We start from the raw sequence: 115343 nt of genomic DNA on the forward strand, positions 1-115343 counted from the left end.
ATAGTCAGCATGACCACAGGTTTGCGAAATTGCCCCATAGCTCGGGTAAATCCTCGGCCCCGGCACAAAGTTGTTGTCGATACTTTGCTTCAGGCCATAGCAGTTACTGCCGACATCCCGGACCGTAGTAAAACCCCGCTCCAGCATTTGGCGGGCAATCACCGTCGAGCGCACCGCCACTTCTTCAGCGGTCATGTTATCCATGGCCTGAAACGTATCCGAAAACGAAATATGGGTGTGGGCATCTATCAGTCCCGGAACCACCGTATAGCCAGCCGCATCAATTACCCGGTCATAACTTGCATTGGTATTTTCCTGACTGGCTACCTCGGTGATCACCCCGTCTTCGACACTGATAAAGCATCCCGACTTGACCGTCTCATTAACGCCGTCGAACAATGAAGCATTCTTTACTAGCACTTTCATACTCTATTTCCTCTATTGTTATTCAGACAATCTGCGGGTTAGTCACACAGCTCAGCCGCTTCGCCCAACTGGCACGTTTCCAGCTCGATATGGTAGATTTCGATGATTTTCTCTGCCGTTGCATCAATATCCTCTATCGTGGTGTGACAGTTCAGCACAGAGAAGAGCATGGTCTTGAGCCCCTTATAACCAGACGTTGACGGGTAGCAGAAACCATCTTGCTGCAACTGGTGAACAACTCGCTCGGTCAGGTGGTTTCGGAACGCATCATCACCGATACCGAACTGGGCCGAAAAACGGTTGGACACGACATCATTGAGAATGGTGATCCCGTCGACATTGCGCAGTCTGTCAGCCATTCTCTGTGCCAGCATGCAACAATTGTCGAGGTGAGCCTGGATCCCTTCCTTGCCCAGCGCCTTAATAGCGGCATAGACAGGCACCCCACGGGCCCGGCGCGATGCCGATATTCCGAAGTTGATAGCGTTACGGTCCGGCTTGGCAATGGCGTCAGTCAGATAATCGCCCATACTGTTGCCTCCCATCGCCGTTGCCAACAAAGAAGCGTCACGGACAATGACCATCCCGCTGTCGTAGGGCATGTTGAACCACTTGTGACCGTCGGTATCCCATGAGTCGGCCTTTTCAATCCCTTTCAGCAGGTGCTTTTGCTTGTCGCTTACTGCGGACCACAGCCCAATTGCCCCATCAACATGCAGCCAGGCATTGGGATGAGCCTGAACGTGTTCGGCTATCTCCTCAAACGGATCGAATGCCCCGGAATCAATACAGCCAGCCTGGGCACAAACCAATGTCGGGCCATCACACTGCTCTAAGATCTCCGGCAAGTATTCAGGAAGCATTCTCAGATTGTTATCCGTTGGAATAGTCTTAATATCGTTCACGCCGATGCCAATCATCGAGAGCGCACGCTTAATGGTTGAGTGGATCTGATCGCTCACTACGACATGAATACGCGGGGCGTTATATAGCCCCTGAGTCGCCACATCCCAGCCTGCTTTTTGCAGCAAACTGTTACGGGCCGTGATCAATGCAGTATAAATCGCTTCCTGGGCACCGGAGGTGAAACCCACTCCGGCGGTATCAGGAAGGCCGAGCAGTTCCAGCATCCATTCGGCAGCCGTTTCCTCGACAACCGAAGTGCCCGGACTGGAAACATAATATGGCACGTTCTGATCCCAGGCGCTTACCAGCCAGTCAGCTGCCAGAGCAACCGGGAAGGAACCGCCGATGGCATAGCCAAAGTAGCGCGGACCGCCCGAACCAATCAGGCCGTTTTCAACATTGGCCACCAGCTCATCCAGCACCTGCTCCGGATTGCTTGGCTGCAGCGGTAGACTGCCGCCGATCTGGCGCCGCAATGACTGTGAACTGATCTGGCTATCAATCGGTCTTTCCGGCAAAGCCTCAAGGTAATCAACAGCATGAGAAAGTGAGCGATTCAGCAACTTGCTGTACTGGTTAAACTGATGAGACATGGCGTACCTCTTTGGTTAATGACTGTGTCTTGAGTCATAAGTTAAAGATTTCGCCGCTCTATATTTATCATTTTGCGCCACATAAAGACAAAACAGACTAATGAACAAACCACGAAGCAATCACTACAGTTCGCTATCTTCAAGACCAGTACCGTTCTCAACATCTTAGAACCAATAAAAAGGCTTGGTTCATTGTGAACCAAGCCTTTTACGTCACTCCATCGCATGGTGATGACTAACTTGCTTACTAATTAATCATCTTCAGGGATTTCAGGGATAGTGCCGCCTACTCGTTCGAAGAAGTTAGGGAAGGCAACTGCTGAACCATCTTTACCTGTGGCTTCCAATAGGATGGTGTCATCGACAATTTGTCCGTTTTCCATCTTATGGCCATTAGGAATTGCTAGCTCAGGGCCATCAAACGGTGCCGAACGAAGACGTACACGATCATCTGTCAGAGTACGCATCCAGGCAGCAATTTTTGCCTGACGCTCTGGCTTACCTAACAGCTGACCAATTGGCTCGATATCCGGGTCAAGGTCTTCATTAAGTGGGAAGTCACCACCTCGAGTATAGAAGGCTACCACATCTTCCAGCGTCAGGTATTTACCGTTGTGGAAGTAAGGAGCCGTAAGCTCGATATTACGCAACGTCGGCACTTTCATATGACCTTTCACGCTTGCCTTACCTTCATCTGCTGATACCAGTGGCAGGTTCGGCCAAAACATATCATTACCCGCGTTAGACTGGCTAGACAATGCAATCGGACCAGGTAGATCCTGACGGCCTCGACCTAAATCTTCTTCTGTCAAACGTACCCCTACATTGTAAAAACCAGAGTCATAAAGGCCATTATCTACGCTATTGACCAGTCGCATGGCTTCAATCGGTTCGACAAGTTGGAACTCAAGCGTTGCAGTTGTAAACAGCGGACCATCATGACACTCATTACAGCCAGTACCGCCGCTGAGGAATCGGTTGAAACCTTCTTTTTCTATCTCGCTCAAGTCTCCCTCACCCCGGGCAAACTTATCGAACTTACTCTCGCCGGAAAGCAAAGTTTGTTCATAAGCCTGAACCGCAAGTCCGAATATAAAGGCAAAGTTTGCCTCCATCATGCTGTAGTCTTCCCATTGATTGGTTACCGGATGCTGTAATGATATAGGTGTAGAACTATCCCAGTATTCCTCTTTGAACGCTTTTTTGATCATTGATTCATAACTGGTATTCAGACCTGCTGTCCCATTAGCCAAACCACCAAGTAAGCTATCTTCCGAGTGAACCTTCTGAAGCCCAAGCGGTTTCACATTGCTGTTCAATAGCTTCATAGCAAGCTGAGGGAAGAATCGGCTACGATCTACCGGCCCACAAATCATCTCGACATGACTTTCAAAAGGTCCAACCGCCTGAGAGGCCAACGACGAATAATCAACTAGGAAGTTAGTATCTTTTTCAACATAACCAGAACCATTGACCTTATAGACTCCTGCACTGGTATCGACAGGACCCAGCGGGTTTTCACCATTAAAGAAACGGTGTGCCCGTCCATCCCAGAATTGGAAAGTATTAAAGGCAGCATTGACGACAGTCGGTGCCTGACGCCCTGTGACCTGTCTGAAGTCACCACTTAGATCGTTACATACGTCTTCACCTGGCTGGTTAGGGTTAATTTCGACAAACTCAGCATTCTGCACCCCTTGCGAGCCCAACACCTTATCAAGCGGGAAATCTGCTAACGTAACTTCCTGGTTACCGGTACCACTGGCAAACTGATTTTTAGTCCGCCAGTCAACCCCGGCCAAACTATGGCATGAAGCGCAGGCAACTTTGTTATCCGATCCGACCTGAGTATCCCAGAAAAAAGCCTTACCCAATTTTTCAAGCGCATATTGATCTTTAACAACAAGCTCACTCACCGTGCCTAATGTATTGAACTGGCGATCGACTACGCGCGGTTCAGGCAATAACGATGGATCCAATATGTATTCCAGTGCCTCGAAACGAAGGTGGTCGATGAAGTTACCTGTCAATGTACCTTCAGGGTGAGACTCCTCATGAGAGGTTAAGACTACAGGCGCACACATATTGCCATTTTCAAGTGCTATCAGCATGGCATTAGAAAATGGAAGGTTATACTGAATCAAGCTAAATGATGGTGTAGGCTCAAGAGGCCCTACATTGACATCAGGAATTTGTGGCGGAATATCCGGCCCAATAACCACTTCACCAAGCAGTTGATTTGGTGGCAACGATAAGAACACATCTCCAGTAGAACAGTTCGTCAACTCTATTGAAGAAACATCGCTCGCAGACGTGATACCGCCAATTATAACTTCGACATCAACTTTATCTCCAAAGACAGCTAATCCTGCTTCACCACCAACAGGAATGCCATTTTCATCTGTAAGATCGATTCCGTGTACCAATTCAAGCAATGCATTAAACTCGTGCTCAGGCTCAGCTTCTTCGCCAGTTCCCGCAGAACGCCTAATTGCCAGTCGATCTCCTTCAAGATCGCGAGCATGAATACGTTTTAATAAATCAATTTCCGCCCTTTGGCTTTGGAATAAATCACGTTCCTGATCTCTTAAATTAGCCAGCAACTCACGATCAACAGGTCTCGTTCGCCGAACCTGTCTTTGCTCCTGTTTGATACTCCTCCGCTCAGTCTGATGCTGCTTTAATAAAGTTCGGTATTCTAATCCTTGCTCTTCAAGCGTTTTCTGCATTTCTTGTTCGAGGTTTGCACTTGCCATAGAGCTGCTCAATGAAAGTGCGACTAAGAAAGGCAATGTCGCCAACTTAGAAAGTCGCTTTGGTTTATGCTGCATAACTCAACTCCTGCTATGGTCATTTTAAACAGGCAAAAATTTAAAATATTATTTTATTATCAGGGACCACATTACCTTCATTATTGAAAATGAACGTTCCCCCTTACAGGAAAAATTTAGTCTTAATAAGAAGACTTCGCGACCTTATAAAATGTAGAAACAACAGTAAAAAAACAATGGAACCTAGTAACAAATCATTATTAACCACTCTTCAAATTTCAGCTTCAACAACTTCCCAGAAGTAAAACAAATAAAGTATTAATGATAATCACTGCCCATAAACCCGCATTAATCATGCTTCACACTACAGCCTATCAGTATTTTACATAAGAACTTATCAAACCTTTGCAATATGCAATTCCAAAGTTCCAACAAGTATGTATAAACAGATTGAATGAAAACCAAGCCTTTTATATTAGAAATATACTGAATTCCAGTATTAGTACTAACACTTAGAAATTGCCCTTCTATTCTTCTCAGTTATAAGAATATGACTTATAAACTATAAAAATTCTAATAATTAATAAGACAAGAAAGTACAACAAACTTGACAAAGAAAGACATAAACATCACAAAAACAATATTTAACCTTTGTTTTTAAACAAATAAATTCAAAGTAAGCCATATGGGCTTTAACCTAGACGGGAGCTAATCATAATAAAAAAGTTGCAGCAGCTTGTATGATAACTAAACAATATCTATCAACAATGATTTATCAGAAAAAATCACAGACTTCTTTCAATACAATTTTCCGAAAATTTTAAATTATTGGTTTAAATTAGATAAATTCCAAACCATACTCATATTCTATGATAAAGCAGTGAACAATAATCGCTAGCACTTATGTATTAACACTTACCAAATATTAACCCTTATACAAGGGTAGATTTACTTCAATCTTCTTTTAATTTTATAAAACGTATTATAAGTTTTTCACGTATATACAAATGAGAATTAGTATCATCAATATTAATAACACTTTAACCAGAAGCATCTTTAGAGACCCGGCTTTCCTGACTATCAAATAGCTGTTACTCTACATGGTCGAAATCCTCACCTTTATATAAGAGCGCCTGTTTCAATATTTCTTTCAAATCACCCTTGAAATGTACCCACCAAAGCTAACCTGCATTACAAAGTGATAAAATATATCCCTCGTGCTATCTCTGTACCTCTTGATATATTTGCTACCTCAACAAGAAGTCAACCTATCTTCCTATTCGAAAATGCTGCCAAATAGCTTAATTGCTCCATTAGCTCCTTGCTTCATTGAACCATGCCTCAAAATATAGGACTCTAAGCCCTATCAATTCAGTCGAACAGGAATCTGAAAGCGATGAGCGGTATCAATTGGCGTGGAGTCGATCTCAACCTGCTGCTGACATTCGAAGCTATCATGGTCTGCCGAAGTGTCTCGGGAGCCTCGGAACAGCTCCACCTCGGTCAGCCAGCCACCAGCTATAATCTCAAGCGACTTCGCACCCTGCTTAACGATCCGCTGTTTGAACGTCAGGGCAATACCATGGTACCGACCAGTCGTGCGCTGGAGCTTGCCCCGAAGATCGATGCGGTGATTAGCATAATCCGAGACGATATCCTCCAGCCTGTTGCCTTCGAACCCAAAGACTTTAGCGACAAAATTGTGATAGGTCTGACCGACTATGCCGAGCAGGTATTTGGCCCCGCTTTGTTCGACAGCTTGATTAGCGCGGCTCCTAACTGCCAAATCCTGTTCCAGGCGGTAGATTCCGCCAACTGCGAACAAGCGCTGGACAGCGGTGAGGTTGATTTGGCTATCGGGGTATTCAAGCAACAACCCGACCACCTTTGCCGTACCTTCCTCTACCGCGAGCGCCATGTCTGCCTGTTCGACAATACGGTATTACAAACAGAATTGCCCATTTCTTTAGAAGCTTACCTTGCAACGCCGCAGGTTGTTGTATCTGCCAACAAAGCCCTTTTCAGCCCGGTAGACAACACCTTAAGCGAAATGGGGGCCCAGCGCCGGGTGGTTCTTGGCTCAACACGCTTTTTAACCCTACGTCACCTTATCTCAGGCCGTCGCCTGCTCTGTGTGATGGCTGAAATGGTTGGCCGCTCCGAGCTCTTTAACGATGATATCACCCTCTGCGAGCCACCCATTTCGATCCCGGACTTTGATATCGACATGATGAGTCGTCAACGCGACAGTCAGCACCCGAGAATGCAATGGCTAAGCGAGCAGGTAAAGATAGTGATTCAGGACGAGGTAGAAAGAATTAGGGGAAAGCAATAAGCCGCTGTTTATAGGAAGTATCTAAATAAACGAAAGCCCTCAATGAAGAGGGCTTAAATTATCTTGGCGCTAATCGCCACTGGATAAGTCACCTAGTGAGTTAATGAGCCCGCTAGACAAAGATATTGGCCAGCACGAAGCCGAACGGCACCGCAGCCACAATTCCCAGCATACCCGGCAGGAAGAACGGGTGGTTGACGATGTAAGAACCGTTCCACTTATTGCTGAGGAAAGAGCCGGTGTCATCCGTGGCAATCGCGAAAGCAGTCGTCGGGTAGATGTTGGTCATATACAGGGCACTTACTGCTACAAAACTTGCCAGAATAGTAGCAGGATCCACATTTAGTGACGCCGCGATAGGCACCAACAAGGCACTGGTCGCTCCCTGGCTGAACAGCAGTGCCGACGTACCGAAGAATACCACGGCCAGCAACGCCGGATACTCGCTCAATACATCGCCAGCGATAGCTTTGATCTCGGGAATATGAACACCAATAATGGTCGAGCTCAACCAGACGATGCCGAGGATCACAATCAGACTTTCCGCCCCATCGGCAAAGATCGGTGCTTTCTTGATAGAAGTCAGCTGAACCTTGCACACCATCGCCATGATAAAGCTGGTCAGCAGCATCACGATAACGATGATATCGCGCGATCCCAAATCATGGCCTAACAGCGGCTTGAACAGCAGCAGAGCAACAATGAACATCACACCACCAAGGAACAGCCATACCGAACGCTTGGCTTCAATGCTTGGTTCGATTTGCTTCTGCTCTTCAGGCGTGAAATTCACCAGTCCTTTGGCAACACGTTCCTTGAAGATCGGATCATCTTTCAGCTCGCAACCCTGACGGCTGGCGATAAACGATGCCACAACCACACCAAATAAGGCCGACGGCATAATCACGCTCAGCGCGGTACCAAAGCTCACACCCATCTGCTCGACCACCACATACATCGCTGCAGTCGCTGCCGAGATTGGTGAAGCCGTAATGGCGATCTGCGAAGCCACAACTGCCGAGCTCAACGGTTGGCTCGGGCGCACGCCGTTTTCCTTGGCAACCTGCTGAATAACGTTCAATACCGACATCGCGGTATAACCCGTACCAGCAAGCGTTGTCAGCACAAAGGTCGTGGCCGGGGCCAGGATATTGATGTATTTGGGATGATTACGCAGCATTTTCTCGGCGCAGTTGACCATGTAGCTCATACCACCGGCTTGCTGCATCACTGACAATGCCAGGATCACCGACATAATGATCAAAATAACCGACACCGGAATACTTCCCGGCGGCAGGCCAAGGCCAAAGACAGCGATAGCCATCCCCAGACCACCAGCCAGACCGACACCGATCCCGCCGAGACGGGCGGCCAGAATAATGGCCCCTAACAACAGACACGTTTGGATAAAAATCATTGGAAACCTCCTCTCCCGTTATTGATTCGGGAGTTACTGTTATGAATTCAGCAGGTACTTGATCTCGGCAACGGTAACTGTCTCAAAGTGAGTCAGCGCCCCCAGCCACTCTCGGCACTTGTTCTCGCCCACCCTTGGCAAGACGCAAGCAGTAAATTTGTTCTCGATTTCCGCCTGAGACAGCGGTTTATCCGGGTTGCCCTTGGCGAGATCGTTCTCGATACTCAGGGTTTCACCGTTAGCCAGATACACCCGGATCTTCACAGGCGCGGTACCGACAAAGCCCAACTTTTCAAGCTCGGGATCAACCCGCATCCGGATCTTCGGCATCAAAGCCTGTACTCGGGGATCGTTCACCGCCTCATCAGTAAATTCTGTCAGCCCGACAGCGCCATGGATTAATCTGGCAGCCAGGGCATACTGCATCGAGAACTTGGCCTCGATGGCATTGTGCGGATGCCTGCAGACCAGCTCACGCGGCCCAAGCAGGCTGGCACCAACCTGGATATATTCGATCTCTTCGGTCTTCAGAGGTATGCCACTGCGCGCTCTCTCAATCAGCAAGGCATCCCAGCAATCAATGGCAGGATGGCTGCCGCTGCAGCACGGGTACTGCTTGAACACCAAACCGTTTTCCAGCAAGTCCCATTGCTGACCTAACGTTATTTCAGCGTCATCAAGCGAAGTAATACCGGTAAAGCACTGGGCAAAACCATCAGCGGCCTCAATAACATCGGGCTGACCGGTGACCCCCAGCATTGCCAGCTCAGCGGCATTGACCCCGTTGAACGCAGCCAACCCGGCATGCATTGCCTTGGTCTGGCTACCAAAATTGCCCCGCACGCCAGACGCCGACGATGCCGCAATTGCCAACGCATTGGTCAGAGTGGTTTCATCAAGGCCGAGCAGAACACCGGCTGCTACTGTTGCCCCAAACACGCCAATAACAGGTGTGGTATGCCAGCCCTGCTCGGACAGTTTCGGCATCACCCACTTCGCAATTTGATGCTGGGCTTCAACGCCCGCGATATACGCCAGCAAGATGCTGTCGCCACCGAGCTGTTTCTCCTCGGCAGCGGCAAAGGCTACAGGCGCGACGGTCACAGTCGGGTGGCCAATCGTCGCCCAGCTGACATCATCAAAATCAAGCGCATGGGAGGCTGCACCATTGGCATAGCAGGCGTAGGCCATAGTGGTTTTCTGCTCGGTGCCCAACACACTGCAATTGCCCTGCGGTGCTCGCTGCATCGCAAACTGCTGAAGCTTTGTGGCCACAGGCATTTCACTACCGGCGATGGTGACAGCGATGTAATCAGTCAGGGCTATCTTGGCTACCCGCACCACCTCATCGGGCACCTCATCCAGCCGCAGGCTCACGCACCAGCGTGCGATCTGCCTTAGTAACGGATCGGGTTTCATGCTGTTTCCTCAATCGTTTTTTCCAGTCCGCTTGCAGATGCTGAGTCAGCCACCTCCTGCTGGTAACGCTTCACGGCTGCGGCACTGGCCTTGGGATCGGTCATCACCATAGGGTCGAGCAAATAGTCAGCTTGCTCAGGCGTTAACAGCTGTTCGGACAGCACCACTTCACGGACGCTGAGGTTCTGCTCAAAGGCTGTGGTTGCAATTCGACTTCCCACCTTGTAACCGAACAGAGTCGCAATCACGGTAGCCAGTGCGGTACTCTTCTCGGCATATTCGCGGCATACCGCTTCATTAGGTTGGAGATCCTTCAGGCACTTGTCGACAAACAGCGGAATCGCATTAGTTAGCAGGGCGCAGGACTCAAACAGTGCCTTGATGATCACCGGCTCCCAGACATTCAGATCCAGCTCACCGCCCTCGACCGCCATGGTGATCGACACATCGTTACCAATCACCTGATAAGCGATCTGGTTGACCAGCTCCGGCATAACCGGATTGATCTTACCCGGCATGATTGACGAACCCGGTTGAACGGCAGGTATAAGCAATTCATTAAGTCCGGCACGCGGGCCACTGCCCTGAATGCGGAAATCCGTCGCCATTTTTGACAGGAAGGTCGCCAGCTTTTTGATCTGGGCGGCAACCTCAAGGTAAGCATCACCGTTTTGCAAGCCGTCGAAGAAATTGTCCTCAGCAATAAACTGCTCGCCAGTGATCTCACGAAGCTCGATATAAACCTGCTCCAGATACCCTTCATGGGTTGAAAGTCCGGTACCCACTGCAGTGGCGCCAAGCGGCAAGTCCAACGTCTGCTCGCTGGCCGTTTTCAACGCCAGGTGCAGGCGTCTTACCTGATGCAGATAACCACTAAACTGCTGGCCGAGGGTAATAGGCACTGCATCCTGCAGGCAGGTTCTGGCCAGCTTGACGACATGCTCGAAAGCCTGGGTTTTCTCCTCCAGCATGACTTCCAGTGCGGCCACTTCCTTGATCAACTGGTGCAGGTTCAGGCGGCAGGTCATCTTCATTGCCGCCGGGATCACGTCATTGGTTGACTGCCCCATATTGACATGCGTATTGGGATGCACCTGGTCATAACCCTTTAGGCCGGTGATAATTTCGTTGGCACGATTGGCAATCACCTCGTTGGCATTCATATTGGTTGACGTACCGCCGCCGCCCTGAAAAATGTCGATAGGGAACTGGTCGTCAAAACGATGCTCCATCACTTCCTGCGAGGCCTGTACAATGGCATCCGCCAGCTTTTCATCCAGCGCACCAATCTTGCAGTTCGCCTTAGCTGCAGCCTGTTTGATAGCAGCAACCGACCATAGGTAATGCGGAACATCCACCGCCGTACGGCCGGAAACCGCAAAGTTATCCCGGGCACGTACGGTCTGAATGCCGTAATACGCCTCGTCCGGTAACATCATTTCACCTAATACATCAGATTCTTTTCTCATGATTCAATCCTGCGGTTTTCTGCCATATTCTTTGTTGAATAGTTTTGTGGAGTAACTTTGTTGACTAGCTCTGTTGAGTAGATTCTATGGCAAGGATGATGCGGATTATTTGAACTAGCTCCGTACTTGGATACCAGTGAGGAATATAATGCTGAGTATTAGTTAGACTTATAGTATTGCCTGATATGGACTCCATTGCATTTGATCTTCGCCAACTCAGAACTTTTATAACTGTGGTCGAAACCGGCTCGTTCAGCAAAGCGGCCCAACACCTCAACCAAACCCAGTCGGCAGTTTCTCAACTGGTCCAGAGCCTTGAACATGTGCTTGACTGCAAATTGCTGGACAGGAGCAAGCGCCCGATCAAGCTCACCCTGTCAGGCAGGGAGTTGTACGAGCAAGGCAGCAAACTACTGGCTGAGTCGCGCAAGCTGCAAGACTGGATGCACTCCATCGAAAAGGGCAAGCTGCCGCGGTTACGGATCGGCATGGTTGATTCGGTAACTCAGGTAGCCGGAATTGCACTGCTCAAATACCTTCAGCCCAAGGTCGCCCATATCAATCAGATGACTGGCACAGCCCCTGAACTGCTGGCATCGCTGCAATCGGGCAAGGTAGATATCATCATCTCGATGACCAATCAGGATATCCCTCAGGAGCTCGCCATGTTCCCGCTGCTCAGTGAACAATATGTGGTTGTCACTCCCTCAAGCTGGGAGCCGAAAGAGATTCAGTGGCTGGCCAAGCACCAGTCCTATATCGGCTATGAGAACTGGACGCCGACAGGCACCCAGACCAACAACTGGCTACGGTGGCGAAACTACAAACCGCAAAGCCAGTTCTCCCTCGACAGGGCTGATAACGTTCTGGGAATGGTAGCCGAAGGCTTGGGCTGGTCGCTAACCACCCCGACCTTTCTGGCCCGCCAACTGGAACTGCTCGACAAGCTTGAGTGCCAGCCTTTGCCCGCCCCCGGCATCACACGACAACTGGCGGTTATCTGCAGAAAAGGCGAATTTGGTAACATGATCGAAGAATTTGTCTCAGATATCAGAGAAATCATTCTTGGCAAGAAAGTGCATGAAGTACAAAAACGCTGGCCGTGGATTGGCGAATAATCCCTTTACCACTGTTCAATATGAGCATGCATGAATAAAAAGTAGCCAATCGTTACTTTTTTAGATTAAATACTCAGTGCAACAGCTTTATTTGTTCTATACATAACTCCATCCCTCTTAACGGACTAAAGCGGATCACAGGTGAGTACATGAACCATTTGCTGAACATCACGACATCTTCACTGGCTTCCACTTACCGTTTCTGGCGCGGAACCGTTGCCAGCAAACACACCGAGCAACCAGAAGAAACGCTCATTCTGTTTGATCAGGAAGGTGACTCGAAATGCCGTCTGGTTCGAGAAGTGCTCACCGAGTTCGATTTGAATGTGATTATCGCTCCTTGCCCCGAGGGAGGAGAAAATCTAGCCAAGCTGAAATCAGCATTTAACGGTGCCACCCCACCCGTTCTGGTCGATTCTAACAACCCGAACGTCGTCACAGGGGCTGAAGACATTACCCATCACCTGTTTCAGCAATATCGCGGGACCAAGCCTCCTAAAGCATGCCTCGGACAACTCAGAAGTACCCTGACATCCAAATTGGCATCTGGAGTTAGACTAGGCGCTGGCATCAAGGCTCGTCATTCACGCAAACAGTCAACTCCGCGATCACATCAGCCTGATCTGCCGCTGATCTTATACAGTTTCGAATCCAGCCCGTTCTCCCGCCCGGTCCGTGAAAAGCTGTGCGAGCTTGAGCTGACCTATATCCTGATCAATCTCGGCAAACAGCAATTCTCCGACATGGGCCCGGCCCAGTTTCACTGGAGCCTGAAACCTTACAAGCCACTGCCGAACACCAAACGGGACGAGTTTTTCAAGCAGCACGGCAATGTACAAGTTCCCTACCTGATGGATCCCAACACCGGTGTCGACATGTTTGAGTCGAAAGATATCTTGCGGTATCTGGAGGAGGCATATGGGTGAGGCGGCAACTTGGGGTTACCGCCACTTTAAATCTTTAACTTTAAAACTCTACTTGAGCTGCTGGTAATGTTCTTGGTGATAAGTAATAAACCTAAGATCAATTTTATGTTTTCTATTGGTAATCAAGTGGCCATCGATTCCGTTCAAAGACAAGTCTTGATTAATCGTGAATCCACCATTATCAAACAGGACATGATGATTAGGGCATAAGCATAAAATATTACTTTCATCATCAGGACCGCTATGAGGCATCCCCAAAGGCTGAATATGAGCCGCCTCTGCATATAAGCCCGCACTCGTTTCAAGTGCCATTCCACAAACTTGACACTTATAACCGTGCCATTCTTTTACTCTTCTAGCTTTGGTTGTATCTCGCACAATACGTTTTACGAGAACAGCTTTTCTTTCAGTTTCTTTATAACCAGGCGGCTTATCTAGTTCTTTAGTATCATTCTGCTTATCAAGCCCTGCCAGCTCGCATGAAACTAAAGAATAACGCCAAATATAGTGCCCTGAGATCCCCCTTTCACACCAATAATCTTCCACTATATAAAGGCCCGCATAACAATAACCTTCATCTGGGGAATATTCGCTTTTGTGTTTATGGCTTCGAGTAACACGTACAGGCAGCTGATACAATTTACTTTTGGCAAGGGCAAGATTTTTTCCTGTTAGCTCTTGATCAGCAATTTGTTGCTTCGTTTTTTCATCTCTGCCGCCAGCACCAGTATAGAGAATCCTATCACCATAATCTTGGTCGTCTTCATAACCACCAGATAACACAATAGAATCAGCACCTTCGATAATAGAGCCACTAATACCAGCTTGATTCGGAGGATGAATGCCTGATTTAGCTAATTCAGCACGATTCGCAAAAATCTGTCCCGGATATACTCCTTCAATTTCACCAAACTGACGCATGCATACCTCATAACTGCACAGTTACACGCATTCATAGCATGTATTGATAACAGTGCAATTATGACTAATAAGTTAGTCATAGATAAGTCTATAATGTCTAATATCAACAACTTATTAGTAAACTTTGGTGTCCATCATGTTTTAGACATTCAAATGCACAAACACGCATAAACCCTCATCCAGTTAGACGAAACCAATCTATGATGAAAATCAAAGAGAAAGGGCATTCCAATCGCACTTTTCTTGATGAAACATGACAATGGACGTTAATAAGACGCTTATCTTCAGCGTTCAAGGAGGGCACTATGTCTCACGATAAGACACCCAATAATAAGATGCCTGATAACGATGCTGCCAAGGCTCATGCTGAGAATGAAAATAACAGGGATAACAAACCAAAGGCATATAGGCTGTTGATGCATTTTCTTACCCTGGCGCCTATCGCCCATCTCTTCATCGGCATGCCCCTGTTCTTCGTTATTTTTGCAGGCTCGATCAGCTATTTCGTCGGCCTTTGCCTGTATCTGCTATCTCTCGTGGTTCCCTTCGACTTTACTGAATCGCTGGCACTGTCTTACACCGTATCCGGAAAACTTCTTGTTGGTTCCACCCTGTATCATGGCTGGCCGGTTCCGCTAATGAGCTTGTTCCCTGTGGTTTATCTGGCTTGTCTGCTCCTGCTTCGCTACCGCTTTGGCAGCTCAAACTTTGCCTATTGGGTGTCCTATGACATAGAAACTATTTGGCGGGTCACACTGATTTCCTTTGCCGTAATGGCCGCCGGCATTGCTGTCGGGCTCGGAATGAAAACCGCCGCAATTTGTTCGACGGTTGTGACAACCCTGTATTTGCTCATCAGGATTTATCGCTTCTATGCGCCGTTATGGGGTGTGTACTTGCGAAAGCTGAATGCCTGATTTGCCCCAAATGGGTACTCGCAAGCTCGTAGTAACCCCACTAGCCCTCCCCTTGAAAAGGGGTGGGAACAAGAGCCTGCACACCCTGAATATTTCGCATGAATAACATGGGCAGTAAATGCACCTCCCTTTGAAAAGGGGAGGGAACAAAAGCCTGCACACCCTGAATATTTCGCATGAATAACATGGGCAATGAATGCTCCTCCCACTTTTTAAGGGGGAGGCTGGGAGGGGGTTAATGCCACAAGTCATGAACACTACTCACCTACAGAATTTATCTGCTGGACAATCCGCATCAACACCCCTTCGACATTAGTCATAACTTCATAATTATCGAAACGAAGCACTGTAATTCCCAAAGTCTGCATGAAATTATCTCTTACCCGATCATATTCCTGAGCATAAGTTTGGTAGTGGCTATCTCCATCAAGCTCAATCACCAACTTGCATTCAGGACAATAAAAATCAGCAATATAACGCCCAATACCATGTTGACGTCGAAACTTAACTCCTAACTGTTTCTTTCGTAAATGCTGCCAAAGTTGCTTTTCTGGCTCAGGTAAATCATTCCTTAAAGTTTGCCGTAGTTTCACATGCTTCTTAATGTTGAATACCTTTTCGTCCATGTAAAGCTCCTTCACTGGTCAAAAGAGCTTTTCAGTAACAGCACCACTATTCAAACCTTGTGCAAAATAACGTCATAAGTTAGCGAAACAAATCAAATCTTATTGAGCATTCAACCGAAAACAGCATCGATCATTGCCAAGTCTGTAGTAACCCCACCCTAGCCCTCTCCTTGAAAAGGGGTGGGAACAAAAGCCAGCACACCTGAATATTCCATACGAGTTAAAATGGGCAATGAATGCTCCTCCCCATTTTGAACCAAAAGACTTCGAAGCCTCTTGTTCTCAAATTTAAACAGCAATTTCCTTTGATATTGCAGAAGTTAACTACACTTCAAGCATACCCTACCGAATAATTAGGCATTTTCCCGTCTCCTCAACCGTAGTCAATACGACAGGAATGATGCTTCGTCGCAGGATGTTTACTATGCAGGGAAATACGCAACGCCAATTCGAGGAAACACCAGAGCAAACGGCAGAATTGGTCTTGCAGCTGGTCAAGGAGCTGGTAGACGAACTACGACAAGGGCAGCAGCCGGATACTCCGTTGCAACTCGATTGTCGCTTTGATCAGGATCTCGGCTTCGACAGCCTGGCAAGGGCAGAACTGATTCAGCGTACAGAAAAGCAGTTCAGTATATCGCTGCCCGATCAGACGCTGGCCAGCATCGAAACACCGCGTGATTTGGTACGGGAACTCCTGCAGGCAACCCATATTGGCGACGTCTCTGTTTCCGAGCAGCTCATCGAGCAAATCCAGCTTGATGTTGTCGAATCCGCGCCGGAGCATGTCCACACCTTGCAAGAGGTGCTTGACTGGCATGTAAATACCCACCCAGACAGGCCACATTTGTATGTCTATCAGAATGCCGATCAGGTTACCGAAATCAGCTACCGGATGATTCAAGAAAAAGCGCGCCAGATTGCCAACGGACTCATCAAGCAGGATATCGCACCGGGAGAGTGCGTGGCTATTATGCTGCCAACCAGTAATGACTATTTCTACAGCTTCTTCGGTATCTTGTATGCCCGCGCGATCCCCGTGCCGATTTATCCCCCGGCGCGCCCCTCGCAGATAGAAGACCACCTGAAACGCCACGCCAATATCCTGCAAAATGCCGAGGCCCGGCTGCTTATTACTGTCCCCGAAGCCAAACCCTTATCACAACTGCTACGAATGCAAGTTCCCTCGATCAAGGCGGTTGTCACCGTGTCTGAGATCATGGGATCGACAGCTCCCCCTGATGTCGGCGATGCCCATGCCTCTGATATCGCTTTCTTGCAGTACACCTCAGGCAGCACCGGAATCCCCAAGGGTGTGGCGCTAACCCATGCCAACCTGCTGACCAATATCCGGGCCATGGGCAAGGTGGTCAAAGCCAGTTCGAGCGATGTTTTTATTAGCTGGCTGCCGGTCTATCACGACATGGGGCTGATCGGCACCTGGTTTGGAAGCCTGTACTATGCTAGCCCGCTGGTGATCATGTCACCCTTGTTGTTTCTGTCAAAACCCCAGCGCTGGTTATGGGCGATTCACCGCCACCGGGGCACAGTGTCACCAGCCCCTAACTTTGCCTATGAGCTTTGTATTAATAAAATCGACGAGAGCGAGCTTGAAGGTCTGGATCTCAGCAGTTGGCGACTGGCATGGAACGGTGCCGAACCTGTCAGCCCCAGTACCATCGCGCGCTTTACCGAACGCTTCGCCAAATACGGCTTTAGACCTGAAACCATGTCGCCAGTATATGGCCTGGCAGAATCAACGGTAGGGCTGACGTTCCCGACCGAAATAAGAACTCCGCGAATAGAGCGGATCAAACGAGAACCGATGACACGGTTCGGGCGGGCAGAAGCTGCAGGCATTGACGATCCCGATGCGATGCAAGTTATCGGTTTGGGGCACCCCCTACCGGGGCATCAGATCCGGATCATGGATGATCTTGGCCGCGAGCTGCCAGAGCGGGAAGAAGGCGAACTGGAGTTTAAGGGCGCTTCTGCCACCGCCGGTTATTACCGCGATCCGGAAAAAACCAAACTCCTTTATCATGGCGACTGGCTCAATACCGGCGATCGCGCCTTTACCATCGGTGGCGAGCTTTTTCTGACCGGGCGAAGCAAGGACATCATTATTCGTGCGGGGCGCAACATTTATCCCCATGAGCTGGAAGAAGCCGTCAGCAAGGTACCTGGGATCCGCAAAGGCTGTGTCGCAGCCTTTGCCAGCCATGATAGTCGAACCGGCACCGAACGCCTCATCGTACTGGCCGAAAGCCGTGAAACCGACACCGCCAAGCAACAGGATCTAAAACATCAGATCAATAATCTGGCTCTGGATCTACTTGGCAGCCCGCCGGATGATGTGGTTATCGGATTGCCGCATACGGTGCCCAAGACATCGAGCGGCAAGATACGGCGGGCAGCCTGCAAGGAACTTTACGAGCAGGACAGCCTTGATGTCCGCCAGCGTGCTGTCTGGTGGCAAACACTGCGTCTTATGACGGCTGGTATCACACCGCAACTCAGACGTTACTGGCGAATAACGTTAGATGTAGGTTATGCCGCCTACATGTGGCTGATGATGGCCATACTGGCCTCTATTGTCTGGAGCCTTGTTGCGATTGTGCCCAACCGTGACTGGTGCTGGAGGGTCACTCGCACCGGTGCCCGGGCTCTTATCAGGCTAACGGGGACCAAGCTGACAATAAAAGGTAAAGAACATTTACCAAATCCTGGCTCTGTTCCGGAAACGCAATGCATTTTAGTCGCCAACCATGCCAGCTATCTTGACGGCCTAGTCATGGTTGCCGCCACTCAGCTTAAATGCCGCTTTGTCGCCAAATCTGAGCTGAAAAAAAACTTTTTTGCCCGCATCTTCCTTTCCAAGCTAAATACTGAGTTTGTCGAACGCTTTGATGCCGAGAAAGGGATTTTGGATGCCAAGCGCATTGCCGACAGCGCCCATAGCAGCCAACCTCTGTTCTTCTTTCCCGAAGGCACACTCTACCGAATGGCCGGTTTGCACGAATTTCACATGGGGGCATTTACTGCTGCCGCAGACGCAGGGCTCCCGATCCTTCCCGTTACACTCTGCGGTACCCGCTCCAAACTAAGAGATCGTTCCCTGTTCCCGAGACGGGGCGATATCAGTGTCACCATCAGCCCCCTCATTTACCCGCAAGGCAATGACTGGAATGCAGCCCTGAAGCTAAGGGATCAGGCAAGGGCTGAAATACTCCGTTATTGTGAAGAACCGGATTTAGCCCACAGTAAGAACAACCGGTAAAACTGACCACACACAAGGTTACAGGGTAACTGACCCGTTTTATTACCTGTAATAAAAAACAGGAAGAGGCACTGCTCTCTTCCTGTTTTGGTAGGCGATCGGTGATTACTGGCCTAAATATTAATGGAAATAATCCACCTGTTGCTTAAGTTCGGCAGACAGTCCCTGCAAATCATCCGCTCGCTTCGATGTCTGATCTGCAATATCACGCCCCTGGCGGTTCAGGTTGCTAATTTCTGTCGCATTGGCCGCAATTTCCTGGGTGACCTGCGCCTGCTCTTCCGATGTTGCTGCGATGGTCTCAGACTGGGCAGCAATAGCCGTAACCTGGGTGGTGATCCCTTCCAGAGCCAATCCGGCCTGCGTAGCCTGCTCGGTAACCAGTTTTCCTTTCTTCTGGCTCTCGGACATCATTGAAACTGCACTGCTGGTACAGCCGCGCAGCTGCTCGATAATGCTAACTACTTCCTTAACCGACTCCTGGGTTCGGTGGGCCAGTGTTCTCACTTCATCGGCCACTACGGCAAACCCGCGTCCCTGTTCACCGGCACGGGCAGCTTCGATAGCCGCATTCAGTGCCAGCAAGTTGGTCTGTTCGGCAATCTCGTCAATCATCCGCGTCACAGACTGGATGTTATCGCTTTCACGGCTCACCATGTTGATCGCTTCTGCCGACTGCTTCAGTTGGTCGTTCAGGCTTGCAATTTCAACGCTTACCTGCGAGACCAGATCAGCTCCCGACACGCTGTCATTATTGGCCGAACGAACGCTTTCGGCTATCGCCTCAACTTGCTCTGCCACCGACTTCGCCGAAGACGCCATTTCCTCAATGGCCGTCACCACCAGCTCAACCTGCTCTTGCTGAACATCAGACTGGCTCAGACTTTGGTGCGCATCATTCGACAGACTGTTTGCCTGCGTCTGTACCGATTCACTGCTTGTCCGGATTTCCCCCACCAGGCTGTTCAGCTTGTTTGCCATCGAAGCCACACCATAGGTCAGGCGCTCAATCTCATTACCCGACTGGCCGTTACCTTGCTCCATCACCAGAGTCACTTCACCTTTGCCCAGTCGTTCCATATAGCCGGTCAGGGTTGTCAACGGCCTGATCAGCTTGCTCAAGTACAGACTAAGGATTACGAAAGTCACCAAACAGGCAAGAGCGGCAACAATGGCAATCACGGTCAATAGCTGCTGGCTACCTTTGGTCACCTCTTTAATGAATGTACCGCCCAGCAACTTCCAGTTCCAACCCGGCACTTCGGTATAAACGAGATATTTCTCTCCCACAAAACCGTTATATTCATACGGGTAGGTCATCAGGCCACTGGGAGTCTCAAACAACTTTCCAAATGGCTTATTGCCGTCATAGTCAGCAACATTGATGATTGAAACGCCTTTGTCCTTAGTAACTGGATGATAGAGATACTCACCCAAGTTGTCCTGGTCGTTATCAACGACGATTGTATAGCCCGTATCACCCCAACGAATATTTGCCAAACTCGCAAATACCGCTTTTGTCGCTTCATCAATCGGGATACCGATAAATGAAATAGCCACCACCTGACCAGTATTACCTTTAATCGGTGCGTAGTAAGTCAGGTAAGTATTACCAAATAATACAACCTTGGCATAATATGGCTGACCACTGCTTAGCTTGCTAAAACCAGGGTGTCCGTGCCCCAATTTAGTACCAAGCGCCCGCTTGCCACTATCGTTTTTCAAAGAGGTAGCAACCCGTAAATAGTCATTGCCCGAGGCGACAAATAAGGTTGCAATTGCCCCTGTATCATGACTAAAACGGTCAACAATATCCGTATTGTTAATCAATGAGTTGTTATTCAGCGTGACATCTTGCACCTGGTGGCCGGCAAAGCTGACCATCCTGTCTTCGAAAGACAATCCGTGCAGATACCCTTGACGAAAAGTACTTTCTAACTCACGTGCAGTCTCAAGATAAATATCAAACTGACTTGAAATAGTCGCAGCCACCGCATCCAGTTTTGACTGCTGCTCTTCCAGTGTCTGCTCCAGCAATATTTCAGAAGAATTACGGTACACAATTGTAGCTACAGAACTAAAGGCGGTGATAATTAATACACTTATCACCAGCTTCAGTTGAAACCCTATACTCTTATTGTTAATTATCTTCCACATAGTCCAGCAATGAGGATGCTCGCCCTCTGCCCTTTTTGTACAAAAAGCGCATACTGTATTTGTAAAAGGTATATGTAAACTACTAATTATGAAAATTTGTTAACAAATAAAGCTTTTATTGATCTATATTAAACAGAATAAGCACTCGGTAGTTATGAGCCAAATAGCACACAATCTATCTATATTAATTCAGGTTCACAACATATCAATATCAGCACATATAATACGTACTTGATAATACAAAAAACGTCAAAAAACTCATTAACAATGAAAAATCACGTGTGATGGGTGATTACTTATTGGATATCAATAACAAACGCAAAATTACAGGATTTTATCTAAAAGAACAAATCATGATAGTGATCAATGAATATATAATGAGCATTCAACTGCTATAGTCTTTTATCAATTGCAATGATATTAAATATCAGCATTATGAATAGCAATGTCAGAAATTTAATAAAAGGAGTGTTATTAAATGTTATGTCCAGACTGTAAACAGCCAATGATTAAATCAACGGATAAGCATAATCACTGCGTCGACATTAACTGTCCACCAACCCGGACACACTGCCCGAAATGTGACTCATCCAATACTCATATTAAATCCAAAAGTATTACCGATGCAGAAATAGAATGTAAAGACTGCGAAGAAATTTGGACTATATCTCGCTCTTAGCCGCATTTAACTCTCGTAACAAGATGATTTTATTAACATAAAGAAAAGCAACTTTCCTTTATTATAATCTCATGCCTTTAAACTAAGGAAAGTTGTAGTGCTCGACATATATTAATATTCTGTCGAGCCTATATACTCACACAAATAAAACTACAAACCATGTGATCCCAACAAATATCATAGAGACAAAAACAGCTGCAGAGCCAATATCTTTCGCTCTGCCCGACAGCTCGTGGTAATCCGAGCCTATACGGTCAACAACAGCTTCAACGGCCGAATTGAGCAGTTCGACGATCACCACCATAAACAGGCTTGCTATCATGGCCAACTGTTCAAACTTGTTCACAGGCAAAAAGAAAGTAACGGTGGTCAGTAATACCAGCAATACGATCTCCATTCGAAATGCCTCTTCATACTTCCAAGCGGCCTTGAGCCCCTGGATAGAATAGATGGTGGCATCAAAAACCCGCTTTAATCCTGTTTCTCCTGGTTTCATTCCTTTACTCGCTCTCTATCAACTCCCTATCTTTATATTATGACATGTTCATGAACGAGTGTGCCTATTTTAATGATTGCATTGGATTTATTGCAAAGCTGAACGTAATACATGCCACCTTTACTCCGCAGTCAACAGCATACGAAACTGCTTTTTCACCGCCTCCATGGCGGCTATTTTGACCGGTCCTGTCTTACCCTGCTCGCAATACAGCAAGGCATACCCCCAGCGTCCGACATGATTGAGGAAGTCGACATCGAGCCGCTTGAGCCTGCCGCGATATTCTTCAGATTCTGCAATATGCAGGGGTAACAGCGCCCAGCCAGAGTCTTGCAACAACCCCAGCAGCACATCCATATTACTGATCATGCTATTACGCGCCGACATCCTTAACGTTTCGCCCAAGCCGGCATTGGCATAATTCTCCAGCATGTATTGCTGCTCGCTTTGCAACTCGTTAAGAGTCACAATCGGCAGGTTTTGCAAAGGAGAGTCACAGGCTGTATAAAAATGAAATGCCATGAACCCCAAATTGGTAAACGCGATCCCTTTAGGCGGTACCATGGCTCTTGCCGAGTTCATGACGATAGACAGATCAACCTTGTCACTGAGCAAAGCCTCTACCCCTTCTTGCTTACCGCGATGCAGCCAATGGATTTGCGTATCAGGAAACTGTTTCCTCAGCTCCGCATCGACGCTTCGGATCACGGCCACAGGCAGCGTAATATCGTGGTATATCGTTAGCTCGGGCTCCTGACGGCTATACAAGCTTTCACTCACGCTCTGCAGTTGCTCGGCCTGACGGATCACCAACAGCGCATGACGAAATAGCGGTTTGGCCGCTTCTGTCATCACCGGAAACTTACCACTGCGATCAAACAGTGTCAGTCCCAAATCAATTTCGAGGTTGCCCACCTGCTGATGAATCGTAGAGCGATCTTTTTTCAGCTCTCTCGCAGCCTTGCTAAATGAGCCCTGCTCGGCAACAGCGATAAATGCCTGCAACTGATCAAATGAGAATCGGAGCATATAAAAAGTATCTTTGTTGGGTTTTTACCAACATAACTGAGATTACATGTGTGGTGAAGTCACTAATATAGGAACCGTGATTTAGCGATTAGAACCATACATAACACCATAACGTTTAACAGAGGCCGCTCATGAAAAGAAATAAGACTGTTCTCGCAACTGCCGTTGCCCTAGGTGTCGTATTCACAGCCACTGCCGCAGAAGCTTGCTCCCGCCTGATTTGGGAAACCGAAAACCACGGGGTCTTTGTTTCTCGTACCATGGACTGGATGGTAGAAACCCATCCAACTATTGATGTTCGTGCCAAAGGGCAGTCCTACTTGGGTGCCGATTCAGGAGCTGACAGCAAGCAATGGACCTCTAAGTATGCCTCCATTATGGCTACCTTCTATGGCAAAGCCGGTGTTGATGGCTTTAACGAAGCAGGGCTGGCAGCCAATGCGCTTTACTTCAACGAAGAATCGCCGGGAGATTACACAGCCGAGCGCCCTCAGTTGGAAAACTCACGCATTGTGCCCTATATCCTGGATAACTACGCGAGCGTCGAAGAAGCTGTAGCAGGCCTGAGGAAAATCCAAATACAGCAATTTGTCCATGACGGCGAAGCCCTCAAAGGCCACTACGCGATTCAGGATGCCAGCGGCGACTCTGCCATCCTGGAGTTCATCAACGGGCAGTGGGAGGTTTATCACGGCAAACAATATGATGTGCTAACCAACAGTCCTGAATACCACCAGCACCTCAAGAGCTGGGAGGAACAAAAGCCCAAATCACAGAGTGTGATAAGTGGCTCTTTCACCCTGCCCGGAAACGTGGCATCAGAGCAACGCTTTATCTGGAACAAATATATGCTGGAGCAACTCGAGGAGCCTACCAGCTACCTGAACGGACTGGCAAAAATCAACAGCTCGACCTATCACGTCCCTCTGGATGCTGCCAACCGGGAGATTGACGGGGTGATGACAGGTTATGCCACCCAGTATTCACTGGCCTACAACCTCGATCAGAAAATAATGCATGTTCGTTATCAGTTCGGTGATGTCTACACGCAATATGCAGTCGACTTCAACAAACTCAATGACGGCAAGAATTACACCCTAAAAGCCGACAGCCAGGACAATGTCGGTGAAGTCAGCCACCGGTTCATAGATAGAGAAGGCATAATGGCACAATACAGAATCTAAACCCGCACCATTAACTGACTGACACCTCGTCAACTCAGCAAGTGGGCCTGAACAACGCTTCAGGCTCACTTAGACTCTCTCCCCATACTCTTTGCTACTTCTCAGTATCACAAAATCACGATACTGAGTATTTTTCATTATTCGTCTTTTTTGCTTACGCTATTCGCCTATGACATGAGCGATAACAATCCGCTATTCTTTCTCTCGTCGCAGTGCATGCTGTGATGTCAGGGAAGAAGAATATAGCCAAGTTTAGTTACAGCTCTTCAGCGTGCAAACATGAACATATTAGGAACACTATAATGAAAAGAGTCCAACAGGCTGCACTGCTAGGCGTAGCAATGATGTCTGTACCCCATACATCTGCCGCCGAACTGGCCGACACCATCTTCAAGAATGCCAAAGTGTATGCCGACAAACCAGCCGAAGCCGTGGCAATTGCCGACGGGAAAATCCTCTATGTCGGTAGCAACCAGATGGCCGAACGTTTGCGACAGCCTGAGACTGAGATTATCGATCTAGAGGGAGCCATGCTGCTACCGGGTTTTGTCGATAACCATAACCATGTCTTCGAGGCGGCTTCGGAAGCTGGCGGGAACTGCGAGCTGAATACAGACGCCACCCTAAGCGAGCAAATCCCCTACCTCAAGCAGTGCCGAAAAAATGCCAAAGAAGGCGAGTGGCTAATGGGTTATGGCTTCACGCTGGACCTTACCCTGAATGAAGACAACACAGAGACACCACTGGCCGTACTGGACCGCATCTTCCCGGATCAGCCCGTTGTTATTATGGAGCAGACCTCACACTCAATGTGGGTCAACTCACAAGCGCTAAAACAGGCAGGTATAAGCAAAACCTCTCCTGAGCCACAAGGCGGTAAAATACTCAAAGATCGTGATACCGGTGAGCTAAATGGGATTTTACTTGATAACGCTGGCGACATTGTGATGGAGTTGGCCTGGAACAGCATAAGCAACCCGTTTAAACAAAGTTACACTGGCCTGATTAACGGACTCGAAGAAGCGGCCGCTCACGGGATCACGACCATCGGCGACGGCCGACTTTACTGGAAGCGGGGGTGGTATGAAGTATGGAAAGAAGCACAGGCCAACAGCGATCTGACCGCCAGAGTATCACTTCGCCCATGGATTTATCCTGAAGACGACCAAGCTTCGCAGCTTAAGTACCTTCAGACTATCCAAAGCCGCGATCCTGAGTCATTACTGATCGTCGACCAGGTCAAAATGTACAGTGACGGCATCCTGATCAACGGAACCGCCAAGACACTCGCACCTTACCTGAATACCTATATCGAAGATGAGCCTTACGGGATTAACTATATTCCGCCGTCACAAATGAAAAGCTGGCTAACAGAGCTGAATAAAATCGGGTATGGTGCCCATATCCATGCTATTGGTGATGGTGCGATTCGGGAGTCACTCAATGCCGTCGAATTTGCACGCCAACAAGGTGTAGACAGGGATTACACCCTGACCCATGTCGAAATGGTAAACAGCAAGGACATCAAACGCTTCAAGCCACTACAGGTCACCGCTGATTTTCAGGTAGGATCTGACTATATTGCCGAACATGATCATAGCTGGGCTGAAGCTTTCATCGGAGCAAAACGTGCCCGCTCATTGATGCAGGTTCGCCGCCTGTATGATTCCGGGGCTAATGTCAGCCTGAGCAGCGACTGGAATGTTAATGACATCAACCCGCTCATCGGTATTGGCAACAGCTTGCTGATGGGCAAGACCGGCATGCCGAACATCGATGCTGCCATTGATGCCTACACTATCAATGCCGCTATCAGCTTGGGACTTGATGACATCACCGGCTCCATCGAAGTAGGCAAGTCTGCAGATCTTGTGGTTCTTGACCGGGATATCACCGCGCTTGATCCCGAGAGTATTGCCGATACCAAGATCCTAATGACAGTACTTCAGGGTAAAACCGTGTTTGACAGTCAGGACTAATCGATCGCCATAATCAATGTGGCCCCTCTATTCCTGATGGTATAGAGGGGCCACATGGTTAGAGAGGCTAATTGTCAGTGGGTAAAGGTGTGACAGGCCTTCATGCTGTCAATTAGGCGCTTTCCTTGTTCTGTCAGCTCCAGCCCTTGCTGCCAGACTAACTCGACACGACGGATCATTTCAGCCTGCTCGAAGTCAGGACAAAGCTGTTGCAGCTGACCACTCTCAAGCTCAGTGGTAATCATATCGACCGGCAGAAACGCAAACCCCACACCGCTTTTTAACAAATTCACCAATGTACCAATCTCCGAAAAAGTAGCGTAGCAAGGGCTATAGCCCGCTTCTGTTTCGGAAGAGATATTCTCTCTGGTCCAGATCAGCTCACGGAACTCAGAAAGTTGATCGGCTGAAACCGCCTTTTCGCTCGCTAGCGGGTGCTTGCTACCGACAACCAAGACATCACAATAGCTTCCCAGACGACAATACTGAAAGTCGCTGTAGTGCAGCACAGAAGATTCCGAGAGCAAGGCGACATCCAACTCGTCGTTATTAAGCTGTTCAAGCAGCACTTCTCTGTCATCGGAATACAGCTCCAGATTGAGTGCATGCGGCTGAAGGATGTCCACCAAAGCTGTATTGAGGCATGACTGGGGAATATAGTTATCGACGCCCAGACGCAGGATCATCGGCTCATCTCTTGCCAGTGCCAATGCACAAACTGCCAATTTATCTGCCTGACTAACAGTATGAATAACGCGAGGCAGCAAGATTTCACCGGCCTCGCTAAGGCGGGTACTGTTACCGGTGCGAACAAAGAGCTCGACACCAAAATCAATTTCCAAATCGGCTATCCACTGGCTAACCTGAGACTGCCGTTTTCCCATCTCACGGGCAGCAGCGGAAATCGACCCTAACTGCGCAGCCAGTACAAATGCTTTCAGGTACTGAACATTCATTAACAATTCCTATCCAACTTACGGTTTCGCATATGCTTCTTAATGCGCTGACATATAGCTACTATACCAATGGAAAAGGAATTGGAAGGTAACAATTGGGAAGGTAACCATGGTTGAACTAAACATCGCAACCCCAGACGATATGGCCCCCATTGCCACATTACACGCCAAAAGCTGGCAGGACATATACCGAGGGCTGCTATCGGAAAACTATCTTAACCACGATATTTTTCAGAACCGGCTAAATATCTGGCAGCAGCGCTTTGCTGCACCGGAACCACGCCAGAGAATTTTGGTTGCCCGTGAAAGGACAAACCTCTGCGGATTCATCTGTATCTATCTGGATAACCATCCAGAATGGGGAACGCTGGTAGAAAATCTGCATATCGATAAGGCCTATCAAGGGCTTGGACTTGGTAAGCAGCTTTTACAATCGGCAGCCAAACTATCCCACCAGCAGACAGCAGATAAAGGCATGTATCTTGAAGTCTTGGCTGGCAACCAAGCCGCCCAAACCTTTTACCAAAAACTCGGGGCATTCAATGCAAGAGCACAGCAATGGCAGGCACCGGACGGCAGTATTGTTGAGGAGTTTGTGTATCGCTGGCAATCCATATCGGCGCTTACCACCAAGTGAGTACTAACCACCAACAGCCCTGTTCGACAGCGTCACTTAGCCATTATAGCCTGTCCAACATTATTCCAGTTTCAGCAACTGAAGATCACAGGGCATTTGCCGAACCAGCGGCTCACTGAGCGATAGCATCAGCTGGCGAAAGATGCTGGACTGGTGATGACCAAGGATTAATAGATCAACCTCATACTGTTTTATCGCTTTGGCCATCTGGTCTTCAATGTAGCCAGTGTAGAAGAGATGTTTATACAGCGGGTAATTGGTCCCTTTAAGCAGCCGCTTCATGGCCGCTACAGACTCATAATGCTCGCTTTCATCAATATTCACTGCATCAAACTCCCTGACACCTTGCTCTAAATGGCCAAGATCAGGATCGATGTGGATCACGCTAAACAAGGCATGGTGAACGCGAGCTATCTCCGCCGCCTTACTCACCAGATATTCGGCATTTTCATCCAGATTAAGTGCCAACAACACATGCTTATATCCCATGACATTCTCCTCCGAATTTGCCTGAACCCGTGAACCCAATCAGATACCGCGATATCAATCAATTTACGGCACTACACAAACCATAGAAGAGAATAGCCAAATGAAATAGGCGCAACGGCCATTTTAGGCCGTGTAAACTCTAGATTGACACAGTTCTTATTAACACTTATCTGCCTGCCCCAGCGTTTGCCGCTATACTTTTGACTAACCAAAAGCGTTAACAAGCTACCAATAAAAACAAAGGTTCAGGGCAATTTATGTATCAAGAATCCTACATTGATTCGCTGTCTATCTTTCTCATTCTGGTTCTGGTTTTTTGTTCGATTAGCATCATGTTTGAGTTTGGCTTTCGCATTACACGGCGTTTTGCCACTAGCCAGATCAGCAAGGCCATCAGCCCGATGGCGACCGGGCTTGCCAGCCTGCTCGCCTTCATTCTGGCCATTTCTTTTAGTATGGCGGCATCAAAAAATGACATAAGAAAACAGCTGGTCTTAAAGGAAGCCAACGCAGTGGGAACTGCAATATTACGAGCCGGACTACTGGAGGAGCCTTATCGAAGCCAGAGCCGTGAACTACTCACCAGGTATGTCAATCTCCGTGTCGTCGAAGAACAAAGCCAGGTAAAAAAGGTCGTTAATAAGGTCATTTCTGAGAGTGAAGAAATTCAGCGAGATTTATGGCGTGTCGTCGTCGAAGCCCATCACAACTCTCCACCAGTTCAAAGCATGATGTACATAGACTCACTGAACAATGTCTTTGATATTCATAGCGAACGGGTCAACTACGGGCTAAGAGGGCGTATCCCGGTCAGTATCTGGATTACACTGACACTTCTGACTTTCCTGACCATTGCGCTTAATGGTGTTCAGGTCGGTGCTCAGGGGAAAAGCCGCCTGCTGGTTGCCGCCATTCCGTTTGCTATGTCCTTCTCATTGGTACTGACACTTATCATCGAGCTTGATAGGCCCGTTCGCAGTATTATAGAAGTCAGCCAACAACCCCTGATTGATTTACGTGACAGCCTGAATAATAATCCACCAACTAGTGATAGTTCTCAGTAGAGAGGAAGGATATTCCCCTATAGCCAGCTCAATCTTCGCCATTGAAACTGATACCACTCATATGAATTGATTCATTTTTACTGAGTAATAATTCTAATCAGATCCATATCAACCACTTATCAAACATCGCTTTTTGACAGCTCAAAATATGGAATGCACATCACCCTTACAAGTCAAAATTCGCATGTAATGCCCCCCTAATACTGCTATTAATAACCAACACAGTTAGACAGTCACACAAGGAATGTATTGAACGATAACCATGAACAAGGACACAACGCAGGCTAGGCGAAAAATAAAACATCAATCCCAATCCGTCCTGAGAAAAACAAGGAATTCATTTTTAAAAAGATACGGTCAAGACACCTAGATCTTATCTGCATCAACACAAATCCCCGCGACGGGTTCGCGGGGATTATTCTTAAACCTTAATACGATAAACCGCCATTCACTGGCCGACATACACAGCCCCGAGAACTACGCCGCGAGGCGGCAACTCAATCTTGAATGGTTCTTGTGCGATGTTGTTCTCGACAACATCACTTTCATTGACAAATTGCGACTGTGACTCACCATTGAGGCCATCCCTGTTAGCTAAATAGTCAAACGCGACCGCCGCCAATGCCAGGCACAATACCGTTACGTTAATCGACATCCCATGTCTCCCATGCAATCTTACCCCTAGAACCACAACAAAAATGCATTTAACAAATGCCACTTCTTTCTCTTTGTTTATTCTGGGTATATAGCAATTTTAGAGCCAAATCTCGCAGTTTTAGAGCAAAATTGCTCAGGAAGCCTGATAATCACCGAGGTCGCTAACAGTCGAGTCAAGCCATCCGGCTCCCGCGCTGGGTTTGCAGCAGATCGCTGTACTATCGCCAACGTTGAGGTTAAGAACAGGCTCAAACTTTTTCTTGCCCCATAAAAAAACAGCCGTTGCATCTTGCGATGCAAAAGCTGTTTACACAGGGAGTCTTTTTATTTTGAAAATGCTTATTCCAATACCCGCTCTATCTCCTGCAGGCTGGACGGATCATCGATGGTAGACGGCACGACGTATTGCTCACCATCAGCAATCTGGCGGATCACCCGGCGCAAGATCTTACCGGATCGTGTTTTCGGCAGACGATCGACAATCAATGCTCGTTTGAAACAGGCGACGGCACCGATTTCCTGCCGCACCTTTTGCAACAGTTCGTTTTCTATCACCCCGCCTTCCGAAACATAGCCGTCTTTGAGTACCACCAGTCCCAGTGGTAACTGACCCTTGAGATCATCATGAATACCAATCACCGCACATTCGGCAACAGCTTCGTGGCCGCCGACAACCTCTTCCATCTCACCCGTCGACAGGCGATGTCCGGCCACGTTGATCACATCATCAATGCGCCCCATCACGAACAAGTAACCATCTTCATCGATATATCCACCGTCACCGGAAACGTAATAGCCCGGGAACTGACTAAGATAGCCTGACTCAAAACGGTCATGGTTACGCCACACAGTTGGCAGGCAACCCGGTGGCAACGGACGCTTGATAGCGATATAGCCTTGCTCGCTGGCTTTCTGCGGTTCACCGACCTCGTTAAGCACCTCGACCAGATATCCAGGAATAGGCTTAGTTGCCGAACCCGGCTTGACGGCGAAGTTCTCCAATCCAATCGGGTTTCCGGCAATAGCCCACCCGGTTTCAGTCTGCCACCAGTGATCGACCACCGGCCTTCCGGTCTTGCTCTGCACCCATTCCAGTGTCGGCGGATCCAGACGCTCACCAGCCATGAAGATCGTTTTCAGTGACGGCATCGGATACTGCTTAAGGTGCTCGCCTTCAGGATCTTCTTTCTTAATCGCCCTAAAAGCGGTCGGAGCCGAAAACAGCGCTTTGACGCCATATTCCTGGCAAACCCGCCAAAACGCGCCCGGGTCGGGAGTTCGAACCGGCTTACCTTCGTACATGATGGTGGTACAGCCATAAATTAACGGCGCATAGACAATGTAGGAGTGACCAACTACCCAACCGACATCCGAGGCCGCCCAGTACACATCGCCCGGTTCAACATCATAGATGGTACTCATACTGTAGTTCATCGCCACGGCATGCCCACCGTTATCACGTACTACACCTTTGGGCTTACCCGTGGTACCGGAGGTATAAAGAATATAGAGCGGGTCGGTTGCCAACACTGGCACACAATCGTGAGGTGTCGCTGTTCGCAACAATGCTGACCAGTCCTTGTCGCGCTCCTGATTCAGATCGGCCAGACATTGCTTACGCTGGTGCACCACCACATGATCGGGCTTCCAGCGACTGTCCATAATGGCTTGATCAACCAAAGGCTTGTAGGGAAGCACCTTGTTGATTTCGACCCCGCAGCTAGCCGTCATGATCACCTTCGGCTCAGCATCTTCAATACGCACTGCCAGCTCGTTCGGGGCAAAACCACCAAAGACGACAGAGTGAATCGCACCAAGGCGGGCACATGCCAGCATTGCCATCGCCGCTTCCGGGATCATCGGCATATAAATCACTACCCGATCCCCTTTGCTAACACCGAGATCTGCCAGCATACCCGCAGTCTTGGCCACCTGATCACGCAGAACTCGGTAGGTATAACGGGCTTTCTGGCCAGTCACCGGGGAGTCATAGATCAGTGCGGTTTGATCGCCCCTTCCCTGCTCGACATGATGATCCAGCGCTAGATAGGCCGTGTTGAGTTCACCATCGGCAAACCAGCGGTCGATCCCCTGCTCATCCTGGCTGAGGATAGTTTGAGGAAACTTAAACCAGGCAATCTTGTCGGCTTGCTGTTTCCAAAATACTTCCGGCGCGGTTTGAGCCAACTGATATTCTTTCTGATATGCAGACATATTGCTTCCTCCAGTATGTCCTGACATTGCTTATTCAAAGACGCTTGCGATAATCTTTACGCACAGACTATTACTCATAGACTGTTAATCGAAAACAGTGGATGGGACACGGACAAAACCCTCCATCAAAATGCGCGCGCTGCGGCTCATAATGGCTTTCTCGACTACCCAGCCCTGTTCTGCCTGTTTTGCCTTTGCGCCCACTTTTAACGTCCCGGACGGATGCCCGAACGTCACCGATTCTTTTTCACCGCCACCGGCCGCCAGATTAACCAGCGTCCCCGGTACACAGGCAGCGGAGGCAATTGCAACGGCTGCGGTCCCCATCATGGCGTGATGTAGCTTGCCCATCGACAGAGCCCGGACCAATACGTCGATCTCACTATCTGTAACAGCCTTGCCACTCGAAGACTGGTAGGTTTTCGGTTTGGAGACAAAGGCGACTTTCGGTGTGTGCTGACGAGTCTCGGCTTCTTCGAGGCGGGAAATTAACCCCATCTTCAATGCACCGTAGGCCCGAATACGCTCGAACATCGCCAGCGCCTTTTCATCATTGTTGATGCCATCTTGCAGCTCGGTACCGGTATAACCAATCGCCTCGGCATCGACAAAAATGGTCGGGATACCCGCATTGATCATGGTGGCATTGAAGGTGCCGATATCCGGCACTTCCAAATCATCAACCAAATTACCGGTCGGAAACATAGAGCCGTCACCATCCGCCGGATCCATAAAGTCCACCTGAATTTCTGCAGCAGGAAAGGTCACCCCGTCAAGCTCAAACTCACCGGTTTCCTGTACAAACCCATTCACGACAGGCACATGTATTACGATGGTTTTCTCGATATTGACCTGCCAGACACGAATCGTGACGATACCGTTGGCAGGGATACGCTCCTTGGGGAGCAAACCGGCATGAATCGCAAAAGGGCCCACCGCCGCCGACAAGTTCCCGCAGTTACCGCTCCAGTCGACAAAGGGTTTATCAATTGAGACCTGACCAAACAGGTAATCGACATCGTGATCAGGCTTACTGCTCTTGGATACGATAACGGTTTTGCTGGTACTCGATGTCGCCCCGCCCATGCCATCAATTTGCTTGGCATAGGGATCCGGGCTGCCAATCACCCGCAGCAACAGCTTATCTCTTTCTTCACCTGCCACCTGAGCCTCAGGGGGTAAATCGGCCAGATTAAAGAACACCCCCTTGCTGGTGCCGCCACGCATATAGGTGGCAGGCACCCTAATTTGTGACTGAAGTTGCGACTGGGGCTGTGCTTTAGGTTCTGAGCAGGAAGTTGAATTTGTCATGATCATCTCCCCCACTATTGAGCCAAGAAATCTTGGGCGAAACGCTGCAGTACACCACCCGCCTCATAGACAGTCAGTTCGTCAGCGGTATCAAGGCGACAGGTGACAGCCACATCGACCTTTTCACCGTTGGCGCGAGTGATCACCAAGGCCAAATCTGCACCGGGCTGGATAACACCGACAACGTCGTATAGCTCAGTACCATCCAGTTCCAAGGTATTGCGATTAACGCCCTGCTTAAACTGCAATGGCAGTACACCCATTCCCACCAGATTCGTGCGGTGAATACGCTCGAACCCTTCAGCAACGATGGCTTCGACACCTGCCAGGCGAACCCCTTTTGCCGCCCAGTCTCGGGATGAGCCCTGACCGTAATCCGCACCGGCCACCACAATCAGTGGCTGCTTGCGGTTCATATAGGTTTCGATCGCTTCCCACATACGAGTCGTCTTGCCTTCCGGCTCGATGCGCGCCAGAGAGCCCTGCACCACCTCATCATTCTCTTTGACCATTTCATTGAACAGTTTCGGGTTGGCAAACGTAGCACGCTGCGCTGTAAGGTGGTCACCACGGTGCGTTGCGTAGGAGTTAAAGTCCTCTTCCGGTACTCCCATCTTGGCAAGGTATTCCCCTGCGGCGCTGGAGGCCATAATCGCATTGGACGGCGACAAATGGTCAGTCGTGATGTTGTCGCCCAGCACAGCCAGCGGACGCATACCAGACAGCGAGCGTTCACCGGCCAGCGCACCTTCCCAGTAAGGCGGACGACGAATATAGGTACTCATCGGACGCCAGTCATATAGCGGATTGCTGTTTTGCGCCTCGTCATGGAGTTTGAACATCTGGATGTAGACTTGATTGAACTGCTCCGGCTTAACATGCTTGCCAACAACGGCATCGATCTCTTCATCAGTAGGCCACAAATCGTTGAGGTAAATAGGGTTACCCTGCTTATCCGTGCCCAGTGCATCACGCTCGATATCAAAGCGAATAGAACCCGCCAGCGCATAAGCAACCACCAGCGGCGGTGAAGCCAGGAACGCCTGCTTGGCATAAGGGTGGATACGACCGTCAAAGTTTCGGTTACCTGATAATACCGCGGTTGCGTATAGGTCACGGTCAATGATTTCCTGCTGGATTTTGGGATCCAGCGCCCCGCTCATACCATTACAGGTGGTGCAGGCGTAGGCCACAATACCGAAGCCCAGCTTTTCCATCTCTGGCAACAGTCCGGCTTCTTCCAGGTATAACTTGGCCACTTTCGAACCCGGTGCAAACGAGGATTTCACCCAAGGTTTACGGACCAAGCCCAGCTCATTGGCTTTCTTGGCCAACAGACCGGCAGCTACCACGTTGCGCGGATTACTGGTATTAGTACAAGAGGTAATGGCCGCGATAATGACTGCACCATCTGGCAGCTCGCCCTCTTTCTCTTCCCACTCGCCGGAAATCCCGCGGGAAGCAAGCTCTGCAGTCGGCAGGCGACGGTGAGGATTCGACGGCCCTGCCATATTGCGAGACACTGTCGACAAATCGAACTCCAACACTCGCTCGTATTTGGCGCTCTCCAAATCGTCAGCCCACAGCCCGGTTTGCTTGGCATATTGTTCCACCAGCTCAACCTGCTGATCGTCGCGTCCTGTTAGCTTGAGGTAATTAATGGTCTGCTCATCGATATAGAACATACCCGCCGTGGCGCCATATTCCGGGGTCATATTGGAGATAGTGGCACGGTCACCGATGGTGAGATCTTTCGCCCCTTCGCCAAAGAATTCCAGATAGGATGACACCACACGCTCGTTGCGAAGGAACTCGGTAATAGCAAGAACAATATCGGTAGCCGTAATACCCGGCTGGCGTTTACCTGTCAGGTTGACCCCGACAATATCCGGCAGGCGCATCATGGAAGGGCGACCCAGCATAACGGTTTCAGCTTCAAGACCACCGACCCCAATCGCAATCACACCCAGCGCATCGACGTGCGGGGTATGACTGTCGGTACCGACACAGGTATCCGGGTAGGCAACACCGTTCTTGGCCTGAACTACCGGCGACATCTTCTCCAGATTAATCTGGTGCATAATGCCGTTACCCGCTGGGATCACGTTGACGTTTTCAAAGGCCGTTTTACACCATTCGATGAAGTGGAAACGATCCTCATTGCGGCGCTCTTCAATTGCACGGTTTTTATCAAATGCCTCGGGATCAAAACCGGCATGCTCAACCGCCAGTGAATGGTCGACGATTAGCTGGGTTTCCACCACCGGATTGACTTTTGCCGGATCGCCCCCCTGATCGGCAATGGCATCGCGCAGCCCTGCCAAGTCAACTAAGGCCGTTTGTCCCAGAATGTCGTGACACACGACTCGCGCCGGATACCATGGAAAATCGAGGTCGCGCTTGCGGTCGATGATCTGCTTCAGGCAGTCTGTCAGAGAGTCGGGCGCACAGCGTCTGACCAGTTGTTCGGCCAACACGCGCGAGGTGTAGGGAAGGGTCTCGTACGCACCCGGCGATATCTCGTTGACGGCTTCTCGGGTATCAAAGAAATCCAGTCCGCTGCCTGCAAGAGGCTTACGGTATTTTGTATTAATATTCATAATTTACATCCGTGAATTTACTGCTCGCAGAGCTATCTGGCGATGATCCCTCCCCCAATCCGCAGGGGGAGAGAATCAGCAGGGATACGCCTTCACTCGAAGTCTGTATTCAAGCGTTAACTGCGCTCTTCAATTGGCAGCCAATCCTGATGCTCCGGTCCTTCATAGTCGGCACTCGGACGGATAATCCGGTTATTGGCACGCTGCTCATACACGTGGGCAGCCCAGCCAGTGACACGGCTCATCACGAAGATGGGGGTGAACAGTTTGGTCGGTATCCCCATGAAGTGATAGGCCGAGGCATGGAAAAAGTCAGCATTACAAAATAGCCCTTTCTCCCGCTTCATCACCTGCTCGACACGCTCGGAAACCGCATACAAATGGGTATCGCCAACATCGGCAGAGAGTTTCTCCGACCATGCTTTAATTAAAGCATTCCGGGGGTCGGATTCACGATAAATTGCATGACCAAAGCCCATTATTTTGTCTTTGTTGGCCAGCATCTGCATGATGCCTGCTTCGGCTTCATCAGCCGTCTGCCACTGCTCAATCATCGCCATCGCTGCCTCGTTTGCACCGCCGTGCAACGGACCACGTAAACTACCGATAGCCGCTGTAATACAAGAGTGAAGATCAGACAAGGTCGAGGCACATACACGGGCAGTAAAGGTCGAGGCGTTAAACTCATGCTCGGCGTACAGCACCAGAGAGCAATGCATAACCTGCTTGTGAAGCTCCGACGGTGCCTTGCCCGTCAGCATTTCGAGGAAGTAGCCACCGATGCTGTCCTCACTACTATTGGCCGTGTCGATACGAACACCGTCATGACTGTAGCGATACCAGTAACAGATAATGGCCGGTAACATTGCAAGCAAGGTGTCGGTTTTCTCGTCCTGCTCGGCAAAGTCGAGCTCTTGGTCAATATTGCCCAGCATTGAACAACCGGTACGCATAACATCCATCGGGTGGGCATCAGCAGGGATAGCTTCCAGCACCTGGCACAGCGCCGGTGGCAAACCGCGGGCTTTCTTCAATACCTGCTTGTAGCCATCCAATTCAGCCTGAGTCGGTAGCTTGCCCTTCAATAGCAAGTGAGCAACTTCCTCAAACTCGGCATGATTGGCCAGATCCGTGATGTCATAACCGCGGTAGGTCAGACCGGTACCACTTTGCCCGACGGTACATAATGCCGTTGTTCCGGCACTCTGGCCTCGCAGCCCGGCACCACCCAACGCTTTTTTGTCTTCGCTCTTATTGTCCTTATTCGTATCAGCTACGGCTATCGCAGTCATAGCAGACTCCTTATTTGCTTCACGTTAATCCATTGCCATTTGATGAAATACAGATGATAAAACACCTTGTGCCCATCAAAATGGCAGCGACTGAATCAGTACTAAATAAATAGTTAATTATTGGTAATATTAAAAATATTAGTTTTCTTGGACTTCCCGCTTATTAGCGTTCTGGCTTCCTTGCCTAGTTCTTATTATTTACGTTGTTATCTATATTTTTTATTATTTAGGGTTATCTTGTTGCTTATGTATTTATTATTAAAATAAGCGACAKCTACTACACACTTTGCGTTACATTCAGTAATTTAATTTGGCTTACTTTTCTTTGAACAGTTTATCGAGCTTCTGCTCATAGTCGTGGTAACCCAGATAATGGTATAGCTGTTCACGGGTTTGCATTTGATCGACCACATTACGCTGATGGCCGTCTTTTCTAATATGCTGATAGACATTCAACGCTGCCTGGTTCATTGCCCTGAATGCTGACAATGGGTAAAGCACCATATCTACACCGCACTCTGCCAGCTCTTCACCACTGAACAGCGGTGTTTGGCCGAATTCAGTAATGTTGGCTAGGATCGGCACCTTCACGGCATCTGAAAACTGCTGATACTGCTCAAGGGTGTTGATCGCCTCAGGGAAAATCATGTCTGCGCCGGCCTCGACACAGGCTATCGCCCGCTCTATCGCCGCATCCATGCCTTCCACGGCCAGTGCATCGGTACGTGCCATGATGACAAAGTCTTCGTCTGTGCGGGCATCAACTGCCGCCTTGATCCGGTCGACCATTTCCTCCTGGCTCACAATGGCCTTATTCGGGCGGTGACCACAACGCTTCTGCGCGACCTGATCTTCCATATGTACTGCTGCCGCGCCTGCTCTTTCCATCTCCTTAACGGTACGGGCAATATTGAATGCGCCACCAAAACCGGTATCGATATCGACCAACAGCGGCAGAGTTGTCGCGGCGGTAATTCGGCGAACATCTTCCAGTACATCGTTTAAGGTGGTGATCCCAAGATCCGGCAGGCCATATGAGGCATTGGCAATCCCGCCGCCTGACAGATATATGGCCTGATGTCCTACCTGCTCTGCCATCATGGCGCAGTAAGGGTTAACGGTGCCGACAATCTGCAGCGGATGGTTGGCAGCAACAGCATGCCGGAAGCTTTTCCCTGGACTCATGAGGCTATCTCCTTATCATCTTTCAGTTGTTGTTCAATCAGCAGGCGGCTGCGCATGATATGGCGCCGCATCAACATTTCCGCCAGCTCTCCATCTCTTTCCCGCAATGCGGCAAGTAAATGGAAGTGTTCTCTCAAAGCCTGTTGTGGACGCGAATGCGAACGCTGAGACTGGTAGCGATACATTCGGAGCAAGTGATAGAGCTCATCACACAACAAGCTGATTAATTTGCTATTTCGACTGGCCTTGATGATCCGGTAGTGAAAATCAAAATCGCCCTGTTGATGGAAATAGGAGGCGCCATCAACTTGTTCGATATGCTGCTGATGGGTTTCCAGCAACTGCTGTAGGGCATTGATTTCTTTGTCGGTAATATGGATACACGCCAGACGGGCGGCCATGCCTTCCAAAGCTTCTCGTACCGAGTAAATTTCAATCAGTTTCTCTTGCGTCAAGGCGACCACCCGCGCCCCGACATGAGGAACACGCTCTACCAGCCCCAGCGATTCAACACGCATCATAGCTTCGCGTAGTGGGCCTCGGCTTACGCCAAAACGGCGAGCTAACTCAGGCTCAGAAATCTTGCTGCCTGCCGGATAGTCACCGTTTACGATTAAGTCAATCAGCTGCTCAGTCAGGTTCTCTGATTTGGTCAGCTCTTTTGAGTCTGCTCCCTTAAGGGCTGAGTCCTTACTAACTGGGTTAATAGCAATCCCGTTTTCATCAGGATTGTCGACAGTTTTAAATGCTACTTCTTGTTTGGTCATCTTTATTGTCAACAATTGGTTAACTTACGAACAAATTTAGCCCTAAAAATGGCTTCGATCAAGTCAATTGTTAACAATATGTATTAGACCTTAGTCTAGATTGTTGACAGTTAGGCCGGTTACAGGACAATTACAGGACAAAAGCGAGCCTGCTTTTCAGCTAGCTACGCAGCTCGCAGAACGAATATCGGACGCAGGCTAAATATTGACCAAAGAGATCCGACCAGATAGAGTAAATTAACAGCATGTTAACAAGGATTGGTTATGCATATTGATACCCTGCTTCAGACAGCCAAAGAGCTGACAAACAGTCAGGCAACGATGACACTCCCGGAGGACTGGGCTCAGGGCAGAACCGCTTTTGGAGGGATATCCGCGGCACTTCTCTATACGGTAATGAAGGAAAAAGTCGCCGACGCTCGGCCTTTGCGTTCGCTAACAACCAACTTTGTTGGCCCTCTGTTTGCCGATACTCCGTTTTCATTCGACGTCGAAGTGCTACGGGAAGGGAAAAACGCCTCTCAACTAACGGCGAGAATTATTCAAGATGGCCAAGTTGCGGTGATCCAGCAAGCCTGTTTTGGCACCGACCGCTTTTCTGAGATCGAGGTTGGCAACTCTGACACGCACCAGCTAGAAGATCCGCAGAACCTGCCGCGAATCCCCATGATTCCCGGCCAGACACCTAACTTCATCCAACATCTTGATCTTGCAGTTTCAGAAGGAGCGATGCCTTTTAGCAGTTCACCACTTTCTTGCCTCCATGGCTGGATGCGCTTTAAACAAGCTCCAGAAGAAATAACGGATGCCCATCTCATCAGCCTGATTGACGCCTGGCCACCAGCAGTGCTTCAAATGATGAAACAACCGGCACCTGCCAGTACCATGATGTGGAACCTGGAGTTTATTCACCCTCATCAGCCAGTTCAGCCTGACGAATGGTTTGCGTACAAAGCCCATACCCGACAAGCTGCCGGTGGTTATGCCCACCTTGAAGCCAATATCTGGGACAGTGCCGGTGAATTAATCGCCATCAGCAGGCAGAGCGTCGCAGTATTTAGCTAGCAACCATATACACTAGGGCCTCAGCTAAGTTGAGAGCTTGGCTGGGCCTTTGACTTCAAAAACAAAACAAAGCCCAGAGTCAGTAAGCCGCATACCGCCATCGTTGCATTCATCGGCAATGCATCGACACTCGAACTCATGCTGATCACGGCGCTAGCCAGAGCACCAAGCCCGAACTGTAATACACCATTGATTCCCGATACCAACCCGGCATTTTCTCCGGCATTGGCCAATGCGCCAGCTATGGCATTCGCTGATGTTAGCCCCAGACAGCCGACGTACATCACTACACCGACAACAACAAAAGCCAGTGACAACTGTAACCAGGCAACCAGCAATAAATACACTGCGACAGCCCCCAGCATTTTTCCTCCGGCAATTAGCTTGCGGGTCGGATCTATATGGTTAAGCAAACGGGCATTAACAATGTTCATACTCACCATTGCTATGGCATTGAGCGCTACCAGCCAGCTATATTGCTGCGGACTTAATTCAAAGAACTCGATGTAAACAAATGGCGAACCAGAAATAAAAGCAAACAAGCCAGCAAACGAAGCTGCACCTGCAAGAACATAAGACAAGATGACAGGGTCACTAAATATTTGATTGTATCCTTTGACAAGAGCGCCGATCTTCAACGGTTTGGTACTGCTCTTTTCCGCTCCTGTATTTCTCCTCGCGGCAGTGCTATTTACCGCAAATGTATTTTTCATCGCGAACATAACCAATAAAGTGATCGTGGCATACACAGCTAATCCGAAAAAAATCCACTGCCAGCCCAAGTAAGCCAATACCTGGCTACCAATCATTGGCGCAACCATTGGTGCAACCACCACGACTGCCATAATGTATGAAATCACCTGACTGCTCTGCTTTACCCCGTACTTTTGCTGAATCAAAGCAAACACCACAACCGTCGCACCACCGGAAAACGCCTGAGCCATTCGCCAGAGATAAAGCTGTACCGGGGTTTCGCTTACACCGACCAGCGCACTTGTAATGGTGAATACCACCAGCCCACCCAGCAACAATTTAGTCTTATCAATACTGTCGGCCAATGCACCAAGCACCAATTGACCAAGTGCGAAGCCGAATAGATATATCGCTACGGAAGCCTCCATCGCATCGATTTTTGTCCCGAAATAGGTCGCCATGTCCGGCAACGCAGGCAGGTACATATCGATAGCAAACGGCGACAAGGAAAAAGTCATCGCCATCAGACAAACAAATAACCAGAACTCACGGCCAGCCGTGGTATCACTTTTGGTCTCTTTGGCCTGCTGAAGGTCAGCCTTCAAGGTTTTAGCTTCCATACGGCTCATGCGAATTGTTCTTCAAAGTAAATAGTCACGTTGTCTTCCTTTGTCTCTTTTTCATTAGCTGTGTCTATTCGTTATGAAGAGCATAGATTGAGAACAAAAGTTGATAAATAAGCTGATTGTGGATGCATTATTTCCATTTGACGCTTAATGACTGCTACTATCAAAACAATCAGGCTAAGCGTCACACATTGTCAGGCGGCATAACCCAGAATAAAAAAGAGGGAAAGATGACATTTAACGGAAAATTGCTGGATGGAATGGTTATCTTTACCGAAGTGATCAAAACCGGCAGCTTTACCAACGCGGCGTTAAGCAGTGGACACTCAACCTCTTATATCAGCAAGGAAATCAACAAGCTTGAAGCTCGCCTCGGAGTACGCCTGCTGCACCGAACAACACGCTCCATCAGCCTGACGCCGGAGGGGGAGCTGTATTATCAGCAATGCCAGCAGATCATCGATGATGCAGAGCAACTGGAAAATGCTGTCAGCGGACGCCAGAGCGAGCCCAAAGGAGAACTACGAGTCAGCTGCCCACTCAGTTTTGGACTGTCACATATACGACCAATCTTATCGACCTTTCTGAAACGATATCCGTTAATTGATGTTGAGCTGGATTTGAACGACCGTAAGGTCGATGTAGTGGCCGATGGGTTTGATGTCGTGCTCCGCGCATCCGGTCATCTTGAAGACTCCAGCCTGATCTGCCAGAAAGTCATGAGCTCATACGGTGTCACATTAGCCTCACCCGAGTACCTGCAGCAATACGGCACACCCGAGCACCCAGATGATCTCATCCACCACCGGACCATCTGCTACCGACTTGCGAAACAGCCCAATGTCTGGGGCTATCTCTCCGCAGATAACCAACCGTTTCAGGTTCAGGTCAACAGCCGAGTTGTTACCAGCAGCCCTGAAATGGAGCTGTCATTGTGCCTCGACGGTCAGGGGATCACCCGGCTGCCTAAATTTATTCTGACCGACGAGATCGAAACAGGGCAGCTAGTTCCCCTGTTCACTGATCTACCGCAAACGAACGTAGACATTTATCTGGTCTACCCAAGCCGGAAATACATGTCATCCAAGGTCAAATGCTTCATTGATTTTATTAAGGAAGAACTAGGCGACGCCTAATCGCTTTGCTTACTCATCATCGAAGCGAACTACATGTTACATGCAGCGCACAGGGTTAGTGAACGCTTGCAATCTTGGTTTTTTAAATCCTGTGTGGCAAATTTTCCAGGTGTTTTTCCCGACCATCTCCTCAGAAACACATTTCCTCTCACAATATTTGCCACAATAAATTACCCCAATGTTGCCTGCACTCTACTACTCCCGGCTCCCTTGGCCTATTTAAGAGCTTGAGTGGCTTATTGGTGAGGTATCTCGAAAACAAGGTTTTACAGTAGAGCAGACTATCGGACACGGCCCCAATAAGGGTAATCAGCTCTGATGACGAATATTGACCCAATAGGTGCTCTAGTGCTTTATGGTAACGCTTCACCGCGCGCAGAAATGTAGAGGGCGTACCAATGCTCGCGGCTTAATGTCACTTGCTCTGCCTGAGCGCAGGCTTTGATCCTGCTTGGAACACAAGTACCTATGACGGGCTGGATATTAGCGGGATGGCGCTGTAACCAAGCTAGTACGATGGCCTCTTTACTTGTTGCATACTCAGCGGCTAATCTTGCTACCAACTCACTGGTTTGTCTAATGGCTTTGGTAGGAGATTTAACTTTTTTCCCGCTGAAGATACCTTGTGCCAAACTACCCCAGGCTTGTAATTGGATCTTGTGTTGGCGGCAGTACTCTAGGGTTCCAGCTGTAAAGTTCACTTCTATGCCTTGCTGTTGGCCAGATAACACTCCCTCTTCCAACCAGTCGATGTGAAACAAACTCATCTCAATTTGATTCGCTATGATGGGAAGGTTCAAATGAGTTTGCAAAAAGGCGATTTGATGCTGCTGCATGTTTGAAACAGCAAAATGCCTTACTTTACCGCTGTCGTGTAGCTGGTGAAACACTTCTGCGACGGCTTCTGGTTGCATCAGGGGATCGGGTCTATGCAGAAAATAGACATCTAAATAGTCCGTATTCAGTCGCTTTAAGCTGCCTTCAATTGAGTGAGTTAACCACTGAGACGAAAAATCATACCGACCTGGCAGATCGTTACTGGCTGGACGGATCCCAACTTTAGACTGCAGGTAAATCTTATCTCTAAGCCCAGGTTGATATTTTAAGACATTGCCAAACACCTCTTCAGCCTTGCCCTTACAGTAGATATCAGCGTGGTCAAACAAGGTTATGCCTGCGTCAAGTGCACTCTCTATTGCTTGCTCAGCAAACTTTTGTTGCTCGTTGCTGATGATGTGGGTATCCCAATCGATCAAGCCCATACAACCAAATGCCAATCGACTGGTATTTGCTAGATAGTTCGCTAAAGGGAGTGTCTGGTTATTGCTTAGCGTCATGCTTTCCTCTTGAACAAATTGAAAACAGGTGCAGGAAGCGCCTTAATTTATCTTTATTCTACAAACGGTTAATGACTGGATTAAACAAGGCAACAAAAATACATAATTCACTATATCGCACAATAGCGCTGTTTTAGTGTGGTATATTTTCCTCTCTGCGAGACAACGGGTATAGCTGCGGGCTGAAAATGAATAGGAGCCGTTATGCAAAAATTACATAAAAGAGTGGAGCGCTACGTTCTTTTTAGTGAAGTGGCCAAGTTATTAAGCTTTGCCAAGGCGGCGGACAGCTTAGATATTTCTCGCAGTTATCTTTCGAGCCAGATCAAGCAGTTAGAAAAAGAGTTAGGTACCAGTTTGTTGATCCGTTCAACACGGCAAGTACGCCTTACACCAGCAGGTTTCAAAGTATTGGAGAAGATGCAGGAGATTAACGGCTCTATTATCAGTTTGGAGCGCGAGTTGAATCAAAGCAAAAGTGAGATAGGCGGGTTGCTTAGGATCACGGCCCCTGAAATGTTTAGCCAATCTCATCTGACTGAGATCTGTCATCACTTCAAACAAAAACATCAGGATATCGAGTTTGAAATTGATGTTAGCTATAACGTGCATGATCTTACTCAAAGCCGTTTTGATCTGGCTATTCGCTCAACCGATACACCGCCTGAAAATATGGTTGCCAAGAAACTGATGAGTTATCAACATATTTGCTGTGCATCACCTGAATACTTCGAAAAGTTTGGTCAGCCTGAGCAGCCCCTCGATTTAATGGAACACCACTGTTTATCCAGTTCACAGATCAGAACATGGCCCTTTTATGACGGTCAAACTCGGGTTGAAGTTGATATACAAGGCGCGTTTTCGGCAAATAACCAATTTTTATTATTGCATGCGGCAATGCAGGGACAAGGCATAATAAAGGCGCCGGATTACTTGGTTCAGCCTGCGCTGAAATCAGGTGTGTTGGTGCAGGTGCTAGAAAACTATTTTATTTGCAAAAACGATATGTTCCTTATCTATCCGCAGGTGATCCGCCGCAGCGCCAGTTTGTCCGCTTTTATTGATTTTCTTCAGCAGTGGTTTAGCGCCGATCCCGTCAAGCGTTAGCGCACGCCCCTAATTTAATTACAAATTTTCCTCTTTTTGCTGAACAAGCAAAGGAGTCAGTGTGTTCGCAATTAAGTGAACTTGAACTTCTATATATTAAATAATGCAGATAGATTTATGATTATTTATAAAAAAATATTTATTCTCGCGGTGCCCATAGCATTACATAGCATGCTGTTTTCCTGTCTGGGGTTTGTTGATACCTATATGTTAGCCAAATTGGGTGGGGACACCGTTGCTGCAGCTGGGATCGGGGCAAAAACCTTGTGGTTTGTACTCAATCTTATTATTGGCGTAGGTGGCGGCACGGCAATTTTCTGCGCCCAATATTGGGGCGCAAAAGATCTTACTGAACTTCACAAAACGATCCATATCGGTCTCTTCTATAGTGTCTTGACTGCTGCTGTTATGGTACCTGTGCTCTACTTATTTGCTCCCTCCATTGCCGGATTGATGACTAACGAGGCGGCGATTGTGGAATTGGCCAGTGGGTATTTAAAGATCACTGCCCTGACTGTCGTGGTGAGTGCATTTTCTGTAATTTGGAGTGCAGGAATGCGTGCTTTGCAAAAACCTAAAGTGGTGTTGTATCTTTTTTTGATTGAGTTGGTATTAAATATCACTTTTAACTACCTACTGATCTTTGGTTTATGGGGACTGCCTGCGCTTGGTTTAGTGGGAGCAGCTTGGGGGACATTGGCTGCTCGTTTGATTTCGACACTGTTGTTTTTCTTCTATATCTATAGAAAGCAACCTTATCTGATGCTCTCAATAACAGTATGCAAACGGGCATTTCACTGGCCTGCTCATTCGACGTTTTTAAAGATAAGCTTGCCTATTATTGCTGGGGAGTTTATTTGGAGTGGCGGTGTATTCTTATACCATGCAATCTACGGAAATATTAGCACTGCAGCTTTGGCAGCTATCTCTATTTTATCGCCTATTGAAGTTATGGCTTCCGCATTAAGTTGGGGGTGTGCGGCTGCAGTTGGCATTTTAATTGGTGAAAAAATAGGAGCTTCCCAACAAAAAGAGCTGAATAACTATGTTACTGCTGGGTTTATTTCTGCCATTTCTGTCGGGCTAATTTTAGTGGGATTACTTTGGTTTAGTCGACATTATGTGTTGGGGCTATTTAACGCGATTGAAGCGGATGTACAAGCCATGCTCTATACGTTATTCCCTTTTATCTTAGCCAGTATCTTTTTGCGCTCCATTACGATGACAGCCATGTCAGGCATTTTAAAAAGCGGTGGCGATACGCAATTTACCATGAAGCTAGATTTCTGTGCACAATGGTTGGGAGCGGTTCCCCTTTCACTGCTCTTTGCTTTTTGGTTTCGCTGGCCTGTCGAGATTGTAATTTGTGCGGTGCTAGTGGAAGAAGGTTTAAAGCTTATTCCTATCCTTTACCGAATTAAAAGTGGAGCCTGGGTGAAAAAACTGGCTAACAGCGCAAGCAGAGAAAGTAGCAACTTGGCTATGTAGATAATACTAGCAGCGGGGGATTTATATGTTTTAAGTCGCAATCCAATAAATCTTGCCCAGGGACCTTAACGATTGCACACTGATGGCAGAGAGTGCTCAACTTTGACTCGCGCACTCAGTGTCCTGGCAAGCTCGCTCTCACAATACCGGCCGTATACCCACATGGCATAATTGTGCATTACTTCAGTCATGCGCTGGTAATGTTCTGCTTCAGCCGCGAGAGAGTTTTCGCTACCATTTCACATAACGAGTCTCATCACAAAGGGATGATAAACTGATGAAGCCAAATGTTTGGATCAAGGCAGGCATAGTGATCATTTATGGTTCATCGATAGATGCCTCTCCGCATCGTCACCACGCTATTCAGTTAGCTTGGCCTAGAGAAGGCTATTGCTGCAAACTAGACAATAACGAAATCTCAACGCCGTTAATCATTGATTCTAACGTCGAACATCAATTACAAATTGACGAAGGCTGGATATTGCTGGTTGAGCCCACTAGCGAGCTAGGTGTGGCTTTATCTCTGAAATTAGCTGGTCAGCCTTCAACGATATTCGAGGCTAGTCCACCAGCAGATATACACTCAGATCAAACTGACGACTTAACGACGCTACTTTCCCCGCTATTTAAAACATTAGAACTTTCGAATCAATTCCCACTCATCAATGAAAGCCAAGTTACAGATAGTCGAATTAAGCAGCTATTACTTGAACTGCATCAGTGCCTAGGTGGCCAGTGTATCAAGCCTGACAGTTGGCGGGCATCTAATGTTGCTCAGAAGCTTGCCTTATCGGAAAGTCGTTTTCTTCATTTATTCAGCAAAGAGATGGGCATTCCTTGGCGGCCATATCTTCTGTGGTGTCGAATGATATGCGCTGTCAGAGCGATACTCAATGGAGAATCCGCTACAAATGCCGCTCACTTAGCAGGCTTTTCAGATAGCGCACATTTAAGCCGCACCTTTCGGAAAACCTTTGGAATGACCATTCGCCAAGCAAAAGCTATTTTTCAAAAAAGTTAGCCAGTTTATTCAAGTTTTAAGCTAAATCATTAGTTACTCTTTTCACATATTTGATGAATGGAGTTACCCATGAGTGAACTGTCAAAAGAGTATCAACAAGAAACACCGATGTTAGATTTCAACCACCCATCTATACAAGGCCTGGTTGAACAAAGAAAATGGAAAAATTTGTCTCAGTACGATGCTATTGGTGCAATTTATAATTATGTTAGAGATGAGATTCACTTCGGCTATAACAAAGATGACCGTTTAGCCGCAAGCCAAGTATTAAAAGATGGCTACGGGCAGTGTAATACCAAAGGAATATTATTAATGGCACTGCTTCGTGCTGTCGGTATTTCAACGCGTTTTCACGGTTTTACTATTTATAACGAGTTACAGAAAGGGGCAATTCCGAACTATCTTTTCGCGATTGCGCCAGCTCGTATTATCCATAGCTGGGTAGAAGTATATCAAGATGGACGCTGGATCAGCTTAGAGGGCTATATTTTAGATAAAGGCTACTTAAAGCAGGTTCAAACTCATTTTTCCAATCAAAGTGGAGCATTCTCAGGGTATGCCATAGCCACCAAATGCTTATCCACCCCCGAAGTCGACTGGAATGGGCAAGATACCTATATTCAAAGCGAAGGTATTGCTGATGACTTTGGCGTATTTACTCAACCAGAAGATTTCTACTCGATACATGGCAGTAACTTATCTGGTCTAAAAAAGGTGATGTTTCGTTATGTGTTGCGTCACTTAATGAATATCAATGTAAATAAAATTCGTACAAGTGGGATCGGGAATAAGTCAGCTATTTAATCATGCACTTTTATATGTTTTAACTGCTCCCTACTCGCTGCCTTATGTTTCATATACTGTATACAACTCACCACTAGATCAATGGTGTGTGGCTGAAGGCGGCTTTGATAAAAGCCTTGAACGCTTTGGCTTTGGGTGACAAAGGTCCACCGGAGTAAACCAAATAGAGGTTTCCTGTCTGACTGGACTCCCAGTCGCTCAAAACCGGTACAAGCTGGCCGTTGTCGACATAGGCTTTTTGCACCGAAGGGGGCATCAAGGCAATCCCTCCTCCTGCCAATGCCGTATCGGCCAGAAAAAGCATGTCTGGACAGGTAATGTGACCTTCAAAATAAAAGCTTTCAGTTTTCTCAGGTTGTTGTACGGGTTGCATGCTAATACTGATACCGGAACCGAACGTTCGTGGCAAGAGCAAGCGATGACGCTGAAGCTCATTAGGATGCTTCGGGACACCGTTCACTTTTAGGTATTCAGGACTTGCAGCAAAACCCAGTCCGACTCTGGCGAGGAGCAAAGCACGGTTGTTGGAATCGGGTAAAGCACCGGGCACGAGTCGAAAAGCAAAATCGATCTGATCTTCCTGCAACGATAAGATATCCGTTGTCATTATCACATCAACACTAACTTGCGGATAAGCCTGAGCAAAACGGCCCAGACAGCCACCGAGATTTAGCGTATTGGCAAATCCCTGCAAAACCGTAACACGCAAGTGCCCCTGCGGCGACACATGCTGATCCATCAATTCATCTTGGGCTGTGTCCAGAATCTCCAGTGCCTCAATTGCACGCTGGCGATAAATCAGCCCTTCAGGGGTTGGCTGTGCACGGCCAGACCCTCGCTGAATAAGCGGTGTACCCAGCTTTTCTTCCAAACGGGAGATGCGACGGCTGACAGCGCCCTTGGTCTCGGCCAAAGCTGTCGCAGCTGCGGTGATTGAGCCCTGATCGATAACAGCGCAAAAAGCACGTAAGTCTCGTAGATTCACATTGGTTTCCAATTTGACAACCCTGAGTTGAATATTTGCCATCTAGCTTCCCATTTCAGCAACCATTAATCTAGTACCATCTTTCAGCGAAACGTACAAGCAAGGTGGGATTGTGGAATATAGCAAGTTACTCATTCTAGGCGGCTCTGGGGCTATAGGGCGCAAGGTTACTGACTATGCGCTTCAGCGTGGTTATCAGGTAACCTTGGTAGTTAGAAATAAAAACAGTATTGGACCTCAAGAATCAGTCAAAATCATAGAAGGCAACGTGCTGGACAACGCCATATTAGAGCAGGCTATACAGGGACAGGATGCTGTTATTTCCTGCTTGGGCATTAAACGGAAAAATGGCAAGAACCCTTGGTCATCATTGGTATCTCCAAAGAATTTTGCCGAACAGGCAACTCAAAAAGTGCTAAACCTCATGGAAAAATATCAAGTTAAGCGTTTGATTACAGTCAGCTCTGCGGGTGTTGGTGACAGTAAGAAACATATGAGCTTCGCGATGAATAGCTTGATTCAGATTAGCAACGTTAAGCTATCATTCGCAGATCTAGATAAAATGGAACAAGCAATGCAGTCCAGTACACTTGATACGCTCGCTGTCCGCCCTGTTTCATTGACCGACTCGGAGCAGGTACAACCTACCGGGATCGTCAACAAATTTAAGATGTCCTCGACAATTTCCAGAGCTTCGGTTGCCTCGTGGATGATCGACGCAGTTGCACGGCCAGAGCGCTTCACTCATCCGACAGAAATGATCGGCAGCATTTAGTGCTTTTTGTTATCTAACTAATCTAGGCGCTTTGGCCTACCCATGTCGCCAAGCGAGTAATCACAAACCCCGCCCGGGAAGGTTTGTTTTAGCTCGCCGACCTTGGCAGATAAATCCAGATCACCATACATACCTTTCTCGATGGCCGCTTCAACAGAAATGGTATGACACTTAAAAATACTCCCCTGCCAGGGCGCACCTGCTTGTATACGGCTATTGGTATAGATGGGCATAAGCTTAGTACAGGCCCCGTCAGGATAATGGTTCCAGTTTCCGTTAAAGACGCCCTTGCCTGAAGCAATGACACTACCGTCTTCCCCAAAACAAGTATCCTTAGCCAGAGCAGGTTTGGCCATTTGTACTCGTTGCTGGTAGGTAAATTGATCTGGCAGTTGATTTAAGGCCATCAGCCATTTATCCATCACCTCGTAGACCTGTTCTATTGGATCGTGCTCCTTATCGGAAATCCATATCACATGGTTATGTGCCTGCTTTTGTGCATTAAGGATCCGCAGCCGACTGACAAACGATGCCGAGGTATGGTGCATATTCAGATCGTCTTCAAGGTAATGACGACTATCAATAATGGGTAAATCAATACGGCCAATAAATACCTGTCCGTACTCATAGGCCTTGTTAATGGCAGCTATCGAGGCCGAATGACGTTTTGCCGACACCTTATCGGCATTGGTTATATTGTGCTCGCCCCACAACGATAGCCAAACAGCAGGAAGTATTCCGCTGGCCCCCATAATCCGTTCTGCTTTCATTTCATGAAAAGGCTTCCATGAACCCACCTTGCGGTTCAAATCAATAAATTCATCAAAGGCAATCTGCCGATTCCGCAACGCCTGCAACCCATATTGCACCCCGACATTATCCCAAGTCGACAAACCGAAGCCATATTCATCATGGCCATAGATATGCACCATATCCTGCCAGTAGCTCCAGCTCACCTGCTCAGCAACCGATTCATGAAAATAGGGTTTGATAAAGCCTTGCTTCGGATTGTTAAGGTAGCTGCTCAGTCCGAAATACCCATTGATGCACTCGCTATTACCCTGCGGAAATTCTGGCTTTTGCCAACGCAGTAACTGATTTAACGGCTGCAGCCAAGCGGCCTTCTGTTTGGCACCATTGATGGCTCGCAGGCCTTCTACGTACTGCCTTTTATGCCAATCCTCCCAGCTTTCTCTATCACTGGCCTGAAAGCTGAAATAGTTATTAAGCAGATCGCAATCCAAGGCATAGGTAGCAACGCTCACCATGTCCGGGTACGAGTACAAAGGCAGTAAACCGTCCAGTATACCCTGGCTATTTTGACCGATGAGATATTGCGCGAGGCCACCACCTGAGCCCCCGATGCCAACGGTATACAAGGGATCACCAAACAAGCTGACAAACTGCCTCTTCACCCTTCTGGCCGTATCTTCCGCCAGCAACATGTTGTAGCCATAACTGGTTTTATTGCCACTAGAAGCGATGACTGCATAGCCTTTTTCTAATTGGGAGAGATGTTTATCAAGTAACTTAGACACCTTCACCCTGCCTTGTCGATAGCCTATGCCAGAGCCGCCATCAAAACGATAAATCAGCTTTTGATTCCACGCATTGGCGCTGGTTTGGCTACCGATTTCATCAACATGAATAGGCATCAGAATAGTGTAGATGTAGCGGTTGATAGTGCCCTGCTCCACCCGAATGAGAAGCTCATTTTCCTCTGGCAGTGACTGTTCTAACTCAAATGCCGTTTTGCTGAGAAACTCATGCTTGTTGTCGACCTCATTAGCGACAATGACATATGAAAGCCGCGTTTCTATCGCACAGTCTTTAGAGTAGCCAATAATCTCTGAGTCATTTTCTTTATCGTAAACGGGAACGCCTAACCCGATTTGATTATCAATAAGAGGCTGACCTAATCCAGAATCGACTGTCATGCAATAAAAGGGATATTGATTGGGACCGGAATACAGAGACTTAACAGGGCCAACGCTTCCCACATTGATGGGAAAAGGAAAAACCTCTTCAGGTCGCTGGGTATCACGGATGTGCTGCTTAACCTGCAGCAGGTAGTTGGCTTCAGGGATAGCGATCGCCTTGACTTGTCTAACAGACACACTGTCCTTACTCGCCAGATAATCAATGATGATAAAGATAAGTAAGACGCCAACCAACACAAACAGTTTCTTTGTCATAACAGCGTTTCATTCTCTGTATCCTATCTACGAGTTTAGCTGTACCACATCTTTCTGTTAACTCATCTACAGATGCAAGGAGCTGGTATAGGTATACCACCGGAATGATTAGGCATATATATCGTTGTTATAATGGTTAAGCGCAAAATTACCTTCAGAAAGGAATTGCTTAGGGGTTAAGCCAGTAAAATGTTTACAGTCCTTAATAAAATGAGGCTGGTCGTAATAGCCATGGTCTAACACAATTGCAGTGTACTGCTGATGGTACCCACTTAACAACGTCCTTAGGGTTGATTGAAAACGCGCTGTTCTTTCAAAGTATTTGGCATCGACCCCGGTATAAGCCTTGAATTTACGCTGGAATGTTCGCTCGCTGATATTCAAGCTTCGCTTTATTTCAGAAATAACATCAGGACTGTTTTGGTAATAGACTTTATCTATTGCCCACCTTAATTCAGATGTGCTGGCACATTCAGGTTTAACAAGCTGCATTAACCAGCCTTCCAATAACGCTATCGCCCCAAGAGTCGAGTCTGACTCGATGACCCTCAGCAATAATCCCTTTGGCATTAATTGGCTGATCTCTACAACTTGATCAGCAATAGTGGTCAAAGGGATACCAAACAACTGAAAGAAAGCTGCAGACCGAAAACGGATAGACAATAGTTTGGTCGCCCCCATCGCCTTCATCTTATAAGCAGACTTACGCGGACATATCACTAGCCCATCTCCAAATTTAAGCTGAGCTGATCTCGGAGATTCAATTACCAGTGGCGCGCCGAGATTAAGCATTATCTCGACCCCAGTACCCGGCAATATATCTGGTATCATCAAGGGAGTGATTTGCTCCCACACCCAATACTGCGTTATATATCCGCCAAGCGGTGAACTTGGTCTAATTAGTTGTGTTTGCATAGAACGACTTTAACACACCGCTCCTAGTGCGAATAGAAGCGGTTATTCGCAATCAAGATGAAAACAACTCATCACCGCTGACAAAATCCAGGCAAGGATGTTTATCAAAGCGAACAACACCAACGTGCAAGCGAGAACCGGCAGCCTTCACCACTTCAGCGACCCCCTGATGGCCAAACCCACCACAGAGCTCTACAGCCTTAACCCCTTCTTCAACCAAAGAATCAATCAGCTCACAAGCTTCTTTATAACCGGATACTGCAATATTCTTTACATGTACTTCCTTGGTACGAACCCACGAATAGTCGACTGACGGGTTTGCTTCCGGTGCGACAAAAATGAACGCGGCTTTGAATACATTTGACATGTGTTGGCTTCCTCTTATTGTTGATGGCAGCCATCGTACAGACAGTTAAAAACCGGGTATTGTAGAAATACGCCAACAGTTACTTACACATCCATTTAGTTATCACTACGGTTACTCGCTCGTTAATACACTCTTATAACGAAGGTAGTACGTCATTTCCTCCCTACTCACAGGCCGTGCTTTCAGAAAGCCCTGAATATAGTTACAGCCGTAATTATCCAGTACCTCCAGTTGGCTTTGTGTCTCGACACCTTCGGCAACAACACCCAATGAGATAGCATGAGACATATGAATGATGGCTCGACACAACTGTACTGACTTATGCCCCTGCTGATCGATATTGCGGATAAAACTATGATCCATTTTCACGATATCAACCGGATACTCGCTTAGCATCGACAAAGATGAATAGCCTGTTCCAAAATCATCAAGGTAGATAACCGCCCCCAGTGCTTTTATCTCCTCAAGGGCATTTAAGGTACATGAAGAGTCGCTAAGCAGCATCGATTCGGTAATCTCGATACCCAGCAAATCTGTAGGAAAATGGCATTGGCTCAGCGTGTCTCGCAATGTATTGATAATATGATCCGATTCAAACTGCTTTGCCGACACATTGATATTAATTCGAGGCATTTCAGCCAAGGCCTGACTTTGCCAAAGCCTTTCTAAAATCTGACAAGCCTGCCTCACCACCCAGTCTCCCAAGCTCACTATTAACCCAGTTTCTTCTGCGATCGGGATAAAATCCGCTGGAGAAATTGGCCCATATTCAGGGTGATTCCAGCACAGCAGGGCTTCAAATCCCGATACCTGATCTGTTTTCAGGCAGTAGATTGGCTGAAAGACCAATGAGAGCTGTTCCTGTTTTACGGCTTTCGTCAGTTCCTGCTCCAACACAAAGCGCTGCTTGGCCTGGGTAAACATATTCTCATCAAAAAACACGACTTTCTCGAGCCCGGAGTTCTTAGCCTTATACATCGCGGTATCCGCTTCACGAAGAATATTCGTCACTGAGCGCACATGCGACGTCACGATAGACACCCCAATGCTTGCCCCAAGATGACAGGCTTGCCGGTTGAAATAAAAAGGTTTAGAAAGTACCTGAGAGAAATGCTCGCATATTTCCTGAAGCGCAGCCTTATCGACAAGATTAGACAAACACACCACAAACTCGTCACCACCAAATCGGAAGCAGACATCGCCTTTGCGAACGCTTGTCTTGAGGCGGCAGGCCACCTGCTGCAGCACCTGATCCCCAATCAAATGACCCATCGAGTCATTGACGACTTTGAACCTGTCTAAGTCGATAAATAATATTGAAAAGCCATCACTGCTGTGCTGCTTGATCTCTGCTAGCTGACGCTCTATTTCTTCGGTGAGCGCGGGTCTGTTAAACAGCCCGGTCAGTTCGTCACGAGAAGCCTGAAACTCGAGGCTGCGAGTTTTCTCCTTAACAAGCTGATCTGATATTTTCAACCGGTTAGCATAAAAACCGACTCCGCAGGAAACAGAGGCCGTCAGCAACAAAATCAGAACGATAGATGCCGAGGCATAAATCAACATGGTTTGCTGGTCTTCCAATACAGAAATCGAAATCAGCCAGTCTTGCTCGAGAACCGGAACAGTGATTTTTTTGGTATAGGACACTTCTCGCTCAAACCGCGAGCGCTTATTCAACGTCACATTTATATGCGATTCAAAAACAGGCGAGTGAGCCCTGTCATCCAAATTCACCACTTCAATGTTTCGGCTTTCAGCGTTGACTTCATCGTGCCAGGTTACACTCAAAAACTCATGAAAAAGCACACTGGCAACAACAAAACCTTTCAGGCTCCCTGTCTCAGACATTAATGGGATAAATAGCTTCACACCATCATTGCCGTTCTCGTTAAAATGACTGGTCGTTATCTGCTGCAGCTCAACAGAGCGTTGCATCGCAACAGCATCATTGCAGTTTGTATCCAGCCGATGTCCCAAATAGTCACTGGCTTCAAATTGGGGCGAGACATAATATACGGGCAACGTAGCCTGTTCGAGCCATGCTGCACAAGGCGTCGAGCTATACTGACCGGGCATAAGCTGGTAACCCAAAAGCCCCATTGCTCTGGCCTTTTGTTCAAACAGCTCCACTTCGGCAAGGTCTATAAGCGGAACCCAAAACACAGAATGGATCCCCGAGCCTATCCCGGTTCGATTGCCAAGAAAGTGCTGAAACTGCTCCTGAGTCGGATTATTGCCGTTTTGCAAAAAGTGATGAGTCGAGTACAGCAGCTGAGATAGGGATCGCATTGACTGCTCTAGCGAATTAACCTTGGTATGAAATTGAATTTCAACCTGATCGTGTAATCTTCTCGACTCGTAAAACTCAACTGTGAAGGAACTAACTAACGCAGCAACAATACCAATCATCCAAATATAAATAGATGATTTATGAACAAACGAAAACTTCAATGTATCCTAACTCAGACAGTGATATGCAGAATTACTGATAATATAGATAAATATACCCTACGCAAATGATAAGTGTTATCAATATTCTATACTGTTATCTAAGTGGAACTTTTTTATAAAGTGCCAACAGGTTAGTAATCGACAGGCTATCGCATCGAGCCTAAATTTATCTTCTGAGCCCTTGGCAGCATTAATAACTGAAAGTTGCCGCAACAATTGCTGTCCAGATACAAACAGGCACACTTTATGGCCGATCATCATCTCCGCATTCCCACTGAAGAAGAACTCCAAAAGCTGCCTGCAAACGGGGGCGGCTATTGGAATCGACTCGTCTTCCAACAAAGCCCCTATTTACTGCAACATGCAGCCAATCCGGTTGACTGGTATCCATGGGGCGACGAAGCCTTTGACAAAGCCAAATCTCAAAATAAACCGATTTTCCTCTCAATCGGCTATGCCACCTGCCATTGGTGCCATGTCATGGCGCGTGAGTCATTTGAAGATGAAGAGGTGGCGGCAGTGCTTAATCGCGATTTTGTTGCTATCAAGGTCGACAGAGAAGAGCGCCCGGATATCGACCAGATCCATATGGCCGCCTGCCAGTCAATAAGCGGTAGAGGAGGCTGGCCGCTGAACTGTTTGCTGACACCAGAGGGACACGTCTTCTATGCAACCACTTATCTTGCCAAGCATGGTCGTTATGCCCAACTCGGCATGATGGAACTATTACCCAATGTTATCCATGCCTGGCGCAACCAAAACGAAGTGCTGCTCAATGGTGCCACCCAGCTAAACAATCAACTGCAAGCCTTGAGCGGGCAAACCACACCAACAGGTAATCTAGCAGACGACATCGCTCATCAGGCTTTTGAGCAATTGAAAGATAGCTTTGATGACGTCTACGGTGGCTTTGGCAAGGCTCCCAAGTTCCCGACTCCGCACCAGTACCTATTTTTGTTGCGCTATTGGCACCATTATAACAATTCGCAGGCGCTGGAGATGGTTCGACAGTCACTGCAGGCTATGCGCCTAGGCGGCCTGTACGATCATGTTGGTTTCGGCTTCCACCGATACAGTACCGACAATCACTGGCTATTGCCTCACTTCGAGAAAATGCTTTATGACCAGGCGATGCTCCTGATGATCTACAGCGAAGCCTACGCAGCTACCGGCGACGGCTTGTTCAAACAAACTGCCAGAGAAGTTATCAAATACCTAGGGTCACGAATGCAACACCCTGACGGTGGCTTCTACAGTGCTGAAGATGCCGATAGCGAAGGCGTAGAGGGTAAATTCTATGTCTGGCACTATGAAGACTTAAAGAAGGCCTTAAGCCGCCATGAGCTAGACTGGCTTTCCCGGCATTTCAACATCGCCGTCGAGGGCAACTATACCGATGAAGCAAGCGGGCTGTTAACCGGAGCCAATATTCTCCACCTCAGCCAGATGCCACACCGACTGGCAGGCAAAGCCAAGGGATCGCTTAACCATTGGAGATGCCAGTGGCAGGTGATCCGACACAAATTATTTCACCACCGCGAGAAACGGGTTCATCCACTTCTCGACGATAAAGTCTTAACCGACTGGAATGGCTTAACGATTGCCGCACTCGCACGGAGCTTATTGCTACTGGACGAGAAGGAGTGCCTGCCAATAGCAGAGAAGGCCTTCGACTTTGTTCAGCAACACCTAACCGATAAAAACGGACACCTCATCAAACGATTTCGTAATGGCAAAGCAGGATTGCCGGCCCATCTCGACGACTACGCCAATATGATCTGGGCGGCTCTGGAGCTATATCAGGCCAGCCTGGAAATTAAGTATCTTCAACAGGCGCTGCGCTGGACTGAAATAGCCTTGGACAAGTTCTGGGATAACCAGAACGGCGGCTTCTTCTTCACCGGAGCCAATACTGAGCTCGCTGTACGAACCAAAGACGTCTATGACGGAGCTGTCCCCTCAGGCAATGCCGTCATGGCTCGTAATATTGCACACCTCTATCAGCTAACAGGGCAAAGCCGTTGGCAGGCACACCTAGAAAGTCTAGCAACTGCATTCTCAGCTCAAATCAACCGTTATCCTTCTGGCTACACGCTATTTCTGGCCGCACTGGATTTAGGATATAGCCCTGGACAGCATCTCGTACTATCAGGTTCCGATGTCTCTACCGATAGTATCAAACCTCTAAGAGGGCACTATTTGCCTAATACCGTATGGTTGGCAATACATGACCAAAACAGAGCCGCCTTAAACAAACTGGCTCCCTTTACAAGAGGATTTAGCAACAAAGAGCTCACCCTTTACCTCTGCCAGCAATTTGCCTGTGAGCTTCCTGTTTCTGGGGACGACAGCGTTCAGAGCAGACTGAAAAAGCTGGCTGCAGGCAATCGTGTTTCCGAATCTGCAAAATGAAACCTAAAACTACATCAGCGCGGCAAAGTCCTGCTGTGCAATCATCCAGCGGCCAGAAACCGAAATCATCCGATCCTCTCGCCACGGTACTTGCCTACCACGAGCGTACCAAACATCATTTTCACCGTTACGCCGAAGGACCTGACGGCTTAGACTGGGCCAGCCAGCCCCACCCATTCCGGCGTTTCCCTGGCGCGCCTGAAACACAGCTTCTGTTGCCCGACAGCGATACGACCCCTGATTACGACGCTTTCTTCAACGGACAAGCAGCTAACAGCCAGCCTCTCAGCCTGCAAACCCTTTCCCGTTTTTTCTACTATTCACTGGCGCTTTCGGCCTGGAAAAGCTGTTTCGGCAACCGCTGGTCACTGCGAGTCAACCCGTCGAGCGGTAACTTACACCCTACAGAATGCTACCTGCTCACCGATGCCGTCCCAGAGGTTTCTCCACTCCCCGGGATCTACCATTACTATCCTCTGCGCCACCAGTTGGAGTGCCGACTAGAGCTTCAAGAATCAGACTGGAAACACCTCACAAATGGCTTTACTAACGGCTCATCTGCTACCGAAGCCTTGCCGGAAGGCAGTTTTCTCATTGCCCTGTGCTCCATTCACTGGCGGGAGTCATGGAAATACGGCGAGCGAGCCTTTCGCTACTGCCAACACGACTGCGGCCATGCATTGGCCGCAACGACCATTGCCGCAGGTTTAATGGGCTGGCAGCTCACGGTTATTGAGGGAATTTCGGATGCCGATCTCGCCAACTTGCTGGGTATTGATCGAAACGACGATTTTCCCAGCCAGCAAGAACGAGAAGTCCCCGATCTGCTTGCTGTTGTTTCACCTATCGGAACATCCATTAACATCGACTGGCGACCTACCTCTGAAGCACTCAATACGTTAGCGGCAAGAAAATGGCTAGGCAAGGCCAACCTGCTTAGTAGCAGTCACAAACTTTGGCCGTGGATAGATAAAGCGGCCGCAGCCTGCGAAAAACCGACAACGGAGAACCATCAAAGTGAGCACATGCAATCTTTCAATCCAATAGAAATAAAGACCATCAGCGACTCCGACTCACTTTCATCGCACTCAGGTTCAAGCACAACACACAGTACAGGAGCAATCATCCGGCAGCGTCGTAGCGCACTGGATATGGATGGCGAGACCCGTATTGATAAAACGACATTCTACCGGATCCTCGGTCGTACCTTACCCGAACAAAACTCCAGGCTGTTTTCGGCGACAAGCTGGCCCGCACTGGTTCATCTCGGCCTGTTTGTTCACCGTGTCGACGGACTACAACCCGGCTTGTATCTGCTGCTAAGGGATCCGGCCAAAACCGAACAACTGAAAACACTGATGAGCGAAACCTTCATCTGGCAAAGGCCGCCTGACTGTCCTGAATGGCTACCACTTTACTGCCTATACCCGGCCGATACCCAAGAGGCGGCCAAGCTCTTAAGTTGTCATCAGGAGATCGCCAGCGGCGGGGTATTCAGTTGTGCCATGCTGACAGAGTTTGAACAACCTCTGAGACAACTTGGGACATGGTGGTATCGAAGGTTATTCTGGGAAACAGGAATCATTGGCCAGATGCTGTATCTGGAAGCCGAGGCCAAAGGCATTCGCGCCACTGGCATCGGCTGTTATTTCGATGATCCCGTCCATGAGGTCTTTGGGATAAAAGACAGGAGCTATCAGAGCCTCTATCACTTTACTATGGGTGGTCCGGTTGAAGACACACGCCTGGAAACGCTATCCGCCTATCACTTCATGACGGAGAATAAAGAATAGGCATACTATACCCGTCAGCAGTTTTCACACCGTTTATTTTTTGCCTGAAAATCCATGATATTGCCGTGCTGATCAATCGACAACTCACAGCATTCTCTAAACAACATGTTCATTTTGTCACGACTTTTTTGTACCCGCGACTTGAGTGTCGAGTACTTCATGCCGTTTTTCTCGGCATACTCTTTCTGCGACTGACCATGGATATCAATGGATGTCAGCATTTCTGCCTCATCCTCCGGCAGGGCCTGGATAAATGGCAGCACACATTGGGACAGTTGTTGATGAACCGTCACATCCCCTTCGGTGTACCACAGTTCATCTTGGGTAAGTTCTTTCCCCTTTGCCCTTTTACGGTAAAAATCGATGATCGAGTTATTGGCCACCTGAAACAGCCAGGACTTAATCTTCTTTGCCTCTTTCACTTCACCGAGGTTGTGATGGGTCTTGATCAGGATCTCCTGAAGCAGGTCATCAACATCATCAGGGTTGGAAACATTGGAGTGCAAAAATGCCTTCAAACTTGCTCGGTACTCGTTCCAAATCGCATCCAGGTTCATTTTTCTCTCTCTTACTGTATCTGGGGTGAGGGCTGAAAACTAAGGTCTAGACACTTATCAATATTAAGCAAACATCTGATCGTTGATCAAAGCCACAATCAGTAAAACTCAAAAACCGCGAAAAGGCTATGAACGGATAGTCCATAGCCTTGTTCTGTTCATGTAAGCGTTTGTGCGTAATCGTACTATCGCCGCAGATTACCCGCAGCAGCTGCTTGAAGCGCAGGCGCTGCTTTGCTGAACATCGTTGCCGGTCCCCAGGTAAGTATTGGACAGGTAGAAATCAGTAAATAGTTCTTCAAAATCTGCCGATACCGTTTTGTCCGCTAGGCCTGTTTCCAATAGGGCCGACTGCCAAGTCTGAGTTTTTGGTAAACCGCACAAGAAGTCAAAGTCAGTATGCTTCTTGATAATGGCCGCGCGGTGCAACAATGGCAGCCAGGCTAGGTCAACATTACTCAGCGCATCTGATTTAAAGAATTTTGTCTCACCTGACAGGTGCGCTTCAACTTTGGCAAACGCCTTGGTGAACCGCTCGACGCGCTCTTCGAATGTCGCCTTATCTTTGCTACTCATCGTTCCGCACTGAACAAGGTAGTTTTTCGAGCCTAAGTAGCTCCAGGCACGATCAAGCGCTCGTTGCTCATTGGTCACACCCTCTTCGATAGGGCCGAACTCATCTTCGATGTACTCAATGATGGCATCTGATTCAAAAAGCGCTGTGCCCGACTCAGTGACCATAACTGGCACCTGGCCGTTCGGGGCTAAATCCAGGAACCACTGAGGCTTGTCTTTCAGGCTAATGTATTCGATCTCGTATGGAATGTGTTTGGCTTCCAATGCTGCAGTAACACGCTGGACAAACGGACAGATTTTGAAACTAATTACTTTGATCATCTTGAATTCTAACTCTCATCTTGTGTTAAGTACCTATAAGACGAGCGGCCGATAAAAAAGACGAAAAAAAAGTAACCTTTCTCAAGAAAGATCATAAGCAATTGTTTTTTAAACAATAAACACCTGACAGAACCCATTAAAATAATGGCTGTATTACCGTTACAATAGAAGAAAGGCCTATCACACCGAGAATAGAAGAAAACACAACACACAAGATAACGGAGATCTGCGACGTTGTGATTACCTTTTCTAACACGCTGCCTATCAGCGCATTTGCCAGAAAAGTAACAAAAGCGACAGCAAAAATAATCACAGTCAGAACAGAGACAACATATACTGAGGCTTTCCCGCTAACATTGCCCATTATCAACTGAGGAAACAAGGCGAGAAAGAACATAATCGCTTTAGGGTTAGCTAAGGTAAGATAAAACGCATTTAAAAAAGCTTTCTTTTTATTACCATGATTTTCTTGAACACACTTGTTACTTTGTGATTGAAACGGGTTCTTCAGAAAAATCATAATTGCCAAGTAGAGCATATAACAGCCACCCAGTACTGTTACAACTTTCAATACTGACTGAGCATGAGAAAATGCGTACACTACCAATAAATAAGCAAGTATTACTTGAATGGCAGAAGCTACAGAGTTTCCCATCCCACCGGAGACAAATACAGTTCTACTTTTTGACATCCCCATAGAAATAGCCAAGAGTGAAATAGGACCTGGAACCATCGCTGCCATCGTCGCTGCTGTAGCGAACATTAAAAAATCAATTGCATTCATATAGTTCTCTAGTTTTTTATTCATAAACTGTTTGAAAAGAAGTTCATTATCCTTAGATATATACGGGAAAAATTCAATGACTAATTATTATCAATCTACGTTATTATCATAATTGCGAAACATTTCTCATTATAAAGTGAGAACTTTCAATATACTTTTGTAAACAATATCACTCACCTTCTCCAATGAGTATTCTCTTTCTACCAAGCACAATTCTCATCGCTCAAACGGCATGAAATGCGCCTGTTTCCTTTGGTATCACCATATCCGCACAGATATCTATATCCATTCTACAAATATGGTTGAAAAAGAGATGAATACCTTGATTTAATCAACTTTCTGGTTCAATTTGACAAAAATGGCAACCTCATTAAATTTACTTTACCTAATATAACTAAGTATAGCTTTAGCTCTATTAACAACTCTAGTTGGAGGTCAGCATGAGCTTTACCCGTAATGAGCACAAGATACAGCTTGTCGTTACCGGAGGCACGATTGATTCATTTTACGATACCGACAAATGCACCACGGTATGCCATGGTGAAACAGCCATTCCTGACTTCTTGGCTAAGTTTGCAGGAATCACCGAAGAAGAGTGTGAACTGTTCGAGGTTTGCATGAAAGATAGCCGGGAGATCACCGACGAAGACATACAAACCGTAAGTAATGCCATTATTAGTAGTAACTGCACTCGCCATATTGTCACCCATGGCACCTTTACGCTGTTCGACAGTACTCGAAAACTCATGGCAATGCTGCCGGAAGAACATGGGCAAACTATCGTTTTCACAGGTGCTATGTGGCCTTTGGTCGGCTTCTCCCCCAACGATGCCGGGTTTAACCTAGGCTCGGCATTTGTTGCTGTTCGCTTGGCAGCACCGGGGATCTACATTGCCTTTAACGGGAAATTATACCTGCCAACGGATATGGAAGGCCTGCACTAAGTATTCACCTGCATACATCAAAGCCCATTGGCGACATCGCAATGGGCTCTATTCCAATCTATATCAGTGTTGCAGCTTAGCCTTGGCGCTTTTTATCAAGGAAGAAAAATTTATACAATCCTATTTTTCAGATGTGAAATATATCCATCTAATTATTGAGACATTTCTCACTGAAATACATACGAATATATCTATAAAGTAACACCTCAAAAATGCAGGCGCACATTTATAAAATGTACCTACTAATAATAAACGGAGTAAAACATGCGACACTTTATATATTTCCTTATTTTCATCTCTGGCAGTGTGTTGGCTGATACCAACAGCCATAGACAATTGGCTGAAGAGCTTTATAAAGCAATGAATGTTGAAGCAACGATTGATATCCAAATAGAGAGCATGAGGAATATAGCTTCCCGACAGATAGCCGAATATAATGCGCCGGCTGAAGCTAAAGCAATATTGCAGGAAAATTTGAATAAACAACTATCCGTCCATGTAGAGATGTTAAAATCAGTTAATTTATATGACGCCTACATTGATGCCTACATGAATTTATTTACCGAGCAGGAAATCAAGACCATTCTCGATTTTTATACCTCTCCGACAGGAATTAAATTCATAGAAAGTAACCAAAATATGCTCCAGTTTTTTTCCAAAGCGACAGAAAAGGTAAGCATCGAACTGAAAGTAACAGAACGATTAGTAAAGCTACGAAAAGAACTTGATGAGAAATTGGAACAACTTAAAAAAACTAATTTCCGAAATAGTACTATTAACTAATTAAATACTCGCTGTTTCATTTCATAAAATATTCCCGTGGCGAGCAGGCGAAATACTGTTGGAAGGCATGAGCAAAAGCCGACGGCGAGCTATAACCGACATCCAAAGCAACCTGAGTCACGGGCCTACCTTGTTCAAGTAAGGTCAGCGAATGCAGTAACCTTAGCCTTTGTCGCCATTCCCTGAACCCTATCCCGGTTTCTGATAGAAAAACCCGGGACAGAGTCCGGCTCGACATACCCAGTCTGTTGGCCCATTGCTGCATGCTCAGATCGTTGTCCGGACTGAGTTGCAGCGTTTCTACCATTTCCCCTAGACGGGCATCTTTCGGCATCAATAGAGATAGCGCCGTCTGGGGCTGGGCACTCAGCTGCTCCAGCAGCACCGTCAATAAGTTGTAGTCAGGCTGTTGCCACTCAGAATCGACGTCACAGCGGGCAACAATGGCCAATATCAACTCTCGGATCAGGTTGGTGATATTAACGACCTTACACACACGACCGACGACTTCAACTTGATCCGGGCGAAAGTAAAGGCTTCGAAACTTAGCGCCGCTTGGGGCAAACGTCCGATGCACACAACCGGGCGGGAGCCAAACAGCCCGTTGCGGTGGCACCACCATCGCCTGGTCGCTCACATCGACATTTAGCACCCCTTCAGAGGCATACATCAGCTGATACCAGGTATGGCTATGAAAGGATCCTTGGTGTCCCAAAGGCATATCGACTTGCCGTGCCAGCACCCGTTTATCTCCGGCCTCAGCGATTTGCTCGTTGGAGCCTCGGAAAGACAGCCCGATTTTTTCTCCATTTTGTCCGTTTAGCGACATAAGTTGACCCATCGTCGAAAGTCAGCCACCAACATACTTGATAACCTATTCAGCATCAAATCCCATGCGATCAGGACCACCAATGAAAACCACATCGCACAACAAACCATGGCAAACGCCACAAACCTTTTTAATTCTCATCTCTATCGTTGTACCTATCGCTTTTGCCAGCTGGCAGGCGCTGCTCAACAATTTTGTTATTGAGAAAGCCGCATTTACCGGTGCTGACATCGGTATATTGCAAAGCGTACGGGAAATCCCGGGCTTTCTGGCCTTTACCGCCATCTTTATGCTGCTGTTTATCAAAGAACAAAAGTTCATCGTTCTCTCTTTGGCCATGCTAGCCACAGGCGTTGCAATTACCGGGTTCTTTCCATCCTTTGCCGGACTGCTATGTACAACCTTGCTGATGTCCGTCGGCTTTCATTATTTTGAAACCCTGAAACAGTCGCTGTCCCTGCAGTGGCTGTCCAAAGATCAGGCACCCGAGGTACTGGGGAAGCTCATCTCGATCGGTGCGCTAGCATCACTTATCACCTATGCCTGCCTGTGGGTGTTACTTGAACAACTGGCTCTGGATTTTAAATGGGTATACCTCATTGCCGGTGCCGTATCCCTTAGCTTGGTCATCTTTATCTGGTTAGGATTTCCCACCTTTGAAGCCAAAACCGCTCAGCATAAGAAACTCATTTTGCGTAAAAGATACTGGCTCTATTACGCCCTCACCTTTATGAGCGGTGCCAGAAGACAGATTTTTACCGTTTTCGCCGGTTTCCTAATGGTCGAAAAATTCGGCTACTCTGCCGCCGACATCGCTCTGCTGTTTTTGATCAATCACTTATTCAATTGGCTGTTTGCTAAAAAGATCGGTCAAATCATAGGTCAAGTTGGCGAAAGAAAAGCGCTGATATTCGAATACATCGGCCTGATACTGGTCTTTGTTAGCTATGCCTTTGTCGAGTCCGCCCACTGGGCTGCAGGGCTGTATGTCATCGACCACCTGTTCTTTGCACTGGCGCTCGCTATCAAGACTTATTTCCAGAAAATTGCCGATCCGGCTGATATTGCCTCGACCGCAGGTGTCGCCTTTACCATCAACCACATTGCAGCTGTTGTCATACCGGTAGGGTTTGGTTTGCTATGGTTAGTCTCGCCGGCTAGCGTCTTTATTGCCGGGGCCTTGATGGCAGGCCTGTCGCTGATACTGGCTTTCAATATTCCGTCTCAGCCGGAGCAAGGCAATGAGGTGATAAAATTGAGATGGGCTTAGGTTTATACCTGACTTCATAGCCGGAAACCAGGCCCCAGTCCGATCACCCGCAACGTCTTCAGTACCTTTTAACAAGTCACTAAAAACTCTCTGACATTATACGCCGCCTTAACCCGGTTAAGGTGGCACTAACCTCGCCTCGCACACCCATTACTCCTTTGTTTTCTAAAAGCTTTGGTATTGATTCCATCATTCTACTTTGCGCGCTGAGGTTCTTATGTATAATGCACTTGAGAATAGTTTTCATTAACATTAATAAATACAAGGATACTCATGTCACAAGTAGGTGCGCCTTCCCCCCGTCGACCTATTCGCCCCTTTCTGGTCTCAGTCAAAGACATCATCAATGTGTCACCGTCGTTACGTCGTATTTGCTTCACTAGTCCGCAACTGGCGAGTTACCCCGATGTCAGTGGCGGCGAGCATATTAAAATCATGATGGCGCACGGTAACCAGGCTGAACCTGTCTTACCGACATTAACGGAAAAAGGGCCTCGTTGGTCTAAGCCTGAGGATAAACCTGTCATTCGCACATTCAGTATCCGCGCGTTCCGGCGCGACGCCTGTGAAATAGACATCGACTTTGCCTTGCACGGCGACAACGGCCCGGCAACCCGGTTCGCCCAATACGCCAAACCTGGCGATACCCTGGCAATATCAGGCCCGGGAGGTCCAACACCTATGCTGCAACCCGCTCGGTTTTATTACATGGCTGGCGATCTAACTGCCCTGCCAGCCATCAGTGCCATGATAGAAATGATGCCTGCCACCAGTCAGGGGCATATTGCCGTGTTAGTTCCAACCGCGGAAGCTATTCAAGATCTGCCAGTCCCCGAAAGAGTGACGTTGACCTGGGTAATAGGCAATCCCGAAGAGAGTGAAAGACTCACACACCCATTTATCCAGCAAGACATGGCAACCACCCAAAGCTATTTCTGGTTCGGTGGCGAGGAAAGCCTGGTGGTGCCGCTCCGCAACCATGTTCGCCGTAATCTGGGGGTCGAGCGCACAGCAATTTATGCCGTGCCGTATTGGCGCTTCGGTAAAGATGAGGAGGCCTACCATCAAAACCGCCATGCGGTAATGGATAGCAAATAATCTGACAGGTGTTAAACAGGATTCAAAACACAAAAGAGTCGCAAAACAATAAAAACAGTGATCAGGAAGTACGGTACACCGCAACATAGCGAGAGAGTGATGTCATTTCATAATGACAAAGAAGGAATTTAACATGGCTATTCACCCGTCAGTGATGAGAACGACGTCTTGGCGTCAGCTTCCTTCACCGGCAGAACTGCTCAGTGACTACCCTTGCACGGTCGACACTGAACACCACATCATGGAATCACGCAAACATGTAAGAGAGATTTTACGGGGCAATGATGACCGCTTACTGGTGATCATCGGACCTTGTTCGATCCATGATCCCAAGGCTGCATTTGCGTACGCCGAAAAATTAAAGCCACTTATTGATCGATTCAGTGAACACCTACATATCGTGATGCGGACTTATTTCGAAAAACCGCGCACCACCACGGGCTGGAAAGGACTCATATTCGATCCGCACCTAGACGGCAGCAATGATCTTCTGGCCGGGCTTACCCAGGCCAGAAAGCTGGTTCTTGGCATCAATGAGTTAGGCGTTCCAACTTCTACAGAGTTTCTCGACAACACCAGTTTCTTATATTTGGCCGATCTCATGAGCTGGGGAGCCATTGGCGCACGAACGACCGAATCCCAGGTACACCGGCAATTTACATCAGGTTTACCCTGCCCCGTCGGCTTCAAAAATGGTACTGACGGCAATGTTCGTATTGCAACCGATGCCATTCTATCGAGCCGCTCTCCTCACCTATTCACCGTAGCTGGTCATGATGGCCAGTTATATGCGGTAGAGAGTACTGGCAATACTGACTGTCACATCATTTTGCGCGGGGGAAGGCAGCCCAATTACAGCCCAAGTGATATTCAGGCTGCCAGCGAGGCGCTGAAGAAGGCCGGACTGCCCGCCAGCCTGATGGTTGACTGCAGCCATGGCAACAGTCAAAAACAACATAAAAATCAGCTGGTCGTTGCTCAGTCACTGTGCGAACAGATTTCACAAGGCGAACAGGCTATCACTGCCATTATGGCCGAAAGCTTCCTTGAAGAGGGACGCCAGGATATCAGCGACAACATGACCTATGGTCAGTCCGTCACCGATGCCTGCCTTAACTGGCATGATACCGAACAATTGATGACGCAATTTGCCGAGGCTGTCGCTGCCCGCCGTGACTACTTTCAGTCATCGGCACCATTGGCGATAAACGGTTAGGCCATAGCTTACCTGGGATTAAGATCCCTGACCCAATGCTTAACGCAAAGTATTAAGACAAGCACTGAGAGCAAACAGGGGAGCATTATCGCCCCCTGTTTCATCTGTTATTTAAGCTGTACTTGTTACTCTACGGTACGTGTATCCCCTATTGCTCGGCATGAGCCTGCCTGCGAGGCACAATGACCGGCGCCTGATCATACGGGGCATACAGGATATCGACATTGGTATCGTACAGCTCATCAATCAGGTTTTTCGTTACTACCTCACCCACACCACCTGCTGCCACCACAGTGTTATTGCCAATAGCAATCAGCTCGTCACAATAACGCGCTGCCGCGGCCAAATCGTGGATCACCAACACCACCGTTTTACCCGAGGCAACCATGTGACTGATACTCTCCATGACTTCAATTTGATGACCGATATCTAAAGCACTGGTGGGCTCATCTAACAATATTAAATCTGTGTCTTGCGCCAATATCATTGCCAGCCAGGCACGCTGCCGTTGCCCCCCGGACAGGCTCGACACCGGCTGTTGCAGAATCGCTTCCAGCTGCATCAACTCAATGGCCTGATTGACCTGCTCAACATCTTTATCACTCCACTGGCTGAACCAGCTTTGGTGGGGATGTCGACCATACTGTACAAGCTGCTCCACTGTTATCCCTGCCGGGCTAAGCGGGTGCTGCGGCAAATATGCCACCTGTTTGGCCAGGGCCTTCATCGAGTATTGCGACAACGGCTTGCCCTTAAGGGTGATATCACCGCTATTGGGATCCATTTGCTTGGCGATCAGTTTTAGCAATGTCGATTTACCGCCGCCATTCGGGCCGACAATACCCACCAGTTTGCCCGGTGCCAGTTGTACCGAAACATCATGGAACACGGACTTGTTCTCGTAAGAAAAAGAGATGTTATTCATTGTCAGTAAAGTCATTAGTCCGCACTTCCTTTGTCGCTTAATAAGAAAACAAGCAGCATGATACCGCCAAGAATACGAGTCATAATCCCCGTTGCTACCTCATGGGGGTCGGCCAATACCCGAACCAGGGTATCGCTGAACAGCAGGAGCAGCGCTCCCAGCAGCGCCGCATTCCACAGAGGTACAATCCGGTTTTTGACACAATACGATGCCAGAATAGGCGCAGCCATCGCGATGAACACAATCGGCCCGCCAATAGCAGTCCCCAGCGCGGCAATCAAAATAGCCAGCATCAGGATACTCAGTTGCACCCTATTGACATTAACCCCCAAACTTTGCGCCGAACTAACGCCCAGTCGCAATACGTTTAGCTGGCGGGAAAGATAGACAACGAACGGGCATAACAAGAGTAACAATACAGCGACAGGCACGCTGGTCTGGTAACCCTGGCCGACAAAGTTACCCATGGTCCACATATAGACGCTGCTGACATGGACAATGGATTCGGTCGACATCAAAAACTCGCCGACGGCGCGCATCAGCTCCGAAACGCCAATACCGATCACCACAAACAGGTATCCCTGCTCACCGGGGTTTTTACACAAAAAATAAAGCAGTACCGCCGCCATAACGGCGCCAATAGGAGCTGCCCACCATGGCCATGTACCTAGCGTTATGTACAGCGTGAAAAAGGTTATGGCGAGTGTCGCCCCTTCGTTTACCCCGATCATATCCGGCGTCGCCAGCCGGTTTCTCACCAGCGTCTGAATTAAGCACCCTGACAGCCCCAGTGCAGCGCCGGCCACCACCACAGCCATGACCCGCGGCAAACGGATCTTGAATACCATAATGTTGACTATCCGAGAGGCTTCACCGAAAAAGGCCTGCAGTGCAGACCAAGGCGTAAGCTTGGCGGATCCCACGCTGACAGAAACCAGAATCCCAACCAGCAGTAGCGCCAATAACAACGCTCCCATGACAAGAGAACGCTTTTCTACCAACAGGCTGTACTGACGGTAATGCAAACGCCATTTCCCTGTCGGTGTTGATAGCTGGGCAGCCGATGGCACAGGAGTTGATGACAGGGACGAAACAGGAGCAGAGGCAGCCTCGCCCGAAAATGATTGATTATATGACATGCAGCAACTCCTACTTCACCGCCAGCAAGGATCGAAAACCGCCGCGGTGAACCACAGCAATCAATACAGGCGCACCGATCAGAGCCAGGATCACGCCGTTGGGCATTTCAAACGGCTGAATTAGCCAACGGGCTAGAATGTCAGCGATAAATAGTAAAATCACACCGAAAAGTGCGGAAAACACAACTTGAAGGGATAACACAACAGGCTCAGCCATACGGGCACAATACGCAGCCAGGAACCCGACAAAACCGATAGGGCCTGCGATAGAAATCGCACAGGCGGTAAACAGGGTCGAAGCCGTTAACACGCCGACACGAACGACATCGGTATTGATGCCCAAAGATTTAGCTTGATGCTCACCCAATTGCATTAGAGTCAGCTGTCGAGTCAGCGCAAACGTTAATACCACCGCCGCTCCCAGAAAAGGGAGGATCATCAGCATGGCATCCATATCCGCTGCAGCCAGCGAGCCTAAGTTCCAAAAACGAAACTGATCCAGCACAACCTGGTTTGATAGCAAGATATAATTCGACAAGCCCCCAAACGTCGCCGTCAACGCTACGCCGACAAGGATCAGTTTAAGCGGATGAGATTTACCGACGAGATGACCAATGAGCAACACCACAGTATTTCCCATCAGTGCCCCCAAGCCTGACCAAACCAGGTAGCCTTGTGTCGATTCGACCTCGAAATAGCTGAGTCCGATAACCAACCCCAATACCGCACCGGCATTGACCCCGAGCAGGCCCGGCTCTGCCAACGGATTTCGGGTTGCGCTTTGTAATAGCGATGCAGCCAGCGCCATGCTGACACCAACAATCACCGCACACAGGGTACGGGGGATCCGCAGCGTGTCCATAACCATAGCCAATTGGGCATCGGCACTCAGTAATGGCGAACCGGTCAGGTAACCGAAGGCATCACTAAATCCATATACGCCAGCCCCAACAGACAGCGACAGCAAAACCAATAAACAAACCGCCCCCACGCAGGCTGACAGTCCTATGAGGTGTGACTTTGTTATCACGCTAACTCCCTTTTATTCTTTTCATACATTTGATGTATGCATTAACCTCGTCCGCGCACATGATAACAATGCCGAAATCCCATAGATAGATCTAAATAAAAATAGTTATCAATCGCCTTATCAGATATTATTTATGCCTGTTGAGCGAGCATAGTCGCTCCTACTACTTTGTATTTATTGAAGTTAATAAACTCAATGTACAGGTAGAAACTCTGTGTATTCATGATGACGTATAGATAAGGGATGATGATGTTTCTCCGTAAGATCGCACTTTCCGCGCTGTGTCTTGCAGCCTCTTTTGCTGCCCACAGCGGCGGCAATGACAGCGCCACTCGAACCGTACAGGATGTCTACGGTACAGCTATCGAAATACCAACAACACCCAAGCGGGTGATCACTTTAAGTGAAATCGACCTCGATACGGCACTGGCACTGGGTATTACCCCTATCGGCACCGTCAACGGTCGCGGTCAGCAAACGCTTCCCCGCTACCTGCAACCCGCAATAGAGCAAGACATTCAAATTGTCGGTGATCTCAACCGTCCCAACATGGAAACCATTCTGGAGCTCGAACCTGATCTGATCCTGACGACACCGAACCGCCCGGAAGTGTTGGCCTTACTGAATGAAATCGCGCCGACAGTTGTCACCTTCAAACGCGGCGAACCATGGAAAGAAACCTTCGACCGCACCGCAAAAATCCTCAACCGTCAGCAACAAGCCACTGACTTCATGGCCAAGTACCAGCAAGCCGTACAGCAATCTAAAGCACAAATTGGCGATAAAATTGGGCAGACCATCAGCGTCGTTCGCTGGAACCCCAAGGGGCCGGCATACATGTTTAAAGACTCTTTTGCCAGCCAGATCATTGCCGATATAGGCATGACACGTCCGTCCTACCAGCAGGATCCCGGGCATACCCATTCATTGTCGCTCAGCCTGGAAGCCTTAGGGGTATTGGACGGCAACTGGATGGTGATCGGTACGCTCAGTACGACCGGTGAAGCCGTTGATGCAATGAAGCAGGCTGAATCCACACCCGCTTTCAAGCAGCTAAGTGCCATCCAGACCAAACGCTATGATGCCGTTGATGGTTCGCTCTGGACCTCGGTCGGTGGCCCGCTTGCAGCCCTCCAGGTCATGAAGGACATCGTCGAACTGGTCAACAAACCCGATGCCGAACCGCTTTCTCAGGCTTCTGCACAGTAATAGCCGCACCGTAAGAATTCCCCAAAAAAGAAAGCCGATTGTTCCGTGTTAACACAACGAAACAATCGGCTTTTTCTTTAGGCTACAGTGCCAGTAGCTATATGTATTACCCGGTAAGATCCCTAAGCATGTAACTGTTTACGATCCACCTTGCCGCTACCCGTTTTAGGCAGGACATCCACCGTGACAAAACGGCTAGGCACCATATAGTTAGGCAGGGTTTTCATCAACGCTTTGCGAATCGCCAATTTGGACGGCAAACTCTGTGCAGAATCTACCTCCAGAAATGCAACCAACTGCGCATCATCCCCTTCACCAACCAGTTTGACCGCCGCGTCTTTCACCCAGTTCTGGCACTTCATCTGAGCTTCAATTTCACCAAGCTCTATCCGAAATCCGCGCAATTTGACCTGATCATCAAAGCGCCCCAAATACTGGTAGCAATCCGTCCCTAGCCGACGCACCTTATCGCCGGTTCGGTAACTGCGAACTGAATCGGGCGACAATGTCACAAACTGTCGGTTTGTTAGCGCTTCACGCTGCCAGTAACCCTGACTTAAGGCATGCCCCTGAATACACAGCTCACCGACCATATTGACTGACACCGGTTGCGAGTCGGCATCAACCACCTGATGAGTATAGCCCGCCAGACTATGCTGAAGCACCACTGTTGCCTGCTGCAGCGCATCGGCCGTCACTTCCGCCATCAGCGACCACACAGTCGCTTCTGTCGGACCGTAGCAGTTCCACACCCGCTCTGTACGTGCCACCAGTCGACGCGCCAACGGCATATCGAGCGCCTCTCCGCCACACAGGGCCACCAGCTGCGAATTACCCTGCCAGCCTGTATTTAGCAGCATACGCCAAAACGCCGGTGTCGCCTGCAGTACCGTGATGGCATGTTCCGCCGTCAGGTAGCGGCAAACAGCATGGGGATCACGATACTCTTCACTAGTAGTTAAAACGGCACATCCACCAACCCATAAGGGAGCAAAGATCTCCAGCAACGCAATATCAAATGCCATCGTGGTGATCTGCAACCACCGGGTGGAACTATCCAATTCAAGCCGCTCGGTACTGGCCTGCAGAAATGTCGCCAGTGCCCGATGATCAATCACCACACCTTTAGGTTTTCCCGTCGATCCCGAAGTGAACATCATATAAGCAGGTGTGTCCGCACAAAGCTCATTTGCCAGTTGAGGCATCCGGCCACTGTTTGGCTGCTTCCATGTAGTATCAGGTTCAGCCAGCAAAATAGCGTCACACGAGTAAGGCACGGCAGAGACCTCAGCCGCCAGCGACGCATCTTGCACAATCGCTTTCAGCGCTGCTTCTTGCTCGATGGTTGCCAGTCGCTCAGCCGGAAAAGACGGTTCAAGGGGCACAAATGTCACCCCCGAGAACAAGCAGGCCAGCATTGCGGCAATCATGTCCGGCTGGCGATAGACATGAAGCCCGACTCTGTCACCGCAGACCACATGATGCTGAGCCAGCTGGTCTTGGATCTCTGCGACCCGGTGCAACAACGCCGCATACCCGACCTTGATCTGGCAACCGCCAGCATCATTGGGTTGCCATTCGATCGCCGTACGTTCCTCTCTCGCTGCCTGTTGCAGGGCTGCCAACAGAGTTACAGTGAGAATGCCCGGTTCTGACGGCAACTCACCCATTCTGTCTTTTTTTGTATCCTGCCGGAGAACGGGCCGGGCTTGCTGCCACTCACCCGCACACAGCTCACTTACGCTCTGCCATCGGCGCTGTATAAGACCCGTTAACACCTTCACCCAGTCTTTCAGCAAATAGGAAGCTTGCTGTGCTGAAAAGTGAGCGGAGGAATACGTTAAGGTAGCTTGCCATGAAGACTCCTTCTCGACCAGCATAGAGGCCACCAAGCCAGCAGGCAACTCACTGCCAGCAACGAGCCCCCTATTGTCTTGCAGATGAGGTAGCGAGCCTGCATCACAGTGTCGAATATGCAGCAGGCTCGTAATGATATTTGCCGGCCATAACAGCGGCTGCAACGCGACCATTGAGCCTGCAGCTTCACCATCAAAATCAATCTGCTGTTTGGACGCCGCTAGCTGCTCATGCATAGCTCTTAGCCAAGCCGAGACAGTTACCGAACGATCATCAAAGGAACTGACTGCCGGTATCACCGTCTGGCAGGGCGAATCGGACACCCCGCTGATAACTTGTCTTTCCCCACTGTACTGATAGAGCATCCAATGCCAACTGGCCGTCAACACTGCCGCCTCGTCCACACCAATATCGGCACACAATGACTGCAACCCGGCCATCCATTCCGGCGACAGTTTCTGCGTCTGTTCCTTCACCTGTACATAGGTATCTGCCGCCGCATGCAAAGCCGATGTCTGACAGGCGCTAAAGTGCGTCGGTTCATTAACGCCCTTAAGCAGATCCTGCCAGTAATCACACAAAGACTCACCACAATCACTCAGCATGGCTCGCCTCCCCAACATCGGCAGAAGCAGTATCACCCGCCACAGTATCGGCAGACACAGCATTGGATGCGCTTGCTTCACGCCCCGTAGATGCCGTTTGCCGCTTAGCCCAAAATTGCAGGGCAAAGCCCGCAGGACTTGATGACTGATAGAACATTGCAGGCGTGACAACGTCACTCAGTGTATGCGATAGATTCGTCGCCAACCGAATCACATCCAACGAATTAATCGCCAAATCCGACAGAGTCGCGTGCCATATATCAGCAGGCTGTACGGCGTCATTTGCCAGCACTGACATCCAGGCCGAGCGCACGGTCATCACCAATTCTTCCCACTCGGCAGATACCGATAGCGTTGTATCTGTTTCCGGCACCTGCTCATTGATAACATGCTCGCGAGAGATTGAATGACCGGCACGCAAGAAGATGTGAGAGTCGCTTTCAATCGGCAACCGAATGATTTCCAGCAGTTCGGCCAGCCACTGCGCCAGCACATCATCAGCTTTGTCTTCGCTGATCTCGGCTTCATCAAACTCAAAACGAAGCGCCGTACTGCCCGCCACTTCGGTCACAACGACATTGAGCGGAAACTCGACTTTCTCATAAGCCTGACCAAAGACCGGGGCTAGCGGAACATCCGCCGGATGTTGATCTGCACGCAAGGCTGGTCTCGGGTAGTTCTCGAACACAAACAGGCTATCGAAACAGCGTGGCTGACCATTGTGAAGCTCAATCAAAGACTGCGTTGCGTGCTCGTTCAGCCCCATCAGCTCACGTTGAAGCTCGGCAATGTGCTCGCCCAGTGTCATTCCGGTATTCCAGCGCATCACCAAAGGCAATGAATTGATATACAGGCCGACACTGGCTGCTATCTCATCGACAGGCGCATCACGTCCTGACGCCACATTGCCCACTACAGTAACCGCATCTCCGGTCACTTTCGCCACCAGACGGTGCCAGGCATATTGCACCACCACGCTATTGGTTACGCCAGCCGCCTGAGCAAAGTCCACCAACCGCTGCTGTTCATCGTCGGTCAGGCGCAAGCGGACAACGGCGGGCTTCTGCTGCATCGTCGCCTGCGCAAAATCCGAATCAAACAGCACAGACAGATCATTACGGGCTTGCTTCGCAATGTCCTTCTTATGCCAGTATGCTGAAACGGCCTCCTGGTTGTTCACGGCATACGCCGCATGCTCAAGATAGGCGTTATCTTTCGGTCCAGCCGTCAACAATTCCTGTAGGGATTCCTGTTGGCTATTCTGAGCTGCATTCTGCGGCGCTGAGTCTTCGCCAGCTTCCCCCTGAAGGGCCAAATATGCTTCATGGACAGCGCCAAACAGCCGCGGACCACTCCAGCCATCAATGATGGCGTGATGACAGCTAAACAGCACATGGTGATCTGTCTCGGAGGCCTTTATACATAGCAACCTGAATAATGGCTCTGTCGTCTCACCCAACACGAACGGACGCTCGAGATCGGCCGCCTGATAACGGGCCAACACAGCAAGAGGATCGGTATGCTCATTTGCGTTCGAATCCGTAAGATCGATGACCTTAATAGCCACCTCAATCTTACGCCGGATAACTTGTACCAGTTCCCCCTGATTCTGCAATGCAACCCGTAAGGCAGGGAAGCGGTCGGCGGCCAACTGCCAGGCCTGCTGATAGGCATCGACATTTAACGCATGCGGGTAATGAATCGGCGTCTGCAAATGGTAGGCATCATCCTGCGGACAACGCTTTTGATGCGCAAACATGCTTGCCTGCAGTGATGACGCTGGCACTATGGCTTCCACATCGAAGGTTTGGTGTAGCTGATCCACCACCTCTTGGGACAGGTTCACCAAAGGATAATCGGCCGGTGTCGGCTGACACCCGTGCTCGGCATAGCTTTGCTCACAAAACGCGATAAGCGTTTCGATGTTCGCAGCAAAAGTCACCATCAACTGTTCGCTTCGAGCCTGCGCCAGACAACCTACTTGGCGAAGCGTCAACGCACCATCAATGATGCCACCGTGCAGGCTGATGATTTCAGACGGCTTGTTGAGCGGCGACAACACCTGGCCCGGCTCGATGCTAATCGGGCGCCAGTCGCCTTTCGCTTGTGTCTGCAGCCCCAGATAGTTGAATACTATCGGGGAAAGCGCCAATTGCTCTCCTTCAGGGTGATGCAGCCCGAAAGCGGCAAAACCAATTCCCTTGCCGGGTATTGAACGGCGTCGTTCCTTGGTCTGCTGAATCAAAGCCGTCAGCGCACTGCTCTCATCCTGTAATGAAGCATCTGCTGGCACCGCCAGCAACAACGGGTAGGTACTGGTAAACCAGCCAACCGTCCTGCTGACATCGTGTTGCGGCGAAATGTCCTCGCGACCATGCCCTTCCAGCATGATGGTATGGGCATCGCCCCAGCCAAGATCAGACAAGCTCTTCACCAATGCGGCCAGCAGTATGTCATTCACTTCGGTATTAAAGGCATGATGCACCCCAGAGACCAAACGCTGCGTCAGTGTTTCAGGCAATTGCAACATTGCTGCACTGGCCTGCCCGTCAGGGTGCCTGTCTTTTTGCAGCAACGCACTGTCACCGTGTTTCGCCTGCTCCAGCCAGTAATCGAACTGGGCCGGATTGTGCCGGGTATATTCCGCGAGCACCTCTCCCCACTGGCGGTAACTGGTGGTTTTACGTCCCAGCGCCTCACCCCGGCACAACTTGGCAAAATCATCCGTCAGAATGCGCCATGACACGGCATCAATCACCCAGTGGTTAAACGCAAGGAACAGGGCAACCGCGGCCTGAGGGTGATTGCGTACCAGCGCCCACGCCATGGTTTGCCCACTTGCCAGATCATAATCAGACTGCAATTCAGTGAACGCCCGGAACAGCCCGTCATCGCCCAGAGAAGCGGCGTCCAACTCGACAAGCGGCGGCAAAATAACACCGTCGTTATATTGCTGGGAAACCACACCATCAAACAGGCTATCCTCATCCCACTGTGGCAATGCCAGACGCAGCGCGTCATGATGTTCAAACAGCTGATCCATGGCACTAACTAGCTGCACTTTGCTCAAGGCAGGGATCTTGAGGATAGCCGCCTGATTCCAGTGTTGCGGTTTGGCAAAGTCTTGCTTTGCAAACCAGGTCTGAATAGGTAACAGCGGGAAGCTGCCTGATAGTACCCCTTGCTCAGCTTCAATAGCTGGTGCTGTCTCGCTGTTGTCTACGAGCGTTCGGCACAAGCGACGTACGGTTTTGGCTTCGAATACATCCTTAACCGTACAGGCATAGCCAGCATCTCGCAGCCTGGTGGTCAGCTGAATACTCAAGATAGAATCGCCGCCCAAGCGGAAGAAGTCATCTTCCACGCCGCATTCGTTATTCAGCGTCGACTGCCAAATCGCCAACACCGAAGCTTCCAGCTCACTGTGTGGTGAAACTGATGTTGTTTCGGACACATCCAGCGAAGGCAAACGCTGAGGATCCAGCTTACCGTTCGCCGTTAGCGGCATGTCATCAACAAAGAATAAGTGCGCAGGAACCATGTATTCTGGCAAGACGGCTAAAGCGCGGTGCAATATCATCGATGCCGTGGCCGCAGATGCCACGCCTTCCGATGCCATATTTTCTGCAGAGCTACCATTTTCTGCCGAACAGCCACGCAACGTGGCGTAGGCGACCAGCACTTTCCGGCTGCCCTGTTCTGCTACCCGGACTTTGACCTGATGAATGGCCGGCTCCACGACAGCTAGTTGGGCTTCGATTTCCCCAAGCTCAATACGGTAACCCCGGAGTTTCACCTGTTCATCAATACGCCCCATATATTCGACCAGCCCGTCTCGGTTAACCCGGGCCTTATCACCCGTGTGATAAAGTCGTACCGACTGCCCCTGACATTTCCATGGGATGAACACCTTCTCGGTCAGCTCGGGCTGATTCAGGTAACCACGGGCCAGGCCGAGACCTGCCAGACACAACTCACCCGGCACACCATCAGGGCACAGATTACCTTGTGCATCGAGGATCAAAGCCTGTGTATTGGCTACGCTGGTTCCTATGGTTACTGGCTGATCCGCCGTCAGTTGCTGGGCCAACGCCGTTACCGTAAATTCGGTCGGCCCGTACATGTTAAACAAATCAACTTTGTCGGCCCACCGTTCAACAAGCTGCGGCGGACACGCCTCGCCGCCGAACGCCACTATTTTCAAGCTCGTAACAGCTTGAGGCGGCAGTGCTGCAAACAAAGCGGTAGAGCAGATCATATGAGTCGAGTGATACTGCTCGGCCTGAACAATCACCTGCTCATTGGGCTCACCGAAAGCCAGGGTGATCCCCGATGCCAGCGGCAGCATGGCAGTCATGTTACCGGCATCGAATGCCAGTGACATACAGTTGAACATCACGCTGTCAGCGGCGAATGCCAGGCGTTGGCTATGATCGTGTACCAAATTGACAAAGGATCCGTGCTCGACCATTACCCCTTTCGGCATCCCAGTCGAGCCTGAGGTATAAATCACATACGCCAGTTGATGCGGCGTGCCATTCAGCATCAACGGCGAGGTATCTGAAAGCTGCGCCAGCCGCTCGCTCAAGGTCGAGTCGGCAAGGTTCACCAACTCGGCACCGGTCAGGTTCAGATCTCCCTCACCCTGTTGAATTTGGGCAGAAAACTCACCGGAAGGCGCAAGGATCAAAGAGAGCTTGGCATCGTCAATCACATGCTGCAGACGCTTCAGAGGATAGGCCGGATCGAGGGGCACATACGCCCCTCCAGCTTTCCAGACAGCCAGCGCAGATACGGCAAACGCGATGCCACGCTCTGCAACTATCCCGATCAGACTTTCATGTCGCACACCGCGTTCAATCAGCCAATGGGCCAATTGGTTCGCTCGAGCGTCGAGCTCGGCATACGTCAGAGACTGCTCCCCTGCGACCACCGCCAGTTTGTCAGGGTGGGCTACCACAGCGTTTTCAAACAGCTGATGCGTTAACAAGTTGTCCTGATATGCGGCCGGTAACTGAGCCAGTTGTGAAGCAACCGCAGTTTCTTCATCCTCGGCAATCATTGGCAGCTGCTGCACATTGCACTCGGGCTGCTCCACGACGGCAGTGAGTAAATGCAGGAAATGCTCGGCATAGCGTTCAATGGTCGCCTTTTCGAAAATCCCTTTGCTGAACAGCCAATCCAGCCGCACGCCATCAACCAGCTCGGTGACCTTGAGAGAGATATCCGTTTTGGCCGGCAAGATTGGGGACGGCTCTTCCACGGCACCGCAGCCCGGGATCAAGTCATTGAAATCCACCTTGGCCTGATAAATCAGCATGATTTGGAAGATAGGGTTGATGGCCGTAGTGCGATCCGTGCCTATGGCTTCGCTCAAGGACTCAAAGCGATATAGCTGATGGTCGAAAGCCGACAAATCTTGCTCACGGCAATACTGCAGGTAATCGACAAAGCGCTGCTGTTCACCCAACTGGGTACGCAGCACGATGGTATTAACAAAGAACCCCACAACGTCTTCAATATCATGGCGCTCGCGGTAAGCCAGCGGCGTACCAATCACGATGTCCTGTTCGTCACTCAGGCGTGCCATCAGCAATGAAAAGACAGCGTGCAGCCCGATAAAGTTAGACGTACTGTACTGCTGGCACAGACGTTTGAATTTCGCCCACAGCTCGTTATCAATCGACGAGAACACCAGCTCACCGTCATTGTTGTGGGCAGCAGGGCGCGGTTTGTCGAGCGGCAAGCTGTGTACTTCTGGAATACCAGCCAGGCGCTCAACCCAGAACGGCTTGAACTCTGCGTGATAATCCTGAAATGCCGGTGAATTAAACCAGTTGGCATAATCGATATAGGTTCGCTCGGTGGGGACAACAGGCATTAGCTGCTGGTTTTGGTAAGACAGGAAAGCCTGCTTGAAATCGGCGAACATGTTCTTTACCGACCAGCCATCAGACACAATATGGTGCTGGGTCAGCATCAGGATATGCAGCTCTTCCTCCAGCTTCACCACATCGACACGCGTCAGTTGCCCCTGATTCAGATCAAACGGACGATTGACATCATCAATGATCCACTGCAGCAAGACGTCTTCCCGCTCATTCTCCGGCAAATGAGACAGATCTTTGTGCTCCACCTTGAACGGCGTATGGGGGTCAATATGCTGCTCACCTTTGCCATGCTCGTTAATCGCAAATCGCGTTCGCAAGCTGACATGTTTTTGTGCCAATACATCAAAAGCATATTCAAGTGCCGCATAATCCAGCGGACCGGTAACACGAAAATGAACCGGCATATTGTACAAATACGAGTTCTCTTCGTACTGCTCGATAAACCACAGCCCACTTTGGGAATATGATAACGGCCCCGATGTTTGCCCGGTCACAGGGATCGGCTGGTCAAAAGCCTGCTGCGCCTTCAGACAACGGACAATATCGTCTTTATTGGCTTTGATCTGCGCCACCACATCAGGGGTCATGGCTTGTTTATTAGCCTGAGACACCAGCTGTGACTGGCTATTGAGAGCAAGTCGTACCCCTTTACGCTCAAGCGTCATGAGTAAGGTAATAATATCTGTCATGATGGATCCTACTTAAGCGTTGAGGGTGGCACCGCCGTCCACCACTATGTCTTGCATGGTGACGTGGCCAGCCAAGTCTGAGGCAAGAAAGGTCACGACATTGGCAATATCATCAGGCTGGGCAATTTTTCCTAGCGGGATACCAAGTTTGTATTGCTCGGGAAAACCTGCAATGGTGCGCTGCTCGGCATCCGGTGTGTGCCATAGCATCCGCTGCATTGGCGTATCCGTCGATCCCGGTGAGACCACGTTACACCGCACCCCGTAAGGAGCCAGTTCCAGTCCGACACAATGCGACAGACTGGTTAACGCCGCCTTGGATGCGCAATACGCCGTCATTTGCTGACGCGGCACATGGGCCGCATTGGAGCTGACTGTGACTATCGAACCGGCTTGTTGCTTTTTGAACACCGGGATCAGCTGCTGAAGCAGGTAAAACGGGCCCGATGCATTCACATTGATACACGCATGCCAGTCGTCGACCGACAACTCCTCGGTAGCCCCGAGGCGTAAAATACCGGCCACACTCACCAGCACATCCACGGTAGGATGCTGCTGTAAGAGGGTGTCGGCCGCGGCCTTGACTGCTAACGGTTCACTGATATCCAGGGTTATAGTCTCGAACGGGTAGTCGGCTTGATCGTCAAAGGCGATATCGAGCCCAATCACCGTGGCGCCCAGATCGACAAACTTTAACGCGACCTGCAACCCGATACCTTGTGCGGCACCGGTAACCCAAACACACTTGTTATAAAACTGCATCATGCTTGCTACTGGATTCTGATTCATTACCACACCATTTCGACTTCATCTTCACTCTGTTCCTGCATCTCATCGAGATACTGGCAGAACGTACTCAACACAGGGTTATCAAAGACATCCGACACTTTCACCGTCACACCAAATTCAGCCGCCAGGCGGTTCACAATCTGGATGGTTTGCAGCGACTGCCCGCCAAGCTCAAAGAAGTTCGCCTGAGAATGCAAACCACTGACACCCAGTATCTGTTGCCAGATAGCACTCACGCGCTGCTCTGTTTCGGTCGCCAGGCTCACCTCGTTATTGTCGTTGTCATAACTGGCTAGCAGCCCTTTACGGTCAACTTTGTTACTGACGGTTTTCGGTAAAATATCGAAGAAGCGGTAATCGGTTGGGATCATCGCCGGTGGTAAGTGCTCGCTCAGCAGTTGCTTGATGTGGATGGCGTCTAAGCTGCTGTCGGTAGTGGCAATGAATGCAATCAGTCGACGGATCCCGTTCGGGTAAACAACACCCTGTACACAGGCTTCCTTCACCGCATCAAGTGCCAACAGGTGAGACTCGACCTCTGCAGGCTGAATGCGATAGCCACTGATTTTGAATTCATTGTCTATTCGGCCCAGATAGACAATCTGTCCGTCGCGGAAGGTAACGCGATCACCGGTTCGGTAGGCCCGGCACGGTGTCTCGCCAATCAGCATAGTGGTAAATGCCGGGTGCGAGAGGCCAATATAGCCTTGCGCCAGTGTCGGCCCCAGCAGAACAAGTTCACCTGTCTCCGACGGTTGGTTGGCATGATCGAGGATCAGCACGCTCACCCCCGGCAACGGCAAACCTATTGGCAAAGCATTGGTATCGCTTGATTGCGAGCTAAGCTCGCTTGAAGTCGCAACAACCGTGGTTTCTGTCGGCCCATAGGTATTGAACAACGAGATAGTACGCGCCGGAACCGCCTGGGCAACTGCTGCCTGCCACTGGGCCAGTTGCTCCGGATAAACGGCCTCGCCACCGATAATCACACGTTGAAGGGTTCCCGGGATAGTGGCTACGCCAGCCTGTAAGCTGACCACCCATTCATTCCAGAATGCTGTCGGGAGATCCAGTACCGTAATTCCGGCCAGCTCGATCGCTTCGACAAACGCAGGCATAGATTCAAGCATGGCATCAGTTCGAAGTACCAGGGTCGCCCCCTGAGTCAAGGTAGCAAACACTTCCTCGATGCTGGCATCAAAGTTAAACGGTGCAAATTGCAGCAAGCGGTCATCAACATTAATGCCATAAGTCGCTGCACTCGCTGCGGCAAAATGGCTTAATGCCCCGTGACTGATTTCTACGCCCTTCGGTTCGCCGGTCGAGCCCGATGTGAACATCACATATGCCACATCATCGCCAGCAACCTGTTCCTCATGCAGCCCTTCGCCGCGCAGATGGCCTGCCAGCAGTACGGTCGGAATCGCCAGCGGTGCCAAGGCGTGCTGGAATTCAGCTTCCGTGATTAAGGTGCGGATATCCGCTTGGGTCACGATACTTTGCTGACGCTCTAAAGGCTGCTCGGGATCCAGAGGCACATATACCGCACCGCACTGCATCACCGCCAATTGGGTCAGAATCTGCTGAATCGAGCGTGACATGGCCACCGCCACACGATCCCCGCGCAGCACACCACGCTGGGTCAAGACACAGGCAGCTTGTTTGACTTGCACCATCAACTGCTGGTACGTCACCTGCTGCACGCCTGCCAGCGTATTTTGCTCAATTGCCACGGTATTTGGCTGCATCAGGGCCTGATCATTGATTAGCTCAACCACTGGTGTCGTCGGCTGAGTTGTTTGCCCGGGCGCTTGGGTAATCGCTTCACTTTCCGCCCAGTCACCCGTAATCAATGCCGCCTTACGGGCATTTGCGTACTGGCGATCAAGCAGATCATTCACCTTCAGTGTCGGTTCAGCAACCCACTGAGCCAAGAGAGTCAGCAATCCGTCCTGCAAAGAGGTCAGCTGTTCAGGTGAGTAAACGGTTGGGTTCGCATCAAAATCGATATTCGGCAGGCCTTCCGTCTTACTGTGAAGCTCTATGGTAATGTCTTCTACCGGCCCGGCACTGAGATTCAAGGTTTGCGCGGCCAGATCGCCATAGTGCAGCGGATGATCGAACGGCATGATATTAACCAGAGTGCCAAACAGACGCTGCTCGCCACCGACACGGTGCAGGTCACGGCGAAGATCTTCATAACGATAGTGCTGAAAACGGCGCATCGCTTTCTTGTGTTGCGCGATTTTTCTGGCACTGGTGATAAAGTCGTCTTCAGGTTCAAAGGCCATCACCAATGGCACAATATTCATTTGCATACTTGGCACCGTCAGAGACTTGGAGCCAAGACGGTTCATCACCATCATGCCCAGCATGACCGCATTGTCACCGGTCTGCTGCTTCAGGTGGGCACACAATGCCGCCAAAAAGGCATCAACCCAGGTCAACTTATTCGCTTCACAGCACTCATTCAGAGCCTGCCACACACCGGCCTCGACGTTCGATGAGGTACGGTGGAAATCAGCGGTGATCGGGGCCACTTTGTCGCTATACGACGAAGGTTGCGGGTAATCCACCAGGGTATCGAGCCAAAACTGTTTGGCTTTCTCGTATGCGCCTGATGCCACCCGCTTGGCATCCTCCGCCAGTACTGCATCAAACGAGCCGAACGGATTCTCCGACACAACCTGGCCGGCAACACGGGCGGTATAAATTTCAGCAATGCGCTGGAACATCAAGGTCGTACCGAAGCCATCCAAGGCAATATGATGGACACAGTTATAGAGGTAGTCGTTCGTTGCGCCTCGCAAGAGGGTAAACCGACATGGCAGGCCATCAGTTAAGTCCAGCGGCTTGGCAATATCGACCTTAGCCCATGCTTTCACGGCTTCACGCTCACCAAAATCAGAGGCATCAAGTTCTTCAATGGTTACTGATACATCGCACTGCGCTGGCTGCATGTACGGTGTCTGCTCGTCGTCACTGACGAAATGACAATACAGACACTCGCTTTCTTTGACGGCCTGCTCAATGGCCAGTGTCAACTGTTTGCTATCGACCTTGCCTTCGAAAGCAATACACTCGGCAGTGTTAAACAGCGCTTTGTTGTCGTTGAGCGTATGCCCCAGCCATAAGCCATGCTGCGCAGTATTGAGCGGTTTGGCGTTGGCCGGGATCCCTGCTACTTGAGTCTCTACAGCTTGAGTCCCAGTTACTTGTGATGTCATGTTTACGCCCCCAGCTTGGCTTCAATCAGCGCCCACCAGCGGTTGAGGCTCGGCTCATCCGCCAGGTCAACAAAGGTCAGCTCAACACCATGCTTTCGCCACTCGGTGATCAGCGACATGATATGCACGGAATCCAGGCCATAGTCGATCAGGTTTTCGTCCGGATCGAACTCCTCTTCCTCTTCATCGATAAACGCTAACAATTGTGCCAGCAAGCCAGCTTTGGTCAGGGCTGGAGCCGTTTCGCCAGCGGCCAGAATCTCTGCGGTGCTGACCACTTTACCGCTTCGCGTCGCGACATATTTCAGGGCCATTTCATGCTCTTCCAACGAAAAATCGGCAATCGCATCCCCGACCATAAACGGCTTGATATCACGCATAAAGGCATCCACAGCCGTCATCAGGCAGCCAATATGGCCGTAGATACCACAAATAACTAGCTGGTCTTTTCCCAGCTCCTTAAGCATGTGTTCCAGCGGCGAGCGCTGAAAGGCGGAGTAACGCCATTTGTCCAATACGGTGTCATTCTCTTTGGGCGTCAGCTCAGCCACGACTTTCTGCAACTCAGGAGAACGATTGAGACCCGGCCCCCACATATCGTTTAGCAGCGCACGATCAGCCATGTTCTGCTCTTTGGGTTGGGCGGTATAAATCACCGGGATCCCCTGCGCTTCGCAGAACTGTTTCAATGCGACGATCTGATTTAGCAAGGATTGAATGAGGCTACTGTCTTTGTCATAGAAGCTGACAAAATATTCCTGCATATCATGAATCAGGAGTGCCGCTTTATCCGGCTCGAATTCCCAGGTCACTTTGTTGGCCGGAAACTGCTCTGCTGAAGGCATGGAATAGGAAGGCAAAGATGGAATAGCCATGGTTAAACGTCCTTTTCTTTTTTAATCGTTAGTGTTTGCTGAATGGTCTGACGTAGTAGTTTCTTGTCGACTTTCCCGACAGGGGTCATAGGCAGTTCCGAAACGAACTCGACGCGGTCGGGCAACTTGTACTCCGCAACGCCTTGCGCGCGAAGGTGCTTGCGGAGGGTAATGGCTTTCAACTTGGGATCAGCGGCTATCACAAAAGCACAGCTTTTTTCGCCCATCACGATATCGGGCATGGCCACCAAGGCCACATTGGTCACGGCATCATGTGCCAGCAACTGATTTTCAACCTCTTCCGCTGCTATCTTTTCACCGCCTCGGTTAATCTGATCCTTGTCGCGCCCTACCACAATCAGATAACCCGTGGCAGTGCGTTTGACGATATCGCCCGAGCGGTAAAACCCGTCGGTATCGAAAGCGCTCGCATTATGGTTTGGACTGTTGAAGTAGCCGCGGAAGGTATAAGGGCCACGGGTTAACAAGGCTCCTTCTTCGCCGTCTGGCACCTGGATGCCCTGCTCGTCAACAACCTTGATTTCATCATCCTCGCTGATCGGGCGTCCCTGAGTATTGAACACATGCCAATTGTCGTCATCGAAACGGGTGTAGTTCACCAGGCCTTCAGCCATGCCAAACACTTGCTGCAACTGACAACCTAGAACCGGCATGATTTGTTTTGCCAGCGACTCGCTAAGACGCGCGCCGCCAACCTGCAGCACTTTCAGGCTATCAAGGTGGTAGTCGAAATCCTCAGCCGCCTGCAACCACAGAGTGACGGCAGGCGGCACCAAAGCCGTCATAGTGACGTGATGCTGCTTGATTAACGGAAAGCAGGTCATCGCACTCGGGTCGGTCGCGAGCACCACAGTGCCGCCTGCATAAAACACACCTAACGCCCCGGGAGAGCTCAGCGAAAAGTTATGCGGAGCAGGTAGCGCACAGAGATACACAGTATCTTTGTTAAGCAGACAGATCTCGGCACTGGCACGGACACTGTAGTAATAGTCATTGTGAGTACGCGGGATCAGTTTCGGTGTACCGGTACTACCACCGGATAGCTGGAAAAAAGCCACTTCCGAAGCCGGTGTCGGAGTGGGTATTGATGAAGAAATCTCGGTCTGCTCAGAGGGCAAGGCTTCCAACCACTCGCTCAACGAGGTACCGAAGGTTGTCTCGCCGTCCACCAACCAATGACGAATTGTTGATGCCTGCTCAGCTAACGTACTGGCAAACTGATCGTTCTGAAACAGCTGATGACGCTCCGAGACAACCATCAATGCCGGTTGTACCTGCTCGACATACGATCGCAGCTCAAGTTGCTTATGGTTAAACAATGCATTCACCGGTACGATGCCCACTTTCAACAAGGCGAAGTACACAATGTAGAACTCGGCGATATTCGGTAATTGCACCACTGCCGTCTCACCGGCTCGAAAACCTTGTCTGTAAAGGCGAGAGGCCAGAATATCGGACAGACGATCCAGCTCGGCGTAGCTAAACTGGCGTTGCTGGCAAATCAATGCAGTGCGTGATGCCGATGCTAACTCTCTGCCGTGACGCGTTATCACATCAGTGAGTGGTAGCCCTTTCCAGTAGCCTTTTTCTATATACCGTGCTGCAAGCTCTTCGGGCCAGGGAGTAAACGCAACGCTCATGCGACCTCCTCGGAACCCAGGCCAAAGGCATTGAGCATGGTGCCTAGCTTGGCTTCCGTTTCAGCCCACTCAGATTGTGGACAGGACGCATCGACAATCCCGGCACCGGCAAACAGTTTTACCGTGTTGCCAAGCACCTTGCCGCAACGAATGGTAACCGCCCATTCACCGTTGCCATATGAATCACACCACCCCACCATGCCGGTAAACATTCCCCGCTCATACGGTTCCAGCTCGCTGATGGCATGTTTCGACAAATCAAACGGATAGCCACAGACTGCCGGCGTTGGATGCAGCAGACAGGCCAGTTGCAGCACGTTTGTCAGTTCTGAATTCAAGGTGCCATGGATCTGGGTAGAAAGGTGCCACATGGCCGGGGTATTGATCAACGACGGGCCAGCCGGCACATCCAAATGAGAGCAGAGTGGTGCCAATAAACGCTGGATCTCGTCAATCACCAACTTATGCTCAAAGCGATCCTTCACCGAACCCAGCAGCGCTTCGCTAACCTGCCTTTCCAACTCAGCGGTCGGCTGGCGCTTGGCAGAACCTGCCAGTGGATTAGAGATAATTTCTCTTCCCTGCTGACGGATCAACAACTCGGGGCTGGCCCCCAGTAGTACCGAACCATCGGTTTGTGGTATTGAAAAATGAAAACCGCCAGGGTTTTGTTTGACCAGGCGTTGGAGGATATTTTTCGGCGAAACACTGTTGCTGAGCTCAATATTCAGCACCCTTGATAACACCGCTTTTTTCAAACGGGTGTTATTAAACTTATCAACCGCTTTAGTAACCGCCGACTTAAACGTATCCTCATTGGGTTCACTATTTAAGGACAGAACATTAATGCCCTCGGCATTGATATTCTCATCAAAACTGAATAGTTCGCTGTTATTCTCTTTGATAAAACTAAACGATTCGGGAATATACAGACAAGAGGGTTGAGAAACATCAAAGGGAATAGATCCAATAATAATAGGGTTATTTACCCCTTTCTTCTTTTCTCTATCAAAGGCCTGACGAATTTCCTCCTGAAATTCACTATTAGCATTTGTACCATCCAATGCTGGCTGACTTATTTTCTGGCTAACTCCTGACGCAACAACTCCGTTATATTGGGAAAAAAAGAAATCTTTTAAAGGTGAGAATGATGTACTGCCTGATACTAACTTCTCACTTTGCGCTTGTTGCATGACACAACTCCCTTTTTACGCAAAAGAATAGAAGGCTTATTTTTTGAATAAGCTTCACATATTTGTCAGTCACATTTCAGCTCATGCCGAAATAAACATCACATAACAACCAGTTGAGAAATATTTATATTTTTATCGTTATTAGAATAATCAAAGTAAGAGCCAGCAAATGCTGGCTCTTGGTTCTATTTCATTGAATTAAAAGTCGTAAGAAATACCTGCGTAAACACTACGGCTCTTCAGGATGTAATCGTAGCTCGTTGCTACATCATCACGTTCTTCGTCAGTCAGGTTGGTCACGCCCAACTTAAGATTCAGGTTCTTGATTGCCTCGTACTGCGCACCAAGATCTACCGTGCCGTAAGCGGCCGACTTCTCATTATCACGAACGTACTGAGTGCCCGTATACTGATAAGAGACATAAGTCGACAAGTCATCCATTGCCTGCCAATCAAGCTGTACATTCGCCGTATGCGTTGGTGTCAGTGTCAGATCTTTATCCGTCGTTTCGTCTTTCGCATCGGTAAACATATAGTTACCCGACAGGCTGATCGTATCTGTCACATCAAGCCATGCTTCTACTTCAGCACCACTGACCTTAGCTTCGGCGACATTGAAATAGCTCAGTTCAGTTGCAACCCGATCCCAGCGTTCAGCCTGGATCATGTCTTCGATATCGTTATTAAACAGAGTCAGTGAGCTGCCCCAGCTTTCTGTCTGGTAGCTAGTCGCCAGCTCATAGCTAATTGCCGTCTCGGCTTTCAGATCCGGGTTACCAACAACCTTGCATCGACCGCGGCAAGCCAGAACAGCGTAGTCTTTACTGTACTGGTTCAGACCCGGTGCCTTGAATGCCTTACCAACACCGCCTTTCACAACCCAGTTGTCTGTCAGGCTATATACCGCATAGGCACGCGGACTAAACTCGCCACCGTAGACTTCATGGTCATCGTAACGGCCGCCTAGCGTAATGGCCACATCACCGATATCGAACTCATCCTGAATGTAGAGAGCCGAACGGTTGTAATCCACCGAGCCTTTTTCCAGCGTCAGGTTATTCTCAAGCTCAGTCACACTGTATTCAGCACCACCGGTTAGCAAGTGTGAACCAACATAACCAGACAGCTGGCCATCAATAATATGGTTAGTCTGAGTGATATCACCCACCTTACCGTTTAGCTCCGAATCATCCTCAAGATCGGAGTTCTCGTAGCTATAACGCAGGCGTGAATCAAAGTTTGACCAGTAACCATTGTGAATCACAGCCGCATTGATACGATCCAGCTTCTGAACATTGGTTACTGCCGTACCCCAGTTATTCCAATCCGCATCGCGATCATCCTGGCTGTAGAGCAGTTCAAGGTCGACATCCTGCTCGTCATTAATCAGCCATTTCAGCGTCGAGAAGATGTTGAGCTCATCACGCTCTTCCAGTGCATCAGTATCGCGGTTGATACTCTTGTCTGTACGCCATGCATCACGCTGGCTTTGCTCAATAATGATATTGCCTAGCAATGTTTCAGGGATCAGGGAACCACTAGCGTAAACATTAAACTTGTGGGTATCACCACCGCTTCCTTCAGTCGGACCGTCATATTGATAACCAACAGACCCTTGAGTTTCTTCTGAAGGCTGGCGAAGGATCACGTTAACCACACCGCCCAACGCATCGGCACCATAGAGCGAAGACATTGGGCCACGGATAACTTCAATTCGCTCGACCGCCGACATAGGAATGCTCGACAGATCAAAATCATTACCGTAGGCGCTAGTCAGTGCATCACGCGAGTTAATACGGCGGCCATTGATCAGCAACAAGGTATAGTCTGAGTCCAGACCACGGATTTTAATTTCGTTACGGCCATAAGTCGTACCCGGATTGATGTTAATCCCAGGCAGCTTTCTGATTGCCTCAGCGACATCGCTGACAACCAGCTTGTCTAGCTCTTCACCTGTGATATAAGACACAGACGCTGGTGCTGTCAGCTCGGGGTGTTTTGTTTGACTGGCGGTGACGACCATAACTTCATCTGTTGCTGTCTCTGCCATTACAGCAGATGAAGAAAGAAGGCCGATAGCCAATAGTGCGCGACTAAGTTGAGTTAGCGCAAAACGGCTATCTCCTTGAAACTGGTACATTTACATACTCCATTACGAACAATGGCGCAAATGATAATTATTACCATTATCATCGTCAATGGTGCATTAACAGTTTTATAAATCAAAGAGAGATATTGATCACATTTATTGTTAAAAAGTCTGCCACATATTCCAGGTTAAGCTAAAGAAGGCAGCAGACTGTTATCGTTATATTAAAAAACAATAAGTTATAATGATCTTTCTAGGATCAGACTATGAGGTGTGTGCTGAAAGTTGTTCTCGTTGGGTATACTGAGCCACTATCGCCCTAACCAGCAACGGCACCAATAACGTGCACCCGATTGTGATCATCGCTAAAGTCTCGATCCCAACCAAACGTCCATCCGGTCCCGATGTGAGATATACCGAGGAAACGGCACTCGCCAATCCAGCGGCAACATTGGACAAAGTCCCTTGGTACGACATGAAAGCCGCCCGCTGATGAGGCTTAGGCACACGTGAGGTGATGGCCGAGACAGACGCGCTCCGCGCTGAACTGGAGGCCATAAACAGGGTAAAGACAACGTACAGGGGCCAAGCGCCCTGCCATAAGAAGCCAACGAAGGTCACCATAGCGACCAACAAACTGGTTCCCCATATCGTCTGAACAATCCAGCCTCTATCTAGCAACTGGCCGCACAATCGCATCGCAAAAATACTGGCCACGCCACCCAGTAGATAGAGCACACTAATTTGCTCACGGGGAAACTCTAAATTGAACTGGAAAAATATCGAAAGATTGGGCACCAATAAAAAATGGCCGAACATACTTATCCCGACCATACCTAAAGCAATCATAAAGGCCGGACTAGTGACCATATCCTGCATATGCCCGGCTCCCGGAGGCTGGGACAAGGCCTGAGATTGGGCAGAATCAAGATGGCTAACCATACTCGGAAACCAAACATTGCATGCTAACGCCAAAGCAACGCCGAGTCCGCCAAATACAAAGAAAGTCGCCTGCCAGGATAACCGCGCCGATAGCTCTAACGAGGCTGGCACAAAAATAATCGCTGCCAGAGAAAAGCCACTGGCAACAAACGCAATAGCTTTTCCCCGACTTTTTATATCAGTAATATCTATTACTGATGCCATTGTTAACCCGCTTATTGGCCCGGCAAAACACCCTGCCAGTACAAACCAAAGCAGTAACTCATTTTGCGTAGTCGACAAGCCGCAAACAATAACGATCACAGAGCGAGTCAATAAGAAAAACAATAATGCCTTCTTTCTATCGAACCTGTCTAAATAAGGGGCAAGGAAAAAACCGATTAATGCCGAGGCAAAGGTTGCTCCACCCGCAATATAACCAATATGTTCGGGCTTCATATTAAGGTATTTAACAAAGTCTGCCCCCAATGGCATCACCATCATAAGAGTGCCGATTGACAACATGTTAATAAGCAGAGCTAAGCGTAATACACGTGATTGAGTTGTTCGATGATCATCCATAATATCGCGTTCTAATTAATATTTAGCGCGATTGTAACGACTCCTACACGCCAAAACAATGAATAAGAATCATTATCAACTTTGAGTGAACGCTTGTACCATCTCTTCTTCTTGCCGCAGGTGCACCGTAAAAGCACTGCTAGCCGATAAATTTGCCGTTAAGCGCTTTCTTAGCACTAGCGTCAGGTTTTCCCGCCCCATCGCAACAACTTCGGCATCCAGGAAATCAAAATAGGCCTTTACCTGCGGGTACAAAGCCTTAAACAAGCTCTCTTTTGCCGAGAACACAGCGGTTAGCCCTTCGGCGAAACTCACATAATGGTTCATGATGAGATTATATTCGGCATCATTAATAATCGTACTCTTGACAGAGTTAGCCGTACTGTCTGACATGCGCTGCTCAATATCAATACCGATACCTTGCTCTGCCATCTCAAGCGGTTGAACAATACAAACCGCACGATTGTTGCTATGGCTGATCGATCCCGTCATTCCCTTCGGCCATAACGGAGCCCGATGTTGGCCAATGCCGACCTGAGTCTCCCTTCCCCCTAAGGCAGCCAAACAACGCTTTGCCAAATATCGTCCAGCTATAAATTCGGCCTGACGCTTCGTCACCGCTCTATGCAAACTCTCCGGAAATTCTACGCCCAGTTGTTGCGCCGATTGTGCTGTAAACAACGTAGGATCAAAACGACACTGATAACCAACACCGACAAAATCGGGAATGACAACAGGCGATATATGGGAAATAAAAGGAGTTAGCATAATAAAAGTGCTTCCATAGCTTAGAAGCAGACATCATAGCAAGGGGATTGTATCAACCGCTATAGTATTGAATTGACGCTGGACTTTAAATGCGACGCAGCGCTTTGAATACATGGGATTTTTTGAGTCACTATCTATACGAAACATCGGAAATGAATAAAGCCCAATATTCTGGGCTCTATAATAAGACAGAGTGCTTCAGCAGTATTACTGATTAACTGCTTGCAATAGCACTTTCAAATACTGACTCAAAGAACAAAGCGGATAGCTCGCCATCAGTGAACGCTGCAGGGTTTGTATTATCAAGCCGGCATCACATCTGCATTCGCGTAACCTTCAACTTGTTCTAATTTCCGTTCTGAACAATGTGCTGGCTTTTGCTCGAAATTTCCCACATAACGAAGCTTTCCACCGACCCAAGTTTGAAAAACACCTATATCCCTAATCTTTTTGCTTGCATCAAGAGTAATAGGATCATCTTCCAGAATGACATAATCAGCCAGTTTCCCTTGCGCCAGACTCCCGATCCACTGGTCAACATGACATTGCCAGGCTGCATCCAAAGTGATCGCTCTTAATGCTTCCTCACGGGAAATGCATTCAGACTCATTCAACGGAATCGGCTTAGGGGCTTTTTCCATTACCCGGGTTACTGCCTGCTCCATCATCCGTAGCGGACCGAGTGGCGTCACTGATAAATCACTATGAAGCGTAATTCTCGCCCCTTTATCCAACATCGTCCGGCATCGGTCTAGTAACAGAGCTTTTTCTTTGAAAATTACCTCGTTGAAGGCATAGCCCCAGTAACCAACATGACCAATTAAGAAGCTGGGTGAAATCCCCAGGGATTGCATTTTATCCGCGCTGTCGTGACTCAAAATAGAGCAATGTTCAATGCGATGGCGCTTATCAAGTCCCGAGCTACCCTTCAATGCCGTCTCATAAACATCGAGAGCATAATCAACCGCTTTATCGCCATTAGCATGGATCAGCACCGGCCAGTCTTTTTCTACGATAGTGGTCACCAGCTTTTGGTAATCTGGCTTATCCGGGTCAATAGGATCTGATGAGTGATAACTAAAATTGAAAATGCCACAATTATTCTCTGGCTCGCAACAATACGGCGTTGACTGATAACCCGTCAATCCTTGGTTAGAACCGTCGGACACTAACTTGACCGCACTTTGGAACAAATTGCCCATGTCTTTTTCTGTAAGCGGTTTGTAACCACAAAGAGCGTCAGCATCGTGCTGCGTTGCACATAACAGTGCATAGCCAACCCGGACATTATGAGGGTGTGTTTCCCTGAAGTCTTCAAGCGTTGAAATCATCTTGGATTGAACCTTTCCGTTCTCACCAACAGACTCAAATCGCATCCCGGCTTCAAACATCGTGGTTACCCCACGCTTATTCGCAGTGTCAAAAATGGACTCAATATGCTGGTTCAGTTCCAGGTTAATCTGATCTTTTTGCTGTTGCGGAATTGCCTCAAACCCGTATGTCATTTGTTCTAGTTCCTGCAAAGCCCCTTGATTTTCAACTTTGTCTCGGAATGCACCTTGCTCTTCTATTGGCAGGGTATCGACGATCAAATCCAGTGCAACCGTGTTGATATAGGCGGTATGCATCGAGGCCGAGATTAAATACACCGCTCGGTCCGGTACCGTTTGGTCAAGCATCTGAATATTGAGCTCAACGAGCTGCTTGTCACCACTATCGTCCTTCCGAAAAGGCATCAGGGCAGGATCCACACCAACACCTAAAATCCAGTCCTTTTCTTTCAGCGCCTTGTCTAATTCAAGCTTATCTTTATTATCAAGCTCCGCGCCTTTGTTACTCAGCTTATCTTTCAGGTAGTTACAGTCATAGTTCGGAATTAGATCCTGACCAATATATGGCCCCAAATCAAGCCACCCCATGGTTAATGCAGTCGGGACAATATGAACATGGGGCTCAATCAAACCGGGCAACAAGGTTTGTTTTCCCTCGAGTACAATGTGATTGTCCGGTGCCAGCCCAAGGTTTTGCATTTTCGCGCTCACTTCAACTTCACTGCCAACCACTGCAACCTTACCGTCATGGAAGCCAATAGCCTCCACCGTTTCAGCACCGCCGTTGATCACCGGTCGAATAATGCCACCAGAGTACATAACAGTCGTCGTCGGCTGCAGAGCCTCTGGTGATTGAACATTATTTTCATCATTGCTGAGTGCAGGACTCAACCCTGAAAGTTTCTTTGAGAACGTTGTCCATAACGGATTATGACAGGCGCATTGAGCGCACCCTTGATGACTATGATCGTGACTCATCTTGATTCCCTTATTCAGTTGCTAGTGCGTGAACAAATGAGCCTTCATTCTTTATCAAGATTACTGATAAATATATTACACGGGATTACAGGTTATTAGAAAAGAGCGAACTAAGTCTTTCGGCGGGGCGCCTAGTTCTGCGATAAAAGACAAAGCACTTTCTGGAGCGTAAAATATGAAAAAAGCCTGACGCTTTCGCATCAGGCTTAAATCATTGGCGGAGAGATAGGATTTGCTTCACCCTATCTCGAATCACAAAATTTAGACGAAAAAAAACCGCTGATAGTTCAGCGGTTTTTTTGAATGTGGCGGAGAGATAGGGATTTACTTCGCCCTTCGGGCCGTTGCTTTAACACGCCTTCGGCTAGCAACGTTGTCTCGCTTCGCTCGGCTGAACCCTGTCTAGGGTTCTTCACCCTATCTTTTCTTTGCCAAGCAGCAGATGCAAAAAAGCCAGCAATTAAGCTGGCTTTTCTAAATGTGGCGGAGAGATAGGGATTTGAACCCTAGATACGCTACAAACGTATGCCGGTTTTCAAGACCGGTGCTTTCAACCACTCAGCCATCTCTCCGTAAGTGCGGTGAATAATACGGTAGCTTTATGGTTGTGTAAACCCTTCCATTAATCAACCGCACAGCTTTTGATCAACCATTCCTTTGCGTGCACAAAACTCACTCCGCCACAGTAAAAAAAAGACAGAAAAAAGCCCTCAGTGAATACCTCACTGAGGGCCTTGTAATAGCCAGATCTTTATTACAAACTCATGATCTTTTTGAATTCTTCTTCAGAGTATTTCTTCTCGGTACTCTTGGTCAGATCTGTCATCATCTTGTAGCGAATTTCTGTCGCCATCGTCAAGGTACGCTGCAACTGACCGTAAGAATAGTCAGACGCCATGTTCAGTGCTGCTTGCTTATCTGATTGGTACAAAGATTTCAGCGTCATATCCAAACTGCTCACCTGCTGGTACAGCTTGGTTTCTTCCTTATCCCAGGTAGCTTTAAGCATCGGCAGGTACTTATCCGGTGCCGCAGAGGCTAACGCTGTCAGGCTACGGAACTGCCAGTAAGCCGACTGATCCGAGTAGGTATCACTTCCTGTCTGATACGGTGTCGGATAGTCCTGCAGGCTGGAGTACAGCGGAACAAGTACCGACTCAGGTAATACCCCAAAACTCTGCCAAATCAAGCCTTGTAGCTCCTTCGGCATATCCTGGCGTAACTGGATAATATGCGATTCCAGCTGACGCTCGACGCGCATCGGACGCTCGCCATTCGCCTCTAGTTGGGTGCCTTTATAGGTAGCACCCAGTACATTTGCCACATCCTGAACAGAAATCTTCTGATCCGGCGTCATAAACAGCGGATACTGATCCTGGCGGGTTGGCTGCTCGTTTGATGCCGACAGCATATTTTGTCCCAGCCACTCACGGTCGATGTTGTACACATCCCCGATTACCCCAAAGGCTTTGGCGAAGTTAAATGATGCTGTATCAGGCTGCTCCAGCAATTGATGCTCTTTGACGAACTCAACAAGACCGGCAGAATGGAGCACATCCTCGCTCCCAAGATCAACGCCATGGACGCGCAGCCCATTGGCAATCATAGCGTAGCTGTCATCCGGTACTTTGACCGCAATCCAATGGTGTCCTGAACCAATTTCAACCAACCACGCCTCGTCGACATCAGCGATATACAGGCTGTTGCCTTCACCGGCACCATACTGCTCAATGTATTTACCTAGCAGCTCGACTCCCTCCTTAGCGGTTTTCACCTGAGGAAGAATGAGCGTCGGAATAATGGCTTCAATCACGCCGTCTTCAACCAGAGGATCGGCCGCTTGCGCCTTGTCATTCACCTCAGCACTGGTCGTTGCGGAAATAGCAACGTTATATTCGTTTATCCCGCGTTCTTCATAAAACTTCCCGTCACCATCAACTGTATTGGCATCCCAGTCAGGAATGGCAGAGTAACCATAGAATTTCGCCGGCATAGGCACAACCAGGCCATTTCCCAACGTCCAATCACCGGCTTCATTGTCCTGCGCCGGACGATAAGCTAAATATTTATTCCAGTTGTTGATACCAAAATCTTCGTTACGGGCAATCATGATGCTGCCATCAGCCGATGCCCCCTTGCCCACGATAAGGCCAGTACACGCGTTGGCACTCAAACTGAGCGCAGATAAAACAGCAGCGGATAACAGAGTCACAGACATTTTTTTCATCGTACATCTCCATGTGGGAATAAATCTCAAGATGAATAGATATTCATTATTAGAGTGATATTTATCTCTTTTATGCTAATTATGTTAATAAATACCACCAGCGCAGTGTATATCTCTGACCTTTTGTTTATTGTTCAGCCGATCACGCTATTAAAAATATAAAGATTGGAATAATAGAAGTGAGAGCAGACGAAACCTCGACACGTAATTTGTCAGCATCAAGATTGATATAAACAAGAACACATAACGCCCAACCGGAAAAATATAAGGCACTATCGAAAAAAGGATGGACTTGTAACGGTAGTTTAGCTGACGGCTTAAGAGAGTAATAAACCGCCAGTTTACAGTGTAAAGCTTACCTGATTGCTCAGGCAGCCAGAGGAAGATACATAATATGCTGAGGCCCTGCCGGTCCGCCCAAATACAGTGATTCAGAATCCAGAAAACCGCACGAAAGATAAAGTGCCCGAGCTGGCGTATTGCGTTGATTTACAGTAAGAACTAAACTTGAAACCGAAGGATAGTGAGTCGCCACATAGTCACCCATTAGTTGGCACGACTGACGCCCAAAGCCTTTACCCTGATAACGGGCATCAATAAAGTAAGCCCGCAAGCCCAACTCACCAAATTGGCTGAACTCAGGGTGGTTTGCAAAAGAGTGATCAAGAATAAAGAAACCGAGGATAGTGCTCTCAGCCTCGTTATCGCCAAGACAAATAACATGGAAGTCTTCATTTAACGTCTTGTTTTCCAGCGTATCCGCAACCGGCAGAACAAAATCAGACTGATGCTCGGAAACCGCCAGCTCACACAAAAGGCGGCGGTCATTCTCTTCCATCTTTCTGAGTGTTAGTCCACTGGCAAGGCTCACACGCTGAGTCCCTTTGTGCTTGGCAAACCCGCCGACTTTAACGGCCTGAATAGTGCCGCCTTTTTGCTGGATCGATGCCGATATTAACGAGGTGCGCTTCATCTTGCGACCTTGCTCGAACTCATACTGATACCCCAGGAACGGACGGTGCTGGGCAAGATAACAAGCCAATGCGCCACTGGCACTGCCTGTCGCAGACTCTTCGGGGATCCCGAACAACGGAGCAAAGTTCCGACACCGGGCAGTAAATTCAGACCATGAACTTAACTCGAATAAATGAACACCCACCAGTTGCCTTTCACGGCAATAATCAGCCAGCGCTTCGTTATCAGGAACAATGTCATCCAACGTGCCCGGCATTACCGGAATAATCGCATCAGCAAGCCCAGTGGAAATAACTTCAACCGGCAGCCCTGTATTGGTGATCACTTCCGCCGGAATACCCAGTGCCTCAGCGACCTCGAGCACATCCAGTTCACCGCCAAATACCGGTAATTGCTGTTCCATCTCGATATGACCATCAGCAGAGACCACAACAGTCAGTATGCCGGCTTTAGTCCGCTGGCTATACTGCCCAGCCTCAATCTTGCCTTGACCAAACAGTTCCGAAAACGTGGCCAGCGTTGCATGACCACAATAGTCAACTTCCGAGGTCGGAGTAAAAAAGCGCACATGAAAGTCACACTCAGAATCTGGCAAAACAAATGCTGTTTCTGAATAACCAACCTGCGCCGCTATTCGTTGCATCTGTAACTCGGTCAACCCTTCCGTGTCGAATACTACACCCGCCGGATTTCCGCCCTTTCCGTTGAAAGTAAACGAGTCAACAAGATATACATCTCTTTCCAAATCTTTACCCTCTACCTTACATGGCTGTAGTTTTTTTAGTTATACCCAAGCTACCTCTAAACCCTGCCTCGTAAGGTAACTTGAGTATATCCACTTATCCTGCCTCAGCCGCAGCAAAAATAAAACCACTTTGGCGTGCTACTTCATCAGGGACTCATCAGAAATTAATAACTTTCTCGACCAATATCAAAATGCGTTGATGTTCAAACAACGCAACACTATCTGACTCACGGATATCGTGACGGCAAAGCCAGAAAGCAACGTTAAATTTGTCCGAAAAAAAAGCCCACCCAGGATAGCCAAGGCGGGCTTTTCAATGTGTGGTTCTAGCTCTGATTCTTAGCGTTAGGCGCGGATCTGGCGCACCCGGAACGAACGGCCTTTCATTTTGCCGTTTTCCAGTTTTTTCAATGCAGCGCGGGCCACTTCGCGGTTCACTGCAACATAAGCACACATATCAAATACGTTGATTTTGCCAACCTGGTTACCGGCAATGCCATTATCGCCAGTCAGTGCACCAAGAATATCGCCCGGGCGGACTTTCTGCTTCTTGCCACCACCAATTTGCAGGGTGACCATGGCCGGACGGTGAGTCGGCTGATCAAGCAGGTGCAGCGGAGGCAACTCCTCGCCTTCAATCGTCTTGTCCAGATAGTCTTCCAGCAAGGCAATCTTGTAATGCTCTTTGTCGCTGAAGAACGAGCAGGCAATCCCCTTGCTGCCGGCACGACCCGTACGACCAATACGGTGCACGTGCACTTCGGTATCACGGGCGACATGGTAGTTGATCACGGCATCCAGCGCATCGATATCCAGGCCACGGGCCGCCACGTCAGTGGCCACCAGCACAGAGGCACTCTTGTTGGCAAAACGAACCAGAGTCTGGTCACGTTCGCGCTGCTCGAGATCACCGTGCAGGGCAATAGCACTGAAACCATAATGCTCCAGATCGTCTGCTACTTCCTGCGCTTCACGTTTGGTATTACAGAACACCACTGCTGATTCAGGTCGATGCTGCGACAGTAGCAGACGAAGGCCTGTCATTCTGTCCTCGTTGCTGTCTACCTTGTAAAAATGCTGCTGGATACTGCTGCTATCGTGGGTAGATTCCACTTTCGCCATTACCGGCTTATACATAATGCGCTTGGCAATGGACTCGATCTGCTTCGGATACGTTGCGCTGAACAGCAAAGTCTGGCGACGCTCCGGGGCAGCATCGATAATCGCATCCAAGGCATCCTGGAAACCCATCTCCAGCATACGATCGGCTTCATCGAGGATCAGCATATTCAGGTCGTCAAGGTTCAGAAAACCTTTGCGTACATGCTCTTCTACTCGGCCAGGTGTACCAACAATAATGTGCGCACCATGCTCCAGCGAGCCAATTTGCGGGCCAAACGGCATACCGCCGCACAGGGTCAGCACCTTGATATTATGGATCGCACGAGCCAGTTTACGGATCTCTTTGGCTACCTGATCGGCCAGCTCGCGCGTCGGACACAGCACCAGTGACTGAACACGAAAGCGCTTCACATTCAAATGGTCAAGCAGCCCCAAGCCAAACGCTGCCGTTTTACCCGAGCCAGTTTTTCCCTGCGCGATCACATCCTTGCCCGCAAGAATATGCGGCAGACTCTGCGCCTGAATTGGCGTCATCGCTTCATAGCCAAGCGAAGACAGGTTTGAAAGTAAATCTGGTTTCAGATTCAGGGTAGAAAAGGCAGTCTGGCTCAAGGGAAATATCCTATGTGATGCTGGAACGTCTGGCAGCAGTAAACAGTTAGCGTACAAGACGCCGTTTTAAGGGCTGCGACACTACCAGCCTTTGGCGGTAAAAGAAACAATTTACTGGGATGATGTGCTACCGGCTTGCTGCTCCAAAGCAGCACGCAACGGTTCTAACGAGGTATTAATCACATTTTCGTATTCGTCCCGGCTTGGCTTCAGCCGGATCCAGCTCGTTAAGCCTAACAAACTGTTAAGAAGATACTGTGACATGATTTTGGCCTTGGCCGAAGGCAGATCTACGGCCAAATTAGCGAGCAAGCCTTCTTCCAGCTGACTAAAGTGCCTCTGCAAATTATCACGATGTTGTGCTTCTAACTGGTTCGTTTCGTTCAATGCCAGTGTTAACAGGCAGCCTTCAAAACGTTCAGCGGTACTTTGGGCAATAAACTCAAAGAAATGAATCACATTCTGAGCCCCGAGCGGAGTAACCATGAGCAGCTTAGCCGGCTCGTTCATCAGCGAGCGATAGCGGATCAGCGCCTCTTCAAACAGCTCAGCCTTGCTACCAAACTCGTTATATAGACTACGCTTATTGAGTCCGCTGGCCTCGCACAGCTGGGCAATTGATGTTGCCGCGTAGCCATGTTGCCAAAACACTTGCATTGCAGCATCAATCACGTGTTCTCGTTGATAGTTTTTACTTCTGGCCATATTTGGTCTCAACTGTCTTTTGGCTCATTTTACACCAATCGGTGAAAAACATCTTGCACAACATCTGGCACCAACCTAAGATAAGTAACCGATCGGTTACTTAATTAAGGCACCAGTCCCTGACAGCACAACGCACGCTAATCAATCAAGCTCATTACAAGGAAAGCGCCATGAAACTGTATTTCAACCCAATGTCACTGTACTCAATGAAGGTACTCATTGCTTTTCAGGAAAAGCAGGTTGACGTTGAGCACAGCATCGTAAACCTGATGGATGAAGAGGAGCGTTCAGCTTTTCGTGAAATTTACCCGATTGGCAAAGTGCCGCTGCTAATGATTGACGACTATATGATCCCCGAGTCAACAATCATTATTGAATACCTTGAGGGACACTATCCCAAGCAGGGCACCACGCTAATCCCGGATGGTGTCGATGCATCCCGCAAAGTGCGTTTCCTGGATCGAATCAATGATCTCTACCTGATCAACCAAGTTGGCAGCCTGTTCTTTGCCAGCTTGAAGCCCGAATCTGAGCAAAACCAAAGCGACCTGGATAAAACCAAGCACACATTGGGTATTCTGCTGGGCAAGATGAACAAAGAGCTTGCAGACAGAAAATGGCTGGCCGGGGATATCTTCACCATGGCAGACTGTTCGGCAATACCGGCATTGGCGCTGGCAACAAAAGTGTACCCGTTTGCCGAGCAATACCCAGAAGTTGCAGCTTATCTCGAACGTGCCATGCTACGTCCGTCCGTCAAATCTGTGGTCGAGAACGCCCAGGCGACCATGGCCAAGGTATTTGCGAAATAACAGACAATTACAAAAGCGAAATAAAGAAGTATCGAGAAAACACCAAGGCGAAAAGACTTTGTAATGCCATATCTGAACCTTGGTGTTTGGTCATGCTGCTAATACGCAGCGTATAATGGTTGTTAGTCGTTGAGAGTCTGATACATCACTTCAGTCATTTCACCATCAACATCACCTGACAATTCCCAGGTAAATACGCCAGCCAGCCCTTTTTCCTTCGCCCATTGTGTTTTGGCTTTCACCGAGCGCTTATCCTCAAACGAAATATAGACCTGCTTCTGAGGGTTCCATAGGAAAGGCGCTTCGGAAGCTTCATCATAGCCGTACTGATAGCCTTGCTCGGCGGTGTAGTTACGCTTCAGATCCCAGTACATAAAGTAGCCCGGTTCCTCGATATCGGTCCCAAAGGATGCCCCTTTCTCAGACACCAGGTTGCTGGTCGGCAGCTTGCCGTCAAAGTCTTGCGTTCCTTCCCAGCCCCGCCCATAAAATGCGGCGCCTAGCACCAGCTTCTCGGCCGGTACACCAAGCTCAATCATCTGCTCGATAAAAACATCGGCACCCTGTCCCCACCAGCTACGCTTGGTTGCATGCAGGTTGGTCAGGTGACCGGTTTGCGCCCCCCAGCCACCAAGGAAATCGTAGGTCATCGCAAACATATTATCCATATAGGGAGCGGCTGATTTCCAGTCGATCTGGGCAGCCTTGTTGCCGACACCAATGGCGGACGACAACTCATAATAACGATCAGTTTTGGCCGCCAGTTTGTTCAGCTCTATGCGCAGAGTTTTAACCAGATAAGAGAAGGCCTCGCGCTCAGCCGCCTGCTCCTCGGCACTCAGCTTGGTATCGGGATTCCATGGCGAGGTTGTCAGGCCACCACCGCCCGGATACTCCCAGTCAAGATCAATGCCATCAAAGAAATCATACTTAGCAATCAGCTCCACCGCTGTTTTGGCGAAGTGATCAATGTGGGCGGTATCTTTCGCCATCGCATGAAAGGCTTCTGACATTGTCCAGCCACCGAACGACGGGAGAATTTTCAAACCCGGGTGCTGTTTTTTCAATTCAGTGAGCTGGGCAAAATGTCCTTTATAGGGTACGCCTGTGCTCACCTCGCCAAAATCAATCTCCAAAGCCGCCTTCTGATCAACCACGACTGCAGTAAAGGGAGCCTGCCCCTGGCAAGCCTCGGCAACCTGTTTCTGTACTTTTTCGCTCGCCCCTTCATGCGGACCGCACATACTCAGAAAAGCATAAATCACATGGGTTAGCTTATCAGCAGGAATATCATCCACCGTGTAGGGATTGGCTTCGTTATCATACTGCCAGTCAGCAAAGTAACCCGCTACCACAGGTTGTTCGGCAGCAGCAGGGACAGCCCAGAGACTACAGGCCAGCAGCCCGCATAGTGTCCTTTTCATAAACACTCCTTATTCACGTCAATAAAGGGAACAAACGTAAAAAATAAATAACATTACAAGGTGCGGGCATTTGCAAAGGTCACCCGACCACTTGGTTTTTATCAAATTCACCCTCTATCATTTGCGAAAACTATTAACTAATCAGAAAGTTATTAAAACTGATTGGCTGATTTTCGAGTCACTTCATGAATACCTTGTTGTTCGCTGTATCGCGCTGCGAAAAAGTCTTACAGCCTCCACGTACTCTAATCAGGCGGTGGTATTCTTAAAATGGAAAAAGCCTCCATTCTTGTTAGCCGTAGCTAATCAAAAATGGAGGCTTTTCGATCCCAACAGGTTTAGGAGATACAGTTACTCGTTCAAGAATCTGGCTATCTGCTGATACACCTGCTCACACTCTTCTTTGACCAGATCTTCCATATTCAAAAATGTATGAATCATGTCGTAAAAGTGAACATGCTCTACCTTCACCCCTTCTGCACTGACTTTCTCGCAGTAACTTATTCCTTCATCACGTAACGGACAAAACTCAGCCGTAAACAATAAGGTCTCTGGCAGTTTCAACGTAAAGCGTCCGTATAGCGGGGAGATCTCCCGCCGGTCTTCGCCATGCTGAAAGTAGTTATCGAAGTACCAGGCGATTTTGCCTTTTTGCAGTAAATACTCCGTTGCATTTTGCTCCATCGGGCCTGAATCCATGGTGTAGTCCAGACTGGGATAAATCATCACCTGTTTGCGGATCACGACATCATCATCATACTGTGCCTGCCCGCTAATCGTCGCGACCAGGGCACCACCTGCAGAGTCACCGGCAATCGATAAATCACGTCGGTAGTTAAGTGCACGCTCATCCAGCGTTGCCCAAAGATGTTTAACGACACCATAGGCATCGTTGACGCCGGCCGGATAAGGGCACTCGGGAGCCAAACGGTAATCAACCGAAACAACAATATGCCGGGTAGCATTGGCTAACTTACGACAAATCGGATCATATACCGTAACACTCCCCCCCATATGGCCGCCGCCATGATAATAAACCAGTACCGGCAACGCCTGTTCGGGAGCAGGATGATAGATTCGTACAGGGACAGCATATTGCTCACTCAATACCAAATCATCTTGTATCCAGGCAACATCCGGAATGTCGGTGATCAGGGCGCGGGTTAAGTTCGCTAACCCCTCTCGGGCATTCGTTGCTGTCGGTTTGAATCCATTCTCGATTAAAACGGCTACCTGCTGGTTAAAGTTATCAAGCCACGGTTGTAGTTTCGGGCTAACTTGGCGCATAGCGTGCTCCTTATGCTTTTCAGGACTTATACTACCGAATTTATAAAGCCGGATTATCCCTAATCCGCAATAATGAATTGTGCGATCTTATACAGCATGTAAATTATATGGTTGTTTTTTATATTATATTTCGACCCAACACAAAAAGCCCTGCACAAAGGCAGGGCAGTCATAACATGCTTTTTTGAAATTATGGCGTCAACGCTTTTAGCGCCTCCAGATTAACTCTTTCCTGATAATCAACGCCATCAAGCCAGAAACCATTCAACTGCATAAAATCCGTTTTGTATCTTTGGTAGTCACCCACCGCCGTAAAGTTCTCCGGGGTGATCTGTGCCATTAGCTGGCTTACCTGACGCTGTACATCGTCGTCCAGTTCCCAATCATCAATACGGATCAAACGCTGCTCATCAACAGGAACATGTTGTTGTGGCCCATAGAGTCGCTGTGAAAACAGGCGCTGCATTTGTTCAATACAGCCCTCATGCACCCCCTTATCCTGCATAACCTTGAACAGTGCGAGGATATAGGGTGAAAACGCCGGGATGAAGACGCTGGCCTTGGTCACCAATGCCTTGCAAACCGAAACATAGGCCTCTCCGCCAATCCGGGCCAGTTTGTCATTGAGCAAATCACTGGTGTCATGAAGGTGGATTTTCGCCCTGCCCAGCGTCCCTTTATGGTAGATCGGGTAAATTGCTTCAGGCCCAATATAGGAATAGGCGACGGTTTTACAGCCGTCGGCCAGTACATCGGCTTCCGACAGGATATCTATCCAGCTTTCCCAGTCCTCACCGCCCATGACCTTTTTCGTGGCTTCAATTTCTTCTTCTGTGGCGGTATCTATGGTCATAGGCTCCATGGTATCGGTTTCGATATTAATCGTCGGGCCGGTAACCGATTCACCGATAGTCTTAATCGACGAGCGCCACATTTCGCCCGTCTCGGGATCGGGTCTCACTCCCGTTGCCAGGCTATAGACAACCAAATCAAGCTTGCCGCCAAATTCCGCCTTGATATAGTCAATAACCTGCTGCCTCATCGACACCGAAAAGGCATCGCCGACAAAGTTCTTACCAATAAGGTCTTGTTTCTCTGCCTCTTCCCGAAAGAAGATATTGTTATACCAGCCAGCCGTTCCGACCCCCTTCTCGCTTGGCCCACGTTCAAACGAGACTCCGATGGTGTCAGCATTCGAGCCGCCGAACGCCAATGCGATACGCGAAGCCAACCCAAACCCGGATGAGGCTCCGAGAACCAGCACTTTCTTGGGACCGCCAACAATCGGCTCTGCCGCTCTGACATAATCGATCTGGTTTCGAATCGCCTGTTGACAACCATACGGGTGCGCAGAGCGTGCAACGACCCCTTTCACAACAGGTTCAATAATCATGGGTTACTCCTAACTATACTAAGTTCGGTTTTCAGGGGCATTACTGTGGTTACACCTTGCCACAAGGTCACTCGTTATGTCACCTGCTCAAATTTTAACTAGGCCGCAAAGCCTGCTTTTATCGCATTAAAACGCAATGTTTCAATACTGAGCCCCATCGGTGGCTCGCAAAAGATACGCTCATCCATCAACCTCAACTCAGGGCTGATAACCGGGCTAAACGCCATCTGCGCCAGAATATCCCGTTCCAAGTCGACTCCGGGAGCAATCTCGACAAGCTCAAGGCCCTGTTCGACCAGTCTGAAAACAGCTCGCTCGGTAATATACACCACTTCTTTTCTATTCTTCCGGGCCACATCAGCGGCAAACGTAACCTGCTGCACCTGTCGAATAAATTTATGAATATGTCCTTCTTGCACTATCTGCAACCGGCCATTTCCTGTTTTGACATTCAACTTTCCGGCAGTAAAAGTCCCGCAGAAAAACACCTGCTTGGCGTTCTGGGTAATATTGATAAATCCTCCGCAACCCGCAATTTTCGGCCCGAACCGGGAAACATTGAGGTCTCCGTTCTGATCACACTCGGCCAGCCCCAGAAACGCCTGGTCGATCCCACCACCATCATAAAAATCGAACATCTGATCCTGAGTGATCACAGCCTCCGGGAAAGCTGCCGCCCCGAAGCTTAATCCGCCAGCAGGCGTGCCACCGATCGCCCCGGGCTCTACCGTTGCAATCATTTGATCGGTGATCCCCTCCTCATCAGTCACGGCAGCAATCACTTCCGGTACACCGATGCCGTAATTAAGGATGGCCCCCTGACTCAGCTCCATCGCAGCCCGGCGGGCAATGATTTTCTTGGCATCAAGCGGACGAGGCCGGGACACCCGACTTACGGCTTCACCACGACCGCAATAGGCCGGGTTCATCGGCTCGGCAAATGTCTGCATGTGACTATCGTCATCGGCAACGACAACGGCATTCACAAAAATACCAGGGATACGTACCTGCTGCGGATCCAGCTCTCCAACTTTGACGAGTTTCTTAACCTGGACAATCACCGTTCCCCCCATGTTGGTAACCAACTGGGCCGCAGCCAGATTTTCCAGAAACAGACACTCATCTTCCATGGTGATATTGCCGTTCTCGTCTGCCGTGGTCCCTCTGAGCAGCGCGACATTAGCATCAATGCGCTTATAAAAAAGGTAATCCTGTCCATCAATATCAATCAACGATACCCGATCATCGCCTGTCACTTCATTGATCTTGCCGCCGCCTCCGCGAGGATCAATATAGGTTCCCAACCCGACATGGGATAACGTTCCCGGCTTACCGGCAGCCGAGTCACGAAGCAGTTGGGCAATCACACCCTGTGGGAAGTTATAGCCGGCGATTAGATTCTCGTTTGCCAGTTTCTGCAGCCGGGGGATCAAGCCCCAATGCCCGCCGCACGCCATGCTAACCATCCCGGGATGTGACAAATGATTGACCGCCCGGTCAATGCCATCCCCTTGTCCGGCAGTAAAATACAACTCCAGGCGGCTGGGGTGTCCACTAGACAGAAAGCGCTCCCCAACCGCCTTCTCAATGGCTTCGGGCACTACCGCACCAATAAACCCACCTAAAATCACTTTATCTCCATCATTGATCAAAGATGCCGCTTGCTGGGCCGATAACACTTTTGCCTTCATCGCATTTTCCTTCAGAACCAGAATCAAGGAAGCAATATCGCCTCTTTGCAAGACGATATTGATATGATGGATAGAGTGTATGGGCTCAAAATTAATGAAAAAATAGGCAATACGCGGAAAGATAATTGCAATATCGGGCTAATTAATGCGTCACTTATGAACTAAATAACAAGCCTTTCTGGCTTGCCAGAATAATAGTGATGCAATTTACACAATGGAGAGATTACATCTGCTCTTCGCTAATTTCTCGCACGCGCTTAATCAGATAATCTTTAAAATTAGCGCAACGAACAGGCATCTGCTTGCGCGGGCGAAAATACAAACTGAACTCAAAATCACTATTAATATAATCATCAAGAACTGGCACCAACCTTCCATCCTCAAGCTCTTCCTTGATCAAGGTAACTGGAAGATAGGCAATACCGCCCCCCGTTAAGGCAACCGTTTTTAAAAACTGACTATCTTCAACTTCGACCGTCTGAGCAATATCAACAGTAGTAAATTCGCCGTCTCGCTCAAAGACCCACTTATTGCCCCCAACCAGCGTCGAGGCATACAGACAATTATGTCTTTTCAAGTCTTCTGGCACTTCAGGCTTAGAAAACATATCTATATAACTGGGCGCGCAACACGCTGTGAGCGGATAGCGCAGCAAAGAACGCTTGACCAACAGGCTATCTTTTTCCTGAAACCCCTGATAAACAGCAATGGCACGAATGGCAAAGTCAATTTCGTCAATATGATCCATATCGAATGCGGTTTCGATAACCCGAAAGGTAACATGAGGATGATCAAGCAGATATTCTCCGACAATTCGACTAAGAAAATTCTTCGCAAACAGCGGCGTACTCGCAATACGTATCACCCCGCGATCATCATTTCCCAGGTTTTGGATTTCTGTAAAGATATCTTCAATTTCACTATTTACGTTATCAAAGCGCTCAAATAGACGCAGTCCCGCCTGAGTAGGCACAACCTTGCGGGTAGAGCGTTTAAGCAGACTGACCCCCATATTGTCTTCCAGCTCTATAATCCAGCGACTGCCAGCTGATGCCGAAATACCATATTGGCGAGCAGCTACACTGAACGAGCCGGTGCGAACAACATAGAGAAAGTAGACAATTTTATCTAACATAGAGGCACCGTGATTATTGCGCAAACAGGATAGACTATTTTATATACGGATTAATTTTAAATTTCGACAAAGAGTTATCAAAACTCATACTTCTGATCGCATAAAATGAAAACTAAAGAAATATACACATCACTAAAAAGAAATTAATCACTAGTTATCTTTCGTCATCTCAATAATATTCACCGAACAATTCATTTTAATTATCGCTTTCTAAGCAATATAGTTTTTCGAAATTTACGATAAACACTTCTATGCATTCCCTAAATTTAAATACCCAGCAGAAAGGACACCTGTTTATCCCAAATCCTCATAATTGAAATGCGAAAATGAAGGTAAAATATCCCCTTACTATCGCTTAGCATAACGTTTTGAACACATTAGATTAACAAGCAATCTATCAAGAAAAGGACTTCTTTTCTTGCCGCGAACATGTCGAGGGAAATAATGACATTAAGTATTTTGGGTATCTTTGCATCATTGATAATACTGATGGTATTAGCCTATCGCGGTGTGTCTGTAATAGTTCTCGCCCCGCTAACGGCAATGCTCGCCACCATTTTTTCCGGTGATTTTCCGGCCATTGTGGCCTATACAGAAATATTCATGAAAGCGATGGCTGGTTTTATCGCGCTATATTTTCCGGTGTTTCTGGTGGGTGCAATTTTCGGTCATGTAATGGGCGTATCCGGGGCTTCAACCGCTATTGCCAACTTCATCTCAGCCAAATTTGGTAATGACAGGGCAATACTGGCCGTAGTCTGCGCGACGGCTCTGTTGGTATACGGCGGAGTATCCCTGTTTGTTGTCGTCTTCGCGATTTACCCCATTGGCGTTTCTATCTACAAAAAAGCAGACGTGCCCAAGCGCTTGCTGCCTGCCTCGATTGCTCTCGGTGCCTTTACTTTCACAATGACAGCCTTACCCGGCTCACCGCAATATATCAATACGATGCCAATCCCCTACTTCGGGACAACAATTTATGCGGCCCCGCTCCTTGGCATTATCAGCTCTGTGATCATGATGACACTAGGCTTATTATGGCTCACTCGACGAGCTCAAAAACTTAATGCAGCCGGTGAAGGTTATGGGGTTCACGACGCCGATAAAGAGATCCAATATAACGACAATACCAAACTACCGGGCTTTGTATTAGCCATTGTCCCTATTTTGCTCATCTTTATCCTTAACTTCGCGCTCACCAATTGGTATTTCATCGAATTTGCCGCCAACTACCTTCCAGCCATGAAAGCATTAGGGAAAAGCCAGATCAACGGAATATGGCCGGTAGTGATTTCACTGGCTGTTGCTATCGTAGCTAGCTTTATTTTGTTTCGGGCCTATATCTCCAGCCCAAAAAAACAACTGGAAAAAGGTGCACTAGGTTCCTTACTACCAATTATGAATACCGCTTCAGAAGTCGGTTATGGCGGCGTTATCAAGGCACTGGCTGCATTTTCTGTTTTGCAGGCAGGCATTGTCTCAATGGATATCTCGCCGATTATCAAGGTAGCTATCTCCACCACCTTACTGGCCGGCGTAGTCGGCTCTTCTTCAGGCGGAACAGCTCTGGCACTGGAAGCACTCGGGGAGTCGTTTAAGACCATGGCATTAGAGCACGGGATCAGCCTCGAAGCCTTTCACCGTATTGCCATTATGGCAGCAGGCGGGCTCGACACATTACCCCACAGCGGGGCGGTGATCACCTTGCTGGCGGTAACAGGCCTCTCACACCGCCAGTCATACAAAGATATCGCAATGTGCACGATCGCTATCCCCCTCTTTGCCGTCGCAATCGCCATAGCCCTTGCCATGTCTGGGATCACCTAATCGGCACTTCCGGCAACAACAGTTCAGGTTGTGGTCTCCGCAACTAAAAATGCCAGTCTTGATGACTGGCATTTTTTTATGTCGTTCTATATTCAGACGATCTTACTTTTCATATGGGTAGAGATAACCACGTGTAATCACTCGTCCGTAAGGATCATAGGAAGAATGGTAAACATCACCCACATCAGGAAGCTTGGAACGAGACACTTCCGTCTTACCATCTTCAATTGACGCCCTAAACCCTGCCCCTACATGGTTAACACGGGCATAAATCCACAGATCAGCATCAGTGACCAAGTCCGAATCACGACGCCAAGCATACTTAAACTCTCCGGCATCAAGGGATAATTCAGTCTTACGAGCCATAAACGGCATCATTTCACTCATCGGGCTGATACCTTTACCGGCATTGATTTTTCTCTCAAAGAACGGTGTAGATTCGCTATTACGGTAATAGGAAATGGTATATTCCGAATTATCCGGGATAGGTGCTTTTGCCTCAGACATTGGATCATAATCAAAGGTGTAACCAGTTAACACCGGGCTAAACTGATATTCACTTGATGCCAAATGACAACTGGCAAGCGCACCTTCAGCTTTATTTTCCATCTTGAAGACTTTGTCCAGCTTGAATGGCTTGTCAAAACCCGGGCCGCTGATCGTCACATAGTCCAAGTTAATATGTTTGTTTATATTCTCTAGCTTCGATGAGAAGTCCGGGTTGCCCCACTCCCAGCCGTTTGGCGAGGCTGTAAACATGTCACATGCTGCTTGACTCGGAAATGCATCGATTTCCATCCGCCATACATTATCTGCGAACTCTTTATCTGCCTTATCATATGACTCCAGCTTCAAGAAAAGTGAGGCATGGATTGGCAACTGGGTTTCTTCACCAAGAAACTTAAACTTACCGTCCGAATCTTTTTCGAACCACGCATGCATTCGGCTACCGCTGGCAAACTGTGAATCTTCAAGTCGCTGGGTAAAGCTGATCTCGAAACGTTGGTTTGTACTATCGACGCTCACTAGGGAAAGATCACGATACCGATCCATCCCCGTGTCGATCTCGTTGCCCATAGTGCGCTCTTTATATTCCCAAAGCCCGGTATCTGATTCACCAAACCAAGACGCGTCCGGGTGCACATAAGCCATATAATCTTGCTGGTCTTGCTCAAGTATCATTGATTCAAGAATCGAGTCAGCCGTAACGAGAAAACCTAATGACTCCGCAGCTTCTTCAACAGTCACGCTATCTGGCAACAAGCTGTCAGTCCATTTTTGGCCATACACCAAAGTCACTGAGTACTCAGGTTTTGCCCGATAAGTCACTGTGGCCTGAAGTTGATCGTCTGAAAATTGAATATCAAGCAAGTCCAATACGGCATCAGCTTTGGTGTAGTTAGCCTGAAACTTACTGCTAAGCAAATCAAAGTCAACTTCCACCCCAGCGGCTACAAATAGCTTTGCCAGTACCTGCTTTAACTCTGTCTGGGCCAAAGCAAGTTTTTCTTTGGTAAGGCTATCGGAATAATTTTCCGGAGCATCAAAGACTTTCGATGCCGCCGCTCCAGTCGCATGAGAAATCAGTAGCTGAGTGAGGGGAGTAACATTTACCACACCGGCAGCCAACTGCTCCTTAACTACAACCGAATACAACTCATGGGCTTGCCCTCCTGAGCCACCGACCATTTTTAACAAAGCCGGTGTTTTAAGATCCGCTACAGAATCAAATGCAAACGCACCCTGCTCCTGAACGGTATACTCTGTGCTTGCCCCATCAGCTGCGCGCAAAGTCAGCTTGCCCTTTATAGGCGCACCTGTTGCAGCCGTACCAACTAACTGTCCCTCTTCAGCTGGAGCCACAGGGATCACTGGTAGTGGTTTTGCTACTGGCGTCGGAGAGGAACTCCCACCACATCCACCTAATAACAGTGATGAAATAGCTACAGCTAACGTTGTTCTTTTTATCATTGTTTTACTCTGCTTGTTGCCTATACAACTTATAAATCAGCCACGTAACACATAGCCTGAAGTTGCGTATTCTCACACTTACAATGTCTAGCGTGTAGAAACTTATGGGGCAAGTTTGACTCAGCTATCATTATTAGTGTTTTAACACTAATTCAGCAGATAAATAGAATAAAAACCCGTCAACTCGCTTACTTCCTTTCATGCCAGTCTTGGCAAATTTGATGAAAACTCGCGCATTCCATCGTATACATTACACTTTGCAGTAAGCTCGCCATTGTTGATCCAGTAACG

At 48.7% G+C, this 115343-nt stretch carries 81 protein-coding genes, 1 tRNA gene and 1 other RNA gene (1 of these 83 cut by a window edge); 26 read left to right on the forward strand and 57 right to left on the reverse strand.

The features are described from left to right. The 3 genes from L4D19_RS02020 to L4D19_RS02030 all read right to left on the reverse strand — a co-directional run. On the reverse strand, positions 1-426 hold the 5' portion of the coding sequence (locus L4D19_RS02020) for a metal-dependent hydrolase family protein (protein ID WP_428450945.1). The gene continues 849 nt to the left of window position 1, outside the view; the window shows 426 of its 1275 coding nt (coding positions 1-426); the start codon lies at positions 424-426; its stop codon lies off the left edge, out of view. A gap of 38 nt (positions 427-464) precedes the next feature. After that, on the reverse strand, positions 465-1925 hold the full coding sequence (locus tag L4D19_RS02025) for a pyridoxal phosphate-dependent decarboxylase family protein (RefSeq protein ID WP_428450946.1): 1461 nt from the start codon (positions 1923-1925) through the stop codon (positions 465-467). Between the two features lie 251 nt (positions 1926-2176). Then, on the reverse strand, positions 2177-4756 hold the full coding sequence (locus L4D19_RS02030) for a cytochrome-c peroxidase (protein ID WP_428450947.1): 2580 nt from the start codon (positions 4754-4756) through the stop codon (positions 2177-2179). 1336 nt (positions 4757-6092) lie between these two features. Between L4D19_RS02030 and L4D19_RS02035 the strand changes: the two genes are divergently transcribed. Further along, on the forward strand, positions 6093-7031 hold the full coding sequence (locus L4D19_RS02035) for a LysR family transcriptional regulator (RefSeq protein ID WP_428450948.1): 939 nt from the start codon (positions 6093-6095) through the stop codon (positions 7029-7031). A 112-nt stretch (positions 7032-7143) separates the two neighbouring features. Here the strand turns inward: L4D19_RS02035 and L4D19_RS02040 are convergent, their stop codons facing one another. The 3 genes from L4D19_RS02040 to L4D19_RS02050 are packed head-to-tail and all read right to left on the reverse strand — an operon-like array spanning position 7144 to position 11336. Further along, on the reverse strand, positions 7144-8448 hold the full coding sequence (locus L4D19_RS02040) for an anaerobic C4-dicarboxylate transporter (RefSeq protein WP_160651416.1): 1305 nt from the start codon (positions 8446-8448) through the stop codon (positions 7144-7146). A gap of 39 nt (positions 8449-8487) precedes the next feature. Then, positions 8488-9867 (reverse strand): MmgE/PrpD family protein, encoded by a 1380-nt coding sequence (locus tag L4D19_RS02045; RefSeq protein ID WP_428450949.1) that lies wholly within the window; start codon positions 9865-9867, stop codon positions 8488-8490. Beyond that, positions 9864-11336, reverse strand: coding sequence for an aspartate ammonia-lyase (locus tag L4D19_RS02050; protein ID WP_428450950.1), 1473 nt, complete (start codon positions 11334-11336; stop codon positions 9864-9866). Before L4D19_RS02050 ends, L4D19_RS02045 begins: the two co-directional genes overlap by 4 nt. Before the next feature lie 185 nt (positions 11337-11521). On the opposite strand from L4D19_RS02050, the gene L4D19_RS02055 reads away from it, so the two are divergent. After that, entirely contained in the window at positions 11522-12454 is a 933-nt protein-coding gene (locus tag L4D19_RS02055; RefSeq protein WP_428450951.1) for a LysR family transcriptional regulator, read from the forward strand. A gap of 149 nt (positions 12455-12603) precedes the next feature. Next, entirely contained in the window at positions 12604-13380 is a 777-nt protein-coding gene (locus L4D19_RS02060) for a glutathione S-transferase N-terminal domain-containing protein (protein WP_428450952.1), read from the forward strand. A 48-nt stretch (positions 13381-13428) separates the two neighbouring features. On the opposite strand, the gene L4D19_RS02065 is transcribed toward L4D19_RS02060, so the two are convergent. After that, positions 13429-14301: a YDG/SRA domain-containing protein gene (locus tag L4D19_RS02065; RefSeq protein ID WP_428450953.1), complete on the reverse strand. Its 873-nt coding sequence runs from the start codon at positions 14299-14301 to the stop codon at positions 13429-13431. Between the two features lie 305 nt (positions 14302-14606). On the opposite strand from L4D19_RS02065, the gene L4D19_RS02070 reads away from it, so the two are divergent. After that, entirely contained in the window at positions 14607-15218 is a 612-nt protein-coding gene (locus tag L4D19_RS02070; RefSeq protein ID WP_428450954.1) for a hypothetical protein, read from the forward strand. 257 nt (positions 15219-15475) lie between these two features. Here L4D19_RS02070 and L4D19_RS02075 read toward each other — a convergent pair whose 3' ends face one another. Next, on the reverse strand, positions 15476-15844 hold the full coding sequence (locus tag L4D19_RS02075) for an endonuclease domain-containing protein (protein ID WP_428450955.1): 369 nt from the start codon (positions 15842-15844) through the stop codon (positions 15476-15478). A gap of 424 nt (positions 15845-16268) precedes the next feature. On the opposite strand from L4D19_RS02075, the gene L4D19_RS02080 reads away from it, so the two are divergent. Next, positions 16269-19124, forward strand: a complete 2856-nt coding sequence (locus L4D19_RS02080; RefSeq protein ID WP_428450956.1) for an AMP-binding protein — start codon at positions 16269-16271, stop codon at positions 19122-19124. 120 nt (positions 19125-19244) lie between these two features. On the opposite strand, the gene L4D19_RS02085 is transcribed toward L4D19_RS02080, so the two are convergent. The 3 genes from L4D19_RS02085 to L4D19_RS02095 form a co-directional block, all read right to left on the reverse strand. Then, positions 19245-21281, reverse strand: coding sequence for a methyl-accepting chemotaxis protein (locus tag L4D19_RS02085; protein ID WP_428450957.1), 2037 nt, complete (start codon positions 21279-21281; stop codon positions 19245-19247). 815 nt (positions 21282-22096) lie between these two features. Continuing rightward, complete coding sequence (locus L4D19_RS02090; RefSeq protein WP_428450958.1) at positions 22097-22456, reverse strand: diacylglycerol kinase; 360 nt, start codon at positions 22454-22456, stop codon at positions 22097-22099. Between the two features lie 120 nt (positions 22457-22576). Then, positions 22577-23485: a LysR family transcriptional regulator gene (locus L4D19_RS02095; RefSeq protein ID WP_428450959.1), complete on the reverse strand. Its 909-nt coding sequence runs from the start codon at positions 23483-23485 to the stop codon at positions 22577-22579. A gap of 131 nt (positions 23486-23616) precedes the next feature. On the opposite strand from L4D19_RS02095, the gene L4D19_RS02100 reads away from it, so the two are divergent. Then, complete coding sequence (locus L4D19_RS02100) at positions 23617-24669, forward strand: linear amide C-N hydrolase (RefSeq protein WP_428450960.1); 1053 nt, start codon at positions 23617-23619, stop codon at positions 24667-24669. A 302-nt stretch (positions 24670-24971) separates the two neighbouring features. Next, on the forward strand, positions 24972-26648 hold the full coding sequence (locus L4D19_RS02105; RefSeq protein WP_428450961.1) for an amidohydrolase: 1677 nt from the start codon (positions 24972-24974) through the stop codon (positions 26646-26648). A 74-nt stretch (positions 26649-26722) separates the two neighbouring features. Here L4D19_RS02105 and L4D19_RS02110 read toward each other — a convergent pair whose 3' ends face one another. Further along, entirely contained in the window at positions 26723-27604 is an 882-nt protein-coding gene (locus L4D19_RS02110; RefSeq protein WP_428450962.1) for a LysR family transcriptional regulator, read from the reverse strand. Positions 27605-27713: 109 nt separating this feature from the next. On the opposite strand from L4D19_RS02110, the gene L4D19_RS02115 reads away from it, so the two are divergent. After that, positions 27714-28241: a GNAT family N-acetyltransferase gene (locus tag L4D19_RS02115; RefSeq protein WP_428450963.1), complete on the forward strand. Its 528-nt coding sequence runs from the start codon at positions 27714-27716 to the stop codon at positions 28239-28241. Positions 28242-28301: 60 nt separating this feature from the next. On the opposite strand, the gene L4D19_RS02120 is transcribed toward L4D19_RS02115, so the two are convergent. After that, on the reverse strand, positions 28302-28730 hold the full coding sequence (locus L4D19_RS02120; protein WP_428450964.1) for a universal stress protein: 429 nt from the start codon (positions 28728-28730) through the stop codon (positions 28302-28304). 257 nt (positions 28731-28987) lie between these two features. Here L4D19_RS02120 and L4D19_RS02125 point away from each other — a divergent pair, with 257 nt between their 5' ends. Continuing rightward, entirely contained in the window at positions 28988-29794 is an 807-nt protein-coding gene (locus tag L4D19_RS02125; RefSeq protein WP_428450965.1) for a bestrophin-like domain, read from the forward strand. Positions 29795-30242: 448 nt separating this feature from the next. Here L4D19_RS02125 and L4D19_RS02130 read toward each other — a convergent pair whose 3' ends face one another. The 7 genes from L4D19_RS02130 to L4D19_RS02160 form a co-directional block, all read right to left on the reverse strand. Beyond that, positions 30243-30449, reverse strand: a complete 207-nt coding sequence (locus L4D19_RS02130; protein ID WP_428450966.1) for a hypothetical protein — start codon at positions 30447-30449, stop codon at positions 30243-30245. A gap of 341 nt (positions 30450-30790) precedes the next feature. Further along, positions 30791-32665: a propionyl-CoA synthetase gene (locus tag L4D19_RS02135; protein ID WP_428450967.1), complete on the reverse strand. Its 1875-nt coding sequence runs from the start codon at positions 32663-32665 to the stop codon at positions 30791-30793. A gap of 84 nt (positions 32666-32749) precedes the next feature. Further along, positions 32750-33976 (reverse strand): 2-methylaconitate cis-trans isomerase PrpF, encoded by a 1227-nt coding sequence (prpF, locus tag L4D19_RS02140; protein WP_428450968.1) that lies wholly within the window; start codon positions 33974-33976, stop codon positions 32750-32752. A 14-nt stretch (positions 33977-33990) separates the two neighbouring features. After that, positions 33991-36576: a Fe/S-dependent 2-methylisocitrate dehydratase AcnD gene (gene acnD / locus L4D19_RS02145; protein WP_428450969.1), complete on the reverse strand. Its 2586-nt coding sequence runs from the start codon at positions 36574-36576 to the stop codon at positions 33991-33993. 116 nt (positions 36577-36692) lie between these two features. Continuing rightward, positions 36693-37868 carry a bifunctional 2-methylcitrate synthase/citrate synthase gene (gene prpC, locus L4D19_RS02150; protein ID WP_428450970.1) on the reverse strand — a complete coding sequence of 392 codons (1176 nt, stop codon included), beginning with the start codon at positions 37866-37868 and terminating at the stop codon, positions 36693-36695. A gap of 315 nt (positions 37869-38183) precedes the next feature. Further along, entirely contained in the window at positions 38184-39053 is an 870-nt protein-coding gene (gene prpB / locus L4D19_RS02155) for a methylisocitrate lyase (protein ID WP_428450971.1), read from the reverse strand. Continuing rightward, positions 39050-39820: a GntR family transcriptional regulator gene (locus tag L4D19_RS02160; RefSeq protein WP_428450972.1), complete on the reverse strand. Its 771-nt coding sequence runs from the start codon at positions 39818-39820 to the stop codon at positions 39050-39052. Before L4D19_RS02160 ends, prpB begins: the two co-directional genes overlap by 4 nt. Before the next feature lie 264 nt (positions 39821-40084). On the opposite strand from L4D19_RS02160, the gene L4D19_RS02165 reads away from it, so the two are divergent. Then, complete coding sequence (locus tag L4D19_RS02165; RefSeq protein WP_428450973.1) at positions 40085-40885, forward strand: acyl-CoA thioesterase; 801 nt, start codon at positions 40085-40087, stop codon at positions 40883-40885. A 20-nt stretch (positions 40886-40905) separates the two neighbouring features. Here the strand turns inward: L4D19_RS02165 and L4D19_RS02170 are convergent, their stop codons facing one another. Then, positions 40906-42207, reverse strand: coding sequence for a multidrug effflux MFS transporter (locus L4D19_RS02170; protein WP_428450974.1), 1302 nt, complete (start codon positions 42205-42207; stop codon positions 40906-40908). Positions 42208-42434: 227 nt separating this feature from the next. Here L4D19_RS02170 and L4D19_RS02175 point away from each other — a divergent pair, with 227 nt between their 5' ends. Further along, positions 42435-43340 (forward strand): LysR family transcriptional regulator, encoded by a 906-nt coding sequence (locus tag L4D19_RS02175; RefSeq protein ID WP_428450975.1) that lies wholly within the window; start codon positions 42435-42437, stop codon positions 43338-43340. Between the two features lie 353 nt (positions 43341-43693). On the opposite strand, the gene L4D19_RS02180 is transcribed toward L4D19_RS02175, so the two are convergent. Continuing rightward, positions 43694-44677 (reverse strand): aldo/keto reductase, encoded by a 984-nt coding sequence (locus tag L4D19_RS02180; RefSeq protein ID WP_428450976.1) that lies wholly within the window; start codon positions 44675-44677, stop codon positions 43694-43696. Between the two features lie 204 nt (positions 44678-44881). On the opposite strand from L4D19_RS02180, the gene L4D19_RS02185 reads away from it, so the two are divergent. The 4 genes from L4D19_RS02185 to L4D19_RS02200 all read left to right on the forward strand — a co-directional run bounded on the left by L4D19_RS02185 (position 44882) and on the right by L4D19_RS02200 (position 49097). Beyond that, entirely contained in the window at positions 44882-45784 is a 903-nt protein-coding gene (locus tag L4D19_RS02185; RefSeq protein WP_428450977.1) for a LysR family transcriptional regulator, read from the forward strand. Positions 45785-45901: 117 nt separating this feature from the next. Continuing rightward, a complete protein-coding gene (locus tag L4D19_RS02190) occupies positions 45902-47272 on the forward strand; it encodes an MATE family efflux transporter (protein WP_428450978.1) in 1371 nt (456 codons plus the stop codon). Between the two features lie 277 nt (positions 47273-47549). Continuing rightward, on the forward strand, positions 47550-48293 hold the full coding sequence (locus L4D19_RS02195) for a helix-turn-helix transcriptional regulator (RefSeq protein WP_428450979.1): 744 nt from the start codon (positions 47550-47552) through the stop codon (positions 48291-48293). A 69-nt stretch (positions 48294-48362) separates the two neighbouring features. Continuing rightward, positions 48363-49097: a transglutaminase-like domain-containing protein gene (locus L4D19_RS02200; RefSeq protein ID WP_428450980.1), complete on the forward strand. Its 735-nt coding sequence runs from the start codon at positions 48363-48365 to the stop codon at positions 49095-49097. A 73-nt stretch (positions 49098-49170) separates the two neighbouring features. Here L4D19_RS02200 and L4D19_RS02205 read toward each other — a convergent pair whose 3' ends face one another. Further along, positions 49171-50124, reverse strand: a complete 954-nt coding sequence (locus L4D19_RS02205) for a LysR family transcriptional regulator (protein ID WP_428450981.1) — start codon at positions 50122-50124, stop codon at positions 49171-49173. Positions 50125-50194: 70 nt separating this feature from the next. Between L4D19_RS02205 and L4D19_RS02210 the strand changes: the two genes are divergently transcribed. Next, positions 50195-50857, forward strand: a complete 663-nt coding sequence (locus L4D19_RS02210; protein ID WP_428450982.1) for an NAD(P)-dependent oxidoreductase — start codon at positions 50195-50197, stop codon at positions 50855-50857. Between the two features lie 17 nt (positions 50858-50874). Here L4D19_RS02210 and L4D19_RS02215 read toward each other — a convergent pair whose 3' ends face one another. The 4 genes from L4D19_RS02215 to L4D19_RS02230 form a co-directional block, all read right to left on the reverse strand. Beyond that, on the reverse strand, positions 50875-53052 hold the full coding sequence (locus L4D19_RS02215; protein ID WP_428450983.1) for a DUF6351 family protein: 2178 nt from the start codon (positions 53050-53052) through the stop codon (positions 50875-50877). A 108-nt stretch (positions 53053-53160) separates the two neighbouring features. Next, entirely contained in the window at positions 53161-53967 is an 807-nt protein-coding gene (locus L4D19_RS02220; protein WP_428450984.1) for a helix-turn-helix domain-containing protein, read from the reverse strand. A gap of 52 nt (positions 53968-54019) precedes the next feature. Beyond that, the gene (locus L4D19_RS02225; protein WP_428450985.1) at positions 54020-54334 is read right to left on the reverse strand and encodes a DUF6506 family protein; all 315 of its coding nucleotides are present in this window, start codon (positions 54332-54334) and stop codon (positions 54020-54022) included. Positions 54335-54445: 111 nt separating this feature from the next. Continuing rightward, the gene (locus L4D19_RS02230; protein ID WP_428450986.1) at positions 54446-56623 is read right to left on the reverse strand and encodes a bifunctional diguanylate cyclase/phosphodiesterase; all 2178 of its coding nucleotides are present in this window, start codon (positions 56621-56623) and stop codon (positions 54446-54448) included. 408 nt (positions 56624-57031) lie between these two features. On the opposite strand from L4D19_RS02230, the gene L4D19_RS02235 reads away from it, so the two are divergent. Beyond that, the gene (locus L4D19_RS02235; RefSeq protein WP_428450987.1) at positions 57032-59197 is read left to right on the forward strand and encodes a thioredoxin domain-containing protein; all 2166 of its coding nucleotides are present in this window, start codon (positions 57032-57034) and stop codon (positions 59195-59197) included. Next, positions 59194-60990, forward strand: coding sequence for a SagB/ThcOx family dehydrogenase (locus L4D19_RS02240; RefSeq protein ID WP_428450988.1), 1797 nt, complete (start codon positions 59194-59196; stop codon positions 60988-60990). The genes L4D19_RS02235 and L4D19_RS02240 overlap by 4 nt, the downstream gene beginning before the upstream one ends. 14 nt (positions 60991-61004) lie before the next feature. Here the strand turns inward: L4D19_RS02240 and sigZ are convergent, their stop codons facing one another. The 3 genes from sigZ to L4D19_RS02255 all read right to left on the reverse strand — a co-directional run bounded on the left by sigZ (position 61005) and on the right by L4D19_RS02255 (position 63228). Next, entirely contained in the window at positions 61005-61547 is a 543-nt protein-coding gene (gene sigZ, locus L4D19_RS02245; protein WP_428450989.1) for an RNA polymerase sigma factor SigZ, read from the reverse strand. A gap of 198 nt (positions 61548-61745) precedes the next feature. Beyond that, complete coding sequence (locus L4D19_RS02250; protein ID WP_428450990.1) at positions 61746-62444, reverse strand: glutathione S-transferase family protein; 699 nt, start codon at positions 62442-62444, stop codon at positions 61746-61748. A gap of 136 nt (positions 62445-62580) precedes the next feature. Next, the gene (locus tag L4D19_RS02255; protein WP_428450991.1) at positions 62581-63228 is read right to left on the reverse strand and encodes a LysE family translocator; all 648 of its coding nucleotides are present in this window, start codon (positions 63226-63228) and stop codon (positions 62581-62583) included. Positions 63229-63668: 440 nt separating this feature from the next. On the opposite strand from L4D19_RS02255, the gene L4D19_RS02260 reads away from it, so the two are divergent. Together L4D19_RS02260 and L4D19_RS02265 are read left to right on the forward strand one after the other, a co-directional pair. After that, the gene (locus tag L4D19_RS02260; RefSeq protein WP_428450992.1) at positions 63669-64172 is read left to right on the forward strand and encodes an asparaginase domain-containing protein; all 504 of its coding nucleotides are present in this window, start codon (positions 63669-63671) and stop codon (positions 64170-64172) included. A 264-nt stretch (positions 64173-64436) separates the two neighbouring features. Then, positions 64437-64955 (forward strand): DUF2059 domain-containing protein, encoded by a 519-nt coding sequence (locus L4D19_RS02265; RefSeq protein ID WP_428450993.1) that lies wholly within the window; start codon positions 64437-64439, stop codon positions 64953-64955. Positions 64956-64971: 16 nt separating this feature from the next. On the opposite strand, the gene L4D19_RS02270 is transcribed toward L4D19_RS02265, so the two are convergent. Beyond that, positions 64972-65784 (reverse strand): AraC family transcriptional regulator, encoded by an 813-nt coding sequence (locus L4D19_RS02270; RefSeq protein WP_428450994.1) that lies wholly within the window; start codon positions 65782-65784, stop codon positions 64972-64974. An 82-nt stretch (positions 65785-65866) separates the two neighbouring features. Here L4D19_RS02270 and L4D19_RS02275 point away from each other — a divergent pair, with 82 nt between their 5' ends. The 3 genes from L4D19_RS02275 to L4D19_RS02285 all read left to right on the forward strand — a co-directional run bounded on the left by L4D19_RS02275 (position 65867) and on the right by L4D19_RS02285 (position 69368). Continuing rightward, a complete protein-coding gene (locus tag L4D19_RS02275; RefSeq protein ID WP_428450995.1) occupies positions 65867-67054 on the forward strand; it encodes an MFS transporter in 1188 nt (395 codons plus the stop codon). Positions 67055-67327: 273 nt separating this feature from the next. Next, entirely contained in the window at positions 67328-68152 is an 825-nt protein-coding gene (locus L4D19_RS02280) for a siderophore-interacting protein (RefSeq protein WP_428450996.1), read from the forward strand. Between the two features lie 133 nt (positions 68153-68285). Beyond that, positions 68286-69368 carry a 3-deoxy-7-phosphoheptulonate synthase gene (locus L4D19_RS02285; protein ID WP_428450997.1) on the forward strand — a complete coding sequence of 361 codons (1083 nt, stop codon included), beginning with the start codon at positions 68286-68288 and terminating at the stop codon, positions 69366-69368. A 148-nt stretch (positions 69369-69516) separates the two neighbouring features. Here the strand turns inward: L4D19_RS02285 and L4D19_RS02290 are convergent, their stop codons facing one another. The 3 genes from L4D19_RS02290 to L4D19_RS02300 are packed head-to-tail and all read right to left on the reverse strand — an operon-like array spanning position 69517 to position 72462. Then, on the reverse strand, positions 69517-70308 hold the full coding sequence (locus L4D19_RS02290; RefSeq protein WP_428450998.1) for an ABC transporter ATP-binding protein: 792 nt from the start codon (positions 70306-70308) through the stop codon (positions 69517-69519). Next, complete coding sequence (locus tag L4D19_RS02295) at positions 70308-71432, reverse strand: FecCD family ABC transporter permease (RefSeq protein WP_428450999.1); 1125 nt, start codon at positions 71430-71432, stop codon at positions 70308-70310. Before L4D19_RS02295 ends, L4D19_RS02290 begins: the two co-directional genes overlap by 1 nt. Before the next feature lie 10 nt (positions 71433-71442). After that, a complete protein-coding gene (locus L4D19_RS02300; RefSeq protein WP_428451000.1) occupies positions 71443-72462 on the reverse strand; it encodes a FecCD family ABC transporter permease in 1020 nt (339 codons plus the stop codon). Positions 72463-72705: 243 nt separating this feature from the next. On the opposite strand from L4D19_RS02300, the gene L4D19_RS02305 reads away from it, so the two are divergent. Beyond that, positions 72706-73671: an ABC transporter substrate-binding protein gene (locus tag L4D19_RS02305; RefSeq protein WP_428451001.1), complete on the forward strand. Its 966-nt coding sequence runs from the start codon at positions 72706-72708 to the stop codon at positions 73669-73671. A gap of 122 nt (positions 73672-73793) precedes the next feature. Here L4D19_RS02305 and L4D19_RS02310 read toward each other — a convergent pair whose 3' ends face one another. The 17 genes from L4D19_RS02310 to L4D19_RS02390 all read right to left on the reverse strand — a co-directional run bounded on the left by L4D19_RS02310 (position 73794) and on the right by L4D19_RS02390 (position 103512). Then, complete coding sequence (locus tag L4D19_RS02310) at positions 73794-76133, reverse strand: amino acid adenylation domain-containing protein (RefSeq protein ID WP_428451002.1); 2340 nt, start codon at positions 76131-76133, stop codon at positions 73794-73796. Beyond that, positions 76123-82713, reverse strand: coding sequence for an amino acid adenylation domain-containing protein (locus tag L4D19_RS02315; protein WP_428451003.1), 6591 nt, complete (start codon positions 82711-82713; stop codon positions 76123-76125). The genes L4D19_RS02310 and L4D19_RS02315 overlap by 11 nt, the downstream gene beginning before the upstream one ends. A 12-nt stretch (positions 82714-82725) precedes the next feature. Beyond that, the gene (gene dhbA, locus L4D19_RS02320) at positions 82726-83502 is read right to left on the reverse strand and encodes a 2,3-dihydro-2,3-dihydroxybenzoate dehydrogenase (protein WP_428451004.1); all 777 of its coding nucleotides are present in this window, start codon (positions 83500-83502) and stop codon (positions 82726-82728) included. After that, positions 83502-86729, reverse strand: a complete 3228-nt coding sequence (locus tag L4D19_RS02325) for an amino acid adenylation domain-containing protein (protein WP_428451005.1) — start codon at positions 86727-86729, stop codon at positions 83502-83504. The genes dhbA and L4D19_RS02325 overlap by 1 nt, the downstream gene beginning before the upstream one ends. 2 nt (positions 86730-86731) lie before the next feature. After that, on the reverse strand, positions 86732-87604 hold the full coding sequence (locus tag L4D19_RS02330; RefSeq protein ID WP_428451006.1) for an isochorismatase: 873 nt from the start codon (positions 87602-87604) through the stop codon (positions 86732-86734). A 2-nt stretch (positions 87605-87606) separates the two neighbouring features. Next, positions 87607-89265, reverse strand: a complete 1659-nt coding sequence (locus L4D19_RS02335; RefSeq protein WP_428451007.1) for a (2,3-dihydroxybenzoyl)adenylate synthase — start codon at positions 89263-89265, stop codon at positions 87607-87609. Beyond that, the gene (locus tag L4D19_RS02340) at positions 89262-90458 is read right to left on the reverse strand and encodes an isochorismate synthase (RefSeq protein ID WP_428451008.1); all 1197 of its coding nucleotides are present in this window, start codon (positions 90456-90458) and stop codon (positions 89262-89264) included. Before L4D19_RS02340 ends, L4D19_RS02335 begins: the two co-directional genes overlap by 4 nt. A 198-nt stretch (positions 90459-90656) precedes the next feature. After that, entirely contained in the window at positions 90657-92597 is a 1941-nt protein-coding gene (locus L4D19_RS02345; RefSeq protein WP_428451009.1) for a TonB-dependent receptor domain-containing protein, read from the reverse strand. Between the two features lie 213 nt (positions 92598-92810). Continuing rightward, positions 92811-94049 (reverse strand): MFS transporter, encoded by a 1239-nt coding sequence (locus tag L4D19_RS02350; protein WP_428451010.1) that lies wholly within the window; start codon positions 94047-94049, stop codon positions 92811-92813. 75 nt (positions 94050-94124) lie between these two features. Beyond that, on the reverse strand, positions 94125-94817 hold the full coding sequence (locus L4D19_RS02355) for a 4'-phosphopantetheinyl transferase family protein (protein ID WP_428451011.1): 693 nt from the start codon (positions 94815-94817) through the stop codon (positions 94125-94127). Positions 94818-95119: 302 nt separating this feature from the next. Beyond that, positions 95120-97126 (reverse strand): amidohydrolase, encoded by a 2007-nt coding sequence (locus L4D19_RS02360; RefSeq protein WP_428451012.1) that lies wholly within the window; start codon positions 97124-97126, stop codon positions 95120-95122. A 306-nt stretch (positions 97127-97432) separates the two neighbouring features. Further along, a non-coding RNA gene (locus L4D19_RS02365) (RtT sRNA) lies at positions 97433-97562 on the reverse strand. Positions 97563-97607: 45 nt separating this feature from the next. Beyond that, positions 97608-97698: transfer RNA gene (locus L4D19_RS02370), tRNA-Ser, on the reverse strand. 182 nt (positions 97699-97880) lie between these two features. Further along, complete coding sequence (locus L4D19_RS02375; protein WP_428451013.1) at positions 97881-99353, reverse strand: C69 family dipeptidase; 1473 nt, start codon at positions 99351-99353, stop codon at positions 97881-97883. 367 nt (positions 99354-99720) lie between these two features. After that, positions 99721-101073, reverse strand: coding sequence for a PhzF family phenazine biosynthesis isomerase (locus L4D19_RS02380; RefSeq protein ID WP_428451014.1), 1353 nt, complete (start codon positions 101071-101073; stop codon positions 99721-99723). A 345-nt stretch (positions 101074-101418) separates the two neighbouring features. Next, a complete protein-coding gene (dbpA, locus tag L4D19_RS02385; RefSeq protein ID WP_160652866.1) occupies positions 101419-102807 on the reverse strand; it encodes an ATP-dependent RNA helicase DbpA in 1389 nt (462 codons plus the stop codon). Positions 102808-102918: 111 nt separating this feature from the next. Next, positions 102919-103512 carry a TetR/AcrR family transcriptional regulator gene (locus L4D19_RS02390; RefSeq protein ID WP_428451015.1) on the reverse strand — a complete coding sequence of 198 codons (594 nt, stop codon included), beginning with the start codon at positions 103510-103512 and terminating at the stop codon, positions 102919-102921. A gap of 170 nt (positions 103513-103682) precedes the next feature. On the opposite strand from L4D19_RS02390, the gene L4D19_RS02395 reads away from it, so the two are divergent. Beyond that, complete coding sequence (locus L4D19_RS02395; RefSeq protein ID WP_428451016.1) at positions 103683-104324, forward strand: glutathione S-transferase family protein; 642 nt, start codon at positions 103683-103685, stop codon at positions 104322-104324. Between the two features lie 122 nt (positions 104325-104446). On the opposite strand, the gene L4D19_RS02400 is transcribed toward L4D19_RS02395, so the two are convergent. The 5 genes from L4D19_RS02400 to L4D19_RS02420 all read right to left on the reverse strand — a co-directional run bounded on the left by L4D19_RS02400 (position 104447) and on the right by L4D19_RS02420 (position 111254). After that, positions 104447-105748: a glycoside hydrolase family 18 protein gene (locus tag L4D19_RS02400; protein ID WP_428451017.1), complete on the reverse strand. Its 1302-nt coding sequence runs from the start codon at positions 105746-105748 to the stop codon at positions 104447-104449. Between the two features lie 351 nt (positions 105749-106099). Then, on the reverse strand, positions 106100-107035 hold the full coding sequence (locus L4D19_RS02405; protein ID WP_428451018.1) for an alpha/beta hydrolase: 936 nt from the start codon (positions 107033-107035) through the stop codon (positions 106100-106102). A gap of 190 nt (positions 107036-107225) precedes the next feature. After that, positions 107226-108428 carry an enoyl-ACP reductase FabV gene (gene fabV, locus L4D19_RS02410; RefSeq protein WP_428451019.1) on the reverse strand — a complete coding sequence of 401 codons (1203 nt, stop codon included), beginning with the start codon at positions 108426-108428 and terminating at the stop codon, positions 107226-107228. 98 nt (positions 108429-108526) lie between these two features. Continuing rightward, on the reverse strand, positions 108527-110119 hold the full coding sequence (locus L4D19_RS02415; RefSeq protein WP_428451020.1) for an acyl CoA:acetate/3-ketoacid CoA transferase: 1593 nt from the start codon (positions 110117-110119) through the stop codon (positions 108527-108529). A gap of 223 nt (positions 110120-110342) precedes the next feature. Continuing rightward, entirely contained in the window at positions 110343-111254 is a 912-nt protein-coding gene (locus L4D19_RS02420) for a LysR family transcriptional regulator (protein ID WP_428451021.1), read from the reverse strand. 444 nt (positions 111255-111698) lie between these two features. Between L4D19_RS02420 and L4D19_RS02425 the strand changes: the two genes are divergently transcribed. Beyond that, positions 111699-113081 (forward strand): GntP family permease, encoded by a 1383-nt coding sequence (locus L4D19_RS02425; protein WP_428451022.1) that lies wholly within the window; start codon positions 111699-111701, stop codon positions 113079-113081. A gap of 102 nt (positions 113082-113183) precedes the next feature. On the opposite strand, the gene L4D19_RS02430 is transcribed toward L4D19_RS02425, so the two are convergent. Then, positions 113184-115052: a hypothetical protein gene (locus tag L4D19_RS02430; protein WP_428451023.1), complete on the reverse strand. Its 1869-nt coding sequence runs from the start codon at positions 115050-115052 to the stop codon at positions 113184-113186. Positions 115053-115343 lie beyond the last annotated feature (291 nt).

Source organism: Photobacterium kasasachensis (assembly GCF_050336885.1).
GTDB lineage: Bacteria > Pseudomonadota > Gammaproteobacteria > Enterobacterales > Vibrionaceae > Photobacterium > Photobacterium kasasachensis.

Coding starts and splice junctions, on each gene's coding strand:
- acnD (WP_428450969.1), bottom strand. CDS start 36,576: ATGAATATTAATACAAAATACCGTAAGCCTCTTGCAGGCAGCGGACTG.
- L4D19_RS02375 (WP_428451013.1), bottom strand. CDS start 99,353: ATGAAAAAAATGTCTGTGACTCTGTTATCCGCTGCTGTTTTATCTGCG.
- L4D19_RS02170 (WP_428450974.1), bottom strand. CDS start 42,207: ATGAGCCGTATGGAAGCTAAAACCTTGAAGGCTGACCTTCAGCAGGCC.
- prpC (WP_428450970.1), bottom strand. CDS start 37,868: ATGACTGCGATAGCCGTAGCTGATACGAATAAGGACAATAAGAGCGAA.
- L4D19_RS02230 (WP_428450986.1), bottom strand. CDS start 56,623: ATGCGATCCCTATCTCAGCTGCTGTACTCGACTCATCACTTTTTGCAA.
- L4D19_RS02190 (WP_428450978.1), top strand. CDS start 45,902: ATGATTATTTATAAAAAAATATTTATTCTCGCGGTGCCCATAGCATTA.
- L4D19_RS02265 (WP_428450993.1), top strand. CDS start 64,437: ATGCGACACTTTATATATTTCCTTATTTTCATCTCTGGCAGTGTGTTG.
- L4D19_RS02345 (WP_428451009.1), bottom strand. CDS start 92,597: ATGTACCAGTTTCAAGGAGATAGCCGTTTTGCGCTAACTCAACTTAGT.
- L4D19_RS02065 (WP_428450953.1), bottom strand. CDS start 14,301: ATGCGTCAGTTTGGTGAAATTGAAGGAGTATATCCGGGACAGATTTTT.
- L4D19_RS02045 (WP_428450949.1), bottom strand. CDS start 9,867: ATGAAACCCGATCCGTTACTAAGGCAGATCGCACGCTGGTGCGTGAGC.
- L4D19_RS02420 (WP_428451021.1), bottom strand. CDS start 111,254: ATGTTAGATAAAATTGTCTACTTTCTCTATGTTGTTCGCACCGGCTCG.
- L4D19_RS02235 (WP_428450987.1), top strand. CDS start 57,032: ATGGCCGATCATCATCTCCGCATTCCCACTGAAGAAGAACTCCAAAAG.
- L4D19_RS02195 (WP_428450979.1), top strand. CDS start 47,550: ATGAAGCCAAATGTTTGGATCAAGGCAGGCATAGTGATCATTTATGGT.
- L4D19_RS02395 (WP_428451016.1), top strand. CDS start 103,683: ATGAAACTGTATTTCAACCCAATGTCACTGTACTCAATGAAGGTACTC.
- L4D19_RS02125 (WP_428450965.1), top strand. CDS start 28,988: ATGTATCAAGAATCCTACATTGATTCGCTGTCTATCTTTCTCATTCTG.
- L4D19_RS02115 (WP_428450963.1), top strand. CDS start 27,714: ATGGTTGAACTAAACATCGCAACCCCAGACGATATGGCCCCCATTGCC.
- L4D19_RS02285 (WP_428450997.1), top strand. CDS start 68,286: ATGGCTATTCACCCGTCAGTGATGAGAACGACGTCTTGGCGTCAGCTT.
- L4D19_RS02310 (WP_428451002.1), bottom strand. CDS start 76,133: ATGCTGAGTGATTGTGGTGAGTCTTTGTGTGATTACTGGCAGGATCTG.
- L4D19_RS02085 (WP_428450957.1), bottom strand. CDS start 21,281: ATGTGGAAGATAATTAACAATAAGAGTATAGGGTTTCAACTGAAGCTG.
- L4D19_RS02060 (WP_428450952.1), top strand. CDS start 12,604: ATGAACCATTTGCTGAACATCACGACATCTTCACTGGCTTCCACTTAC.
- L4D19_RS02105 (WP_428450961.1), top strand. CDS start 24,972: ATGAAAAGAGTCCAACAGGCTGCACTGCTAGGCGTAGCAATGATGTCT.
- L4D19_RS02325 (WP_428451005.1), bottom strand. CDS start 86,729: ATGACATCACAAGTAACTGGGACTCAAGCTGTAGAGACTCAAGTAGCA.
- L4D19_RS02415 (WP_428451020.1), bottom strand. CDS start 110,119: ATGAAGGCAAAAGTGTTATCGGCCCAGCAAGCGGCATCTTTGATCAAT.
- prpF (WP_428450968.1), bottom strand. CDS start 33,976: ATGACAAATTCAACTTCCTGCTCAGAACCTAAAGCACAGCCCCAGTCG.
- L4D19_RS02165 (WP_428450973.1), top strand. CDS start 40,085: ATGCATATTGATACCCTGCTTCAGACAGCCAAAGAGCTGACAAACAGT.
- L4D19_RS02035 (WP_428450948.1), top strand. CDS start 6,093: ATGAGCGGTATCAATTGGCGTGGAGTCGATCTCAACCTGCTGCTGACA.
- L4D19_RS02200 (WP_428450980.1), top strand. CDS start 48,363: ATGAGTGAACTGTCAAAAGAGTATCAACAAGAAACACCGATGTTAGAT.
- L4D19_RS02340 (WP_428451008.1), bottom strand. CDS start 90,458: ATGCAACAAGCGCAAAGTGAGAAGTTAGTATCAGGCAGTACATCATTC.
- L4D19_RS02025 (WP_428450946.1), bottom strand. CDS start 1,925: ATGTCTCATCAGTTTAACCAGTACAGCAAGTTGCTGAATCGCTCACTT.
- fabV (WP_428451019.1), bottom strand. CDS start 108,428: ATGATTATTGAACCTGTTGTGAAAGGGGTCGTTGCACGCTCTGCGCAC.
- L4D19_RS02135 (WP_428450967.1), bottom strand. CDS start 32,665: ATGTCTGCATATCAGAAAGAATATCAGTTGGCTCAAACCGCGCCGGAA.
- L4D19_RS02240 (WP_428450988.1), top strand. CDS start 59,194: ATGAAACCTAAAACTACATCAGCGCGGCAAAGTCCTGCTGTGCAATCA.
- L4D19_RS02220 (WP_428450984.1), bottom strand. CDS start 53,967: ATGCAAACACAACTAATTAGACCAAGTTCACCGCTTGGCGGATATATA.
- L4D19_RS02185 (WP_428450977.1), top strand. CDS start 44,882: ATGCAAAAATTACATAAAAGAGTGGAGCGCTACGTTCTTTTTAGTGAA.
- L4D19_RS02100 (WP_428450960.1), top strand. CDS start 23,617: ATGAAAAGAAATAAGACTGTTCTCGCAACTGCCGTTGCCCTAGGTGTC.
- L4D19_RS02335 (WP_428451007.1), bottom strand. CDS start 89,265: ATGAGCGTTGCGTTTACTCCCTGGCCCGAAGAGCTTGCAGCACGGTAT.
- L4D19_RS02400 (WP_428451017.1), bottom strand. CDS start 105,748: ATGAAAAGGACACTATGCGGGCTGCTGGCCTGTAGTCTCTGGGCTGTC.
- dhbA (WP_428451004.1), bottom strand. CDS start 83,502: ATGAATCAGAATCCAGTAGCAAGCATGATGCAGTTTTATAACAAGTGT.
- L4D19_RS02360 (WP_428451012.1), bottom strand. CDS start 97,126: ATGAGTCACGATCATAGTCATCAAGGGTGCGCTCAATGCGCCTGTCAT.
- L4D19_RS02055 (WP_428450951.1), top strand. CDS start 11,522: ATGGACTCCATTGCATTTGATCTTCGCCAACTCAGAACTTTTATAACT.
- L4D19_RS02175 (WP_428450975.1), top strand. CDS start 42,435: ATGACATTTAACGGAAAATTGCTGGATGGAATGGTTATCTTTACCGAA.
- L4D19_RS02250 (WP_428450990.1), bottom strand. CDS start 62,444: ATGATCAAAGTAATTAGTTTCAAAATCTGTCCGTTTGTCCAGCGTGTT.
- L4D19_RS02120 (WP_428450964.1), bottom strand. CDS start 28,730: ATGGGATATAAGCATGTGTTGTTGGCACTTAATCTGGATGAAAATGCC.
- L4D19_RS02130 (WP_428450966.1), bottom strand. CDS start 30,449: ATGTCGATTAACGTAACGGTATTGTGCCTGGCATTGGCGGCGGTCGCG.
- sigZ (WP_428450989.1), bottom strand. CDS start 61,547: ATGAACCTGGATGCGATTTGGAACGAGTACCGAGCAAGTTTGAAGGCA.
- L4D19_RS02270 (WP_428450994.1), bottom strand. CDS start 65,784: ATGTCGCTAAACGGACAAAATGGAGAAAAAATCGGGCTGTCTTTCCGA.
- L4D19_RS02390 (WP_428451015.1), bottom strand. CDS start 103,512: ATGGCCAGAAGTAAAAACTATCAACGAGAACACGTGATTGATGCTGCA.
- L4D19_RS02215 (WP_428450983.1), bottom strand. CDS start 53,052: ATGACAAAGAAACTGTTTGTGTTGGTTGGCGTCTTACTTATCTTTATC.
- L4D19_RS02110 (WP_428450962.1), bottom strand. CDS start 27,604: ATGAATGTTCAGTACCTGAAAGCATTTGTACTGGCTGCGCAGTTAGGG.
- L4D19_RS02405 (WP_428451018.1), bottom strand. CDS start 107,035: ATGCGCCAAGTTAGCCCGAAACTACAACCGTGGCTTGATAACTTTAAC.
- L4D19_RS02430 (WP_428451023.1), bottom strand. CDS start 115,052: ATGATAAAAAGAACAACGTTAGCTGTAGCTATTTCATCACTGTTATTA.
- L4D19_RS02205 (WP_428450981.1), bottom strand. CDS start 50,124: ATGGCAAATATTCAACTCAGGGTTGTCAAATTGGAAACCAATGTGAAT.
- L4D19_RS02275 (WP_428450995.1), top strand. CDS start 65,867: ATGAAAACCACATCGCACAACAAACCATGGCAAACGCCACAAACCTTT.
- L4D19_RS02090 (WP_428450958.1), bottom strand. CDS start 22,456: ATGAAACCAGGAGAAACAGGATTAAAGCGGGTTTTTGATGCCACCATC.
- L4D19_RS02075 (WP_428450955.1), bottom strand. CDS start 15,844: ATGGACGAAAAGGTATTCAACATTAAGAAGCATGTGAAACTACGGCAA.
- L4D19_RS02225 (WP_428450985.1), bottom strand. CDS start 54,334: ATGTCAAATGTATTCAAAGCCGCGTTCATTTTTGTCGCACCGGAAGCA.
- L4D19_RS02425 (WP_428451022.1), top strand. CDS start 111,699: ATGACATTAAGTATTTTGGGTATCTTTGCATCATTGATAATACTGATG.
- L4D19_RS02350 (WP_428451010.1), bottom strand. CDS start 94,049: ATGGATGATCATCGAACAACTCAATCACGTGTATTACGCTTAGCTCTG.
- L4D19_RS02040 (WP_160651416.1), bottom strand. CDS start 8,448: ATGATTTTTATCCAAACGTGTCTGTTGTTAGGGGCCATTATTCTGGCC.
- L4D19_RS02330 (WP_428451006.1), bottom strand. CDS start 87,604: ATGGCTATTCCATCTTTGCCTTCCTATTCCATGCCTTCAGCAGAGCAG.
- L4D19_RS02050 (WP_428450950.1), bottom strand. CDS start 11,336: ATGAGAAAAGAATCTGATGTATTAGGTGAAATGATGTTACCGGACGAG.
- L4D19_RS02255 (WP_428450991.1), bottom strand. CDS start 63,228: ATGAATGCAATTGATTTTTTAATGTTCGCTACAGCAGCGACGATGGCA.
- L4D19_RS02295 (WP_428450999.1), bottom strand. CDS start 71,432: ATGTCATATAATCAATCATTTTCGGGCGAGGCTGCCTCTGCTCCTGTT.
- L4D19_RS02260 (WP_428450992.1), top strand. CDS start 63,669: ATGAGCTTTACCCGTAATGAGCACAAGATACAGCTTGTCGTTACCGGA.
- prpB (WP_428450971.1), bottom strand. CDS start 39,053: ATGAGTCCAGGGAAAAGCTTCCGGCATGCTGTTGCTGCCAACCATCCG.
- L4D19_RS02180 (WP_428450976.1), bottom strand. CDS start 44,677: ATGACGCTAAGCAATAACCAGACACTCCCTTTAGCGAACTATCTAGCA.
- L4D19_RS02305 (WP_428451001.1), top strand. CDS start 72,706: ATGATGATGTTTCTCCGTAAGATCGCACTTTCCGCGCTGTGTCTTGCA.
- L4D19_RS02030 (WP_428450947.1), bottom strand. CDS start 4,756: ATGCAGCATAAACCAAAGCGACTTTCTAAGTTGGCGACATTGCCTTTC.
- L4D19_RS02290 (WP_428450998.1), bottom strand. CDS start 70,308: ATGACTTTACTGACAATGAATAACATCTCTTTTTCTTACGAGAACAAG.
- L4D19_RS02160 (WP_428450972.1), bottom strand. CDS start 39,820: ATGACCAAACAAGAAGTAGCATTTAAAACTGTCGACAATCCTGATGAA.
- L4D19_RS02355 (WP_428451011.1), bottom strand. CDS start 94,817: ATGCTAACTCCTTTTATTTCCCATATATCGCCTGTTGTCATTCCCGAT.
- L4D19_RS02095 (WP_428450959.1), bottom strand. CDS start 23,485: ATGCTCCGATTCTCATTTGATCAGTTGCAGGCATTTATCGCTGTTGCC.
- L4D19_RS02315 (WP_428451003.1), bottom strand. CDS start 82,713: ATGACAGATATTATTACCTTACTCATGACGCTTGAGCGTAAAGGGGTA.
- L4D19_RS02080 (WP_428450956.1), top strand. CDS start 16,269: ATGCAGGGAAATACGCAACGCCAATTCGAGGAAACACCAGAGCAAACG.
- L4D19_RS02070 (WP_428450954.1), top strand. CDS start 14,607: ATGTCTCACGATAAGACACCCAATAATAAGATGCCTGATAACGATGCT.
- L4D19_RS02280 (WP_428450996.1), top strand. CDS start 67,328: ATGTCACAAGTAGGTGCGCCTTCCCCCCGTCGACCTATTCGCCCCTTT.